This window comes from Algoriphagus sp. AGSA1, from assembly GCF_021390545.1.
GTDB lineage: Bacteria > Bacteroidota > Bacteroidia > Cytophagales > Cyclobacteriaceae > Algoriphagus.
Map to the genome: position 1 here is coordinate 115,344 of NZ_JAJUWR010000003.1, position 115,343 is coordinate 230,686.

The window sequence follows — 115,343 nt, forward strand, 5'->3', positions numbered from 1 at the left end:
TTTGAGGGAGAGTAAGGATACTGGTTACCGTCAAATCCGATAACAGGAGTTCCGTCCATTCGGCCACCCCATGCCAATCTACCTGTTGTCTGTGCATCAGTTGCTGTCGAAGGTCTTACTCCTCCAACACCCTGACCATAAACCTGCTGAAAATCAGTGAAATCCACTGCTGTTTCAGCCATATAGTTCATGGTATAGTTCAACGACCAATCGCCTCCCTTGGCTCCTTTTTTGGTAGTGATCAAAATCACACCATTCGAAGCTCTCGTACCATAAAGTGCGGAAGCTGCCTGTCCTTTCAATACCGTCATGGATTCAATGTCATCCGGACTTAGGTTACCGATACCATCGCCACTATCACCGCCGCCCCATTCTCCGGCAGATCCTCTTTGGGTATTGTCCATAGGAATACCGTTAATCACATATAAAGGAGATCCTGTACCACTTATACTCGGTAAACCTCTCAAGGTAATCTTGGAAGTACCTCCGGGACCACTGTTGGTTCCTTTCACAACCAAGCCAGCGACACGTCCTGCCAACGAATTTGCCACGTTGGTCTCACGGGCAGTAGTAAGGGACTCGCTCCCCACTTCAGTCAATGAATAACCCAAAGTCGCCTTATCTTTACTTATACCCAATGCAGTCACGACCACCTCGGATAATTCACTGGCATCTTCACTCAACAACACGTTTAGTTCAGACTGATTGCCTACAGGGATTTCCTGTGAAGCATAGCCGATAAACGAGAAAACCAATATAGAATTGGTGCCTACAGAGATAGAATATTCACCATCTATATTGGTGGTGGTGCCTGTCTTTGTACTCTTATCAAGGATAGTGACCCCAGGCATCGGTAATCCATCCGGCGCAGCGGTCACCACTCCTTTCAATATTCGCTGCTGGGCATGAGCAAAGTGCGCTGCACATAGCATTAAACCCAGAGCGAAAGCAATTGATAAAACTTTTTTCATAGTAGGTGATTGATTGTTAGAAATAGATATATGGTTATTTGGGTACAGGCTTTTAGCCTCCTTTTGTAAATTCTGCGAAGAACGCAGACTCACCAAAACTAAATAATCAGAACTTTGAATAATATCCCATATTATCAGTTTTGATTCATTGGCTCCATTTAATTCTTTGGGTTCAGTAAAGCTAAATATTTCACAAAATATTCAAAAAGAATTCATCAATATTTTAATTTAAAACCAAAGACATTTTTCGATTTTTTTCGAAAAGCCTGATCAACAAAATATTATTTTTTTTTGAAGCCCCCATCCCATACAACTATCTATCTGGTTAACAGTGAAAAAAAATCAAGACAAAAAACCAATCTATCTAGTCCATATCCCAGAAATAGACGTAGTCAATTTATCCTGAGGCTGAACCACAGTGTGATTTTTCCTATTGTACGTCTTCTCAGATCCCGGATGCACCCATCGTAAAGACTGAGTGCTTTGCTGCTTGGAATTATCCACCCAGAACTCAAAATCCAATTTGTCCAATCTTCTCATCTCGATCCAGCTTTCGTTTGATTGGACTACGTTGAAGTGTAACCATTTTTGTTCCGCAATCAGCATAAGTTTCTCATCCAAACCCAGAAGCAGGATCCGACAACACATCCTCTATTGCTAAGTATGTGCTAAAAGAGGCATCAGTCGGCTGCACCGACACCGGAGATGTATTATTAGAAATACTTCTTTAAGGACGAGAGACCCCCAATATCACCGAGAAGTAGATTTCCCTGCATCTGAAACTCCATCCATCATTCCATCCAGTGATCAACTGGGTCTATGCCAGCTCTTCATGGTAAAGAAACCCAAAGTGGTTTTTGATGCTAGAGAGTCCAAAACCCTTACAATCTTTGACTCTCCACAGGCGGAAGATTAACTAATTAGTTCTTTTTTTGATTTGGAAAACAACCTAAAAAGGATAAAAAAAAGCCACCCTTCTCAGGATGGCTTTAAGTTATGTGTGTTTTTGAAAAAGCTTATCTAAGAAAAAGCATTTCTCTATACTTCACCAATGGCCATGACTCGTCGTCCACCAATAGCTCCAGCTTATCTACCGCATAACGGATTTTGTCGAAGTAAGCTTCTTTGACTTCTGTCTGATAGCCTTTCGCCATTTTCACGATATCAGTCTCTTTGTTGAGCTTCTTGCGTGCCTCTACCATGGCGGTGATGTTGGCTTTCAACGATTCGATATGCTTGGACACTTCCTTGATAGTCTCCACAGCAGCTGTGTGATCCAATCCAAGTCCCTTCAGGCCATTGGCATTCTGAATGATCTTGTTCTGGTAAAGGATGGCAGTTGGGATAATATGATTAAGAGCCAAATCCCCCATCACACGGCCTTCAATCTGAATCTTCTTTATGAAATTCTCCAGCATGATTTCATGACGGGCATGAACTTCCACACCGTTCATTACATTATGCCTTTCGAAAAGCTCCTTAGTAGCTTTAGCTGAATAAACATCCAATGCCAATGGAGTTGACTTCAAGTTGGACAAGCCTCTTTTCTCTGCTTCTTTAGCCCACTCTTCAGAATAGCCGTCACCTTCGAAACGTACTTTCTTACTATCCTTGATATATTTTCTCAATACGTTAACAATCGCGATTTTCTTCTCTTTGCCGGCAGTCATTTCTTTCTCGATGTCTTTGGCCATCTCTGTCAGCACATCAGCGACGATCACGTTTAGTACAGTCATCGGGCCGGCCACATTTGCCTGGGAGCCTACTGCTCGGAATTCAAATTTGTTGCCCGTGAATGCAAAAGGAGAAGTTCTGTTTCTATCTGTATTGTCAAGGATGATCTCAGGAATCTTGGAGATCCCCAGTTTCATGTACATGTTGTCACCCTTTTCGATTTTGATGTTGCCGTTTTTCTCCAGCTCATTCAATACCTCGGTAAGCGTAGCTCCCAAGAATACGGAGATAATCGCAGGAGGGGCTTCGTTTGCTCCAAGTCTGTGGTCATTACCAGCTGACGCGATACTTGCCCTCAGCAAATCAGAATGCTGATAAACCGCTTTGATTGTAGCTACCAAGAAAGTCAGGAACTGAAGATTTTCTCTTGCGGAATTGCTTGGCTGGAAAAGGTTTACCCCGGTATCGGTGATCAAAGACCAGTTATTGTGCTTGCCACTACCATTTACACCTGCAAAGGGTTTCTCGTGAAGAAGAACTTTCAAGTCATGTCTTTCAGCCACTTTTTCCATCAGATCCATCAAAAGCTGGTTATGATCAGTGGCCTTGTTGATTTCTTCGAACAAAGGAGCTACTTCGAACTGACCCGGAGCTACTTCGTTGTGTCTGGTCATTACCGGAATACCCAACTTAAGCGCTTCATTCTCGAAGTCAACCATAAAGTCTTTCACACGGGTAGGAATAGACCCGAAGTAATGATCATCCAATTGCTGCCCCCTGGCAGGGCTATGTCCAAAGACAGTTCTGCCGCCCATTACCAAATCCGGTCTTGCTGCGAAAAGCGCCTTGTCTATCACAAAATACTCCTGCTCTACACCCAAAGAAGGCTGTACTTTTCTTACGTTTCTGTCAAACAATTGGCAGATATTTACTGCCGCATCATTGATTGCTTCTATCGACTTCAACAATGGGGTCTTGTAATCCAACGCCTCACCGGTGTAGGACACGAATATGGTAGGGATACAAAGTGTATTCTCGAAGATGAAAATCGGGGATGTAGGATCCCATGCTGTATATCCTCTAGCTTCGAAAGTCGAGCGTATACCGCCATTCGGGAAAGAAGATGCGTCCGGTTCTTGCTGAACAAGCGCGCTTCCTTTAAATTTCTCCAAGCCTCCCAGTGCATCGAAGAAAGAATCATGCTTCTCGGCAGTAGAACCTGTAAGAGGCTGGAACCAATGTGTATAATGTGTAACGCCTTTGGACAATGCCCAGGTTTTGACCGCGGAAGCTACCTCTTCTGCGGTTGCGGCATCTATCTTGGTTCCTTTATCGATGGCTTCCATCACTCTTTTATAAGCTGAAGGAGCCAAAGACACTTTCATCTGGGCTGTGCCAAATGTATTTGTGCCAAAAAAGTCCGAGATTTTGTTGGATGGCGCTTTCACAGCTACTCGCTGTCTAGTCTGCACCATTGCTAAGGCTTGTTGTCTAAGTGTTGCCATTTCTACAATATGTGGTTTAAATTTATACACACAAAAATAGAAAAATATGCATTCGAAAAAGCTTTTGACTGATTTTTGACCTGTTTTTTCAAAAAAATTACACTTTTTTCAATAAATCATTGTAAAAAGGCACCGTTTTCGGGAAAACAAATCGATTTCAGACAGAAAATTGGAGAATTGAAAACAAGTGAAGATTAATTACCTTTGCAATCTCATTGTCAGAAGCGTAATTGTGAAAAAAGTAGCCTTTTATACACTAGGATGTAAGCTAAATTTCTCTGAAACCTCCACTATCAGCCGCCAATTTGAAGAAAAAGGTTATCTGAAAGTCGATTTTCAGGAAAAACCCGACATTTTCATCATCAACACATGCTCGGTCACCGAGAATGCTGACAAGAAGTGTAAGAAGATCGTAAAGGAGGCCAAGAAGATTTCACCCAATTCCTACGTCACTATTATTGGTTGCTACGCCCAATTGAAACCGAAAGAGATATCGGAAATAGAAGGAGTAGATGCAGTACTAGGCGCAGCTGAGAAATTCCGCCTGATCGAGCTTTTGGATGATTTCGCAAAAGCACAGGAGACAAAGGTATTGGCCTCCGAGATCCAACAAGCGACAGTCTTTAATAATGCATATTCTATCAATGATCGTACGAGAACTTTCCTAAAAGTCCAAGATGGCTGCAATTATGGGTGTGCTTTCTGTACTATTCCTCTAGCCAGAGGCAAAAGCAGGAGCAATACCATAGAAAGTGTCGTACAATCCGCCCGGGAGATAGCCGAAACAAATGTCAAAGAGATCGTATTGACCGGAGTGAACATCGGAGACTTCGGTATTGTGGACGGTAAAAGAAATGAGCGGTTAGCGGATTTAGTATGTGCGCTTGACGAAGTAGAGCGCATTAATCGATTGAGAATTTCTTCCATTGAGCCAAACTTGCTTACAAATGAGATCATAAGTTTCGTGGCAAAATCCAAAAGATTTGTACCCCATTTCCATATCCCTCTCCAATCGGGATCCAACACCATCCTGAGAAAAATGGGCAGAAGATACCTGAGGGAACTATACGTGGATAGAGTAACTAAAATCAAAACACTCATGCCACATGCATGCATAGGCGTGGACGTAATCGTCGGGTTTCCGGGAGAAACAGACGATCTCTTCCTAGAAACCTATAATTTCCTGAATGAACTTGACATCTCCTATCTACATGTCTTTACCTATTCTGAACGGGCAAACACCAGAGCTGCGGAGATGGAAGATGTCGTTCCCATGAAAAAAAGAAATGAACGGTCAAAAATGCTCAGGATCCTTTCGGAGAAAAAAAGGAGAAAATTCTATACTGAAAATCTTGGTAAAACCTTTACCGTGCTTTTCGAAGAAGATGTGGAAGATGGTAAAATCCATGGATTCACAGAGAACTACATACGGGTAGCTGCCAAGTACGATCCTATGCTGATCAACGAATTAAAAACGGTCACCCTTGATCAGATTAATGACAAGGGCAACGTAGAGGTACGGGAACCCGAATTCGTGTATGAGAAGCACTGAGGCACAATTAGTAATTGTATCTGCAATGAGACCAGGTGGCTTATCTGGTTTCTTCTATCTTTCCAGACTGTGATTCTAGACTCTTGATTCTGGGTTCTAGGCTCTTGATTCTATACTCTGGATTCTAGAATCTAGATACTTGATACTTGATACTTGATACTACCAACTAGCTACTTCCCCTCTTTCTTAAGACTGATCTTATAATCATCTGGTGTGCCCTTCATATTGATGTTGACAAATCGCACTCTTTTATCCTCATCTCGATACACGATCGCATCCTCTTGGTCCGGATCTATCTCATTTTTGTTTTTACCTCCAAAAAGAGACCTAAAACCGACCTGCGTGACCAATGCAAGAGGCACTCTGATAAAGTAGTCCATATTCAAGTCTAAGCTTTGGCTCCCTGAAAGTTCAATAAATCCTAAACTCGAGTTGATATTCATCTTGGGGACGGTCAGTACCCCTCCTTTCAGTTCAAATGTATTACTTAAGGTATCAAACCGGACATTGTTCAAATTCTTATCCCGAAAATAGTTTGCCATGGCATCCAAAGGTGCGAAATTCACCAAACTCCCCTGATAAACGGTCAGGTCAATGGTTGCCTCCGACTTGTCCAGTATAGGAGTCAAATCTGGGTACACCAAGAATTTGCTTGTAATCTTCCCACTCACTTTACCATGTAGATTTTCATTGATCAGATGATCCTGTCCAAAGTTTTCGAATTTGAACAAGAGCTTATCCAAATCCAACTTATCGGCATTCATCTCACTGCTAAAGTAGATTTCATCAGGATTAGAACCATTGAAGTAACCGGTGATCCCAAGCGATCCATCTGCAATCCCTAAAACCAAGGTATCCAAATATAAATAATGCTCCTCGTTGGTCCTTGCTTTTGCTATTATGTCCTCCAGCCAAAACGTATGGTAGTTTAGTTTCTTGATATCTGTGGTAAACTCCATTTTTGAAAATGGCAATTGGAAGACATTGAACGCTTCCTTATGATTTGTGTCTGTTTCTATACTTTCAAACCCCAACAATGCATCCAAATCCATCTGCTGGGATGTTAAATGGAAATAATTTGACTTTTCAGTTGGACTTGCGACAGAATCTTTTTCACCCAAATAATATCCAAGTTGAACCGCAAAGTCAGAGATGCCCATTCTACCCCGGAAATTATCTATTGTTAGGTATTCTTTTTCGTAATGAACCCGACCTGCAAAGTCCTCCAACTTCAATGGATGGATTTTCATTTTCCCGTCCAAATCCTCCAGGTAAAAATCAGCTGATTGAAAATCCCCTTGATAATGTAAATCAACTTTACCCTTTAGGTTCAGATTGGAGATCACTTCGTTGCTGTAATCCTCAGGTAGATAATTCACCCCACTGTAACTCAACAGGTCATTGAGTTTAATCCTATTTGAAACCAGATTAAAATCAAAACTACTGTCCCCTACCTTCTTGTCTTTAAACCACTTTTTATAATTTAAAACTTTGCCGGTAAATAAGAAGTCACTTTCATCAATCTCTCCTTTGAAGTCTTTTATTTCCAGAAATTCATCATCGATGTAAACATCCGCATGAAAATCATGAAGTAAATGGGGGTAGTTTTTAAACTTGGCATAGAAATCTTCTATGAAAAATTCACCTTTCGGCAAATAGTCATATTCATATAGTTCTTTCCCGGTAGTCTCAAAAGCCAATTTGATCTGAAAACCCGATATTTCTTCATCCATACCTGTATGACCGGAATCAGAAGGGATCAATTCCTTTAAATTCAAATAACTGGATCTCGCATTTATTGTCGCCGCTATCGGTAGATTGTTGCCGTGTAACAAAACCGGGAAATCACTCAGTTCACCGGAAAAAGCGAAGTCCGATTCACCTACCTGAAAACTCAACGAATCCAAAACCACCTTCCCTCTCCTCATGTACGCATACCCATTGGCATTTCTTACAGGAAGATCGTATTCGGGAATCTGAATACTTAGGTTTTTTAATGTCAATTCACTTTGAAGGCTTCCTTCTACACCGGATATAGAGGTAGTGGTCAAGTCCATATCTACCAATTCATCAAAATCCATAGTCAACAAAACTTGGCCTTCTATCCCCTTCAGTCCTTCTATTTCGAAGAAATCACTCAAAAAACCCAGGTCCAAATCAGCATCCACATTGATTTTCACATTGGGATCTTCAAAGTTTCTAATGGTCAATCTTCCTTGAAAAACCCCTTCGTCAGGCCGGGCATAGAAGTTTTGAAGCTGCAATTCCGATGTCCGAAGATTCCTTTCGCTACCATTGGTATAGAAACCTATAAACCTCAGCTCATCTACTTTCTTTTGAATTCCTGAATTGAGGAAATACGCATTATCAGCTCCAAATTCTACCGAAATTGCAGGGCTATGGCCATTTCCTGCTATTCCTCTCACAGACCCTGAGAAATACACTTCTCCTTCATTTTTGTACCTCTTGAGAGTTTGGGCAGCATCGTTTGGCAAGAATGCCGTAAAAATATTGAAATCGGGTTTCTCCCCATTTAAATTCAATTCCAGATCCAATCCTTCGTCCACTACCTTAACCTGACCAGCCAAAGCAAGGACTGCGTCTTCCAATTTCACCTTGGAGGGTGAAATCAACAACTTCTGTAACTCTTCAAAATAATCGAGTTCAAGGTCCAAGTGCATTTTTTTATCGGCAAAAAATGTGTTTTCTCCATCTTGATCCAAATCAAAAACCAAATCGCTAACAATATCAATATAAATATGCCCTCCTTTCAAACTAAAATCCGACAACAATTGATCAATGTGGAACACCAAGTCTTGGTTGTTCGAAACATCTGAGTAAGTGATATCAAATCCTTCTATTTCGATACCTGACAAATCAAAGGCGAATTCAGCCGCCTCTTCATCCACTTCTTTTTCATCAGACTTTATCCCTTTGGCCAATAACAAATTGATTTCGCCATTTTCGAATTTGATGATATCCAGATGACCTCCTGAGATCCTTAGTTTTTTTACTTGATACCTGCCTCTAATTAAATCCCATACGTCGAAACCTATGTAAAAGTCCGCTGCTTCATAGATTGGTTTGTTTTCTTTGGCTTTAGACCCAAAAAACTTTACTCCTTTCAAGTCTATGGAGATGTAGGGGAAATTCACAAAAGGGGAAATATATGAGTCCTCTATGGTAAATTCGCCAACAAACTCCTTGTTGATGGCAGTCAAAGCATCCCGGGTCAGTACTTTTTGCTTGCTATAAGCGACCCAAACCGATGTTGAAAACATCAGAATGGGAACTGCTAAAAACAAGGAAATGTACAGGACTCTTTTCTTCTTCATTTGTATTTCTGTAAACGCTTTAATTTCAAAATTGATTTAGCATAAATGAACATATACCTATCCGTATTTGTATCGGCAAACTGACTAAGTTCCCGGCTGACCTCATTATTTAAGTTGCTTCAGCCTACCTTCGCTGATATGCAAAGAAAATGAGGCCACTGACATGACTGCGGTTATTCATAATTAACAACTTGCGCTTATCGACGACAAAGGTAACTTAGAAGTACCAGACCTTAAGATGGCTTAGCAAAAGCTTCAACAGAATAAAATTTCACACCGATCTCACAAACAAGTTTATATCCAGACCGTTAGCATAGCATGTATGCTATATTCAAACCAGAAGGAAGAATTACCAGAAGAATGTATCTTGTCATGTTTCTCATATTTTATTTCATCAATATTCTGTGCCTCTTATTGATCTGGGACAGCTTCCAAACGGAATCATGGGCGATTTTTTATTGTGCGGGTGTGGCGCTCATAGCCTCCATTTGTATCTTACTGGTCCAGGCAATCAAGAGGCTGCATGACATAGGTCTGGATTGGAAATACGCACTCTATTTACTGATCCCACCCCCAATCAATTTCATAGGGTTTATCTGGCTGGCCGCAAAAAAAGGGCAGGATGGAGAAAACAAATACGGCCCCAGTCCAAGGAAAACGGATCTCTTTTAAAATCATCAGGAACATCATAGAACATATGTGAATGAAAGAGCCTAAAACTACGTTTCTCTACTTTTCTCAATTTTATACCGGAGATATCTTGACGGAAATCTAAAAGTAACGGCAATAATCCCAGCCATTTTTCTAAATTCAAACCAGCTAAACACATATTAGGTGGAAGATTCACAAAAAATCAGGATAGTTAGGGAAGAACATTGGCTTGCTCCTTATGAGGCACAAATCCAACATAGGTTTGACCGGTTTCAGGAAGCACTCCGGGAAATCAATGACTTCAGCGGCTCCATCCTAGAGTATGCTTCATCACATGCCTATTATGGGATACATTTTGAAGCCTGGAGAAAAGGATGGGTCTATAGAGAATGGGCTCCAGCGGCTGATCAATTATATTTTTTTGGAGATTTCAATGACTGGAACAGAAGCTCTCACCCGATGAAAAGAACCTCCCGTGGAGACTGGGAGATATTCTTACCTTTTGATCAGTACAAAGACATGTTCATCCACGGCAGCAAGGTAAAAGTACATGTGTTGGCAGCAAACGGCTCATTGGACAGAATCCCTGCTTACATCAGAAGAGTAGTGCAAGATGAGGTCACTTATGATATGGCAGGCCAACTTTGGTTTTCTGGGGATTTCCAGTGGACCGATCAGTCTTTCAGCTTGGAAAACAGTATTGAACAGCCATTGATCTATGAATGCCATGTAGGGATGGCACAGGAAAAAGAAGGTGTCGGTACTTATACCGAATTTGAAGAACATACACTTCCTAGAATCAAGGCTGCCGGTTACAACACTATCCAGCTCATGGCTGTCATGGAACATCCCTATTATGGCTCCTTTGGGTATCATGTTTCAAATTTCTTCGCACCTACCTCTAGGTTTGGCACTCCCGAAGAACTGAAATCACTCATCAACCAGGCACATGAAATGGGAATCGCAGTGGTGATGGATATAGTCCACTCCCACGCCATAAAAAATGTAAATGAAGGACTGAATGAATTCGACGGAAGCGACCACCAGTATTTCCATCCTGGGGAGAGGGGTTATCATGAAGCATGGGATTCTAAGGTTTTCGATTACGCCAAAAGAGAAGTTCAGCAATTTCTGCTTTCCAATATCCGGTATTGGCTGGAAGAGTTCCATTTTGATGGTTTTCGCTTCGATGGTGTGACTTCCATCATGTATCACCACCATGGCCTGTTCATGGATTTTGATTCCGTGGATTTGTATTTTGATCAGAATGTTGATGAGGACGCTATAATATATCTGCAGTTAGCGAATCACCTGATTCACACATTCAGGCCGCTGAGCATATCCATCGCCGAAGACATGAGCGGTATGCCCGGGCTGGCCAGGCCCATAGCAGATGGAGGATTGGGATTTGATTTCAGGATGGCAATGGGAGTTCCTGACTTTTGGATCAAAACCCTCAAACATAAGCAGGATGAAGAGTGGGATATGTTTGAGCTATGGCACCAACTTACCAATAGACCTATGGCTGAACGATCTATTGCCTATGCCGAAAGTCATGACCAGGCATTGGTAGGCGATCAGACATTAGCATTCAGATTGATGGATAAGGAGATGTATTTTTCCATGTCACTTTTACAGCAAAACCTTGTGGTGGACAGGGGAATTGCACTTCATAAGCTTATCCGTGCTATCACACTCACTTTAGGTGGAGAAGGATACTTGAATTTTATCGGAAACGAATTTGGCCATCCTGACTGGATTGATTTCCCTCGGGAAGGGAACAACTGGAGCTATCAGTACGCACGGAGACAATGGTCACTGGTGGATGATCCTTTACTGCGGTATGGTCAGTTAGGCAACTGGGACAAATCCATCATTAAACTAGCGACTGACTATAAACTCCTGGCATCCCCGGCAGCAGTGCAGCTTCATCTCGATGCTGATAAAAAGATTTTGGCCTACGAGCGGGGAGGTTTGATTTTTGTCTTTTCATTTCATCCTACGGAATCATTCTTCGGATTTCCCGTTCATGTCAATCGTCCTGGCGATTACAAAATCATACTCAATTCGGATGAAATGATGTTCAGTGGATTTGAGCGCCTGGATTCCAAACTCCTCTACCCAACTGATGAGAACGTATGTCTCAACCTATATTTGCCTAATAGATCCGTACTTATTTTGGAGCATAGCGATCCCGCCTCACACTGAGGAAAAATGCTCCCAATCATCTAATCACCCTTTTTTATTTCTTTTCCCAATCCCTGAACACCTTGGATTTCTCATCCCCTAGCCACCCGAAAATGGTTGTTTCAAGATCTTTGTTTTTTCATTTCTGATGGTATAAAGTTTGGCTATGTAAACCATAGCTAAACTGACAATTACCATGAAAGCCAATAGAGAAATCCTCGACAAAGAAACCCTCACAAGGGTGATCGGACAATATCCTTACGAACCCACAAATCAAACACGAGGATCATACCTCCTGGTGAGCGGTGGTATCCATGGGAATGAACCCAGTGGTGTACTTGCTATACAGCGTGTATTCAAAAAACTACGAAAAGAAAATCTGAGCCTGAAGGGCAAAATGGTAGGAGTAACAGGTAATCTGGTAGCTCTGAAGAAGGGTGTTAGAATGATAGACAAAGACCTTAACAGAGTCTGTACGTTGAAAAACGAAGAGCAATTGAAAGCTGGTAAGGCATTGGATTTCCATGAAGCTTCAGAATTTAACGAACTGATGAAGATTATTGAAAATCTCGAAGACGAAGAGCTTAACACCAACTTACATTTTATGGATCTGCACACCACCTCTTCCAATACCCCGCCCTATATCAGTGTCAACCGTAGGGAAGAGAGTTTTAATTTCGCCAAGCAGATGCCCCTTCCTGTGGTGAAAGGGATAGAAAAATACATCCCTGGCCATTTTGACCACTATCAGACAATGAGAGGCCATACAGGATTCACTATGGAGGCAGGACAACATGATGACCCCAAATCCATCGACTACCACGAAGCAGCAATATGGGTGATTATGGTGAAAACAGACATGCTGGAAAAAACCGCCATTCCCTATGATCATTATCATTCTCTGCTAGAAAACGCCTCGCCTACACATGACAATTTTGAGGTGACCTATAGGCAGGAAATCGGAGAGGATCACTACTTCAGAATGGATCCCGGTTATGCTAATTTCTCCAAAATCAACAAAGGACAGCGACTGGCGACATTGGATGGAGAGACTATCGTCTCCAATTATTCAGGAAGAGTATTTCTACCTCTATACCAGACACAGGGCTCAGATGGCTTTTTTATAGTGAAACCAGCTTAACAAACCGGGTAAACAAAGAAAAAAACCAATACCACCGACGATTTACGCACCCAGAGAAATCGCTTTTAACAATCCAAAATGAATGATCCCTCAAGGGTTGATCTTTTTCTATGGCCATCGGTGTCATCTAGTTAAATGACCTGCATTCCATTTTAAATCCTCAAAGGGTTTTACTTACAAGCAACTTCCCTGTTTATCCACTGCTTTTTCTCCTCTAATCCAAAAAAATGTTATAAAAAAAGGAAAAGCCCGGGACTGCTTTTCCTTTTTTGATTAAGGTAAGCGGACTACAAATCCATAGTGGCCAAAAAAGCATTCGGAAGCTTTCCATCGTAGTGTTTTTGAAACATGATTTTCCGCTCAAGTGCGTAGATTATGGCTGTGGCAAAATCCACACCTTGAAGATCCTGCATAGCGTTAATAGCCCCTGGACTATCCAGGTTCAACTCCATTATTTTATCGCCTACTATATCTATTCCAGCCAAGAACATCCCATCCCGGACCAATTTTGGCCCGACTATGTTGCAGAGTTTTCTTACGTCATCGGTGATTTCCGCCTGAACAGCTGAACCTCCAGTATGAAGATTGCTCCGGATATCGTTGCTGTTAACACGGTTGACCGCGGCACACTTACCCCTAATTTCAAGGATTTTCCCATTCATCATAATGACACGGATATCCCCGTTTTTGGCAGCAGGCAAATATTCCTGGGCGATCACAAAACCGTAGCGATTGATTGTTTCTACGATTTGGTTGAGGTTTTTATCGTTATCCACCAAAAAAACATCTTTGCCCCCCGACCCTTGCAGAGGCTTGAGGACTACTTTCTTTTTTTCCTTTATATAGAATTCCTTAATCTCATCTGCGTCCCTGCTGATAATGGTTCTTGGACGTATGCTTTCAGGGAAGTGCTGGAAATACATCTTATTAAAAGATGACATCAGTGAATAAGGATCATTTACGACAAGTACTCCATTTGCCATAGCAATCTGCCCAAAGACCATCCCAGCAGTCTGTGCCCATGCCCTATCCCCGAATTCTTCACAAGGATCACTTCTCAGAAAAAGCACATCCAGATCTTCAGTGGAAATTTGAACCCGCTCTACATGCTGGATCGCCTCAATATACTTATCCAAACTTCGGAATTTAGTAGTAGGAGCCTTCGCTGCTATGGCGCCCATCTGACCATCTTCAAGATAAGAGAGTTGCCCTACACTGATGATATAAACATCATGTTCCCTGCGAACCGCTGCGGAAGAGATCAGCGTCGTGCTATATCCACCTTTTTCGGTTTCGATTTGATTTACTATAAATCCAATTTTCATTGTTGTGGTAGTTAGTGGTTAGTTGACTAGTTCGGGTAAGGTTAGCCCTTCCTTTAGTTTTTTGAGTCTCTCTTGTGCAAAATCCGTTTTGAGATAGCTGGGAGCAAGCGGTGAAGGTTTTATGATGTCCCGGATCCGGAGTTCCTGGATCAATGGAATGTGTTTGAAACCGATTTTGCCTACATACAGAGGCTCCAGTTCCCCGCCATTCTGCAAAAATTCGATCAATTTCATCAAGCCTCGCAAGTAGATGATATCCTTGGTGCAGCCACCCCCCTGATATGCTCGGGCAGTGATCTGAAAAGCCTGCTCAGGCAATGCGTCGTACTCTTCAGTAAGTACATGATAGGTTTCCTCGAAAGTCATTCCCTCGGTAACCGCCCTACCAGCTATTACCCGCGCCGCCAAAGTCCTAAGCCTGGTTCCTGTAAGTCCACCTACCAAATATTCCGCAAGGACAGCAAGTCCTTCCTGGAGCTCATCGTAGTCGGCAAACCCATTGCTCATTTGACCAAAGGGCTGCATTTTTCCATTGTAAAAAGTCAGTACATGTGTTCCCACTTCATGGTGGACCAGTGCTTTGATCCTTTGTTTTGGGACCTTAAAACTCGAACCTATATACAGCTGGCCTCTTGACACCAGCATTCCTACTATGTCATTTTTAACCTCAACTTTAGAGTCTAATTCAGGATATGTTTTTTTGTAACGCTCTATTTCTTCCCTACAGATTTTAGCCATATCATAGGCATCCACCCACTCTACTTCCTCCAAATGATCGGGAGAAAGTGTTTTGAGTAAATCCTTGGCTGTCTCATAGAGCTTCACTCCTGGGGAACTATAGAGTCGAATGCTGCTATACATAAAGTTTTTAGTACCTCGCTCCTTGAGCATGGTGATCTGCTTTTCAAGCTCCTCACGCTTTTCGGTGTAGAGAAATGAAAGGGTAGGATCTTCTATACTCCGTATATCTATGCCAAACAGTTCCTCCTTCAGTCGATCAGGGTCGATAGGAAGGTTGCGATACAGGAATTTTGGATTTTTTTGATGATTGTCGGCCACAAATTCCTCCTTTGCCTGCATGGTGTTAATCGGCGATATCAACAGCAAAAATTGATATTTAGCTTCAATTTCGGAAAGCTGTCTATCCACCTCCCACACTGTCTCATCTACCTCAGTGCTCCCCAGTCGCTGATAATTCTGTATATCAAAGGAAGTCTGGACTCTGATAAATTCATAAACAGCTTTACGCAAAATATTGGAAAAGCTAAGCCTGAACTCTTCGAACACTAGATAGAAAAACTCATTATTTTCATGATTTTGGAAGAATGGAGGTATCTCTAATCCCATCAGATAAATCCCCGCTTCCTGGCATTGCTTCAGCGTAAGAAAATCCTCCAGCTGTATGGGGTGCCTAATGGTGTCTTCAACTACCTCCACCATGAGATTAGCATAGGTACTGCTGAAATCCTCAAGCCCTTTTTGAAATGCCTTGACTGTGTTGGGAGCCTTCCCCTTTGCCGTTTTGAGGACAAAGGATCTACTGCCTGGTGAACCCACCCACACTTCCAGTACCATCACCGAACCGTACTCTTCCGCCAATTCCCTTGCCAGCTCCTTGACCATAAGGGCTATATCCGAATTGAAATCAACATTGGACTCTGTGATCAGGTAGGACGACTCTGTTTTTACCAGATCTGGAATCCGATAGTAATCATGAGGCTGCCTCCTATAGATCAATAGAAAAGGAAGTCTTCTTTCAATTCTTATCAGGCTTTTGTCGCCAAGCGAAAGTTGGAGGACATTTCCTGATTTAAGGGCCTCTGTAAATGCTTCCTTTGTCTTGGCGTCTATCATTGCTTATCCTCTTCGTCAGAATTACTGTAAAAATTATTCTCCTCATCCTCGGAGCCTATTTCCTCCTGATCATCATCCAGTTCACTTCCGGGGACATCCATATCTTCTCCCGTGAAATCCACTTCCCTCTCCCTTTCTATGAGCTGCTCATCATCTCCTCCATCATCACTGAGATTAGCATCTTTGGATCCCAAAGCCTGTAAATCCTCTTCTGTCACTCTGGCTTCCTTAACAAGTTTTTCAGTAGTTTTCTCTTGTGGATCTTTGTCGTTTTGTGGCTTATTCGTTTGCATGGCTTTTTCTTTTATTTAAGGCAACTTAGGTGCCTTTTTGATCCGAAAAGGCATGAAATAGATCAAAATGCTCAGTTGGTGGACTTGATCAACATTTACTGCGATCTAAAAAATGTTAACTGTTTTTGGATGTAGCTATATGGTAATTTGCTGTGTAGAAAAGTTCCCAATGCGGGTAGAATACTAATAGATCTTGGAGTTAATCGACATGGTAGTAAATGTTACCATCCTTATCCACGATTAACCCATATCCTTCAGCAGTAATACCGATCTGCCTAAACTCCTGCAGATTGACCAGCACACTATCCGTTGGTGAAGAGGCAGCCGTGATCGCATAGGTGAGATTTTCTCCTATCGCCGTGGAGTCCACTGGAGCTACAAGATTTTGGTACAAAAAACCAACTGTACCCTCTGCAGTGCGTACTTGATACCAATCTGAAGTAGCCGCCTTTACAAATACAGGAGTAGGAGACTTGAGACGGGCGATGACCAGTGATTTAGTGCTTGGTTGGCTTCTGAGGTTTGCTTGGGATGAACTTACTTTCATTAATTCCGGCAATTCCTTTTCTTCAAGCACCGGCGCTAATTCAAAGTGATCTCTTAAAGCTGGCAAAGGGTTGATAGCTCCACCGCTATATATACCAAAATGCAGATGTGGAGCCGTAGTGCGGGCATTGCCTGTATTCCCTACTAAACCTAACGTATCTCCAGCTTGTACCCGTTGCAGGTTATTTACCAGTTGGCTGTCCAGATGGGCAAAATACAGATTCCAGTTTCGTTTGCTATCCCTTACCCATACTTGCTTTCCACCTAATCCCCTATCCCGTACTGACGTTACCACTCCTTCCACAGGAGAAAGTACCGGAGTTCCTCGGGCTGCAAAAACATCTACCCCCTCATGAGATCTGCGTCCCCCGTCGCGGGGGTCCCCCCAAAAACTTTGGATTGCCCTACTGGTTTTGCCGTGTACAGGAAAAACTGCATAAGTAGCGGTTCCATTTACCCTAATCTGAAAATTCCCCTCTCCCATTAATTCAGGTTGGATCCTAAGTAAGTAATTCCCCGTTTTCTCCGCTTCAAATTTTAAAGAATCATTTTGAGTGGAAACTGATTGGAGTTCTTTCCATTCTGATCCCTCTAGAAGATCTACAATTAATCTGCTGCTATCACTGGCCTGCCAATGGATAAAAATTTTGACCGATGCCCCCTCTTCAAGTCGGATCTTCCATGCCTCTGCTGTTATGCTTTTAGCTTTAAAACTTCCTTGGATAGCTATTGGAACCTCCAACTCTACGGCATTGACCAGAGCTTCTTGGGCAGAAATTTGCCAGACTGCCCCGATTTTTGTTTTGCTTATACCTGAGCTTTCCAGTGTGTTCAAATATTGAGCACGGGCAGATTTTGATTTGAAAATCCGCAAGGATTGATTGTTACACGAGCAAATGAATAAGCATATACAAGCGATAAGAAGCAGATTGTTTTTTTCTCTTTTCATTATAGGCATTTAAAGCTTTACTGTGCACATATGTAAGTCAACTGATAGTCAAGCTCATTGATTTCAAACCTTCTAGTTTCAAATCCCTATCACTGGCATTGAAGAAAAAAATCTGCTCTGCCGACTTCTATCTTTGACTGATAATAGCAATGAGATGATTTTTAAAAAGAAGGATGTCAAAAAACAATTTTTTGGCAAATCTCAATCTTGTATTAAAATTTGCGGACAGTTTCTAGCTAGAAATTGTCCGCAAAAGTTCATTCAGGCTCTATACCGGAATTCTCTGGGCATCTTCCCTTTCCCATATCCTGTGCTTACCAATAGCTTCAATAAACGATGCCACATCTTGATCAAACAAAACTCCTTTAGGACTGTCGTTTCGCGACGCATAGGTCAAATCCCAAAGCTGCTTCCCTTCTCCAGTGATGGCGATAAACTTGTAATGTTTATAGGCCTCGTCCACAAAACTGATAGCGTCAGGATTTTTACGTAAAACCTCTATGCTTTTAGCTCCCCCCGGAACAAATAGTGCATCAAACAACACCGAAGACGTGGTCAACAAACTGTGATCTACTTTGATCGCAGAGCCATTGGAATCCGCAATTGATCCAGAATGCGCGCTGATAATTTTGGGTTGAGCCCCTTCTTTTGTCAAGGCGTTTTTGTAAGCTTCCAATGAAGCTGCATCTACTCCGTCATTAGCCAATAACGCTATCATCCTACCCTTGATTCCCTTACCTGGCCTTGCCATAAGACTTAGTGATGGAGATTTCTCTATCGAAGGTCGGGCTTCTGTAGGTTGATATTCCTGAGGATCAGCATCTGCAGGAAAACTGTGGTTTAAAGGTTCCTTTGGTTTTGTGATCGGATTGATTCCGAGACCTTCTGCCACCCCTTTAGCCAGCTCATCATTAACATAAGTCAGCATCCCTACCATCCGCTCCCTGATATCCTCACTTTCTACCTTCCCCAACTCAAACCGAAGTGCGGAGATGATGTGTTCCTGCTCTATGGCTGTCTGGCTTTCAAAGAAGAGTTTGGCTTGGCTAAAATGATCCATAAAACTTCTGCTTCTTTTGCGGATCTTATGTCCTTCTATTTTTTCCTGATGCGACACAAAGCCTCCTTCTGCCATTTTTGCCTGAAAAGGACATCCACCTCCTGTAGAATTAGGATTGTAGCTGGATCTTCCGGCGTTGATCGTCTGTCTCATGATACCGGCACGCTGATTATTGTGTACTGGCGCAATGGGGCGATTTATAGGGATTTCGTTGAAATTTGGCCCACCCAACCGGGAAAGCTGTGTATCTGTGTAGGAGAATAGCCTCCCCTGAAGAAGCGGATCATTTGTAAAATCTATACCCGGTACCAAATGACCTGGATGGAATGCTACCTGTTCTGTTTCGGCAAAGAAATTCGTAGGGTTCCTATCCAGAACCATCTTGCCGATCAGCTTTACAGGAACCAATTCTTCAGGAATGATTTTGGTCGCATCCAGAAGATCAAAATCAAATTTATGCTCATCTTCCTCTGGCACCAGTTGCACGCCCAACTCCCATTCAGGATAATTTCCACTCTCGATCAAATTCCACAGATCCCTTCTGTGGAAATCGGGATCCTGTCCGGATATTTTTTGAGCTTCATCCCATGTGACTGCATGGGTGCCTGCGACAGGTTTCCAGTGAAACTTCACGAAAAACGATTCATTCTTATCATTTATAAAGCGAAAGGTGTGTACGCCGAAACCTTCCATCATACTATAACTCCTAGGAATAGCCCGATCACTCATTGCCCACATGATCATGTGCATACTCTCGGGCATGAGGGAGATGAAGTCCCAAAATGTATCGTGAGCAGATGCCGCCTGCGGAATTTCATTGTTTTGCTCTGGTTTTACTGCATGAATAAGGTCTGGAAATTTCATCGCATCCTGAATGAAGAACACCGGAATGTTGTTTCCTACCAAGTCATAATTCCCTTCCTCTGTGTAGAATTTCACTGCAAAACCCCGTACATCCCTCGCCAAATCAGTAGATCCTTTAAACCCAGCTACAGTGCTAAATCGGGTAAAAACAGGTGTTTTCTTCCCCGCTTCACTTAAAAACCCTGCTTTAGTGTATTGGGAAAGATCTTCATACGCTTCAAAATATCCATGAGCACCTGCGCCCCGGGCATGTACTATCCTCTCGGGAATCCGCTCATGGTCAAAGTGAGTCATCTTCTCCCTAAAATGAAAATCTTCCATCAGAGTGGGGCCTCGCTCTCCTGCAAGAAGTGAATTTTGATCATCATTGATTTTCAGCCCAGTGTTGGTGGTCAGTGCCTCTCCACTTCCATCTTCCATATTCCGGTGCAAATCATCGATTTTTAGGTTGTCTGTTTTTTCAGTAATTCTTCCTTTCTTATTCATAGCAAGTAGCCTTTAGTGGTTTTTAGTCCAAAAACAACCAAAAACATTCCACAAGAGGGGATTTACCAAACATTATCAGAGGAATGAATCTTTGTATCTGGCCTCATAACTAATCTCTGTTACCCGCATACATCAAAAAACGGCCTGTATAATCCACAAACCTATAATATGGACGATTGTTGATTCGAAAAACCCTTCCCAGCAAAGTATAATATAAATTTCCTGAGCTTCTAAAACACAAAAAAACCTTGCAGAAAGAAGGTTTTTTCTTAAAAACTTGTCTTAATTATTCCTCATAATGAGGTGAAATATTCAAAGCCCAGAAGGCATAAAGCTGAAAAGCAAACTAGAAGGTTTTTGTATTTAATTTGAATTACTACCTCATGGATATTTCAGTCCATTGACTTCCGCTTACCTTCTGAATCATAGGTAAATATCTGATCTGGGCCTTCTTTCATTCTGAATTCAAGCTCATAATAGGTGATGTTGTTTTCTTCAAACTTCCTTTTGACTAAAATACTGTCAGGGTGAACATCTTTAGTGTTTTCTAAGACAGTGACCAACTCCTGAGGCAACTCTATAGAATCAGTAGGACTGATAATGACCGGAATTTTGGAACCATCTGTCAATCTCATACTGGAATCAGCTCCTGATTCTCCTTTCCCCTCCTCAGAGATAGCCTCTTCCACCTCCATTACTCCATCATCCGTGATATCCCCATATTCTTTTTTTTCATTGCAAGAGATGATCATAGAAAACATTCCGATCGCCAGTACTGTTAGGTGCTTTTTCATAGTCGTTGATTTTATTGAATGGGTTGATAATCGTAGAAGTATTCAAAATCCACCCCAAGAACAAGAAATCACTCTTTATGGGCCAATAGAGAATCTTTTATCTATTCTATTTAAAAAATCCCCTTTAAAATCCTGCTTATTTTTCCCCGACTTGTGGAAATTTCATCTCGGGGGGCGCAGATAGGAACCAGTCTATTTACTGATTTTCCTCCAAAGCTTTTCTCCCCATTTACTAAGGAAGTTTTGTTCATCTGCTCCTTTGATATCTTCTTCTCCTAGCGAATAACCCAAAGGCCGTAGTACGGGTGATGCGTCAAATGCTATTTTGGCAATGCCTGCAATAGGAATACTCAATATCATACCTGCCACACCCCAAATCGAACCTCCCAGCACAACTACCACTATAGTAACCAAGGGGTTTAGCTCTACTTTACTCCCTACTACATATGGCTCTAGAATATAACTTTCCACAAACTGGGCTACACTAAATGTCAAGGTAACTCCTATCAATCCCCAAATTTCCGCTCCTGCAAATATCGCCATTACCAATGCAAGTCCATAGCCTATTATGTTTCCAACATAAGGAAGCAGAGATAGCATTGCGGCTATCAAGCTAATCAGAATGGCATTTTCTATCCCGGACAGAGATAGACCGATACTGTAAATGATAGCTAAAAAAGCAATCAGTGTAAATCTACCCACTACAAAATTCAAGGCCATGTGAATGGAATGACCCATAACTCCCTCAGCTTCTCCCCTGTTTTCCGATTCAAAAAACTTTAAAATTGAGCGTTTGACCTTATTCCTATAGAGCAGCAAAAAGAAAAGGTAAATCAATGTAAGTGCGCTGCTGCCGAGAAAACCAAAGAAGTCCTTCAAGATGGATCCTATTTCCTGAGATGCATTACTCATTAGTTGATCAGTAGGAAGTTGGGATGAAGATTTTTCAGTTGTGCCCGTTTGATTTTCCACAGTTTCTGATATATCATCCTTTGCGCCAGTATCTGAACTGTTGCCCATGGCTGGATAAAACATCTCAAACTGCTGCTCTAGATTCAGCCCGGTTTTATCTTCAATAAGTTGTTGCGCAGCTTCCAACTTGGGTTGGATTTTTCCTTTTATCTCAGGCCATCGCTCCGATATGTTTGATATTTGGGCAGATAGGATCACAAAAAAAGAAACAAACACTAAAAAACTCAATATCACGCATAAAAAGGCAGAAAGCCCCCTAGATAGCTTCCATCTTTCCAATTTTCTGCTTATTGGGATACAGATTAAGGTCAATAGAACCGCTATAGCTAGTGGCTTCAGGAAACCCGCCGCTTCTATTACGCCTAAGATAAAGTAGTATATCCCTAATACTAATAGGCTAACAGTTATTAGAATATTCCTCGATTTCATTTTTTAATTATCAATTCCAGATCAGGTTTATTTACTTGTAGATCTGGAATACAGGTTTTCCTAATTACCCGTAAATGCTACTTTCCATAGTGTGTTGCCGCTATCGTCATTTACCAAAAGAGATCCGTCAGGTAACACCGAAACATCCACGGGTCTCCCAAAAACTTCAGATTTATCAGAATCAGAAACAAATCCTGTAAGGAAGTCCTGAGGCTCCCCTGAAGGTTTACCATTTTCAAACGGCACAAATACCACTTTATATCCGGCCAGATTTTCACGGTTCCACGAACCATGCTGCCCCACAAATGCCCCATTTCTATAATCTTCAGGAAATGATTCCCCTTCATAAAAGGTCAATCCCAGTGATGCGGTATGACTTCCTACGGGAACGTCAGGAACTATGGCCCTTTCCACCAAATCAGGAGCTTCCCCTTGCATTCTTGGATCCTCGATTGAACCGAAGTAGGAATAAGGCCATCCATAAAAACCTCCCTTTTCAACACTGGTAATGTAATCAGGCACCAAATCATCCCCAAGTTCATCCCGTTCATTTACTGCTGTCCAAAGTTCCTTGGTAGTCGGATTCCATGCCATGCCTACGGGATTTCTCAAACCACTGGCATACACTATCTCTCCAGACCCATCAGCATTGACTTCCAGAATAGCTGCCCTCCTTTTCTCTTCTTCCATGCCATATTCACCGTTATTACTGGCCGAACCCACTGAGATATAGATCTTGCTTCCGTCTTCATTGGCGATCAGGTTTCTGGTCCAGTGGTTATTGTAGCCCCCTGCCGGCAGTTCCACTAATTTCTCTCCTTCTCCTTCGAGTCGTAGCTGCCCCGATTGATATGGGAACCTGAACAACCCATCTGTATTAGCTATGTAAAAGAAATCATTCAAAATCAGCATCCCATAAGGCTGGTCCAATCCTTCCTTAAAAATCTCCCGGGTTTCATACTCACCGTTTTTATCCTTGTCCCTGAAGACAGTGATACGGTCAGCGCTGCTTTTTGTATTGCTTTCTACTACAAAAATATCCCCCGTGGGAGCCACATAGGTATTCCGTGGATTATCCAGGTCCTCTGCAAATCGGGAGACTGTAAATCCCTCAGGAGCTGTAGGGCTCTTGCCTTCCTTCCAGCCTATCACTTCACTGTGGTTTTCTACAGATTCTGAAGAGTACGGTGGTGGTAGTATAAGTTCTCCAATGGCTGTACTTACAGTGTCAGGGCTAGACTTAGCGATTTTCTCTTTCTTTTCCTCTGAAACTTTCTGCCCACAAGAGACCAGCGAGACTGCAGCCATTACCAATAAGGTGAGTGTATTTCTGAACTTCATAATTGATCCGGTTTTAACTTTACGTAGGAAAGATCAATCTTGTGGCCAAAACATCAAAAGACCATTTTTGGTCTTAAAGTGAAAAAAAGTGCATTTTTAGATTATTAATGAGGACTTATGTGAATTTATATACCCAAAACGGGTCACGAATAGGTCTGTAGCCCTTACAGGTTTCCAGTCTTTTCAAGACCCTTTCAATCTCCACGCCATGCCTCAAGTCCCCCTTGCAAATAAGTCTGGATGGTTATCAATTCGGGCTTTCCTTTGTGAGGTAGATCGTGAACTCAATTTTTCAGGTGACGCGATTATACCTTATCCTAGAATGACCCTCCGAATCGAGCATATCCAAGTCGATTCTTTTATCTATGAGGCAGAATACATTTTGATCGGAATATTGACCAATCCGAAACTGAAAGAGCCGTCCACAGTGATTTCATAATTGATGTAGTTTGGAATTAATCATTGTTCAAAATCTTCAGCTTATGCTTTGCCAATGACACCTCCACGGTGGGGATTTCCTCATAGAGTGTCTGATGTTCAAACAACTCATCGTCCACATGAAAAGGTAAATAGGTGGAAATCTTGATTTGCCTTGCTTTGATAGTCTTAAAAGGGCTAGGCTGAGCTCCTTTCTTCTGAGCTTTTAAGAATTCGCTCAGTTCCGTCCGTTGCTCCTCTTTAATTAGCATCACATCCAGATAGTCATCATTATGATCTGCAGTGGGTGCCAGTTCAAGCTGGGGGCCTAGACGCTTCGTGTTCATTATCTCTATCCATATATATTCCCCGGAGTAATCTCCCTTATCCAGTTGGATCTTATAGAACTGTGGATGAAGCTCCCCTTCTATTTTGATGAGATTTTTAATCCCAAAATCCACCTTTTTTTCCCCATTGCCTTTCATATTTTTATTCCTCTCCATTTGAAGTAGCAAGGCTGTAAACATTCCCCAACCGATCCCTTCTAAAAACCAACCCTTTACTTCTTTAGTTTTATACTCTCCTACACTGAGATGTCTAAAATCCTTTTTTTCATATTGCACTACGAGTTTTTTATAATAATCTGTCAGATCCAAGCTTCCTGCGATATTATTGGCATTACCACATGGAAGTATCGCAATTGGACATTTTGTATTTCTCAATTCCAGCAGCGTCTTTTCCACCGTACCGTCACCACCCGCAACCAGAATCAAGTCATAATTAAGCTCCAGCACTTGTTTATAGTTATCCTCCTTGCAATTTTGGGCCAATACTGATGCACCTTGCCTCTCTAATGAACTGGTGACTTTAGATAAGGGGAATTTTTCATTTCCAGCGTTGGGATTATAAAGTAAGATGATTTTCATGTGTTTATATTTGATTTTTAACGGTCACATGGAATCTCTCACAAATTATAATCATCCCAGTGTTTGACTTTTGAGTGATGCTCGATTTCATAAGATGAAGTGGAATCTAAGTCCTGCTTACTATTTGCATGCTAAAAGGAAACCAAACGGATGAACCATGAATATTTTAATCACAAATGATGATGGGGTTTATAGCCCTGGAATTTTAGAACTGGCTGAAGTTGCAGCGGAATTTGGAGATGTGCGTATCGTAGCACCAGATGTGGAACAGTCCTCTACGGGGCATGCAGTGACGGCAACCAGACCATTGTCTTATCGGAAAACCAAAATAGGGGATTTCGATGCATACCGCGTAAACGGCACGCCTGCGGACTGTGTCTCTCTTGGCTGCTTCCATTGGGATAAAGTGGACGCGGTCCTTTCTGGTATCAATCTCGGGCCAAATTTAGGAAATTCAATGTGGCATTCTGGGACGTTGGCCGGAGCTAAACAAGCTGCTCTGCTAGGCATAAAGGGGATAGCGCTGAGCACACCCACTCAAAAACAGGAATATGACTTCTCGCATATCAAACCTTACGCAAGTAGAGTAATCCAATATCTTCTAAGTCAGGAAGACCCAAAACTAGTGAATGTCAACTTTCCATATAGACCTAAAGGAATCTCTTGGACCCGCCAGTCTGTGCGCCAATATGACGGGCTTGTGAAACCTTCTGAAGACCCAATGGGCAGAAAGCATTTTTGGTTTACTGTGGTTCCATTGGAGCCTGCGGAGGAAGGCACAGACCGCTACGCCGTAGAAAACAATCTGGTATCACTTACTCCACTGAGACTCGATTTGACAGATGAGGCGCAGCTGGTAAAGCTAGCAGGAATGCACATATTTAAGCATTATAAATAACTATCTCTCTGGGGCGAATTTTACCTAGATGATGTACAGAATTCTACAATTAATCTAATGACAGAATCTGCCCTTACCTGATTTAGAAACTTTGAGTCATGAATTCTCACAACTTAAATAAAAGCTTTCTGATGCTTTAAAAGCAACCGAAAAGTAATGCAATTATACTGCAGAGACGCAGATGCCCAAAGCAATTGCTTCCAAAGAGAAACTAAATCCATCTGGTTAGGATTTAATTTAGAAACTCAGTCTATAGAACTTAAGGAAGAAGTAGGTGCGGTTTTAGCAAATACCTGCAGGGAAATCTAACCGACCACATTATGACCAACCTATTCCATCCCTATTATTCCAGGATTTTGGACACCATCGGGCATACTCCGCTTGTGAAGTTATCAAAATTATACCCGGATCTTCAGCTCAGGATTTTTGCAAAACTAGAAGCTTTTAACCCTGGGGGAAGCATCAAGGATCGAACTGCCCTGCAATTGATCACCCATGCTATGGAGAACGGAAAACTGAAAAAAGGGGATACAGTGGTGGAATCAAGCTCCGGAAATATGGCTATTGGTTTGGCCCAGGCATGCAAATATTTTGAGCTCAAACTGGAGGTAGTAGTGGATCCTATGGTCAACTTACAAAATGTGAAAATTATAAAAGCATACGGGGGCAAAATCCATTGCGTGAGCAAGCCCGCTCCAGAAGGTGGATATTTGAAAGCCAGATTAGACAGAGTCCAAGAAATCCTGGACGCCAACCCGCGAAGCTTTTGGACAAACCAATATGGTAATCCCCAAAATCCTGTGGCTCACAAGCAAACTATGCATGAAATAGTAAAAGAATTAGACTTTGCCCCTGATTATTTATTGGCTGCCACGAGCACATGCGGAACTCTGATGGGATGCGCTGATTATATCGAAAAGAACCACTTGGAAACGAAAGTGATCGCTGTGGATGCCGTGGGAAGTGTGATTTTCGATACCCCTGCAGGAAAACGGAATATCCCCGGACATGGTGCGGGCAGAAAATCCCAATTTCTGGACAGAAGATCCATCCATGGAGTAATCCATATCAATGAGGGGGAATGTGTGGATGGCTGTCACCGCCTGCTCCATAGAGAAGCCATTCTCAGCGGGGGGTCATCCGGTGCAGTGACTTCCGCACTACAAAAGATTGCTCCGTCCTTGCCCGTTGGAGCTTCTATCGCAATGATTTTGTGTGATAGTGGCGAACGTTACTTAGATACGATATATAATGAAGAGTGGGTAAAGGAAAATATTTCCCAACTTGAAAACGTACTCATCTGATCCCCCAAAGCATAACTCTGAATCACCTTTTATGCCAGAAGAAAATCCAGCAAAAATTGCATTTATAGGATTTGGCCCCAAGGGGCTTTACGGACTGGAGCGATTACTCGCAAATCTGGCTTTAAAGAAAAATGCATTTCCAATAGAGCTACATCTATTCAACAAGTCAGATTCCTTTGGCGCTGGAGATATCTACAATCCAAAACAGCCACTTTATTTACTGATGAACTACTCAAATGGACACATCAATATGTGGGCTGAAAAACTTCCTGCCCCAGTGGTTCCATATCCCAGATCCTTTATGGAATGGCTTAGTGGCCATAAAGATGAATTTCCTGACCCAATTGCCGATGGTTTTTCACCCAGAGCAACTGTGGGCAGGTATCTCTCCGAAGGCTTTGAACAGCTGATAAACTCATGCCCGGATCACATTAAAATCATCCGACACGTGGGGGAAGTGAAGAATATTGAGAAAACGGGAGAATCCTACCGTCTCATATACCACCATAGAAACTCTGGTTACCTCAGGTCAGAAAGCAATATCCAAAACATTCTTATCAGCACCGGCCACCCCTCTGTGAATGATTCCGAATACCTTTCAGAGCCCAACTACATTGACTTTATTTACCCCGTTACGCATCGTTTATCTCAAATTCCCATAGGCAGCAAGGTAGCGATCAAAGGAATGGGCCTAACATTTATAGATGCAGTCTTGGGATTGACAGAAGGTAGAAATGGCAAGTTCATGACGAAAGCAAATAAAGTCACTTATGTCAGATCTGGTTTAGAGCCAGAAAAAATATATCCTTTCTCTAAATCCGGACTCCTAATGATGCCAAGAGGGAGTACGTTCGGGAAGCCATCTTACTCACCGAGTTTCTTCAACGAAGATTTGCTGAAATACCTGGATACTTTGGATGGAAAACATGATTTTGAGAGACAGCTTTTACCCTTAATCGAACAAGAATTCATTTCAGTTTACTACTCCAAAGTGTTCCAGGAGCATGGTATGAACCTACACCTTACACAGGACTTTAGCGAAGTGAAATTTCAAATCGATGCGTTCCTGGATAAACATCCTGACATCCCTCGGTTTGATTTTCATGATTTCTTAACAGCCCCATTACCGAAGGACAACCTACATGGAAACACACAGGACTATATACGATTCTGCATTGAACAGGCGGAAATCGGGGTGGAGAAAAGCCCCTTTGCAGCTACTGCGGATCTTTGGCGTCGCCTCAGTGATTCATTCAATGGACTGTATAAATTCGGTGGGCTATTACCTCAATCCCAAAAATTATTTCTTGAAAAATATGCAGGGCAACTAAATAGGCTATCTTATGGACCTCCAATCGAGAATATGAAAAAAATCGAAGCCTTAGCTGATGCCGGCCTTATTGATTTTTCTTTTTCCCAAGATCCTATGTTATTAAGAAATGATGTATATACTCTAGCAACAGACAAAGGGAAAAGCATCCACGCTGATATACTTATTGATGCCAGGATACCTAAAGTCCATCTCCATCAATGTGCAGGAGAATTATTTGATAATATGGTAGCGCAGGGGCTGATCAGTCCCTATGTTAACCGACAGGAAGGAAGGCTTGATTATAGACCTGGCTGTCTCGCTATTAATGAAAAAGGCCAACCAATAGATGAATCAGGTCTAGCGAATACTTCCCTTACTTTCTACGGCACTCCTACCGAAGGGCTTACTTATGACAATGACACCCTGTCTCGAGAAAAAAATGATTTCGTTTCCGAATGGGCAAAAGACCTAACGGAAAACTTATACAAAAAAGAAGAAGTCACTTAACCTAACTAATTTAATTGCTAATGGCAAATTCCCCTACTTTAACGCCCGTTACTTCACCCTGGATGCATGATCTGATGAGAGAAAACCACCTACTCTATGAGCTATTGGAAAAACATGGTTCTCCCATAAATATCCATTATATGGACGCTATGGATCAAAATTTCCTTTCATTTCAACAAGTCTTTGAAGAAGTAGGTATAAAATATAAAATGTTTTTTGCCCGAAAAGCAAATAAAACCAAGGCAGCAGTCTCTAAAGCCAGTGAATTGGGAATGGGCATAGATACTGCCAGCTATCAGGAATACATCCAATGCATAGAAATGGGGATAAATCCCTCGGATCTAATCATAACTGCGGCTGTGAAAACAAGGGAACTAGTCGAAAAAGCGGTTCTAAACGGCAGCGTTCTTTTAATTGATAATGAGGATGAATGTGATTTAGTCCAGGAAATGGCAGTCAAAGTGAATAGAGAAGCCAAAATAGGATTTCGGTTAAGCGGGTTTTTCTTTAAAGAAAGAAAACTAAACAGTAGATTCGGATTCGACTTATTAGAAATTGACAGGTTTGTTACCAAAAATTTCCTCCAATCAAAAAAATACAGCCAGTTACTATATAAGGGATTACATTTTCATCTCAATGGCTACTCTACAGAAGAACGGGCATATGCACTGGCCCAAACCCTCGCTTTTGCTCAATTACTGGCGAAGAAAGGGCTAAGGACTGAGTTCATTGATATAGGAGGGGGATTTCTCGTGAATTATCTACAGGATAAAATAGAATGGGACTATTTCAACCTGAGCCTACGCAAAGCAATCAGTGGCATTATTCCTCCTATCACCTATAATAACGATGGATTGGGCCTGGAGCTCTACGGAGGTATTTTGCATGGGGAACTAAAAACTTATCCTTTCTGGAATACGCAACCAAAGGAAAGTTTTCTCAGACAAATCCTTTCCCATAAGAATCAAAAACAACAGACTCTAGCTGAAGTGGCCGCTCAGGAGGAGATAGAAATCAGGATGGAACCAGGAAGATCGATGCTGGATCAAACGGGACTGACTTTAGCAAGAGTCGCCTTCAGAAAAAGGGACTCCATCGGAGATTGGCTGGTAGGTCTGGAGATGAACATGACACAAATGCTGAGTGGAAGTGCCGATTTTTTACTAGATCCCTACGTCCTGTATCAAAGGAAAGAGGAAGGAGAGCCTGTAGAGGTTTTTTTCACAGGGGCTTATTGCCTGGAACGGGATATTTTATTAAAGCGAAAAATAAGGCTTCCAAAACTCCCACATATAGGGGATATGGTAGTTTTTGTGAATACAGCGGGATATATGATGCATTTCTTCGAATCAAGTGCCCATCTGTTTCCTTTGGCGACCAACCTAATATGGAACAGGGAAACTAAAAACAACGGAATAGAAATAGCTCATTTTCAAAATGATGAAGATCTTTAAAAATCTTGTAAAATGATAGTTACTCCAATAGATAAGGGTTGGGAAATATATTTTCATAAGGCACATGCACTTCTGGCAATGGATATCGGGTTAAACCTACGTCGAGATCACTGGGCTATACCCAAATATTATGCAGCAGGAATAGAAAGTATAGGTGAGCATGATAATAACCAGCCGAAATGGAATAAAATGGATAACCTCACTGGAACTGGCGCCCCACTGGATTACAGACAACGTAAGGAGGTGGATTTAGACCAAGCCAAATCTGTTATTAGAAGCGTAAAATATAAATCGAGTTTCATGGTTTTAATGGTCTTAGCACATTTTCATAAGCTGTATGCTGAATCGAAGGATTTTGACGTACGGAAGTTTCTGGAGCATCTAGGCCGCAGCAAAGACGAAATAATAACTCATCTAGGATTACAGCCTAGGTCGGTTGCCAAGTGCTATGAATTTCTCAGATTCTGCGATGATCTATCACTTGCCTTGTGTCAAAATGATTTTGAAAACCAAAAAGACCCTCTAGAAATTGATCCAATCTATGGCGAGGAAAAAGTCCTACTTTCTCAACTTCCGGATGGTACTTTTCATTTGGATCCTTGGCTATTTGATAATAAGGAAAAAGTGTTTTTCACTGAATATTACACAACTGCCAAAGACTTTTATAAGGAAGATGAAGAGCTTGGAAATGATATAGATTTACTCCATCCAAAGGAAAAGAAGTTTGTTTTCAAAGCAGGCACAGATCAGGATTATAATCTTCTGGATTAAGCAGTACAGCACCCCCACTTGATATCTTCGTCTTTCTGCCAGAAAAGCGATACAAACTTTTATGAGTTTTAGGAGAACTGGCTTCAAATGAGTGGTACTATACTCTACAGCACGGAATACAGAGAAATCTTAGCCACCCGAATCATTGGGGCCATCATTTTGTATAAGTCAACAGGAATAATCCAACAACAAAAAAAGTACATATTGCTATGCCCTTTTTTGTTGTCTAAGAGAGTTTTAATATCCAGGGTTTTGATCTGCGGGGCTCATGGCTTCATTGAAATTAAGTTCATCCAATGGAATAGGCCATAAATAGTGCTTTTCTGCAATCGAAAGTCCTTTGTTTTTCATAACAAACTCCTCAGCCCTGCCAGTCCTCTTCAGATCAAGCCAGCGTTTACCTTCAAACTGAGTTTCGTAGGCTTTTTCTTGTAAAATTATGTCCAGAAAGTCTTCTAGTGTAAGCACCTCTATACTGTAATCCATTTCAGACACCACCATTGGATCAAGACCAAAAGCTCTCCGCCGTACCTGGTTGACAGCTTCCAGGTTTTCTCCAGTAAGTCCATCTACTCTCGCAGAAGCCTCAGCAAAGATCAGGAGTAGCTCAGGATAGCGATAAACAGGCAAATCATTTCCAGCACCAGTGTTATCCACTGCTTGTGGTTCGGCGTATTTCCCATTCACAATTGTAGAATCCCCCAATCCAAAATCCACCACCTGCCACAGCCCTTTGCGCAGGTCGCCATCCTCCCATCCTTTATAAAAAGGATTGGTAGCATCACCATAGTGGGCATAGGCTCCCCCGAAATTATATAGACCGGTACTTGGATGATTTAGAATCCAAGGAAGACCATTGCCCTGCCCCGTCTGTCTGGTAAATTTAAAAGCAAAAATCTCTTCACTTGACGTGACCAGAGTAGCTCCAAAAATCTTCTCTCTAATGTCATCTACTGAAGCAATCTGCACCAATTGATACGTTCCTTCATTTATGACTTCCTGAGCTTTATTTTTGGCCATTTCATATTCTTCCAATTGCAGATAAACGTCCGCCAGTAAGGTTTTCGCTGCCCACACCGTAGGTCTTCCAGATTCAGCAGCGCTTGCCGGCAAATACATCTCAGCCGCCTCAAGGTCAGAAAGGATCAATTCATATACTTCTTCGACACTGCTTTTGGGAACATCTTTTTGATCAATATTCTCCGCTGTCCGAAGGGGGATCCCGCCCCAGTTTCTTACCAAATCAAAATAGGTAAGGGCTCTGAGAAATTTAGCCTCCGCAGAATAGCTGTTTTTTTCATCCTCAGTAAGAACCTCACTCAACGGAGCCTTCTCAATTACCAGATTGGCATTTCGAATACCTTGATAGAAGCTGTCCCATCGACTTGCCGCAGCATTGATATTAGTAGGATTGAACCCCTCAAAATCATTATATTGGGCACGACTTCCTCTTCCATACCCCCAATCGGTATGGGCACTGAGTATTGCTACGTGCTCTGATCTCACCATACGTAGTGGAAAGTAAATAGCATTGGTGGCTGCGTCAAAGTCAGATTTGTTCTGGTAGAAATTTTCTGACACAATGGTTTTGGGCTCTTCCTTCAGCAAATCACTGCATGAGCTCCCGACACCTCCTGAAACCAATAAACAGGCCATCAGGAATTTTGGATGAAATAATCTTTTCAGCGTTTTCATAGCTTTGTTTTTTGAGGGTTAAAAAGTAGCGTTTAGACCAATAGTATAAGACTTTGGTATCGGATAGCCGAAGTGGTCAATTCCCATTCTGTTATCCGCACCCTTACTGTTGACTTCAGGATCCCACCAGGAATACTTTGTGAACGTCAATAAATTTTGTCCACTTGCGTAGAGTCTCAGGCTTTTGAGAAACTTCCCCTGTGAATTCTTTAAAGGGAAATTATATGCCAAAAGCACGTTTCTCAATCTTAAATAGGAACCATCTTCTACAAACCTATCAGATACTCTAGCCGTGGTACTTCTACTTATCCTGGGGTACTTTGCGTCTGTATTCTGAGGAGTCCAATGATCCAACAGCACATCTTCCGGCATGTTCAGACCCTGACCATAGTCCATGGTGCTTGAGATTGCACTCACGTTCATAATATCGTTGCCCTTGCTGCCCTGAAAGAAAAGTTCCAGTTGGAACCCCTTGTAGCTCATATTGGAATTGAAGCCATAGAAGAAATCTGGATTAGGATCTCCTATATAGGTCTTATCTGCCTCATTTATCTCTCCATCATTATTCAAGTCTCTATATCTGATAGCACCTGTTTCGGTGTATCCATCTTCTTGATATCCCCAAAACTGGCCCAGAGGCCTTCCTTCTTCCATAATTGAAAAGTTATCGGACACGGCAATTACATTTATGAAATTGGTAAGTATAGGTTGTCCGTCATTTAGACTTAGCACCTTGTTACGATTGAAGGAAATATTTCCATCCAGACTCCAGCGGAAATCCGAGTTTAACACCTGTGCGAATAAGCTTAATTCCAGCCCCCTATTTTCAATAGAGCCTACATTATCAATAGTGGTAGTATATCCAAACGAACTTGGAAGCCGTACAGTGCTCAGTAGATCTCTGGTAGTTTTAAGGTAATAATCCGCTCCAAGCACCACTTTATCTTCCCATAATCCCATATCCAAGCCAAAGTCAAATTGCTCTGTAGTTTCCCATTTCAAGTCGCCGGGAAGAGTAGAACCCGGTGCCAGAAAATTGAATAATTCATCTCCAAATACTGTGTACCCCGGAAAAAGCCTGTTAAGGGTCGAATAGGGATCTATTGCCTGCGAACCGGTAAGTCCCCAGCTTGACCGTATTTTCAATGTGGATATTGTCTCCTGCCCTTTCATAAATTCCTCTTCATTTACTTTCCAGGCAATTGCACCAGAAGGAAAATACCCCCATTTATTTCCATCGCTATATCTGGAAGAACCATCTGCACGGAATGATGCTGTAAAGAGATACCTATTGTCAAAGCCGTAGTTCACCCTCCCCAAATAACTGAGTAAAACTGAATTGGAATAGCCAGAAGTTGGGACCCCCGGAATCTCTGCCGCCCCCAGATTATCAGTTTCATAAAGATCACTTAGGAATCCTGCTCCGCTTACTGCCAGAAACTTGGTAGTAAAGTCCTGATAGGTAAATCCTGCCAATATGTTTAAGTCATGTTTTTCGTTGAACACATCTGCATAGGTGATGGTGTTTTCGTTTAGCCGGCTTACATACTGGCTTGTAGTTATACTGGCATTTCCATTGCTGTTGATGAAGTTTCTACTTCTATAGGTATCCGTTCTATCATCGCGGTTTTCAATCCCTCCTGATATTTTAATAGTCAGCTCAGGAATAGGGCTATAACTGACAGCGGCATTGGCCAGCACTACATTGGCAGTGATTACAGTGGACTGTTCATTGATGAAATACAACGGATTGATCAAGTCTGGGGACACAAAAGGAAAATCATCCGCAAGATTATTGATAGTGCCATCAGGTAAGTATGGGGCTGATAAAGGAGAGGCAACCAATGCTGCCCCGATCATGCTTGCTCCCCTGGATCCGCCCTCACTATCTCTTCGGGCGGTGACCAACTTGCTAAGTGTACTATTAAAATCCACTTTGAATTTATCGCTTATCTTGTGGTTTACAGTGGAACGCAGTGAGTACCTGTCATAGTCAGATCCTTTGATGATACCGTCCTGTTGGAAAACACTTCCTCCCAACAAGAACTGAGTGTTTTCACCCCCACCTGAGACACTCACTGAAGTGTTTTTGATTGGAGCTTGCCGAAAAACTTCATCTTGCCAGTCCGTTCCCTCTCCAAAACCAGTTATCTCAGCATCAGTGAAATAAGGCTGCAAACCATCATTCTCAGCTTGAATATTCATCAAGCGCCCATACTGGGTACCATTCATCAGGTCTAGCTTCTTCCTGAGACTTTGCATACTGTACGCTGCGTCAAATTCCACAACCGTACCCGATCCACTTCCATTTTTGGTAGTGATCAATACCACACCATTTGCGCCTCGGGATCCATAGATAGCCGTAGCTGAGGCATCTTTGAGGATCTCTATACTAGCTATGTCAGCGTTATTCAGGTTGGTTGGATTTCCTGAAAATGGAAATCCGTCTATGACATAAAGTGGATCATTATCACCCTGAATAGAGTTGGCCCCACGGATCCTTACAGAAACACCTCCACCGGGAGCGCCGTTATTCTGGATCACCTGTACACCTGGCGCACGGCCATTCAGAGACTGTAATACATTGGATGTGGGAAAAGCATTCAATTCATCTCTATTTACCTGGGCGACGGCCCCCGTAAGATCGGCTCTTCTTGCAGACCCATAGCCTATCACTACCACTTCATCCAACTCCTTGTCATCACTATCAAGTGAAACATCAATTATCGTCTCGTTCCCGAGCTTAACCTCCTTGGACTCAAAGCCCAGAAACGAAAACACCAGCGTGACATCATTACGACCCGCTGGTATATCTATCGTGTATTTACCAGAATCATCGGAAATCACTCCGATATCTGTTCCTTTGATCTGCACTGCCGCTCCTGGCAAAGGATTGCTATCTGAATCTGTAACCGTGCCTGATACCGGGTTTTCAGTGTTGGTCGCTGATGGAGCAGGGATTGTGTCCCTTTGCGGTACTGGATCCTGGTAATAGCCCTCCCGGCTATTTCTTGCCATTGACTCCAGGGATAATCCCAAAGTCAAACAGGCCAGGAAAATTAAATGTGAGATTTTCTTCATAGTTGGTCAGTGGAAATAAAACAATGATGGATAACTGCGTACTTAACAATGCCAACTATTATTCCAGTAGAAAAAGGTGTTTAACAAAAATGCTTTGTCTAGGCTGTTTCAAGCATTTTTGAGCATAAAGCAAGCCCGTCCAAGAAAAAGAAACTACTTAACCTAATGATTCAAGCGACACAATGAGGAGTATTATCCTCATTGTGCCCCCTGTTTATTGTTTAAAACACCCTTCTAACAAGAGATTATTATCCCTCTAAACAACGTGATGCTTAACCATGTGTACAATCATATAAAAACATATATAAATCGAGGTGTGGCAACTCAAAAGTGTCACTAGATGTGATACTCCGGACACGGTTTCCGCTTAAATGACAGCGTTTAGGCAGAGAAATCATTCCCTCTAGCCGCCTACGACTTCCCCTCCATTCACATGAATAAACTGCCCTATAACATAAGAGCTATCCTCACTTGCCAGAAAAACATACGCCGGTGCCACCTCACTAGGCTGGCCAGCTCTTCCTAATGCAGTATCCTGGCCAAATTCTGTCACATCATCGAAGGTAGCAGGTATGAGAGGAGTCCAGATCGGGCCAGGAGCCACACCATTTACCCTGATTTTATCCTTTGCCAGCATCAATGCCAGTGATCGTGTAAACCCGACAATTGCACCTTTGGTACTGGCATAGTCCACCAGGTGTTCGCTTCCCCTATAGGTGGTCACTGAGCTTGTATTAATAATGACATCCCCAGCTTTCAAATGGGGGATTGCCAACTTTGCTAAATGAAAATAAGCAAAAATATTGGTTTCAAATGTCTCATGAAGCTGCTTCGTTGTGATGGAAGTGAGCTTATTCTTGGGGAATTGCACAGCAGCATTGTTTACTAATATATTAATCCCACCTAATTCATCCACGCATTGTTTTAATGCTTTTTTACAAAAGCTTTCTGACTTGAGATCGCCCGCGATGAGCAGACATTTTCTCCCTTCCTTTTCTACTAATTTCTTGGTGTCTTCTGCGTCTTTATCCTCACTTAGATAGATGATAGCAACATCTGCTCCTTCTCTGGCGTAATGAACCGCCACACTTTTTCCGATCCCACTGTCGCCTCCTGTGATCAGGGCGATTTTATTCTTCAGTTTTCCGCTCCCTTTATATCCCTTTCTGATCACTTCAGGCACAGGTTTCATTTTGCTCTGCTGCCCGGGCAGCGATTGGCTTTGGTCTTTAAATTCAGCTGGTTTTTTCATGGTTTGAGTGGGTTAGTTTAAGTGTATTGTGACTTAGGAATTGCGAAGAGCAGAGATCAACTCTTTCTTTGTCATTTTACTTCTACCTTCTATTCCTACCTGTTTGGCTTTATCATATAATTCCTGTTTTGATCTATCTTCGTACTTATCGGCATTGCCACCTTTTTTGCCCGAATCGGGAGTATTTGCAATACGTGCGGCTTTGGTTTTGCTCATACCTTCTCTGCGTAGAGCTTCGTATTTTTCATCATTTTTGATCTGTGGGCCATGGTCTTTTGTCATGATTTCTATGGTTTAGAGTTAAATTAAAATGGTTTTGGTCAATTCTGCTCACCAGATCCATGCGTTGTAAAACTAATTGGGCAAGCAGGTATTGGATATTATTAACTCATAAAAAATGCCGAAACTGAAGTCTTGGATTTTCAAACTCCCATGGACTTCCTCCCGGATAGATAGTCTTATAGTCAGGTTAGCTTTATCAATAAAAATTCCCGGGTATTCAAAATTTTAAGTCCTCACCAAATTCAGAAAATATAAGCTCAAGAATTCGGGGTCTGCAAAAACAGAACCCGACTTTATCTGGAGGTGGAATTAAATGAAAAGTTCAGCTATTGCTTCGGTCTTGAATACCTCATCTCGCCACGTGTGTTGATAGCTCCTTAAAAACAGTGTCCCCCAGAGATTTTTAAAACTACTCGTATCTCAAGGATTCGATAGGATCCAGTTTCGAAGCTTTGAAAGCAGGAAAATATCCGGACATCAAGCCTACTAAAATACAAATCAAAAAGGCAACGAACATCCAAAGCCAGGGGATCAGGAATCCTCCCACTCCAATTACGAGAGCGATTACATTGCCGATGGAAATGCCTAATAAGACACCCATGGCGCCACCCAAGATACAGATCATGATGGCTTCAAGAAGAAACTGCTGTCTGATTCTCAGCGGGGTAGCTCCCAGTGCTTTACGAATCCCTATTTCCCTAGTTCGCTCAGTCACAGATACAAGCATGATATTCATCAGCCCTATTGACGCTCCCAACAAGGTGATAAAGCCAATTCCGAAACCGCCCATGCGAAGATAACCCGCTACTTCTTCAAGACTTTCTGCCACTGACTGGCTTTTTGTCAAATCAAACGAATCTTCCTGCGCCACCCGGTCTTGACGGATCTCTCTCATCATACCTACGGCTTGTCCCATTTCATAATCTATCCGCTCCGGACCGGAGGCCACCCCAGTGATGTTATAGTTGAAATTGCCTGATTTATCCAGACGGCTGGCATTTTGAATAGGGAGCAAAATCTGCCTGTCTGCCCCCGAATCCTGTCCCACACCCCCTTGCTTCTCCAGCACTCCCACAATGGTATAAGGACGTCCAAGGATTGTGATTTTTTGGTTTAACGGCTCCTCATTGCCCTCGAAAAGTGTAGTGCTGAGTTCCTTACCGATGATACATACATTATATCCGTTCTGTATCTCCATGCTGGTGAAATTACGCCCGGTCTCAAGCTTCATGGCTTTGATGCTTAAGTAGTTTTCATCGCCACCACGAACTCTCACATTCGGATTGGTTGTCTTAGACCCACGCTTGATTTCTGCTGCTCCAGTGACAGATACAAATACCGTTGAAATTCCTACACTGTTATATTTTTCCTTGAAACTCATGACTTCACGGTAAGTCAGCTTAGGATAGCTTTTTTCCGTTTTACCGTCCTGAATTGCCCTTCCTCCACTGAACCCTTTGTTTCTGATATCGAAAGAATTTGCTCCCAAACCAGAAAAACTATCAGCTATTTGTGTCTTGATTCCATCAATGGCCGTAAGCATGCCTACAAGCGAGGAAATACCTATTGCAATGATAGCTCCTGTTAGAATTGTCCGTAAAAGATTTACTTTTATGGATCGCACAGCTTCACGTACGTTTTCGATCAGATTCATAATATGTTCGTAATGGAACGGGTTTACGGCGACAATACGCCTATACTATCCAAGTATAAATAATTACTTGTGAAATGACTATTTGACAAGAAAAATTAACTCAATTCAATGCATTCTATCTCCTCGGACTCCCATATTCTCCAATACATCCGCTTCAAACGCCAGCCATTCCTGCCATCTGTTGTTTACTAAGTCGGGATTTTGATATCTTCTTGCCAGTTCTATAAAAGTCACATAATGTCCCGCTTCAGAAATCATGAGCTCGTAGTAGAATTTCCGAAGTTCTACATCATCCAGACTAACAGACAGTAACTTAAATCGCTCACAGCTTCTAGCCTCTATCAGTGCGTTCATCAGCAGCTGCTCAGTAAGCTGCTGCATTCTACTCCCTCCTTTTTTCACAAAATTGGCCAGCTCGACCACATACTCGTCTTTCCGCGGAAACCCAAACTTCAGATTCCTCTTCCGAATCTGCTCCAGTACACGCTCAAAGTGACCCCACTCTTCAGCAACTATCGGAGTAAGGGTATCCACCAATTCATCAAGATCATTAAACCTCAATATCAAACTGATGCAAGATGAAGCGGCTTTCTGCTCGCAGTATGCATGATCCGTCAATATATTTTCCAATTGCATCTCCGCTATGCTTGCCCACCTGGGGTCAGTGGGTAGTTTCAGATGCAACATTTTCTGTCTTGTACTTTCCTCCCAACCCATTTTTAATCAAATAAATACCAAGTTATTCCCAAATCAATGAAAGACTTATAACCGGTGTAATCCGGAGTCACAAAATAACCTTCTTCCTTCATCAAACCACTATTGAGGTGATTGTATTTGAGTAAAACCCGGGTACGATGGATCCTGAAATCCAGAAAAACATCAGCTACAGGATACGCATATACATTGAAATCATTCTGAAGATAAAATTGCTGCGTACCGACAAAATAGGCCTCAGCATAATAATCTGAATGGTACCTGACATCTATACCCATCTGTACATACACATTTTCATTAAACATCGGACTGTCAAAGTAAAACCTAGTGTTCCCATAGAATTTCGGGATCCTGAAGTTATCGCTTGATTCACCGGTGATCTGCGTAAAGATCACTTCCATGTCCCACTGGAATTTCTGACCAACACGGATACTCGATCGCACTGCGGGAATCAACATAAATGCCTCGCCTGGGGATTGTTCAGCTTTCCTTTCTTCGTTAAAAAACACATAGTTGTTCACCCGGTTGATCGTAAGGGAAGGCCTAAGCTTTATTCTATTAAAATCGACTTTAAAAACTCCCCGGATTTGATCCACACCTATATTATTGAAATCGTTTTCCCACTGATAAAAATTCCCATAATACATCTGCTGCATGGCTGTGGGTTTGTACACAGCCTTGGTATAATCCACTTCTAGCCAAGGTGAGATGAATAAGCCATGAAGCCTGAATGCTCCTGGGATCAGATATTCTCCATCTGCGCTGATAGACCACTGCTCAGATATTTTTCCTATCAACTCTCCTCCTAGATAGACCTCATTGAAGTTGTTCTTCCTCCCGTCCGGATAAAATGTACTTTGCATCCTCCCCGCACGAAACTTGGCATGAGCATTATAGTAGAATCCTCGAAAACTACCCTTGAATCCCACTTCATTGCCCCATTCTTTGAAATCACTGTAGTTTCTGGTAGTGTCCCCTTGGGTATTCTCAGTCGTAGCATTGAGACGGGTGCTGGGATAATAAAGTGAATCACGACTGGTCAATGTGGCAGACAATGTAAAGTGCTTGTTCTTTTGGTCAAAAATATGGTACAGCTGCAACTCATCCCGCACACTATACTCATGATAAAACCTATACTCCTGGCGAAGGTCACTGGCCTGGGTATTGCTCAACCACACCTTGGCATCTTCATAAGTGAAATAAACCGAAGTACTATCTTCCTCTGGGGGTATGATCCCGCCGATTTCGTTTACTTTATGTAGCATCCTGGAAAAATTCCCCAAAAACCAATACTTCCCATTTTCGGAGCGGTAGTTGGTATGCATAGAATAGGAATTCTGTACCGTCATATTATCATCACGGGCATTAGGGTTGAGTGTCTTACGTGCACGGATGGTATGAAAATCAAACCCTACGTTCCACCGCGGGTTCACATTCCGGGCAAAGGCTATATCCAGCATATTCCGCTGACCTCCACCAAAGAAAGCGGACATCTCCGTGAAGGGGGACTTGGTATCAAAATACTTGTTATCCTCAGGGGCATGGAAATATAAATCATAAGCAGAAAATCCCGCTCTGGTGCCGATCACATCTGGAATCTCATAGAAAACCGGTTTGGCGGCACTCCCAATATTCCCGAGATCCTGATATTTCCAGCCACTTTTGGCCACAGGATCATAGTTGTGGAAATTATTAAGCGCAGTATCCTGAGGATAAAGAATCAAGTTGTTCCTCTTAATATCTTTTTCGTAAAAGAAAAGGCTTGTTTTGGGGCCATATACCATACGGGTGCTATCATCGAGTAGGGATTTCCTGATAGTAGTCTCGCCTTCTTCCTCCTCGTTTAGCTCCCCTTGCTGATTCTGACGGGGTTGCGGCACGGTACGCTGCGCCAAAGCAGCCTGCCCACACGCCATACTGACTAATATTAGATACCAGAGTAATCGTTTATTCACTTAGAGTTTGCCTTATTGAAGACCTTTTGATGGATCAGTTGTACCAAAGTTAGCTTATCAGCATCTGAAAAAACCACCTCTATTGGCAGCACAAAAATCGGAATTTCTTCCAGAAAACCTTTGGGCGCATGGGATTTAACTTTCACAGCATCTTTTTCCGTCGTTAGCACAACGGGATTTTGACGGCCATGTTGCCTAAATATTGTCCTAATGTGCTCAAAATCACTTCCGCCATAATCATAGTGGTCCGGATAGCTCACCACCTGAAGCAAATTAAACCTATTATCCACGTAGTCTATAAGGGGCTGATCATTTGCCAAGCCGGTCAGCAGTATAATCTGTTCTGAAAACACTGCTGATTTCATCATCGGAAATGGTTCCCCATAAGAAATTGAGGAAAAAAGCACGAAGGCAGCGGAATTGCTGTATGCAAACACATTGTCTTTTATTTTATTCCTTTCTGAATCGACCAATTCCTCGGGGCACTTTGAGACAATAATTACATCAGCCCTTTTCGCACCAGTCCTACTCTCTCTCAATCTGCCCATAGGCAAGATAAAATCCAAGAAAAATGGCTTCTGATAGGTAGTAAGAAGAATATTCAAGTCACCGACGACATAGCGATGCTGGAAGGCATCATCCAAAATGACGACTTCAGGAGAATCCGGACCCACGGCAATTTTCCCCAGCGAGCCCACCCTGTCTTCTCCTACGTAAACATTTATCCGCTCTCCAAATTTCTGATAAATCTGATAAGGTTCATCGCCGATCATCTCTGGAGAAGACTTCGAGGAAGCTTTGATAAAGCCTTTGGTCTTCCTCCCATAGCCCCTACTCAAGGTGGCTACTTGCTTCTCTTTATTTAGATGTCGGATCAGGAATTCCACCATCGGTGTTTTCCCTGTACCCCCTACACTCAGGTTGCCGACTACTATACAGGGAATCGGGGATAATGTACTTGCCAGCCAACCTTTATCGAAAAACCAATTTCGAAGAGAGGTAGCGAAACCATAAAGTAAGGCAAAAGGATAAAGCAAAAAAGCGTACCAGCGCATTCCAGAATTAGTATTTTTGACCAAATAAACAGAAAAAATATGGGATACAAGATCAGTGAGGTGATTTCCTATCTAGAACAAATTGCCCCTCCGACCTATCAGGAGTCATATGACAACGCTACTCTGATCACAGGAAATAGAGATGCGGAGGTAACAGGTATTGTGTGTACACTTGATTGCATAGAAGCCGTAGTGGCTGAAGCCATAGGACTGGGAGCCAACATGATCGTGGCCCATCACCCGATAGTTTTTAAGGGTGTGAAAAGTCTGACTGGGAGAAATTACGTGGAGCGGACAATCATCAAAGCAATAAAAAATGACATAGCCATCTATGCAATACATACCAATTTAGACCACGTATCCCATGGTGTGAACAAGCGGATCTCAGATAGACTCCAACTGAAGGACACAAAGATCCTACAACCAAAAAAACAATTGCTGAGTAAATTGGTGTTTTTTGTGCCTGAACCAGAGAAAGACAAAGTCCTACAGGCAGTTTATTCCGCAGGAGCCGGCAGGATCGGAGAATACTCAGAATGCTCCTTCCAAATAAAAGGCACAGGCACCTTCACTCCGTCGGAAAAAGCAAATCCAACCTTGGGTGAGCCGGGAAAAGCGCAGCAGGAGAAAGAGGTGAGAGTGGAAGTGTTGGTAGCAAACCACCTACTACCGAAGGTCTTACGCAAAATGAGGGCAGCCCATTCCTATGAGGAGGTGGCATATTACATACAAAGTCTTGAAAATGAGAATCAAGAAGTAGGGGCAGGAATGATAGGAATCCTTTCAGATGAAATGGGGAGTGAGGAATTTTTGGATTATTTAAAGGCCAAAATGAACTTGGAGGTGATAAAGCATACATCATTGATTGCCCGCAAAATAAAAAAAGTAGCTGTATGCGGTGGTGCGGGCATATTCCTGCTTGGAGATGCCAAGCGTGCGGGAGCAGACATATTTGTGACTTCTGATGTGAAATACCATGAGTTTTTCGATGCTGATGGAGCATTAATTCTCTGTGACATCGGACATTATGAGAGTGAAATTTTCACAAAAGAATTACTACACGAGTTTTTGTCACAAAATTTCCCTAATATTGCACTCTATTTGACAAAAGTAGTTACAAATCCCTCATCCTACCGATAGTACATGGAAAGTACAGTAGCACAGAAACTCGAAGCTATTCACAACCTTCAACTTTTAGATTCAAAACTAGACGCGATTATCAAAGTACGTGGAGCTCTTCCAGAAGAGGTTCAAGACTTAGAAGATGAGATTGCCGGCTATGAAACTCGTTTGGAGAAATTTCAAAGTGAAATAGATTCTTTTGAGAACGAAATCAAGGCGCTTAAGGAAAGCATCAAAGACTCTGAGAAACTGATCAAGAAATATCAGGAGCAGCAGATGAATGTTCGCAATAACCGCGAATATGATGCAATCACCAAGGAGCTGGAACTTCAGGATCTAGAGATTCAGGTTGCTAAAAAGAAAATTTCTGAAGCTGGATATAGAATAGACCAGAAAAAAGTGGACTTGGAGGAGTTAAGTGCCGTGAAGAAAGATCGTCAGAAAGATCTTGATCAAAAAAACAATGAACTAGCCTCTATTGTAACGGAAAGTGAATCTGAAGAAGCAAAGTTGAACGCAGACCGTGAGAAAGCAACCAAGAAAGTGGATGAAAGGCTTTTGAAATCCTATACCAAAATCAGAGCCAACGCCAAGAATGGCCTTGCTGTGGTAATGGTAAAAAGAGGCGCTTGCGGAGGTTGTTTCAACACTGTACCGCCACAGCGTCAGGCAGACATACGTGAAAAGAAAAAATTAATCGTTTGCGAACATTGCGGTAGAATCCTGGCAGGCGTAGAGGATGAGGTCATCGATGAGCCTACTCCAAAAAAGAAAAGAGCTACTAAAGCTAAAGCTTGATAAAAACGCTAAGTCATCATAAAAAAAGAAACCCTGAACTTAAAGTTTAGGGTTTCTTTTTTTTAAAGTTTTTTTTGCATTCTACATGTTAATTTCTCTATATTGAGAGCTATGAAAAGTCTTGGAATCCTAGTTGTCACTTTATTTCTTTCTCTTTCAGTTTTTGGCAAAGAGTCAGAACCCAAAACTTTTTTGGTAATATTCAAATCAAAGGAATTAAAATCGAAGGACACCTCCTTGAAGGCCATCGAATCACAATTTTCTACCGCCTATAAAACCAGGGCTTATTCCGGAAACTCGGAACTGGCGTTGATTATCGATATCCCAAAATGCGATTTTGATGCGTGCTTTCTTGGCCAGTTTCTCATCACTTCAGGAAAGGGCATAGATATGCAACTTCAGGATATCGCATTTCGTGTGGTGGATATGACTGCCAACAAAAAATCCCTGAATACCTTTCTGACTGCTTTTGAAGAAAATCAAAAACGGGAGAAAAACGAAAAAAGAAATCCTACACCAGCTCCCTGAGATGCTCGGTATCGTTTCTTTTCAATATTTCAAAAGACCCATCCGCTTTTTCTTCGATTAGGTATAAACACAGGTTCTTGTGTTCAAACATATCCATGTGACACAGATCCTGCTTCATAATCAAGCTTAAGAAGATACGCATCGCTCGTCCGTGCATACACACCAAAATCGTTTCTCCCGTCCCTGCAATTATCGTGTTTATCCCTCTTTGCATACGCTTCGCCACGATATTAGGACTCTCTCCCCCAGCTATGCAGTAATCCAAGTTTCCTTGCTGCCACTGCTTCAGCATGTGCTGGTAATACTGGCTTTCCTCTGGGGACATTGGCAACCCTTCGTAATCCCCCCAGGAAATCTCGTTGAGATCAGTAGTGGAAACCGCCGGAATGCCTAAATCCAAAAACGACTGAATGGACTGCTTTGTACGCTGAAGCCCCGTATAATAAATCTGATCAAAAGGAATGTCTTTATACGCTTCGAAAAATGCCGCCGCCTGTTTTCTGCCGTTTTCATTGATAGGCGCATCTATTCCACTGCCTTGTACCACTCCTTTTAAATTATAATCTGTCTGTCCGTGTCTAACGAGGTAAATTTTTTTTCGATTCAAGATTCTCTATTTTTGTCTGCACCCCAAAGAAAACCCATTTACTTTAAAATTTCATGGTATTCATCCAAAAGCCTTCATTGGATCAGCTCAACCAAAATGGAAAAAACACAATGACTGATCATTTGGGAATTGTTTTTACTGCTGTTGGAGATGATTACCTGTCTGCCCAAATGCCGGTTGATGAACGAACAAAACAACCCATGGGATTGTTGCACGGAGGAGCGAATGTAGTGCTTGCCGAGACCCTCGGAAGTGTGGCCGCTTCACTCACTATAGACCTGCACAAACAAGTCTGCGTTGGGTTGGAGATAAACGCAAATCACCTGAGAAGCGTTAAATCAGGAACGGTCACTGGCACCACCACTCCTATCCATATCGGGAAAAGCACACAGGTCTGGGAAATCAAAATCACAAATGAGCAAGGTCAACTCTGCTGCATCAGCCGGATTACCATGGCTATTTTAGACAAAAAGTAATGCACACACACGTAGCTACCAATCATACAAAAACCGGAATTCTACAACTCCTGGTTCAGCTAGGACTAACCTCAGGTGGTTCATTTGCCCTCTGGCGAAAACCAAAATCCAACACTGTTGAAATCGTATTGGATGACACATCAGAACCCATAAAAGTTGACCTTAACATAGAAGAACTGGAGCCTGGGTTTATTGTGCATCCATTCGCTGATCAGTTAGATAAAAAGGCCTTTTTCATTAAAGCCAACAAGTACTTCTCCTTTCAGCTGGATACACCTCTTACATCTGATGAACTCCCAGAATGGGCAAAAGTCCAATTAAGCAACCAGGAACGACTTTCTCCCCAGGATATTCGGGATGAATTGGCCAGCCGTACACCCCACTATACCCAATCTTCCAAAATCAGTGAAGAAAAAGAACATTTCATACAGCTGGTCAATAAAGCTATACAGGCTATCCAGGAAAACCAGTTGGAAAAAGTCGTGCCGGCAAGAACAAAAACGATCCCAATCCCTACTGATTTTGACCTGAGTCGCACCCTTTTGAGTATGATGGAAGCCTACCCAAATGCCTTCATCAATTTTTTCCACTTACCGAATGTAGGAACTTGGATCGGAGCCTCTCCCGAAACCTTGATAGAAACCGAAGGGGACATATTTACGACTATGTCCTTGGCTGGCACCCAAAAGGCAACAGGTGATAATCCGCTTAAATCAGTGGCATGGACACAAAAAGAAATTGAAGAACAAGCCTTGGTCAGCAGATATATCGTTTCCTGTTTTAAAAGAATCAGGCTTCGTGAATATGAGGAGCACGGACCTAAAACAGTGGTAGCAGGCAATCTGCTGCACTTACGATCTGACTTTAGAATCAACATGCAGGAGACTGGCTTTCCCAGACTAGGGTCTATTATGTTAGGCCTCCTCCATCCCACATCAGCTGTTTGTGGTATGCCCCGGAAAGAAGCCCATGATTTCCTTCAGAAATATGAAGGATTTGACCGTTCATTCTTTTCAGGCTTTTTGGGGCCGGTAAACGTCCATGGAAACACCTCTATTTATGTCAACTTGAGAACTGCTAGCCTGGATAATGAAGCTACACTATATGCCGGAGCTGGCGTGACAGAGGATTCTGATCCTGAAAAAGAATGGGAAGAAACAGAACTCAAATGTCAGATCATCGGTAAATTCATCCAAAACCCAAGCACTTGATACTTCAATCTGTAGTCGATCTCGTGGCGATCTGCGCCAAAAAAGGCATCCAAAACGCGATACTTTCACCAGGCTCACGCTGTGCCCCACTCACGCTCGCTTTTGCAAGACATCCACGGATCCATACCCGCACGATCTCTGACGAACGCTCAGCCGCATTCATAGCACTGGGCATGGCACAGCAAATGGAAGAACCTGTGGTATTGATATGTACCAGCGGATCAGCTGCCCTGAATTATTATCCTGCAGTAGCGGAAGCTTTTTTCCAGCAAATCCCTTTACTCATCTTGACCGCGGATCGCCCGGCAGAATGGATAGATCAGTACGATGGGCAGACGATTTTTCAGCAGGAAGTGTACGGGAAGCATGTGAAAAAGAGTTTTCAGCTACCTGATTCAGATACATTTTCCGACCAGAGCTGGCATAGTTCCAGGATTGTGAATGAAGCAATTAATCTCGCCACGCAATTTCCTGCTGGCCCCGTGCATATCAATATACCACTTCGCGAGCCTTTCTATCCAGAAAAAGGAGAAGCATTCGATTTTCCTGAAAAGCCAAAGGTTTTTAACTTAGTGAAAAGCAAAACCTTACCGACTGAGGAATCCCTCATCAAGCTCAAGAGCAGGCTGGAAGTTGTTCAGAAAATACTGATTGTCCCGGGTCAGCAAAGGCCTAATACACAAATTCAAGGCATTCTAGACCAACTCAGCAAAAATCAAAACGCTGTAATAGTCACAGATACGATCAGCAATTTACAGTCTGATCAAACAATTTCATCCCACGACCATTGGCTGGGAAATCCTGAAATTTCAGAGACGTTACAACCGGATCTGGTAATCAGTTTTGGCAAATCGGTTATTTCTAAGTCCCTCAAGCTTTTCCTTCGCAAGACACAGGCATCCCATTGGCATATACTGGAAGATGGCAATGCAAAGGACACCTATCAGAGATTGACCAGAAACATTGAATCTGAACCCCTGTTTTTTCTCAACTGGCTCAATGAGAATCTCGGAAACCAAAACTCTAAATACTACCAGACCTGGCATTCTCTTGAAAAGACAGTTTCTGCCAATCTGACCCAAATCTTACAGAGAGAAGCCTTTGGAGAATATGCTGCTTTGGCTAATTGTCTGGGTAAAACCCCACTCCTATCCAAAATCCACGTTGCCAACAGCATGCCTGTCCGCTATTTGAATTTGCTGGGAAAGAGAAATCAGGAGGTGATCTGTAACAGAGGAACCAGCGGCATAGATGGATCCAATTCCACGGCTGTGGGTTGTACTTTTACCACCAAGGAAATCGTCACTCTGATCACTGGTGACATGGCTTTCTTCTATGATCGCAATGCTTTTTGGCACAATTACACCATGCCCAATCTTCGGGTGATATTGCTGAATAATCATGCTGGAGGAATCTTCCGATTGATCGATGGCCCTGCAAAACAGCCAGAATTGGAGGAGTTTTTTGAAACCAAACAAAAGTTATCCGCTCAGCACTTGGCCACAGAATTTGGATTTTTCTATTCCAAAGCGGTGAATCATGAAGAACTGGAGGCTTCGCTGATTGACTTTTACTCTGATTCCCTTCATCCTAAAATCCTGGAAATCGAGACTTCCAGTCCAAAAAATGCTGAGATTTTGAAAGAAGTAAAGGAGAAAATCAAGATTGTAATTCAGCAGCAAAAGTAGAATCGGGAGAACTTCTTCTCCCGATTTTAATTATACCCCATATCAAAAATCCAAGTTCACCGATCTCAAACATCGTAAGAGGAATCAAACCAAAAAGAACTCCAACTACTGAGAAAATCAATATCCCAGAAACTATTCCCAATCCACCTAAAATCTGAGGGATATTCGACCAAAGGTTTTTATAACATAGAAATCCTGCCCCTATAAATCCATAGCCTAAACCAAAAGTGCCCAGCTTAATGATGTAATAATCTTCAAGCTTGAAACTTGAAGTTGCCAAAGAAATCAGGTCAATTGAATACCACACGCCATTTGCAATCAGCATCACCCAAAGGGCGATCTGAAGCACCTTGTTGGGAAACGCCACTGCCATTTTGATCAATCCAAAAAGGAATAAAGAAAAGGTAATCAGAACCCCTGCCTTCACTAAGCCAAAAGTTAAGGGATTGGTATAACTTCCTTCCATCCACTCGATTTCCATAGTGATATCAAAATAGCTCAAAAAGAAATAGATCAATCCTGCACCAAAACCAGTGTATAACCATGGTATTAATGACTTTGGATAATCAGGAGAGTTCTCAGCTTCTATGTTTTCCATCTTTGCTCCCAACGCTTCAAAAAGCGCTTTAATGGTATAACTCCTCGGAGTCACCTCCCCTGCTTCGATGCGCTGGATCGTCCGCACATTCAGGTTGCATAGCTCGACCAACTCCTCCTGAGTCAGTCCTTTTGCTTTTCTCATTTCAGAGATTTTCTTGCCAAGTTCCGGTTGTTTCATTGTGTGTATCGTTTGATTTACCATGGCAATTTCTGGGATTGGACTTAGACTTAGGACGAATCGGGCTCGGATTTGACCCGACATTTACCCGACAATGTAGAAAAAATAGCTCTATAAATCCTAAAAGGCCATTTACAAAAAAACATCCCCACTTTCATAGAGATGTCTTTATAGAATCACTACTTTTTTTTTAAAACAAACGCAACATATCATCCCGGATAGATCTGTTCGGGAGAATGAAACCTACCGAAACTTCATGGCTGCTGAAGTTTCTTTGATTGGAGCCTTTGAGTCCATAATCAAACACGTAGCCTACCCTGATCTGATCCAAAAAGTAAAATTTGATCTGCCCTATCAGGGAAGAAAAATCTTGCTGGACTTGCTGGTCATTGTTCCAGGGAAGTTTCAAGGAAGTACGATATCCAGCCCCGAGCCAAAACACATCCATGTACGCAAAAATACCATTCACATCCACTGAGGCAAAATTCTCAAAATCATCTCGGTAAAAGAAACTCGGTACAAAGGAAAGCGTCTCTCCCACGTCGAGCAAAATACCGCCTGTTAGGTTCATCTGAGGCGTAAGGTCTTGTGCAAAACTCGATTCATCTGGCTTCAAGACAGTAGCCAAAGCATGACTGACCGATAGCCCCAGGTAGTTGTATTGGGAAAAGTAAAACATACCGACATTGATATCAGGCTGGATGGAATTATCCAAACCGACTCCCAAAATCGGATCTTCTACATTTCCCGGATCCAACTCTCCCACATCAAAGGTATTCTGCAGAAATCCACCGCCAACTCCAAAACTCAGAAACCGATAGTCACCGAGCCTCAATTGATAGGAAAGGTTTAATTGAGCTCCGGTGGTACTTTGCACTCCGATCTTATCCGAAAATCCCTGGAATCCAATCCCAAGACTAGCGGCAGGAATCGCTCCATCTACTGCTAATCCCATAGTCGTCGGGCTTCCGTCCAGCCCCATCCACTGTCTTCTAAAATAGGCATCTCCACCTATTCCCTGCCTATATCCAGCGTAGGCAGGATTGACAAACGATTGATTGAATAAGTATTGGTTGTACCTGGATGGGTTTTGGGCACGAGCCTCCAAAGCCATCAGAAGCAGACATAAAATCAAAGTATTTTTAAAAATCCCTTTCATAGCATCAATAGATTAAGGTGATAAATCCTGAAAACTGGTATGAATTCCCTTCAAAATCCATTGTGGCCAATTCATAGAAATAGGTGCCTCGCGACAGTCCTGTTCCGCTCCAGTCATTTTGATAGTTCTCTGTCGAGAAGACCGTCTTGCCCATTCTGTCAAAGACTACCAGCTGATTGCTGGCAAAAAGCTCGTTCAACTGCTCTATCCTCCAGGATTCATTGATACCATCACCATTAGGCGTAAATACATTGGGAATCCTTAGCTCAGATTGATTGATCGTAAATACCAATTCATTATTCGAATAGTCCGGATCTGGCGTATCTGAATACACATGGAAGAAGTTTTCGACCAAACCATCCTCAGTGGCTTTCAGCTCGAGGATCAATTCCAAGGTATCTCCCGGACTGATCTCCTCGATGCCCCATGTCAAATACTTATTGGATGAATCATAAGAGATGTCACCTACTTCCGAGGAAGCCCCTTCATAGCCGACCAAATCAGAGAAATAATGATCGACTGCCAATGGTCCGGAACTGACAGAACCAGTATTGACTACATGAATCTTGACCTGGTATTCTTTTCCTTTCAGTACCATCTTAGGCGCACTTTCCAGGTAAATGATCAGATCTGGTGAAAGTATTTCCTTGATTGCCACGGGATCAGTCTGATCACTTACGGCAGGGAAATTTTCGCCCCTAACTGAGGCAAAATTGATCAAGCTTCCCTGCTCACCCAGCACGTCAAAACTCAACGTAAAGCTCACAGATTGACCTGCTGCCAATTCTTCCAAGTACCAGGTGACTTTGGAACTTTGGACTTCTGCTCCAGGAGAAGCACTGGTCAATACCAATTCTTGAGGGAACACATCCTCTATCACCAAATCATAAGCAGGAGACTCACCGGTATTGGTTACGGTGATCTGGTATTCTATGGACTCTCCTGGAGAGATTTCCCCATTGACGCTCTGAGTTTTTTGAATACTGACACCCGTTTGTGCTACTCCATCGACCAAAACTTCTACTGTATTTGAAGATTTCACTTGTTCTGGATCATCGACCAATTTGCCTTCCGCTACATTCGAAATCACTTGAGCGACAGGAGCATCTAGGGATACTTCTGCCAATAAATTCAGTTGAATACTCGCTCCGGATTCCAAGTTCTCGATAATCCAAGTCACTTCATTTTCACCGAGCAGTTGTCCATTGTGGCTGGCTGAAATGAATGTCAAAAATTCATTCAATGGATCACTGACAGTGAGTTGACCTGTGCTTTGATCCGAATCATTTTGGATCGTGATCGTGTAAGTAATCTGCCCCCCAGGCAAGACGGTGCTCACATCTGCATTTTTCGAAATAGAGAAGTTGATTGATTCTTGTTGGCATGTAGTTACATCTACCACCACTGGTACTCTCTCAGAACTGCAGCCAGAGAATAGATCCACTTTTTCGGCAAAGTAAGTTTTGGATTCCAGCAAGGCTGACATCGCGAGTGGCTCTGAAGCATCCTCACTTTCATAATAGTTGAGTTGCTCTTCCTCTCCTACACCTTGTACTACTACTTGTGCCAAAGTAGCTTCGTCTTCCGCACAAAACTCCTGAGTAAACAGTGAAAATACAGGAGGCTCTACGGACCTAACTACTATCTGCCAAACAGCTGCTTCACCAGGCAGATTTTCATCGATGCCGCTGCCTTTAATGGTGACAAAAATCTGGGTATCTCCCAAAATCTGGATCTTGTCATCCTCGATTTTCTGCGTCAACTGCTCATCCAAATAGAAGGTGAAAATCGGGTTGGTGACCGTGGTACTGGAAGCTGTCAAGTCTAGGATTTCTCCCAAACAAACCTCCAATTCAGTCACTTGAATATCCGATGCTTTGGCAGTAGGCACATCTCCTTCTACGATGGTCAAAGTGGCTGTCAGAGTTAGATTTTGATAATTCTCCCCACCATCCAACTTGGCTGTCGCAGTCTGCGATCCTATTTCAGTTCTTGTATTGTTTTCATAGGTGACAGTCACTCCAGCAGGCAGATTTCCGGATAGTTGAATGGATTTCTCAGTGCCATCATAAGTGAAAGTCGCGTCAGTGAAAGTAATTCCTTCAATCGGAAGTTTTTCTCCCGGCTCTTGTTCGCAGGTTTTCAGCACCGCTGTGATCGGCACTCGAGCCGAACCACAGCCTTTCACGGCATCATAGACCTCTGCATAATAAGTTTTGTTTTCCAATGGCGTATTCCAAGCCAAAGGCTCGGTGCTTTCCAAACTTGCATAATATTCCATCGAAGCACCAGGAGTGATCGGCTCGACGACAAAGTCATCCAAGGTCGGCGTATTTTCGGAGCAAAATTCTTGGCTTGACTCTAAGAAAACAGGTGCTTCGACCAGGTTTACTTTGATATCAATAATCGCCGCCTCTCCAGGTAGATTTTCATTGACTCCATCTCCCTTGACTGTGACATAAACTTGGGTGTCTTGGAATACTTCAATTTCCGAGCTTTCTATCATTTGGGTCAAATCTGCGTCAAGGTAGAAAGTGAAAACCGGATTGGCCACGGTAGTCGAACTGGCTTCCAGCGGAACTATCTCTCCAGCGCAGATTTCCCAACTTTCCACCTGAATATCCGATGTAGTGGCGTTAGGGGCTTCTCCTTCCACGATGGTTAGGGTAGCTGTCAGGGTCAAATCTTCATAGTTTTCCCCTCCATCCAAATAGGCTGTCGTAGTCTGTGATCCAACCTCCGTTCGGGTATTGTCTTCGTAGGTGACAGTCACTCCATCAGGAAGATCACCACTAATTTTGATCGTTTTCAGCGTGCCATCATAGGTAAAAGTCGCGTCTTCGAAAGTGATGCCTGTGATGAGGTCCTTGCAATCCGCCGCCTCTAAATCACCTACAAACTTCCACCTGTACTCATCAATCAGCTTTTGGCGAGCTGCTTTTCCCGCACAGAAAGTCAACCCCTCTGCTCCGACCACTACATCCCATTGTACATTTTGAGCGGCCCAACCGATCAGGGTGGCATCATAGTTTTCTTGAGACATTCCCGATCCATCAAAGATACCTTCCATGGATATCGCTTTGGAAATGTTCCAATTGGCAAGGGATTGGTCAAAAGATGTTGCATTTTCAAAAACATTGTTGAGATATTGAAGGTTCTCAAAATCCCAGTTGCCAATAGGTTGATTAAATAAATCAGTTTCTGCAAACATGTAGGAGATATTGTTGACAGAAGACATGTCCCATCTGGAAATATCCTGGTTAAAAATATCTGCAGAATAGAACATATGAGAAACATTAAGAGCGTTGCTCATGTCCCATTGGTCAATTTTGCCATTGAATGATTCAGCATTATAAAACATCTGTTCAAAATTCTCAATGGTGGACACATTCCAACTATTTAGATCCGGTGTGGTCAATCCCGCCGACAGGAATGCAGCAATGGTAGTAAATGCCTCACTTAGGTCTGGCGAGTCAGTGGCAGAAATTTCCAAGTTTCCGGTTTCGTAAAATGCCTGCGACATATCCAGCCATTTCATGCTTCCCCACTGCTTTACTTCCATGAGCTTAGCCTTGTTCTCCGTGGAGGAGATATAAAACCATGTTTTTGGGAATTGGCCAGTGATGGAAACAGTATATCTTCCTGGGTTGAAATAGCGATGAGCCGCTCGTCCCGTGAGCCCTTCTTCTACGGTGCCATCCCCCCAATCAACTGTGTAGTTATAAGCAAAATTTGGGTCTGCGGTGGGGATATAAATTCCTTCGGTTAAGCCCGTAGTCTCCCAAATTGTGACAAAAGCTCCTGGATCTATATCTTGACACTCTTCAGCCAGCTTGTCCCCCACAAAGGTCCATCCGTACTCGTCGATCAACTTTTGCCTGGCAGCTTTGCCTTCACAGAAAGTCAATCCCTCTGCCCCTACGGTCACATTTCGCTGTACTTCTTGTGTCGCCCAGCCTATCAGGGTCGCGTCGTAATTGGCTTGGGACAGAGAAGATCCGCTAAAAATATCCGTCATGTCGGTGACATTACTGATGTCCCAGGAGCCGATATTTTGATTGAGATTGGAATTCTGAAACATCCCACTCATATTCTCAATCGAAGAAACATCCCAACTGGAAAAATCACTAGAAAATCTCGTCCCATTGAACATGTCTTTCGTAGAAGTGACCTTAGAAAGGTTGGGAGAATCAGTTCCACTAAAATTCAAATTAAACTGATCAACTGGACTATGTGCAGGCGTAATTCCTTTGAATAATCCCTCGACACTTTCCCATTCAATGTCACCCCATTGGTGGATTGCCGAAATAATAAATGGATTAGAAGAATTCCAGCTACTCAAGTCCAAAGACTTCATGCCTCTGGAAATGGCAATGGAAACGTCAGAACAACAATAAAAATATCCATTCAACAAGTCGGAATTCTCTTCAAAATACTCCACTCTATCCCCTGTCCAATAGTTAGGATCCTGTCCATAGATATAAGCATCCCAATTGGCAAAAAAATCATCCCCATAAGGACCGATATAAATAGCTCCTCCTCCTTCTCCATCATTGGTGTCATAAGCTGCATATCGATTATATACATAACTAAGAATGAAAGGCTCTCCAAGCTCACTGGTATCGACACAATCATCCGCCAACTGATCACCCACAAAAGTCCACCCATACTCATCGATCAATTTCTGTCTGGCGGCTTTTCCTTCGCAGAAAGTAAGTCCATCTGCCCCTACAGTGACATTTCGTTGAACTTCTTGAGCTGCCCAGCCGATCAAGGTGGCGTCGTAATTGGCTTGGGACATACCCGAACCATTAAAAATCCGATCCATTTTAGTGACTTTGGAAATGTCCCAATCCGCTAAAGATTTGTCAAATGAAACCGCATTTTCAAATGCTCCATAGAGATATTCTACTTTCCCTGTATTCCATTTGCCTATAGGCTGATTAAATGAACTTGCTCCTTTAAAAATCTGAGACATATTAACTACCATTGAAACATCCCAGTTTGAAATATCCCTATTAAAGTTTTCTGCTCCATAAAACATAAAATGAATTTCCTTAGCTAGAGACATGTTCCAACTACCCAGGTCTCCATTGAACAATTTTGCTCCTTCAAATAACCTTGAAAAAAATTGGATCTTTGATACATCCCAATTATTTAGGTCAGAGTTAATCGTTGCTGCTTCTGAAAATGTTCCAATGAGCCCATTGACCAACATACTAAGGTCAGGGGTGTCCTTGGCTCGAATCTCTAAATTTTCGCATTTATAGAAAGCCCACAATATTTCCCTCCACTGGATATCTCCCCATTGTTCTATCGATAAAATCTTTAATTGATTGTTTTCTGTGGACATGTCCATTCTAAGCCCTGGAAAAACTCCAGAAATCGAAACAGTATAAACACCTGGATTTAAATACCTATGGGTTGCATCTCCTCTCAATCCTGATTCCTGGGAACCGTCTCCCCAATCAATCGAGTAGTTGTAAGAAAAACCAGATTTAGTAGTTGGAATTATTATTTCTTCATTAGAAGAGGTAGTGACCCATTTAGTTACAAAAGCCTTTGTTTTATCTTCCTGACACTCTTCAGCCAGCTTGTCCCCCACAAAAGTCCACCCATACTCATCGATCAACTTCTGCCTGGCGACTTTTCCTTCGCAGAAAGTTAATCCCTCCGCACCAACGGTGACATTTCGCTGTACATTTTGGGTAGCCCAGCCGATCAACGTCGCATCGTAATTTTGGGGAGATAGCGTAGATCCACTGAATATGTCAGCCATATCTGTGATCGTACTGATATCCCAATCTCCAAGATTCTCATCAAACTGGGCATCTTTAAACATTCCAGCCAAGGAACTGACCTGGCTCAAGTCCGGCGAATCAACTTGTGACAGATTAAAACGGACTTGAGTTCCGTTAAACATATCCTCCATGCTCTTCCATTGGATATCACCCCACTGAACTATCCTCAGGAATTTATTCCCACTTATTGCACCGGGGACGAGAGAAATACTTTCCAATCCACCTGCAATAGAGATAGTATAATTGCCTGGATCGGAGTACAGCCAACCCTCTCTGCCAATTGCGTCCCAATACATTGTACTACCATCTCCATACTCTATGGTGATATTTTTAGCATCTAAATCGAACTCAACGATGGTTCCTCTCTCAGCCACGTTCCATTCCATCTGAAATGGCTTGTGCTGAGCAAAAGCTCGATTGATGAGAGAAAATCCTAAATTGAGGATTAAAATCAACACCAGAAACCTGAAAACTAGAATTGGACTTACTTTCATATTTTAAGTTATTGCGTCTCTTTGACCTATAGTTTTATATTTCAGACTTATTACCTGACGAAAATCCGCCTTTTCCAACACTCACTAAAATTCCCTTGGAATGGATCCGAAGACAATCTCCATTTAGTTTTTGGCAGTTGCCAATTAGAATCCGGCACAAAAACTCCTACTCAACCGTTTCCAATCATGTAGAAATAATAGGCTCCTTAGGCCATCAAAACCTAGGTAAGTTTTTTTCAAAAGTATCCCACAAGGGCAAAAAAAAATACCCCCATAAATGGGGATATTTCTGGAATTTGAGCATACTAAATTCTATATCAGCCCGTTTTTTATACAAAATGCCACCAATTGAGCGGTGTTTTTACAAGCTGACTTGTACAGCATATTTTTCCGATGAGAGACAATAGTTTCTTCCGAAACAAAAAGCTGATCACTGATCTCCTTTGTAGTCATCCCTTCACCAATCAAGATGATGATCTCTCGCTCACGTTTGGTAAACTTGACGCCCGGATCCCCCTTTTCCTTACCATATCTCTCGGGAAAAACCTCAATCACAAAATTACTATTCTCAGCCGTAATATCTGAAATGGATAGTTTATAAGAATTGGAATCTGTGATATGGGATATATCCACATGAATTCCCATCACCTTCTCCAAGGCTCCCTCCTCATTAGTAGCCAGAGTCACAGTTTGCATTAAGAAAAGTTTGTATGTACCATCCTGAGTCCTTTCCCGGATAGCATAGCTGAATTTATAATTCAGGATATCTTGCGCCGTCAAATTCGCCTTGATAAACTTGGCCACATGGTCTTCACTCGCATACACAAAAGGCATATCCTCGGGATGAAATACATTGAGCAAGCTAGATAAATGGGTACCGGTCAAATCAACACCTATTATTTCTTGAGCTGAAGCGGAACAATAATCAAATGTCAATGAAGCAGAGTCCATCACATAATAATAATAAGGTCCTGGAGTGAAAATTGACCCCAAAACACCTTCAAACTTAGGAATAGGGATCCTGTCTGATCGACTGGCAAGATATCCCTGATGTCCCTTATATAATTCTAGAATGTCTATAGGTTTCTTCATTTGAAAAATAACTTGGTCGCAATTGGATACAGCTTTAAAATAAACTAATTAAAGGAATTAAACTGGATTTTATTCCAAAAAACTAATGACGTTTTATCTTTAAGAACAACAACAAAAACACAACTAATTAATAATCAAATAAATAACCCCAACCTATTTTCTTTAACCAGAAGAGCAAATGCTTGAGTTTATAAAGAAAAACAGGCTCGATTTCAACACGATATTAGATTTTAAAGACTCAAATTAAAGATCTCGGAAAAATTCACAAATGCAATCTGAAGGTAATTTAGGAATCTCTGTCCTTTTGACGACCACAAATTTAATTTGAGCAAGATGAGCAGCCCAACAATAAGAGCAGTACCTATATAGACCAGAATATTGACAGTCTTTTGATTTTTTTATCTATCAGAAAACCGTGAATCCCCTTGTTTCTAAATCAAAGGCAACACCATCCTCAAAGCCGGATTTCGGTTCTCCGCTTTCCAAATGGCCGAAAGTTCTGTGTGCTGAGCTATATTCGGAATCTCCATAAAACGTACATTCAGCTCATATCCTTCTTTGAGAGAAGTAGGCACGATCGCTACACCCATCCCGTTTTCAACCAATCTAAAAATCGTCAGCGCATGGACAGATTTATGTCTGATCTTAGGAGCAAAACCCGCATCTCTACAAATCCCAATGATCTGCTCGTAATAGAGGTTGCTATAATCAGAAGAGAACAAGACAAAAGACTCGTCCCTAAACTGATTCACTGAGAGAAAACCCTTGGCTTCAATTGGGTGGTCTTTTGGCACGACAAGAGAAAAAGTATCCCTAAGCACAACCTTCATTTCCAACTCACTTGGCACAGAAGCCAACCGGACAAATCCCAAATCCAGTTTATCCTTTTCGATCATTTCCACTTGAACCGAATTGCTCAATTCCTCCAAACTCGTACTGATCAAGGGCTGCTGAGCATTCAATCTCGCTAGCAAATCAGGTAAAATCTGGTTAGATGCCGATCCTAAAAAACCTATCCTCAATTCGCCTATTTTTCCTGCCGCGATTAACTTCAGCTGATTTCCCGTCAGCTCAAGATGATTAAGGATAAAATCCACTTCGCCTTTCAGGTAAGCTCCCGCCACTGTCAATTCCACGTGCTTCTGATCCCGCTCAAAAAGCTTCACTTTCAATATCTCCTCCAGCTGCCTGATCTGCCTACTCAATCCAGGTTGCGAAATAAACAAACGGCCCGCGGCTTTTCGGAAATTTAACTCCTCCGCCACTGCCTTGAAATAATTCAGATGTCTTAACTCCATGATATCTTAAAGGTATCATATCATGACAAAATTGATATCAAAAATTATCATTAATGTTAGATATCTTTGCCAAGACCCTAGAATATTTACCCAAATAGCAATGGAAACCTTCAACTACGGAATAGATCACCTAACAGTGGGAAAAGCTATAAAGCTGGTGCGCAAAGAGATCAAAGGGATTTTGAATCCTGAAACCCGGAAAAAGGCAGAAGCTTCAGCCCAAGCGGTAGCCAACATCGCCAAAGGAGAAAAGGCTGTCTATGGTATCAATACAGGTTTTGGACCGCTTTGTACCAGTAAAATCTCAGCAGCTGATACGCAGACTTTACAGGAAAATTTATTGAAAAGCCATGCTGTTGGTTTGGGAGAACCCGTTCCCTTGGAGATTTCCAAGCTGATGCTCGTATTGAAACTCCAGGCTTTGACCCAGGGGTTTTCGGGAATCAGGCTGGAAACCTTAGACCGAATGCTATGGATGCTGGAAAATGAGGTAATTCCCGTGGTTCCTATTCAAGGTTCAGTGGGTGCATCCGGGGATTTGGCTCCACTCTCTCATTTATTTCTGCCTTTGTTAGGTTTGGGAAAAGTGCATTTTGAAGGTACGATCCAAGCTACATCTTCCGTCTATGAAAAGCTGGAAATGACGGCACTTTCCCTTGGCCCAAAGGAAGGTTTGGCACTGATCAACGGTACCCAGTTTATGGCTGCGTATGGTGTGAAAGTCGTGGACCGCTTACATAATCTGCTTGTCCACGCGGACATTACCGGAGCCATGATGATCGAAGGCCTGATGGGTTCGATCAAGCCTTTTTCCGCGGAATTACATCAACTAAGGCCTTTCCCCGGAAATAAGCATGTGGCACAGACTATTTTAAATTTATTGAACGGATCCGAAATCGTCAATTCCCATTTGAATTGTGCACGGGTGCAGGATCCTTACTCTCTGCGATGCATGCCACAGGTTCATGGGGCATCCAGAAATGCCTGGCTTCACCTGAAAGAGGCCATCGAAACGGAGATCAATTCCGTGACGGATAATCCAGTTGTTTTCAGCGAAGACCACACCATCTCTGGAGGCAGTTTTCATGGACAGCCTATCGCGTTGCCATTGGATTATGCCTGCCTTGCGGCTTCTGAATTGGGGAATATTTCTGACAGGAGAATCTATCTTTCCCTCGAAGGAGACACCCCGGGAGTTCCCAAATTATTACTGAAAGAGACGGGACTAAACTCAGGACTGATGATCCCCCAGTACACCACTGCTGCTTTGGCTTCTGAGAATAAAGGGCTTTGTTTTCCTGCCTCGGCTGACAGTATTCCCACCTCCTTGGGACAAGAAGATCATGTAAGCATGGGGTCGATTGGTGCGAGAAAAGCGTTGCGGGTTATTGAAAATGTGGAGAAAATCCTGGGTATAGAGTTGTTTTATGCTGCCCAAGCGATGGATTTCCATGCGCCACTCAAGTCTGGCAAGGTGATGACAGCAATCCACGAACATGTGCGAAAAAGCATCACGCCCGTCATTAATGACCGAGTGATGACCGAGGATATGGAAGCTGCAATAGAAATGATCCAAAGTGGCGAATTGATTGATCTTGCAAACCAAACAGCGAAAGCAGAAGGATTGCCGTTTGAAACAGAGTGGAGTAAAATGTTTGACTATTAAAATTGCCTGCGGAGAAGTATAATTACCCGCAGATTCCCGCAGAAAAAGACGCAGATAGGCGCAGATAGGCGCAGATCATTTGCTGAAATCCGCTAAAAAATCAGCGAAAAGCTGCGGAAAAACCTGAGAGAAATCCTAAAAAAACATGAAATTAATCGGACCAATTACCCAGCTTCTAACTCTTGATAAACTACCACTCAAAGGAGCTTTGAAAGACGAACAACTCGAAATCCTTGCAAATGCAGGAATTTTGGTCGAGGAAAATAAGATTCTGGAGATTGGCGATTACGCCGGTTTACTGACAAAAGCCAATGAGTTGCAGGCGGAAGTAATTCAATTGGAAGGAGATTTTGTCGCGCTGCCGGGATGGATCGATTGCCACACGCATATATGCTTCGGAGGAAGTAGGGCAAAAGATTTTGCCATGCGGAATGCGGGGAAATCCTATTTGGAAATCGCAAAAGCAGGTGGTGGAATCTGGGATACGGTCTCCCAAACCAGAAATCTCAGTCAAGAAGAACTTACCGCGAGAACAGTCATAAATTCGAATCGACACTTGAGCGAAGGAGTAACTACCATTGAGGTAAAAAGCGGCTATGGATTGGACATACGCGAGGAACTAAAAATGCTTAGGGCGATAAAAAAAGCGAACTCAAATACCAAAGCTGATCTGATTCCCACCTGCCTTGCAGCCCATATGAAGCCCAGGGATTTTGAGGGCTCAAAAGAAGAATATCTTCAGGAAATAGTCGAGCAGTTATTCCCTATCCTCAAATCAGATAACCTCACTAATAGGATCGATTCATTTATAGAGCAAAGTGCTTTTTCACCTGATGAGATTAACGGCTATTACCAAAAAGCTAAAGAATCAGGTTTTGACCTCACCGTTCATGCCGATCAATTCACTACGGGAGGATCCGAAGTGGCGGTAAAATTCAGTGCCAAATCGGCTGATCATCTGGAAGCTTCCACTGAGAAAGAAATAGCCCTTTTGGCAAAGTCAGATACGGTAGCAGTTGCACTTCCGGGCGCTTCTATTGGAGTGGGCTGTGCATTTACTCCAGCTAGAAAAATCCTAGATCAGGGTGGCTCGTTGGCCATAGCGAGTGATTGGAACCCCGGATCCGCTCCTATGGGAGACTTGCTGGCACAAGCTTCTATTTTGGCAACATTCGAAAAACTAAGCACTGCCGAAGTATTCTCAGGTCTTACTTTCCGGGCAGCAGCAACTTTGGGATTGGAAGATCGGGGGAAGTTAAAAGCAGGACTTCTGGCTGATTTCAATGTTTTCCCTACTTCTGACTATAGAGAAATTTTGTATCAGCAAGGGAAACTTAAGCCAACCCAGGTCTGGAAAAATGGCATGAAGATTCAAGACTTCAGAACCAAGAACCAAAAGATTTGGCATTCCAAATGAAAAAAGTTTGAGTTTAAAGTAGAGGATTGAAGTACAGTTCAAATTCGTAAATCGCACATCGTAATTCGTAAATTCAATGGTTTTTCAAGAGCAAATATCCCAAGGCATACCTAATATTCTTCCAGCAAAAAAAGAGAGAAATCCTTCCCTTAGCCACGCTCCCAAAAGAAAAGACATTCTTTCCTCAGAAGAAAAAAAACTGGCATTACGGAATGCCCTACGCTATTTTCCGACAGATTGGCATGCGGAGTTGGCTAATGAGTTTTTAACTGAACTGAGCGAATTTGGGAGAATCTACATGTACCGGTTCATGCCTGAGTATGAAATGTATGCCCGGCCGATACAAGAATATCCGGCAAAGTGTAGGCAAGCAGCGGCCATCATGCTGATGATTCAAAACAATTTGGACCCTGCTGTAGCCCAGCATCCTGCGGAACTTATTACTTACGGTGGCAATGGAGCTGTTTTCCAAAACTGGGCGCAGTACCTTTTGGTGATGAAATACCTAGCAGAGATGAGCGAAGAGCAGACTTTACATATTTATTCCGGGCACCCTATGGGGCTTTTTCCCTCCTCCAAAGCAGCGCCGAGAGTCGTCGTAACCAATGGTATGATGATCCCGAATTACTCCAAATCTGATGATTGGGAGAAATTCAACGCACTTGGAGTAACACAATATGGACAGATGACCGCAGGTTCATTTATGTACATTGGCCCTCAGGGGATTGTACATGGAACTACGATTACTGTGATGAATGCTTTTAGAAAAAAACTGGCAGTAGGGGAAACTCCCGCAGGAAAAATATTTTTGACAGCAGGCTTGGGCGGAATGAGCGGAGCACAGCCAAAAGCAGGAAATATCGCAGGATGCATCACTATCTGTGCAGAGGTCAATCCAGCAGCAGCCAGAAAAAGACATGAACAAGGCTGGGTGGACGAATTGATCGAAAATTTGGATGAGCTGGTTATGCGTACCCAGCTTGCCAAGCGAAATAAGGAAATAGTTTCTTTGGCTTTTATAGGTAACGTCGTGGATGTCTGGGAGCGATTTGATAAAGAGGAGATTTTTGTCGAATTGGGATCTGATCAGACCTCGCTTCACAATCCTTGGGCCGGAGGATATTATCCAGTCGGCCTCTCATTCGAAGAGTCAAATCGCTTGATGGCTGAAAACCCTGGATTATTCAAAGAAAAAGTCCAGGAAACGCTCAGGAGACATGCCTCTTCTATTAACAAACATGCAGCAAAAGGAACTTACTTTTTCGATTATGGAAATGCCTTTTTACTGGAAGCATCCCGGGCAGGAGCTGAAGTCATGGCAGAAAACAGCATTGACTTCAGATATCCATCCTATGTGCAGGACATTCTGGGACCAATGTGCTTTGATTATGGATTTGGCCCATTCAGATGGGTGTGCACTTCCGGAAAGGCTGAGGATTTGAGGAAATCCGATCAGCTAGCTGCGAAAGTTCTGAAAGAAATCATGCTGAATTCCCCTGCTTCCATACAGCAGCAAATGCAGGATAACATTACTTGGATACAGGAAGCGGATAAAAACAGACTTGTGGTGGGTTCACAAGCAAGGATTCTCTACGCCGATGCCGAAGGACGGGTGAAGATAGCCAAAGCTTTCAACGACGCCATTCTTTCAGGGGAAATCTCCGCTCCGATTGTGTTGGGCCGTGATCATCATGACGTCAGCGGCACAGATTCGCCCTTCCGGGAAACCAGCAATATCTACGACGGCAGCAAATTCACGGCAGATATGGCGATCCACAATGTGATCGGAGATAGCTTTCGAGGAGCCACGTGGGTTTCTATTCACAATGGAGGCGGGGTTGGCTGGGGAGAGGTGATGAATGGTGGTTTCGGGATGCTGCTTGACGGAAGCGAAAAAGCCGAAAGAAAACTAAAGTCCATGCTATTTTATGATGTAAACAATGGAATTGCAAGACGTGCCTGGGCCAGAAACTCAGGATCTTTGGAGGCTATAAAGCGGGAGATGGATAGAAGTCCGGGGTTGAAAGTCACTTTACCAAATCTGGTGGATGATGAAATTCTAAAATCTGTTTTAGGGTAACACATTCCAAAAGCGGGAATTAAAAAAGTGGAGAAGAAAGGTAATCTGCACAACACACTACAATAACTAATCCTGTTTCTGGAGAAGCAGGATATCTGTAAACTGTGTCCTCCGTGTAAATCTCTGTGTCCACTGCGGTTTACGCAAAAAATAGCTCATAAAACCTCCTCCAGATCCAATTCAAAACCAGCAATTACGCTTGATGTTATTTTGTCTCCAGAAGTAAAAAGCCGGGAGGGCTGAAATTTTCCGTCTACTAACGTATAAATCAATACTGTGCATTCAGACGGATGAATTACCCAGTATTCCCTCACTCCAAATTCCTGATACAGCTCATACTTATTCTGAAGTTCCACCCGGCTATTTCCCGGCGAAAGAATTTCAACAATCAAATCCGGAGCTCCCAAGCATCCCTTATCATCCAGCTTAGAAAGATCACAAATTACAGAGATGTCCGGTTGGACTACGGACTTCACTTTTTCATCTTTAGGATTTTCAGAAAACCTGACATCAAACGGTGCAGAATAGACTTTACAGGGGTGATTTTTAAGAAAATTGGCAAGTGTAACAAATAAATTACCGGAAACCTCCTGATGTCTGCGGTTCGGAGCAGCGGCTTTGGCAAATATTTTCCCTTTTATCAGTTCGACGATTTCCTCATAATCCCATTTGAGATAGTCAGCATAGGAATACCCTGCAAAGGAACCACTTGGCTCCTCAAAAGAATCCAGATTAATAGTTTCTTTTTGTGGAATTCTATATTCTTTCTTTTCCATCATGGTAAGGTTTTAAAGGACATCTTTTGAATATTACCCAAAAACAGAATACATTGTTTCTGATATCCATACTATCAAAGCGCAATTTTTAAGTTAGTACAAAATATTCCCAAACTCAATATGCTTCATCAAAATCCAAACCCTTCCCTATGGACAGGCAGGAAATCGGAAACACTTGAATACTGGCACCAAGCCGCAATTTCCGTTAAAGACCTCAAGCTCGACAACAATCAAAACTCTCCTAAAGTAGGTGTTCTAGGCTATGCTGGGGAAGAAGGTGTTAAAAGAAATCAAGGCAGATTAGGTACTGCGGAAGGACCAAATGCAATCAGGAAAAGCTTGGGAACACTGGCTTTTCACTTACCCGAGAAAAGCCGAATATTTGATTATGGGGATATATATACTGAAAACTCAGACTTGGAATCCAGTCATGGCCTGATTACAAAAACCGTTTTGGATTTATTGGAAACAAAGCATTTCCCAATACTTCTAGGCGGTGGACATGATCTGGCATTGGCCCATGGGAGAGGAGTCTATCAGTATTTAGATGCAAAAAACCAAAAACTGGGCATCATCAATATGGACGCACATTTTGATTTGCGCCCGACAATTGATGGGAAGGGTCATTCAGGATCCCCATTTCTTCAACTTGCCCAGGAAAACCCTGATGTTTTCCAATATTTATGCCTTGGGGTACAACGATCTGTAAATCCCAGGTCCCTTTTTGAAACGGCAGAAAAAGTCGGTGCAAAATGGATGGTCATGGAGGATTTCAGATTGAACAACTGGGAAGTCATCCAGGAAAAAATCCTCTGGTTTTTGGATTCCGTGGATAAAATATACCTGAGTGTGGATATGGATGGTTTTTCTTCAGCTTTTGCTCCCGGAGTCTCAGCTCCTTCCCCTATGGGTTTCAGACCAGAGTTCGCATTTAAGGTATTTGAATTGCTCGCATCCAGCAAAAAGCTGATTTCTATGGATGTAGTTGAGCTCAATCCCGCTTTCGACCACGATCATGCTACAGCTAGGCTGGCAGCTCGTTGTGCCGAATATGTGGCAAGGAAAGTTTTAGGGAAAACGGAGTAATCAAAATCTAAACTACTGAAGAACTGCATCATGAATTTAAAAAATTGGATCTCCATTCTTTTATTATCCTCCACGTTTATTTTCAGTTGCTCTTCAAGTGAGGAGGATACTGCATTTCCGACCGTTAAAATAACTGAACACATTATAGTTGATTTTGATGAAGCGATAGCATCTATCGAATTTATACCTCTGAAAAACCAAATAGATTCTCCCGAAAACCTTAACTGCAGCGTTTGGGATCTAAAAGTCACGGAGGAATATTTTGTCTATTCTACTATTTGCAACCCAGAAGCTAAAATCCATCTTTTTGACCTGTATGGAAATTATGTAAAAACGTTTGACAAAACCGGGGATGGCCCTGAAGAATACCAGGTCTTTCAAGGCGTGGATTTAAGTAAAGATACGCTTAGTATTTCCGTTGGAGCGGGAATTATTAAGCAATACCGTTTCCCGGAATTTGAATTTATAGGGCCAGTGTCCTTAAATGAAAATGATGCCTTCATCCCTAACTTCACTAAAATATCCAAAAACAAGTGGCTGACCTCCCCTATGTTTGATGGTAATCTGGATGAAAATGGTAAGTATGGGATCTTTAAGATTGAGAACAGCTCCACAGGAGAAATTACTGAACTGCCGCTTACTGCCACACCTTTAACCGCTGAAATGAGTGAGGGGGAGTTTTCAAGGATACGAGAAAACTCTTTCCTACTCAACTATGCTTTCTCAGACACACTGTACCTCTTGGAAAATGAAAAGACCACACCATTCTCCAGCTTGGATTTCGGAGAAAGAAAACCAAGCCCTGATGATCTGAAAATGGATGCAGATAGATTCGAGACTACGGTTACCAATCAGACCTTTGCGATCAACATCGGCAAAATCTGGCATACCGAAAACACCTCCAGGCTTAAAACCTTTGCCCTCTCCAAAAACCCAAACATGGATCTTTCCAATATGCGAACGTTCCCTGTCCATGAAGTTTTCATAGATCATGAAGAAAAAAAAGCAATTGCTTTTCCCTCTCTTGCCGGCTGGTCCAATGGAAAGGGGTTTGCAAAGGGCGGCTACTTCTATGATATTCTGAGGACTGATGATTGGATATATGCGCTGGAAAAAGGTCAATTTGGAAAATATGGAGAGAAACTAGAGAAGATTCTAGGAGAACTGCGGGACTTTGAAGACCCTGTTTTGATTAAATATCAAGTTAAAATAAATGATTAAGGAGTCTCTTCTCTAATTACTGGTAAGAGTGGAAATATAAATCCGGCAATTCTCACTATTTGGCTGATCTTCGTTAATTGTTAATATCACAAATACTTTAAACCTAAAACCTATAACCATGAAAAATCCTATTCTCGCTTTACTATTCACCGTTTGCATTTGCACAGCAACAGTGGAGGCACAGAATATCAAGCCTGCAGGTACAGTTGAACATATTTCCGAAGAACTTTCCGGCATCATTAAAAAGAATGCGAAAGTAGAAGTGATCGCTGAAGGATTCGGATTTACCGAAGGGCCTCTTTGGATAGAGAAAGAGAAGATGTTACTGCTCTCCGATATCCCCGCCAATACTGTCTATAAATGGACTGAGAAAGGTGGTAAAGAAGTATTCTTAAAACCGGGTGGTTACACAGGGGCTGTGGAGCGCGGTGGTTTTATGGGGCCAAATGGACTGCTTCTTTCCCCGGATGGAAAGCTTTGGATTTGCCAACATGGAGATAGACGAATCGCCGCAATGGACGCTTCTCTTCTGGATCCAAAACCTAAGTATAGCACAGTGGCAGGGACATACGATGGCAAAAAACTTAACAGCCCAAATGATCTGATTTTATCCAATAACGGCGACCTGTATTTTACGGATCCTTCTTATGGCTTTGAAAAAGGCCCAGGAGACCCATCCAAGGAAATTGATTTTCAGGGTGTTTACAAAATGGACCCTACGGGAAAAGTCATGCTTCTGCTGGATTCCATCGCCCAACCGAATGGCATCGCTATGATGCCTGATGAGAAAACGCTGATTGTTTCGAATTCTGATCCCATTAAAAAACAATGGTACGCTTATGATATCGCTGAAGATGGCTCAATAGTCAGTGGGCGGATATTCTATGACGCCAGCAATGAGCTCGAAAATGGATTATGTGATGGGTTAAAAATCGACAAAAAAGGAAATGTATTCGCCTCTGGACCTGGCGGTATCTGGATATTCAACAAGACCGGAAAGGTACTTGGGAAAATCAAGATAGATGGCACCACAGCGGCTAACTGTGCGCTCAGCACCGATGAAAAAACTCTTTATATAACTGCTGAAAAACATCTGCTTCGAATTAAAATGCGATAATACGATCAAAATCATGCATAATGAAAACACCTCCACAATTTTAGGGTTCGTGGAGGTGTTTTTTTCTATTGCTTATGGCTTGCTGAAAAAGTCTCAGGTATGCCAGTTTCAAGGCGGCCGAGTGAAGATGCATGCTTATACCTCGAATGAGGCCAATATAGAAGATGATATGCCTGAGACTAGCTCTAAAATCTCGATTTTGAGATTTTCTGATGCATGGATAAAGGCCTATCCCACTCAATAAGCTTGCACTTGCTTAAAAACCCTACATGATAAAAGGGTTAATCATTCAAAATGATAGCTTTTGATTTATTACTAACATTTTTCAGCACGCCCTACTTAGGCTGACCGCTACTCTTTAATTCGGGTCAAGGTCATTTCCCCACGCTCATTTTTCACCACGATCTCATTCTCGTTTACAAGTTCTCCGGAATTGTTTATCGTCATTTCATTGAATGAAATACTATAGGAGAATTTTTCGCCATCTACTTTACCCTCATTCAGTTTAGCTTCACCGAACTGCGTCTTCCAAGAGCCTGTTAAGATAGTGCCTTCCACTTTAAAGGTGTATTCTATTTCAATACTCCCATTAGGGGTCTCCCTAGTCCCTTTCCACTTGCCGTCAATAGGATTGCTCTGCCCAAAGGTGGCAAAGGCTGCCAATACTAATACTAAGGTCAATACATACTTCATAATTGTTAGGTTTAATTGTTAATTGATATTAAATAGGTTATTCATAAAATCTTGCTTGTCGAAGACAAGAATAGAGTAAAATGCAAAAGATAAATTTCTGAAGCGAAAACCACTTATTAGCGTTGATCATCTTCGCCCATGACATCATACCCTCTCCATTTGAACTCCTCAGCCAATTCAGAAGCAGCCGGCCAGGCAATCTGATGCTGTGGGCTGGCCACCCATTTCCTCCTGTTTTCTTCTGTATCAAATGAAATCTGGATCTGATAATTGAATGTAGTAGGTTCAGCCTCGATACTTTTAGCTACCTCATCCGGAAAAAGGCGTAACAGTTTAGAGCCAAGATACCCCTCCTGAACGGTCATTGCAGGGACATAAATTGAATGATACATTTTCTCAAAAGCTTCCGCATTTTCCTTCAATACCACAAAATCCATTTGCAATGCCATAGCTTTAGACTCGGTCCCTACCTTTTGGTAGTCCGAATTTTTATCTGCAGAAACTGCCACTCCAATAACCAACAATTCAAGATCACCATCTCCTGTATTTTCCAAGGAAATAGTCTCTCCCAAGAGCCCAAAAAATGCGTCATCAGCTTCCAAAGCCTTGCTTGTCCCCTCGATAGTTAAGGTTCCCGAACCTTTCATGACGTAGTAAACTTCTTCGATTCCTTCCAATTGTCGAGGTTCCATGGACTTCCCTGAATGGATTATCAGATGATCTACCTTATTCCAACTGGTACTAAAGACCTCCGGGCCAAATGCAGTACGGGCCAGCACGCCACTGCCAGAATAAGAATGATTCTCCTCCCGAAGTTTATTTTGATCAAATTGATAGGACACAAAAACAGGGATTTGATCCAGCTCTGCCTCCTCGCGGGTATCTCCGAGATCAAATGCATCCCCTTGAGCTTTTCTCTCCGACACGCCATAATTTAACCAGCGTAGCGGTTCTTCACCGGTATTGTAGATAGCATGCGAATCACCTAGTTTGCAAGGAACCGCAACGGGAGCTTTGAGCGTAGAAGTACGTCCATTGACTGTAAACTCCGCTTCTCCCTCGAGAAGAACATACATCTCCTCGATCGAATGATGAAAATGGTGGCCTATACCGGATTTGGCATGTATCGCGCCGGCATGTAGGTATAAAAAATTAGTTGAAAGATCATTGCGTCCTACTAATTGGGTAAAACCCATTTTACCTGCCCCTGCGTGAACAGCAGACAGCTCCCTGTACTTTGCTGGATCATTATGAACCGTCAGTTCACGATTAGCCGAATCCTGAGCCCATGAAGCCAGCGATAATAACGAGATAATTAGGATTAAAATACTTTTCATTTTATTTTAGGTTTAAAAGGTTGACCTGTGAAGGACGGAGCCATGCCCGCCCATTATCTGTTCATATTATTCTTCCGGAAGGGAGAAAACCACATACCCCTTGGGTAAAGCTCCGGGTCTTTTTGAGAAATCGTAACTAGTAGGTTCAAATCTATTGGAAGCATTTATCACCAAATACTGTTTCCCATTTACTACATACATGCCCGGCTGCCCAGTTGATTCGCTGCCTAAAGTAGTTTCCCACAGAATTTTCCCATCGTTAGCATCGAAGGCATAGACAATCCCCCCCTTACCCGTGGCAAACACAAGGCCTGTAGAGGTGATCACCATTCCTTTCCTAATCGTACCGCTAGGAGCTCCGGTCGTCTTGTCCCCCTGGGAAAAAGCAGAGTCCAACCCAATAGGCTGCCGCCATTTGATAGTTCCCTGATTGAGATCATAAGCAAATATAGAAGCCCAAGGAGGGGCTGTTAAGGCTTGCCACTCTGTCCCGTAAGCTGTGGTGTATCTGTCTGTCGGATGAGTGACACCATCGGGATAATCCTCCATTGGTGCTGCCCGAGTGGTATCATCGGGGATTTTTACACCTCCGGAACCTACGATAGGACCGGTGATCTCAGGTGCTTCCGCAGTGTCCATCATCCCTCTGAAGCGATTAGGAATCCCTCCCAAATAACGGTACAACGCCAAAAGAGTAGCTTCCTCAATATGAACAAAAGCAGGCATCCTCCCTCTTCCCTCTGACAACAAGGTCTTGAATTCATCATAGGAATATCTTGATCCTACATTTATCAACGAAGGTCCTGCTCCACTACCTTTCATACCTTCTCCATGGCAAGTCTGGCAAGATCCGGCGTATAGCGTGGTTACTTTGTTCTTCTCATCATCAGAAAGAACCGGTTCAATCGGAACTACCTTTGAAAGTTTATAAATCGATGCATAGTCCTGAGCCATGATATACATAATCCCCTTTTCAGGATCCGCACCCGTATTTCCATAACTTGCGCCCCCCAATGCTCCAGGCATAGTGATGGTTTCGTACTTGTCAGAGGGAGGAATAAACAATCCTGATTTGGCCGTATCCAACCGCTGATACCACTCTTGCTTTACTTCTTCAGAAAAATAAGGGTTCAGTGTTTCCTTGGTTACTTCATGTCTGGTAAAATCCGGTAGGATGGCTGGAATAGGCTGGGTGGGCCATGTTTTTTCCCCAGGCATGTCGCTCGCCGGAAATGGGCGTTCCTCTATAGGAAAAACAGGTTCACCTGTTTCCCGGTCAAATACAAAAACAAAACCATGCTTGGTCGCTACTGCTACCACATCAATAGTTCTACCATCCTTAGTTATAGTCAACAACTGCGGTGCTGAGGCCAAATCGTAATCCCAGAGGTCATGATGAACGGTTTGATAATGCCAGATACGTTTCCCTGTTTTGGCGTCCAAAGCCACCAGAGAGTTCCCAAATAATCCCGTACCTTCCCGATCAGCACCATAGTAATCATAGGTGGGGGATCCTACTGGCAAAAAGACGATACCCCGTTGTTCATCAACAGTCATTTCACTCCATACATTGACCCCTCCCACGTACTTATACGCATCCTTCGGCCATGTGTCATAACCAAACTCTCCAGGCTGGGGAATAGTATGAAAAGTCCATTCCAGCTTTCCGGTAACTACACTATATGCTCTCACATAGCCTGGCGGTGAGAAAAACCCCTCGCCTGGCGCAGACCCCAAAATAACCAAATCCCCATAAATAACACCGGGCATCATGGATTGAATTCGGCGTATAGACGTAGGATCACGGTCCAAGCCTACACGTAAATCAACGTATCCTCCATTTCCAAAACCCGTGATACTTTGACCTGTGAGGGCGTTGATTGCCTGCAAGGAATTATTAAGTGTAAACACCAGTCTTTTGTCTTTCTTGTCTTCACTTTCCCAATAATTTATTCCCCGTCGAGAAACTCCCCGCAAGTCCGTGTGTATCCACAGCTCCTTACCTGTAACAGCGTTTAATGCAATCAAGGAATAGTTTTTACCATATACATACATGATAGTATCCACAATGATCGGACTGAAACTATAAAAACCATTGTCTTCAATGGGGTAATTCCAAGCCACTTCAAGCTGGCCTACGTTTGCTTTGGTGATCTGGGAGGCATCGGAATATTTCGACTGATCAGGACTGCCACCGTAATGTGACCAACTGGTATGATCTTTTACCTGATCCTGTTTGCAAGCACTGCTGAATATCAACAGCAACACAAACCAAAAGTTTTTAGAGGTAATTTTGGGATTTTGTTTTTCCATTTATTCTATGAAAATCATTTTGACAAACTATGATTTACCAATATAATTTTTGTTCAATTTAAATCCTACATTGATTATATAATGTGTAAACTTAAAGTGACCACCAGAAGACCAAAGTCATTCATACCTCTAACAGAGCAATACCAATGGAGCTGTATAGTTTAAAAAATCTTGCCCTCCATACCCAATAGGCATTTGTTATCTCCACATATACGCTTTCCTGCAATACTATTTTTGTCAAGGGAGTTACTTATGCCCCGTGCAATTCAAAAAATTCCTCACGTTATCCTTACGGGTTGATCGAACATGGGCTGGTGAAAAAGTCAATAAAGCAAACACCGCTTATTTCGAACACAACTTCAGAAAACTCCTTTCCCACCCAAACTCTATTTTCCCATCGCCTCCCAAATGATCTCCACGGGGTGTTTGGCTTTTCTGCCTGTACCATCCGCAATCTGATGCCTGCATGATGTCCCGGGGGCTGCTATGATGGTTTCCGCATCAGCGTTTCTCACAGCAGGAAACAGCACCAGCTCCCCTACTTGCTGGGAAACTTCATAATGCTCAGCTTCATAACCAAAGCTACCCGCCATCCCACAGCATCCGCTTTGAATAGTTTCCACACTATAATTTGCAGGCAAAGACAATAGTTTTTGTGTCCAAGTCATAGACGAAAGCGCCTTCTGATGACAATGTCCATGGAGTTTAATCTTCTGCGATTTAGTAGTAAAAGAATCAGCTTTGATATTCCCAGCTGCTATTTCCTGGGCCAAAAACTCATCGATCAGCTTCACATGAAACTTCAGTTTTTTAGCTGCCTCTTCCAATTCCTTCTTTACTATTCTTGGGTATTCATCCCGAAAGCTCAAAATAGCAGAAGGCTCCAGACCTATCAAAGGCGTATTGCCGTCAATAAGCTTATCAAAAATTTCGACGTTCGCCTCAGCATGTTTCTTGGCTTTTGGCAACAGCCCCTTGGAAAGAGCTGATCGTCCACTCTCCTCATGATCCACGACTTTTACCTCGTAGCCTAATTTTTTGAGCAAGGATATGGCCTTGATCCCAATCTCAGTATCGTTATGGTTGGTGAACTCATCCACAAAGAAGTAAACTGATTTAATCTGCTTAGCCGCACTTGGAAGTGAAGCGTAATTCTTTTTATACCATTTGCGCAAGCTCACCTTACTGATGACAGGTAAATTCCGCTGAGGAGCTACTCCCAAAACAGACTTCATCATTCCGCCCGTAACGCTATTGCTAAGCATAAAATTAGCCAGGCCACCAGTTTTAGAACCCAACTCATTCAGCTCATTGATATGGGCAAATACTTTTGATCGGAGTGGAACACCGTTTGTTTTTTGGTATTGATAAAGGAATTCAGCCTTCATGCTTGCCATATCCACATTGGATGGACACTCCGCTGTACAGCCTTTGCAGGAAAGACACAAATCCATAGCTTCCTTGATCTCAGGATGATTAAAGGCATTTTCCTTTTTGTCCATCGTGAGAAATTCCCGGAGTGTATTGGCACGGCCCCGGGTTGTATCCTTTTCATTTCGGGTAGCCATGTAGCTTGGACACATCGTGCCTCCAGAGCCAGGCAGCTTACGGCAATCACCTGATCCGTTACATTTTTCTGCCAAACGTAGAATCCCGCCCACGTGAGAAAAATCAATCAACGTATCATGACTTGGAGTCTTCATATCCGGCTCATAGCGCAGAAACTTATTCATCGGAGCAGCATCCACGATTTTGCCCGGATTGAAAATATTCTGGGGATCCCATGAAAATTTGATCCTGCGGAAAAGTTCGTAATTCTTCTCTCCCACCATCAGCGGAATAAAAGCTGCCCGAACCCTGCCATCTCCATGCTCACCACTCAGCGAGCCTTGGTACTTTTTCACCAACTCAGCAGAAGCTTTGGAGATCTGATAAAACTCCTCCACATCCTTTGATTTTTTCAAATCCAAAATAGGCCTTAAATGTATCTCTCCGGCGCCAGCATGGGCATAATGAACAGGCTTCTGATTAAAGCCCTTCATCATCTCATCTACCTCATCGATGTAATCGGCCAAGTCCTCTATATCCACCGCCGTATCCTCGATACACGCAACAGCCTTGGGATCGCCTGGAATATTGGCGAGCAATCCCAGTCCAGCCGAGCGAAGAGCCCATGCTGTGGAAACCATTGCCGGCTCTATGATGGGATACGCATATCCCAAGCCGGTCCTTTTGAGGTCTTCTACCAGCGCTTCGCCTTTAGCCATGGCCTCATCGAGCGTTTGCCCCCGGAACTCTACCATCAAAATAGCTTCGGGATCACCCTCCACGAAATAGCGGTTCTTGCTGTATTCTATACTTTCTTTGGTGCAATCCAGAATAATTTTGTCCATCAGCTCCACAGCGGTAGCCGGATGCTTCATCGCAGTCTGGGCAGAGACCATACTTTGATGTATCGTCTCAAAATGTGCCGCCACTACGATTTCAATAGGCTCTGGAAGTGGATCAAGGCTGATTTTGATCTCAGTGGTAAAGGCCAAAGTCCCTTCAGAACCGCTTAATAATTTACAAAAATTGAATTTTTCCTGTCCTTCAAAAACCTCAGCCTTCAGCAGTTCGTCCACCGCATAGCCTGTGTTTCTCCGGTGAATTGTCTTCTTAGGAAATTGGGCATGAATTTCTTCCCGAGCTTCCGGATCACTTAATTCCTCAACTACCTTTCTATAGATAGCTCCCTCTAGCGATTGCAGCTTGGTTTTTTGTTGAAACTCATCTTTTGTGAGCGCTTCAAACTTAGCGGGATTTCCATCGCTCAAGATAGTATCCAATGAAACTACCTTGTCTCTTGTCACCCCATAGACGATGGAGGTGGTACCGGAAGAGTTGTTCCCCACCATTCCGCCAATCATTGCCCTATTGGCAGTGGAAGTAATAGGACTGAAGAAAAGTCCATGAGGCTTCAGGTATCGGTTGAGTTCATCACGCACCACGCCCGGCTGCACACGTACCCATCGCTCAGTCACATTCAATTCCAGAATCTTTGTAAAGTGCTTGGATACATCGACCACTATTCCATTGCCTACACATTGTCCGGAAAGGGATGTACCGGCAGTTCTAGGAATCAGGGAAGTCCCGTTTTTGGAAGCAAAAAGAACAAGCTTTTTTATATCTGACTCATTTTTGGGGAAAGCCACCGCCAAAGGCATCTCCCTGTAAACAGAGGCGTCTGTAGCGTATAGGGTCTTTGTCAACGGATCAAATTGCAGACTTCCCTCCAACTGAGTTGATAAATCCTGCAATAAAGGCAATAGGTTAGCTTGGCTTGAACTCATGCTCAAAAATAAGCCGATGCGGTGGATTTAAAGAAAAGTAAAGCAAAAGAATTTGGAAATGATCAATAGGCAAAATACAATTCTCAATCTTCAAGGCATAGCCCACTTGATAATTGTACATTGAATTTGATCATTGAAAATTGATAATTGACCATTTCACCACTTTCTTTACACTAAATACCAAAGCAACCTCATGTTTTTCTACCTCTCCCAATTTCTGAGTTTTCTGGCAATGCCGCTCACTATTATCTCTCTTTTATGGGTTTTTGGTTTGCTCAACATCAAAAGAAAATGGGGAAAAAGGTGTCTCTGGACCGGTTTGATTCTTCTTTGGTTTTTCTCAAACCAGTTTATTGCCAATCAAGCAATGCTGGCTTGGGAACCTGCTTTCAAGGAGTTTTCGGAGATCAAAAACCATGAATACGGAATAGTTTTGACAGGCGTGACCAACCTGAGCAAAACAGCATATGACCGCACCTTCTTCAACAAGGGAGCAGATCGGATCACACACGCCTTACAGCTTTATCGGATGGGGAAAATCAAAAAAATCCTCATTACAGGTGGCCAGGGGCTAAACCCCGTTAATCCTCAATCAGAAGCCGAGCTATTGCAGCGGTTTTTATTGATGGCTGGACTGCCGGAAGAAGATGTTATGATTGAAGATCAATCGAAAAACACCGCCCAAAACGCACAGTTTACCAAGGCATTTCTAGAAGATAGAGGTATTGATACAAACCAGGAATTTTTGCTGATCACTTCCGCTTTTCACATGTATAGAGCGAAAGGCTGCTTTGATAAGGTGGGTTTAAAAACCCAAACATTCCCCACAGACTACTACAGTCATGACACAAAATACGACCTTCCCGCATTTTTATATCCTAACCCTTCATCAATCGAAAACTGGCACAAACTGTCGAAGGAATGGATTGGGATTTTGGTGTATAAGCTAGTTGGGTATATTTGAGAAAAACGGAAGAAAAATTTGAGAGCTATGTTTTTAAGGAAAGTACTACTAGAAACATATATTCAGAAAGAAGAACACTGATTTTACTGATAATATCAGGTATTGCTTTGTTGTTCCTTATTTTTGACCAGACACTAATCACTTGTATTCTAATAATCTCATTATTCCTTTATTCAACTGGAGAAGGAATTTATCAATGGAACACTAAGGAAGCTTTAAACGGCTCATTTCCGGAAAAAATATCGATTTCAAAAAATGAAATAGTAATAGGAAAGACTGATTTTCCTATTTCGGAGATACAAAACACCAAAATTCAATGCAATGATATTTTAGGATTGGAAACAAACGGAGGTAATCTTGTATTGAGATTTATCCCTAGAATTTCAAATGGAACTAGGAACTATTTGAGTTTTACTTATAATGGAACACTTTACAAATACAGATTTAGAATAAATTCATTATCCCATCAAAAAATAATTGAAGAGATTAGAAAAAGTATTCTTAACCTCTAATAAATCTCGTTTACAATTATCCCCCGAACTATGAAATTTGGCAGCACAGATCATCCTGAGAAAATTGACTTCGCTCTTCCGCCTGATCACCCTGATACGGCTGAAACACTCAAGAAATATAAAAGTGACGCCCCTTTTGAAGTGTATGTGGGCTGCGCCAAGTGGAACAAAGCAGATCTCAAAGGCTTCTATCCCCGGGGAACCAAAGATGAGCTGACTTATTACTCAAGGCAGTTTAATTCCATTGAGCTCAATGCGACTTTTTACAACTCACCCGACAAAAATCAGGTCTTGCAGTGGAAAGAGAAAACCCCGGAAGACTTTAAGTTTTTTCCTAAAATCCCCCAGTCGGTCAGCCACTACCGCAGGCTTAATGATGTCAAGAATCTGACTGATGAATTTGCTGATGCTGTAAGCATGTTTGAAGAAAAGCTGGGCATGGTATTTCTACAGATGATTGACAATTTCAAACCAAAGTTTATAGACCGGGTAGAAGGCTTTGTAAAAGACTTTCCCAAAGGAGTTCCACTGGCAATCGAGGTTCGCAATGAAGACTGGTTTAAAGGCGAAGTCTTTGATACATACTATCAAATTTTAAAGAATAATGATATAACCAACATCATCGTGGATGCGGCGGCACGCAGAGATATGCTGCATATGCGGCTTTCCAATGATGCTGCTTTCGTCCGATACGTAGGCGCCAATCATACGAGTGATTATACACGACTTGAAGACTGGGTGGAGAGAATCAAGTTGTGGAGATCCCAAGGCCTGCAAAAGCTCTATTTCTTTATCCACCAGAATGTGGAAAAGGAATCACCGCTTCTTGCAGAACATTTCATCAAACTACTGAACAAGGAGCTTGGCCTTTCTCTGAAAATCCCCAATTCCCCCGATAATCCCCTTGGTTTTTAAAAAGGAAATTTAATTAAGACTGATTTGACGATTCGAATATTTATTACGCACTTTGCGTGACGTAAAACACGTCACGCAAAGTGCGTAATACCGAATCATTAGAATCATGAAAGAGCCCTTCAATCCATTTGTAATAAATACTTATTAGGGAATAAACTATTTTTGTGATCGTGAAAACGATCTAAAAACACTCATTTCACAAATAGAAAATGACAGAAATGTAGTGCTTTATGCTTGCACAGTCAGAACCGCACTGAAAGCATTGGAAAAACTAGAATTAGTCATCAAAGACGAAGAATACTACCTGGTCCACGAAGTCCAGCTTGCCCGATGGATGGCCAGGCTGTAAGCTGCATATCACACCAGAAGCGTAGAAGCGATACTATCCCGCAATTGAGAATCTACTTTTGCTTCCTCCGCAAAGTCTTTCCATTTTTTGATCGCTGTTACAACAGCCTTTATCTTCTCTTCAGGCTTCTTAATATTCATTTTACGGGCAACTTCCAAAAAATCAGAATCCTGAATCCCCTCTCTTTTACCATTGACCATTAAGGATTGGGAGCTTACCCATATACTTCCGGGTCTGTAAGCATAGCAAATATCATAAGCCGGCGAAAGCTTCCATTTGCCGGCTTTATCCATTAAAAAAGCAAAGTTCTTTGTGTGATCGTCGCAGTTTCTGGCCAACACGTTAAACACCATACGAATAAACATCTGCTCTGCCTCAGGATAGGAAAGCCTCAACATCCGCATGGTCTCAAAAACCTGCTCGTAACTATAATAACCCACCTGATTGAAATCAAAATGCCGCAAACCACAAAGGCTTTGCATGTGGATTTTTTGGCCATTATCAGTTCGGTCAAACCGCCTGGTCATAAAGTGCGCCCTGCCATTTTCCTCCAGAAGCCGGCATTCATTCATCTCTATTCCCGCCTCCAAAGCCATCAGGTAATAAGCCATTTCTACCCTCCCATAACCCACCGTAACTCCAAATTGGGAATCATGAACCCCGTCAAATTTGATAATCCAATACGAAAACCCCTTTGGCGCTTTCACCTGACCACTTTTTACTTTACCCGTTTTGGGATTAAAGGCGATCACCGCTTTGGCACGGGCTCCACCTGCCGAGGTACCGATCTTGAGAATATCCGATAAGGCAGATTGCTCATCCACACTTAGATCGGATTGGAAACCCTCACGTGAATTGAGAATTTTCCCGGCAATATTGACTAAGCTGTCAATTTCCAATGAACGCGAAGTGATCGCTTCCTCACGAAACGAAGGCCTGATCTCTAAAGCACCCACCCCCCTCTTACCGATAAAACAGAGTTGCTCCACAGGATTTAGGCTATCGGTCACTCTTCCATTTTGGGTAAGCCAGGCATTGATGAGTTGATTGCCGTATTTATCAGGAAGCATATCTGCCAGCAAACCGGGAAGCCCCTTAAACGTATCAAAGACATCGCTTCGGGATTTTCGGAGCTCAGGAAACCTATAGATTCTATCGCCTTGGGCCAGCGGCATTTTCAAAGGAGAGATATCCAGTCCAGAGCTGAGATAAGCAGAATTGAATTCAAAGCTTCCCAGCTGCTCCGCCTCATCCCAAAGTACCGCTCCTGCCAGCTTTTCCCAAATCCAGATTTCAGCCGCGACTACCATTCCAAAGGAGGGTTTTCCGCCGCCATGTCTGAATTACGAATCCGTTGCTTTTCGTGTTTCTTTTGAAGCTTGACATAATCCATCGGACTGATTGTCCTCTTCACCTCAAAGGACTCAAGCCATTGCAGCTTATCCAACACCCGCAACACCTGTATTAAGGTGATCAGGTTAACTTTCTCTCCCCGCTCCAAAAGACTCAGCGTAGACCTACTGATTCCTGCGGCAACAGACAACTGCTCCTGGGACTTATTCTGATCCATGCGATGATGCTTCACAAAGCGCCCCAGCTTATTGAGAATTGCCGCATCACTTAATTGATTGTAGTCCATGTGAACAAATTTAATGACTGAAATTTCATTCATTAACCACAAATATACTACTTTATGAATGAAATTTCATACATAAATATATTTTTAATAAAATGAATGATAAATCATTCATTAACTAGTAAAAATACAATTAATGAATGATTTATCATTCAAAAAATTAGAATCAATAATTTAATCAAGTCTCTATCTTAAGTTCAATTGCCCCCTACTCCATTTCCATTCCCACTTCCATCCTTTTTGCTCAAGCAAGATAGGATGATAGGCCATTGCGGCTTTTGCGGTAGGAGTACTGAAAAAACGTTGATCATCTGTCAAAATAGCTTTTTGTTCGCCACTTGAGGATATCAAAAGTAGATCCATTACTGTGGAAGGGATATCTTGTGAATATGAGCTATCAGACTTTTGCAATCTGGCCTTCAGGCTCCAATCAATCTCATAACCCTGGATTTTCGCTTCAGGTGCAGGAATTGATGGTTTTCTACTTTGCTCTTGGACAAAAGAGAGAAATTCTTGCAGCAAGGCTAAGCCCGGGTTTTTAAGCTGGCTAGGCCGGAACTCGACCGGTTCGATACTTGAAATCACATGCATTGTATTTCGGGCCCGGGTGATAGCCACATTCAGTCTATTTTCAGCCCCTGATTTTCCGAGCAACCCAAAATTAGTGATCAATTTCCCATCGGGATTGGGAGCGTAACCCAAGGATAAAATCACTTGATCAAACTCATCTCCCTGCACATTTTCAATGTTTCGTACTTTAATTCCCACATCTATAAAACCAGCTTTCCAGAGTTTCTCCCGAATCAATTCCATCTGAAAATAATTCCCGGTCACAATCCCAATGCTATCCGAAGGAGATGAATGATGAATAGCTTCCACTTTCAAAACAACTGCATCAGCTTCCATTTTATTTACCTGATTCATCCAAATCCCCTCAACCTTGTCCCAGGCAAATGCAGGCTTCCCGGCCATAGCCGTAGCATAATCAGGCAAAGCTTCCAGCTGGTTTTCATAGAAATGTGCATTGGAAAAATGTATCAAAGCCGGATCAGCCGAGCGGTAATGGCCTTTTAGCTGGTGTTTTTCAAAAAAATCACCTGCCAATTCCAGCAAGGATTCGGCCTCATATTCCAGACCCTCCTCGTCAGAATCCCATTTTACCTGATAAAAATCTGAAGGCCTAAGCTGCTTGGAATCACCTGCAATCACCACTTGCCTGCCTCTTAGCATCGCAGGCAGCCCACGCTCAACCCGGCACTGTGATGCTTCATCAAAAATCACCAAATCAAAGTTCTGCTTCAATGAAAACAATGCAGAAACCGTCTCGGGACTGGCAAACCAGCAGGGCAATAGGCGAAAAATCTCTTCCCCCATTTCTTCCAGCAATCTCCTAACAGGCCAACGCTGCCTCTTTTTACTTACCTGATGAAGCAAATCCCGATAAGTCAGTCGATTTCCCAGACGGTTAAATTCCAGTTCACTTGTGAGCTGCTCCCGAAGTCTAAGCAAAGCAATATGTCTGGCTATCTTTCTTTTTTCAAGAATAGCCTCCTTCAATTCTCCCAATTCATGTTGGATCGCGAGACTCCCGGCTTCTGCCAAAACGGGATTTTTGGCTTCCAAATGGGTTATCCAAGCCAAATACCATGAATTCCAATATACTGACAGCTGATCAGATAAACTCAGCACAGGGTAATCCGTTTCCAGTTTTTTGGCAAGCAAAGCCGTAATCGGAGAAGAATTTTCTAAAAATCTATCAAAAGCTACAAGCTCAGAAAAAATCCGATTCAAGTCCCATTCAGGGCCAATCGTAACAAGCCCATTGTTGAAAACATGCAAAATCTGTCCATCACTCAGATAAGCTTTCCAATTGACCGATGAATGCTGAAATGATTCCGAAAACTCACGCATTGTGTCAAGTTGAGCTTTAAAACTGTCTGCTGTCTGGCTAACCAATGAATGTAGCTTCGGTCGACTCTCCCATAAATCAGCCCAATCAAGAATTGGGGATAATAATTCCAGCTGATTCTCTAACCCCGCAGCAGAAAGTCCGTCGAGTTCTATTCTTTCTATTTTTGGAAGGGCTAGAAGTTCGGCACTTAATGCTTTAAGAGTCTCAAGCTCAACACGAATACCCGATATAGAATTTGAGTTTAGCTTCAGGTTCGACTTGTCCAGAATTTCAAAAGTCAACGGGAATTTGCTCTTATTCAATTGTATCTGGATTCTCCCCAGCCATGACCTCCTTTTTGTTTCCAATAAATCAAGTTCCTGTTCCAGAGTGGAAAGATTTTCGGGATTGGCCGATAGCCCAAACGAAAGCTCCTGGAGCTTTTCGATTGAGGATAAAATCCAATCATGGACTTCCTTCAGCGCCAAGCTAGCCTTCGAATCAAAAATCGCGGAAATGGCCAACTCAGGCATCTCCAATCGATTCAATTTATCAACGACCGCTTTTAAGGAGTCTGAGAAATCAGCAGTTGCCAAAATCCTACCGGCCAGCTCTTCGAAGTGAACATCAGAACGATCTGCTGCCCACCTTACTCTAAAAGTCTCAATTTCCTTTAAACTCTGGACAATTCTCGGGAAAACCACCGCCTCAAAATGGGCGAATGAGACTCTCTTTTCCCAGAAGGAACCTTTGAACTGTAACTGATAGGAATGGTAAATTTTATAGGCTTTGTCAAAATCATGTGATTTCTGATAATCCAGTTTAATCAAATCGGAATGTTCAAAAAACGGTTTCTTCAAATCCGCATTCAGGTACATGGCCTTAATTGGAATTCCAGCAGATTCAGCATCAAAAAGCGCAATTCGAAAGCCTTCAAACTTCTCAGAAAGTCTGGAAATCGCCGTGGAATATTTAGAAATTTCCCGTTCCAACTGAATGGAATCAATTCCCCTATTCTGCTCCTGATAAGAGTCTACAGCTTCGATTTGAGCTTTTATTTTATGAAAAAGATTTCTTTGATCTGCCCGAAAATCATGCACCAGAGCTAGGAAATCACCAAAACCAGCAAATGCCAACCGTTCAAAAACCACATCCAACGCAGCTCTCTTTTGAGAAACTACCAGCACTTTTTTGCCTCTTGAGCAATAGTCAGAAACTAAATTTGCGATCAATTGGGACTTGCCCGTTCCCGGAGGTCCCTCTACCACCAAGCTTCCCCCCTGCCGGACTTTCGTCAAGACATTTTCTTGGGAGGCATCCAGCGGAAAAACAGGAAAAAGCTGTTCTTCTCTGGGCAATGGCTGGTTTTCGCCAGCGACAAAGTGTTTAGTGAATAATTCCTCCAAGCCTATTTCAGCAAACTCCATTTCCAGCTTTTCATAGTCCGCAAACAGATAATTGTCTTTTTGAGCAAACAGGCCTAAAAGCCCATAACTTTTCAACGCCAGTTTTCCATCTTGAAATTTACCGGAATCCACACTCACTTGAGAATTCGGAAAGGATATCAGCTGATCTTCAAACAGCGATGAACTGAGTTGAATGGAGAAATTATCATTGAGAATTTTGGAAAACCCGGTTCTGAACGCTGTGGCATCAGTCGGCAGCTCCTGCAAGGACTGATTCAAAAAATCCGCATCCAAGACCTTCCCATACCCATGGCTGTAAGCCAAGAGAAAAGCCGGATTCCATTGCCATTCATCTAGTTTCGAAAGAACCCATTGCCCATTCTCAAGCTGAAGATCAACACTCAAGAGCAACAATGGAGCTCTAAGAACATGCCCGTTGATTAATTTCCCCTCCACAAATGGCCATCCCAAGAACAGAGATCGCTCCCCTGTTTCTTCTTTAGTCAGCTGATCCCGAAAAGAAAGTCTGGAAAACATCTTTGAAGTAGCATTAACGCCGGCAATCCTGGGATCAGATTCGGGAATTAAAGGAAACGCTTTCCTTGGGGAAATAGCCTTTATTATAATCTCAAAGCTATTTTCTCCATTCAAAAAATCTAACTCTTTCAGATCTACAACTCCAAATCCCTCAGTTTTTGGAAAATAAAGTGACCTGTTTTTGGAAGACAGGTCTACCAATCGATTCCGGTAAGTCTGAAAGATTGAATCAGGCATTTAGTGGAAAGGTGAGTCTTTTTCCTTGGCCATCTGATTATAAACAATATGATCCAGCCTACCCGGCATCCACTTGTTCAAAAACACCAATAGTTTACCCTGGGTGGTCAAGACCAGATCACGCTTTCTTTTTAATGTGGCTTTCAGAATCTCATCAGCGACCTCATCTGAGCTCATCATTTTTGACTCATCTCTAGGTGATTCACCTTGGGAAGATCCATGGGCGGTAAGTGCGTTTTTTCTGATATTCGAGGCAGTAAACCCAGGACAGGCGACCAGTACATGGACGCCCTTTTTCATCACCTCGGTACGCAGGGATTCAAAAAAACCATTCATCGCATATTTACTGGCAGTATAAGCCGTTCGGGCAGGAGTGCCTCTGAACCCATTGATTGAAGAAATCCCTATCACGGTCCCCTTATTTTCTATAATAGAGGGCAGGCAGAACTTAGTGGCATAGACCGTCCCCCAAAAATTGGTGTCCATCACCTTGCGGAAAACCTCGAAATCAAGATGTTCAAACAGCGCCCGCATGGAAATACCTGCGTTATTGATCAGGACATCAATCTTACCGAACTTCTCAAGCACTGTTTCAGCCATTCTTTGATTGTCCGCTAATATGGTGGCATCAGCCAAAACCGCGAGTGCCTGAATCCCTTCAGCTTCCAATTTTGCCTTGGTGACATCTAGTTTTTCTTGGTTTCTACCCGTAATAACTATTCTGGCACCCGCTTCCCCAAATATCCTGGCACAAGACTCCCCTATTCCAGAAGTGGCCCCAGTAATAATGACTACTTTATCTTTAAGACTCTCTTGTTTCATTGCTTGTGCAAAGATACTGATTTGTGATTTCCAAAATTTGAGGTGAGGACATCAAAAAGCTATCGGAACAATTGATTTCAACTTGTCACTCGATTGAGCCATTACATGCTCAGCCTTTTTTAAACCTAAATTTCGATTTTAAAGTTTTCTATATGAAGATTTTTTCAAATTCAGCACCAATTATAAATAGCCTGCATTAAACCCCGATTATGTATAACTGACGAAAATCAACCTGATCTTCAATGATACATTTTCACTGTAATCCTCCCTCTGCTCACCCACCTCATGTTTTTTACTTAATTTTGCGCCCATGTCGCGAAAAATGAAAAACAAAGTGATTTCCAACCTTCTCATCGAGCGTATAGCTTCGGAGGGAAAGTGCTTGGGACATCATGAGGAAAAGGTGGTTTTTGTAACGGGAGTTGCCCCCGGAGATGTAGTGGATGTACGGATCACGAAAGGCAAGAGCTCTTTTATGGAAGGTGAACCGATAAAATTCCATGAATATTCCAAAGAAAGGATAGATCCTTTTTGCTCCCACTTCGGGACATGCGGCGGTTGCAAATGGCAGCATATCAACTACAATTTGCAGAAGACTTATAAGCATCAGCAAGTCGTGGACCAGTTCCAACGGATCGCCAAAGTAGAGCTACCAGAAGTCTGGCCAACGCTAGGCTCAAAGAAAACAAAATACTACAGAAACAAGCTGGATTTCACCTTCTCCAACAAAAAATGGCTTACCCTGGGCCAAATTCGATCCGGAGAGGATTTTGACAGAAACGCCTTGGGTTTTCATATCCCAAAGATGTTTGACAAAATCATCGATGTGGATCATTGCTACCTTCAGGGAGGCATTTCCAATGACGTAAGGAATGAGCTTAGAGCGTTTGCCTTGGAAAACAAGCTGAGCTTTTATGACATCAGAAATCAGGTTGGCCTGCTACGGAACCTGATTATCCGAACCACGAGCAAAGAGCAATCTATGGTGATTGTGCAGTTTGGTGAAAATGATCGGGAAGGAATTCAACAGGTGATGGGGCATTTGAATACAAAATTCCCCGAAATCACCTCACTTCTGTATGTAATAAACACCAAAGGAAACGAGACCTTTCATGACCTGGAATTGGTGACCTATGCCGGACAGGACTTCATAGAAGAGGAAATGGAAGAGCTTAAATTCCGTATAGGCCCAAAATCCTTCTATCAGACCAATTCGGAGCAAGCCTATGAATTATATAAAGTTGCCCGGGATTTTGCCGACCTGAAAGGTGATGAAGTGGTCTATGATCTCTACACAGGGACGGGCACGATAGCCAATTTTGTCGCGAAAAAAGCCAAGCAGGTAATAGGGATAGAATATGTGGCAGCTGCCATAGAAGACGCTAAACTAAATTCCCTGATCAACGGACTGGACAACACACTCTTCTATGCAGGGGACATGAAGGACATCCTTAACGATGAATTCATCGCCAATCACGCTGCACCCGACCTGATCATCACTGACCCACCACGTGCCGGAATGGATGAAAAAGTCGTCCAGGTACTATTGCGCCTGAATGCTCCCAAGATCGTTTACGTCTCCTGTAATCCTGCCACCCAGGCTAGGGATGTGGCACTTTTGGGTGAAAAATATAAAGTGGAAAAAGTCCAGCCTGTGGACATGTTCCCACAGACCTATCACGTAGAAAATGTTGTACTCTTAACTTTAAAGTCATGATTTCAGATTTCAATGATCCAGAATTAAGCGGAAAGTACCTAGGTACAATCACCAGTGATTTCATCAAAATTTCGGATGCGCTTAAGGAAGCTTCTTACCAGATCAGAACCCGAAAATTCTCTGATTACCCTATTTTCCCTATCTCCAAGGAAATGCAGCCTATCGGGAAAATCTTTGTAGGAAAAGAGGAAAAAGGACTGGACTGGAATTACTTTATGACCTATGTGGACGAGTTTGTGCAGCGGAAATTAATCTCGGAAGAAGCGCTGCCTGACTTCCAGAAAGCATATAAAGACCCGGACGAATTTTGTTGTCTTTTTGTGATGGATGGGGCTTTTACAAGTTTCGTTTACATTCCATATCCAAATGACTGATCCCAAATTTGGACATCAAAAAAGCTTTACCTTTTAGCTGGTAAAGCTTTTTTATTTGTAGCTAGTATATTTCCGAAAGAATAAATTAGCTGTTCATCAATTCCTCGATTTCCTCAGCTTCTATCGGGATATTTCCCATCAGATCGAAGTAGCCTTTCCCTTCTTGGATTACAATGTTATTTTCCAGTCTGATTCCAAGCCCTTCTTCCTGTATGTAAATACCGGGCTCCACGGTAAATACCATTCCCGGCTTGATCGGGCCATGCATGGTGCCCACATCATGCACATCCAGCCCTAGGTGATGGGAGGTTCCGTGCATAAAGTACTTTTTGTAAGCCGGCCAATTCGGGTCCTGATTTTTGATGTCAGTCTGATCGATTAGGCCTAACCCCATCAATTCACTTTGCATGATCAATCCTACTTCCTTGTGATAATCCTGAATATTGGTACCTATCCTCAAAATCTGAGAAGCTTCTTTTTGCACACGAAGTACGGCATCATACACCGCTCTTTGCCGCTCGGTGAATCTCCCGCTGACAGGTATAGTCCGTGTCATGTCCGCATTGTAGTTCCCATATTCCGCACCCACGTCCATTAGTAGCATTTCTCCGGCAAGGCATTCCTTGTGATTCTCTATGTAGTGGAGCACACAAGCAGATGCTCCGGAAGCGATGATGGGCTGGTAAGCAAAACCGTTACTCCGGTTTCTCACAAACTCATGCAGGTACTCGGCCTCTATCTCATATTCAGTCACTCCTGGCTTTACAAAGGAAAGGATCCTGCGAAAGCCCTTTTCAGTAATATCACAGGCTATCTGCAACTGATCTATCTCTTCCTTTTCCTTCACCCCTCTCAGCTTGTGCATGATAGGAGCCGAACGGTGATAGGTATGAAGAGGGAATTTTTCTCTACAATTTTTGATAAAGCGCGCATCTTGGGTTTCTACCACCACTCCGGCCCGAAGATGCTCATTGGTATTCAGGTAGATGTTACAGCTCAATGCCATCACAGTACCGAATACTTGATCAAAACTGCCTAACCATTGAATGTTTTTTATCCCTGACGTAGCCTCAGCCTCCTCCTTGGTATATTTGTGGCCTTCCCAGATGGCGATATGCTCGTTTGTCTCCCTCAGAAAAAGTATTTCCCGCATGTTAGGATTGGGACAATCCGGAGCCAAGAGCAAAATAGTCTCTTCCTGATCTATTCCCGTAAGGTAAAATAAATCATTGTTCTGCCGAAAGCGCATCGTACCATCAGCATTGGTAGGCATGATATCATTAGAATTGAAGATCGCCACACTGCTCTCAGCTAGCCTGTAACAGAATTTCTCGCGGTTTTTAACATAAAGTGAACTGGGAAGTGATTGATATTTCATATGTTTATAATTTGTTTTTCAGTGGTCACACCTGCAGGCAAGCAGGTGGAATCTCGCATGACTTATAATTATCCAAGTGTGTGTCGCTCTCGACATGCTCGATTTCATCTGTTTGTTTTTTGTTTTTAAATGGTCATACCTCCCTATGGGCAGGCAGCATGGCTTATAATCATCCTTCTGTGGACTTTTGAGTCATGTCGGCCTGTGGCAGGCAGGATTGATTCATGTATCTATTATTGTTTTGTGATTAGCCACAGTGTTGCCATTGCTCATATTTCCTTTGCTTTATGAGACAAAAGACAGATGCATGACTGAAGTGTGTTCCCGACACTAGTGTTTCCCCAATCCTACTTATGCAGTTGTTAGAGTGGTGGAAAAGCGGACATACCTGGTTGTCATTTAGCAATCATCACCTGCTATTTATCATATATGGCATTCTGCTTCTGAAATGGAAAGTTACTAATTCTGTTCCGAAAATATGGTTAGAAATTGATCCGGAACCAATTTCCTGCTTTACTTTGTATATTACCGAAAGGGTAAATTATAGCATGGAATTAAACATTAAAGAACTTGGTAACGGCATTAGGATTGTCCATCAGGAAGTTACCCATACCAGACTAGTTCATTGCGGATTTATATTGGATATAGGAAGTAGAGATGAGACCAAAGAACAAGAAGGTCTTGCGCATTTTTGGGAACACATGGCCTTCAAGGGCACTAAAAAGAGAAAAACATTCCACATACTCAACCGCCTCGAGTCACTTGGCGGAGAACTCAACGCTTATACTACCAAAGAAAAAGTATGCTTCTACGCTTCCACGCTGAAGGAGCATTATACCAAAGCCGCCGAACTGCTGTACGATATCACATTCAACAGTACTTTCCCCGAAAGACAGATTGAAAAAGAGCGCCAGGTAATTCTTGAGGAGATGGCCATGTACCGGGATTCCCCTGAGGATGCTATTCAGGATGAGCTGGATGAGTTGGTCTTTGAGAACCATGCACTAGGACGAAATATCCTTGGGACTGAACAAACAGTAGGCAGCTTCACGCAGCGGGATTTTTTTGATTTTATTTCCACTCGACTGGATACCTCCAGGATCATATTTTCTGTGGTGGGGAATATTTCCTTTCAGAAAGTATTAAAGGGAATGGAGGGGCCATTATCCCAGATCCAAGCCAAAAGAAGTCTCTATGTAAGAAGTCACTTCAAGGATTATTCTCCCAAAATCAAAACCCAAGAGAGAGACGTAAGCCAGTCGCTTTGTGCCATAGGCCGACCTGCCTTTTCCCTTTATGACAAAAATCGTTTTAAATTATATCTCCTAAACAATATCCTGGGAGGGCCGAGTATGAATAGCAGGCTTAACCTTATGCTTCGGGAAAAGCATGGGTACGTCTATAGCATAGAATCCAGTTATCAGCCATTTTCGGATATCGGATTTTTCGGGATTTACTTCGGTACTGAAGGAAAAACCCTGAGGAAAGCACAGTCTCTGGTACTCAAAGAAATGAGCAAAATGGCAAACACCAAACTCGGAACTATCCAACTCCACATGGCCAAAGAGCAGGCAGTGGGGCAGATGGCCATGGCAGAAGAAAACTACTCAGCACTTATGCTGGTATATGGCAAAAGCATGCTGGATCATGGTAAAGTAGATCCTTTGGAAAACATATTCCAACAGATACGAAACACCACTGCTTTAGAACTACAAGAAATTGCCGAGGAGATGTTCAATCCTGATATGCTGACTTACCTCACCTATACCCCCCACTGATCATGGAATTTATAGATACCGCACTGCTAGCCTATTGCGAAAACCATACTTCAGCAGAAGATGAGTTGCTCCAAAAAATCACCCGAGAAACCCAGGCAAAAGTGATGATGCCGAGAATGATTTCCGGGCATCTACAGGGGAAATTACTGGAGCTGTTTACCAAAATGCAAAACCCGCATACAATTCTTGAAATCGGCACTTATACCGGATATTCGGGGATTTGTATGGCTAGAGGATTAAAACCTGGAGGCAAGCTGATCACACTGGACATCAACGACGAACTGGAAACGATGGTGAGGGGCTTTTTCGAAGAAAGCGGACTTGCAGGGCAGATCGACTATCGGCTAGGCAACGCACTCGACATAATACCTGATCTGCCTGGGCCTTTTGACATGGCATTCATCGATGCTGACAAAATCAATTATGGCAAGTATTACGAGCTCATCATTGATAAAATGAGTGCCGGGGGAATCATCCTGGCAGACAATGTGCTCTGGTCAGGAAAAGTATTGACGGAAAAAGGGAAGAAAACAGACAAGGACACGCAGGCTATTTTGGACTTCAACAAAATGATTCAAGAAGACCCCCGAGTAGAAAACGCCTTGCTTCCCATCCGTGATGGGGTGATGGTAGCAAGAAAAATTTAAGGTACAAGCAAAAGGGAACCATTTTTGCTAAAACGATGACTAAACATAAGATGAAAGCTATTTTCGAATGAAGACCAATAATATCCTCTCCTTAATTTTCATCCTAACATTTTTTAACCAACATAATCTTCTGGCTCAAATCCCGCAAGTTCCCGCGGAACTGGAATTTGCCAACCTCGTGGTAAGAATAAATCCCCAGGCCAGACGTGAGATCCAGCTAGATGTAGATGCACAATTTAGAAACCCCTCTTATTTTAAAATCAAACAGGCGAGGGTAAACCTATACATGCCTATAGTAGAGCGGGAACTTAGAAATGCCGGTGTGCCCACCGACCTGAAGTACCTGGTAATCCAGGAAAGTGGCCTGATCGGAGATGCCGTTTCCACATCCAATGCTGTAGGTTTCTGGCAATTCAAGCAAGGCACCGCAGAGGAGGTATTCTTAAGGGTGGATAACCAAATCGATGAACGCAAGAACATAGTCTCCTCCACCAAAGGGGCCGCTTTATATCTGCAAAAGCACAACAGGAGCTTTGACAACTGGATGTGCGCGTTGGTCTCCTATCAAATGGGACTGGGAGGAGCCAAGGCTTATTTCGGCACACAGTACAACGGGAAAAGAATAGTAGATGTGGACAGGAACACCCACTGGTATTTCAAGAAGTTTTTGGCCCATAAGATTGCATTTGGAAGCCCAACTGTCCAATTCACCAGCAATGGGGTGTATATGATGGAGGATCGGGTTCAAGGCCCCACCACTCTTGCAGCATTGGCGAAAAAATACGGCGTACCTGTAAGCCAGCTGGAAGAATACAATCTATGGACACGAAATGGTAAAATCCCCGGAGACCGGGTTTACACAGTAGTTTACGTCAAGGATGGATCAGCACCAATACAGCAAGCTGTTATAGCCGAAACCCTTCCTTCCACTTCGAACAACTCCTCCTCGGCCACTTCTTCTCCTGCTTATAAACAAGCCAATTCTTTCCCGAGAATCGCAGGAAATACCACTAAAGCATCGCAACCAGACCAAATCACCGTGAATAATCTGGATGGTGTACAAGCGGCACAGACTACCACACAGCGCACTTTCTCTGACCGAGTAGGTGTCAGAGAAGGCAAACTGAGACGGTTGAATGACCTCAGCAAAGGAGAGCGTATCGAAGCAGGTGAGTATTACTATACCGAGAAAAAAAAGGCCAGTGCTGAAGTTGCCACACACATTGTAAGACCAGGCGAGACGCTTTGGAGTATTTCTCAGAAATACGGGATAAAGTTAGCTGCCTTAAAGTCTAAAAACAGGATCAGAAAAGACAGCGACCTGAAAGCCGGTATGGTTCTGAATCTCCAGGAGCACAGAAAGCGTGGCGAGGAAATCCCGAGGGTAAATCTTTCCGCACCTGCACCTGCAAAACAAGTCATGGCGAGTAATTCCCCCACTTCAGTGGGCCAACAAACAAAAACCAATACAGTGACTCCTGCTAACACGGCAGTTTCTTCGTCAAGAATCACTCATACAGTATCCAGCGGTGAAACCCTATTTGCAATAAGTAAAAGGTACGGTGTGACAGTCGATCAATTGAAAAGCTGGAACAACATCGGAAGTCAAAACATCATATCCATTGGGCAGAAATTGGTTATCTTTCGCCCCTGATCCGCAATCCCCCTGTCTTTTTAAATGTCAAAGTATCTCCTGATTTTTGGATTATTCATACTCATCCTCAGCCAGACTGCTCAGGCTCAGGACAGGCAGTATATTCCTGATACAGTACTCATAAACGGCGACACGCTATTGATGCTTGGCGATTCCCTTTTGATACCGGATCCTGTAAAGGAGATCTTCTGGAAAACCGGAGGAAATTACAATCTCAATATCCAGCAAGTCACCTTGTCCAACTGGGCGGCCGGTGGCGCAAGCACCTTTGCCCTGAATTCCGGTCTGACCCTCTTTGCCAATTACAAAAAGGATAAAAAAGTATGGGACACCCAACTCACGGTAAGTTTGGGGTTCAACAGGCAAGACGACAGGGCATACCGTACGCGGAAGACTAATGACAATTTCACCTTTGTGAGCAATTATGGTAGAGAGCTCTCGGAGTTTTTTTACCTATCGACCCAGCTGGATGCCAGAACCCAGCTCCTTGCAGGATACAAGTACACCAGGCCCTCAGGAAGTGATGTAGAAGTCCGCACCAAAATTTCAGATCTGCTGTCCCCGGGATATCTGCAATCCTCCACCGGTCTCAACTACCGAAAAACCTACAAAGACAATAGTAAAATATCTGTTATTCTTTCTCCATTTACAGGTCGATTTACGATCGTACTGGATGATTCCTTGAGCAGGGCTGGCGCATTCGGGGTAGTTCCCGGAGAAAATGTACGCGCGGAGGCCGGGGTTTCTCTTGCCGCATCTGTCACGGATGTGCAGTTGATGAAAAACGTGACCTGGAAGTCTGACATCAACCTGTTCTCCAACTATGAGGTATTTGGAAATATGGTAGTAAACTTCAATTCTGTTATCAGAATGAAAGTCAACAGGTTTATTTCCACCCGGATAGAAACCGTTTTGATCTATGATGAGGAGGTGTTTATCAAGCAGGATGACGGTACGTCCAGGCAAGCCGTGCAATTACAGAACCTGATCAATTTTGGGATATCCCTGGATTTCTAGAAGTCTGTCTCCAACCCAAATTTCCGCTGAAACTCAGCCAGTGCAGGGTGTTTCTCCTTTAAGAAATTAAATTTATCTGTGCTGGTATAAAGCTTGTTTCGCTCAGACTCCAGCTCTTCTTTCAGATCCAGCTCAATTTTAAACGGCTTTACTTTGCCTAGCTCCCGGATCACCTTGATCAGCTCAGGTTTCATTTTCTGTGCGATTTCCTCCTGCACATGACCCATTACCTCAAGAAGCACCACCCCGTTTTTAAGCTTCATGGACTGACCTAGAATCGCCAACTCCAAGCTCTTACCGAGCTGCTGAAAATGATTTTTCACATCCACATAGACTTCATCCAAAATCTCCTGGGTCAGTTCCCTGCCCTCTTCTATCACTTCGACCACTTCAGTCTTTACACTGGCTTTAGCCCTTTCCAAATCCTGTTTTAGCTTTTGCTCAGCTAATTGTTTGGTATGGGTAAGTGTTTTTGGAATAGGAATAGTCTTGTGCAGGAGACTGGACTTTATAGTTCCACCAGTAGGTGGCAGGGGAACCGGCTCTTTAACAAGCTCAGCTTCAGGGGTTGTCAGGCTTTTTTTTTTGCCTCCTCCGCAGCCATCATGGATAAGCGGAAAGCCTGGGGGAGTTTAGCCATTTTCATCAACGTCAACTCTACATGCAAACGCTGATTTTTGGAAGTTTTGTACTGTATATCGCATTGGTTCGCAATGTTGAGTGCTGATAGCAAAAAGGAAGAAGAGGACGCTTCAGTCTGTTGCAGGTAGCGCTCTTTGGCCGATTCCGACACTTCTATCAGCTGTACAGTAGCAGGATCTTTAGCTACCAATAAATCCCTGAGGTGTTCACATAGGCCAACTATGAAATTATGCCCGTCAAATCCTTTCTTGAGAATCTCATCAAAAATCAGCAGAACCTGGGAAAGGTCTTCGGAAACCAAGGCATCTACTACTTTAAAGTAATAGTCATAGTCAAGGATATGAAGGTTACCGATGGTTTCCAGATACGTCACTTTCTTACCTGCAGAGTAGGTCACTATCAAGTCAAACATCGATAATGCATCCCTAAGGGCACCGTCGGCTTTAGTAGCTATCAATCGTAGCGCTTCTTCTTCAAAATCCACGGTTTCCTTTTCCGCTATATACTTCAGATGCTCGGCGATGTCTTTGATCTGTATTCTATTGAAATCAAAAATCTGACAACGGGAAAGTATGGTAGGGATGATTTTGTGCTTTTCTGTAGTCGCCAAAATGAAGATGGCGTACTTGGGAGGTTCTTCCAAAGTCTTCAAAAAAGCATTGAAGGCTTGGTTTGAAAGCATGTGAACCTCATCAATGATATAGACTTTGTACTGTCCTTTTTGTGGGGCATAGCGTACCTGCTCTACCAGATTTCGAATGTCATCTACGGAATTGTTGGAGGCAGCATCCAGTTCGTAGATATTGAAGGAACTGTTGTTTTGGAAGGAAACGCAGGAATCGCATTGCCCACAGGCCTCGAAATCCGCCTGTAGATTTTCACAGTTTATCGTTTTGGCAAGGATACGGGCGCAAGTAGTCTTACCCACCCCACGTGGACCACAAAACAAAAAAGCCTGGGCTAAGTGATTGTTTTTTATGGCATTCTGAAGCGTGGTGGTAATATGCTGCTGCCCTACTACGCTTTTAAAATCTGCCGGTCTGTATTTTCTTGCCGAAACGACGAAATTTTCCATCGCTGCAAGATATAAAAAACTCTATACTCAAGAAGCCCAAAAAACAGCATTTTCAGACAATTTCCGTTAATTCTTTGATTTACAAATCGATTAATATCCAATTTTTTGGCTATCCAAAATAGTTCAGAAAACTCTTCATCAATGGAACCAAAAATGTGTTACTTTTGTCATCCTAATTCGAATGGGGCTGACCGGTTTTGACAGTAAGTGTGAATATCGGGCTCGCATGCAGGCTGGAGTATGTACGGCCTTGAAAAATTCATATGCACTATAAATGGCGAAGAATCTTACGCTATGGCTGCCTAATCTAACCCCACAAGGATAGATCGCTTAAAGGGTTGAGTTACGAGAGTAATTCCCCGGCCACATCTCACCACCTGTTATCTGATCCGGGTGGATCTGAGGTGTCGACTTGATCGGGTTGCGGCTTGTGATGCTATTAAGCAGGTCTAAGACAAATAGCTAAGCCGGAACTAGGTGTGTCACCCAGCATATTCCGGTCGAAAAACCAACAGGTGACTAAGCATGTAGAAGGTACGTTGTTTCCTTATCTGGACCAGGGTTCGAATCCCTGCAGCTCCACGGAAAAAGCTAAAAAAAAGTTGAAGAAATTATACAAAATGACTTCAATAAATTGATTAAAAGGAATTAAATAGCTGATTAACAGTCTTTTAATTTTAGATTATCAGATTTTAGCTTTTCAGAATTGTAAAATTAAAGCCTGCAAAAAGACTCTTTGCAGGCTTTTTTTTGTGGCTAAAACCACCAAAATCTTCACAATTACTCAAAATTCAGTTGCGTCATTCGTGTAGTTCGGCTTCTCCCAAAAAAAAGACGCTGGCTGGAAGTCATAGTTAACTGATTATGAACATGTTCATATATTGAGCTTCTTGTTATTTAGAGCCTGATTTTCGAGTTTTATTTAACTTTAAACTAATTTGTCATGTTAGAAAAAAGCTTCGGATTGCACTTCTTCTTGAAACAATCCAAAAAAGAAACCGGATCAGCGAGGTATGTCTACCTCAGGATTACCGTGGATGGTCAATCAAAAGAACTGTCTACCAAAAGATTGTGGGCAGTTTCACGATGGAATACCTCTTTTGGTAGAGCAGAGGGGACAAAAGAAGATGCCAGAGAATTAAATGCCTATTTGGACACCATCCATCACAAAGTACTTCAGGCGAAAAAACAATTACTTGAATCAGACAAGGAAATTTCCGCCGAATCCTTGAAAAATATTATCCTTGGTATTGGAGAAAAAAGAAAAATGATCCTGGAAATCTTCCAAGAACACAATGATAATTTAGAATCATTGGTAGGAAAGGATTTCGCAGAAGGGACCCTGCTACGCTACAAAACCTCGCTGGACCACACCCGCTCATTTATTAACTGGAAGTACAAGAAAAAGGATATGGACATAAAGCAGTTAGATTACGAGTTTATCTCATCCTACGCTTTCTGGCTTAAGAGTATTAGAAATTGCAATCACAATACCACTGTAAAATATCTCAACAACTTTAAAAAAATAGTTCTAATCTGCATCAATAATGGATGGCTTGACAGAAACCCATTCATCCGTTTCAAGATGGCGACCAAAGTCAACAACAGGGTTTTTCTTACTTGGCATGAAATAGAAAATTTAATAGAGAAAAAATTCTCTATACAACGTCTTAGCCAGGTTAGGGATATTTTCCTGTTTAGCTGCTTTACTGGACTAGCCTATATAGATGTCAAAAATCTAAAAAGGAATCAGATTTCTACGGGAATAGATGGGGAAAAATGGATTTATACCCATCGACAAAAAACAGATTCTCCTACCCGTTTGCCCTTATTACCAAAAGCTTTGGAGCTTATTGAAAAATATAAGAACCATCCTCAATGCCAGGACGGGGCTCATGTCCTACCAGTATTGAGCAACCAAAAGATGAATTCGTATCTTAAGGAAATCGCAGATGTCTGCGAGATCAATAAACCACTCACTTTTCATATAGCAAGGCACACATTTGCGACAACAATCACGCTTGCCAACGGAGTCCCTATCGAAACCGTATCAAAAATGCTCGGACACAAATCCCTTAAGCAGACACAGCACTATGCCAAAATCCTAGATACGAAGATAAGTTTTGACATGAAGGCACTCCGAGATAAGTTAAAATAAATTAAGAATACAGCTTATTTTATGGAGAGTCCAAAACTCAAAAATGAATCTTACATTGAACAAGAACAACGGAAAATCAAAATATGCCAGGGAATTGATGGGGAGGGGGAAACTATAATTGAGGTCAAGTTTAAATAGTAAACTATCTAGTAAACAAACCATATTTTTCAAAATTAATTTACCCAAATATAGAAATGGACCTATTCATTGCCGAAAAATCGGACATTGAAACAACTGAAACCAAAATCAACGGAATGACTTGTGTGAGTTGCTAAGTCCACTTAAGTCACGACTTAAATAAATTCAACGGAATCGTATACTCAAAAACGTCCTTTGAAAATGGAAATGTAATTATTGAATTTGAAAAAACAGAAATCGAGAAAGCAATTAATTCAACAGTCTATAGCGTAACCGACAAAGATGAAAACAAATGGTAGTTCAATTAAAACCAGAAATAAATTGTCCAAACTGCAGACATAAAAAATCAGAGGATCTGCCAAAAAATGCATGGCAGTTTTTCTATATGGAACAGTACCTTGTTCACTAATTCAAGAAAACGAAAGTTGTTGTTAAAAACCATTGCAATAAGCCAAATACACTTCCAATTCTCACATGCTTTCAGATAAGTCAGAAGTTGCAAAAAATATTTCTTTGCAAAGTTTAAAGGAAATCTTAAACCCAATTAAGAAAATTGCGTAGATTAAGATTCAGCTAAATTATTTCAAAGCCTCAGGAATTTATCCTATAATTGTATTAGTGAAAAAATCATTTTCCATAGTTTTAGCATTTTTACTTCTTTTCACAAACATCGGTTTGGCGAAAAGCAGTCATATATGCATGGGATCTGAAATGTTAAATGCAATAGGTCTTTCTGCCAAAAATTTGGATTGTGGTATGAAACACCAAAAGTCTTCTTCTTCTGAAGAAGGGGGCTTAAGTGAAGCAAACCCATGTTGTCAAAATAGTTTTGAACTTGTTCATAACGATGGGGATCAACAATTAAAAGTTCTTCAATTAGATTCAGCCCAACTAATTTTTGTTGCGGCATTTACCCAATCCTTTATCTTTGGCATTGAATTAACAAGTACTAAAGCTTATATAAATCCATTTATTTCCCCCCCTTCGATTGAAAAAAACTACACAGTTCTTTTTCAATCATTCCTGATTTAATACTTCCTGGTAATCGGTCATCCGACCTCTTTTTTCCTAGTAGCTTTCAACTACCTAGCCTCTTTATTCTAGTTTCCCCTTTTACCAGGATTAAATCATGCTTAACTCAATTATCAAGTATTTTCTTGAGAATAAACTCGTTACCGTACTCTTACTGATTGCTCTGATTGCATGGGGCATAGTGACTGCTCCATTTGGTTGGAAAGTAGGTGCTCTACCTTCCGATCCTGTTCCAGTGGATGCCATTCCAGATATTGGCGAAAATCAACAGATCGTATTCACACAATGGCCAGGAAGATCTCCCCAGGATATTGAAGACCAGATTTCCTACCCACTTACGACTTACTTATTAGGAATTCCAGGTGTCAAGTCCATCCGCAGTTCCTCTATTTTTGGCTTTTCAAGCATCTACATCATCTTTGATGAAGACACAGAATTTTATTGGTCAAGATCCAGAATTCTGGAAAAACTCAGTTCATTACCGGCAGGGCTACTTCCAGAAGCTGTTCAACCAGGATTGGGACCCGATGCCACAGCACTGGGGCAAGTATATTGGTACACACTCGAAGGTAGAGATGAACAAGGAAATCCTACTGGGGGCTGGGATCTCCATGAGATCAGAACTGTCCAAGACTTCTTTGTGAAATATGGATTAAATGCAGTCGAAGGCGTTTCTGAAGTAGCTTCTATTGGTGGATTTGTACAGGAATATCAAGTGGATGTTAACCCTGACGCACTTAAAGCCTACAATATTCCCTTAATGAAAGTCATGGAGGCGGTAAAGCAATCCAACCGGGATGTAGGTGCTAAAACTATAGAAATCAATCAAGCAGAGTATTTAGTCCGCGGCTTAGGTTACATCAAAAAGGTAGAAGATCTGGAAGAGGCTGTAGTTGCTGTCGAGCAAAACGTTCCGGTCCGAATAAAGGATATCGGCGTAGTGAGCCTAGGACCTGCAAACAGAAGAGGGCTTCTCGATAAAGATGGGGCTGAAGTAGTAGGCGGAGTTGTAGTCGCTCGATACGGTTCCAACCCCCTTCAGGTCATCAATAACCTCAAAGAGAAAATCAACGAAATAGCTCCGGGTCTTCCCAAAAAGACTTTGGCAGATGGCCGTATAAGTCAGTTGACTATAGTGCCATTTTACGATAGGTCAACCCTGATCCAGGAAACTTTAGGAACGTTGGAAGAGGCTCTTTCGCTAGAGATCCTGATTACTATTTTGGTGGTAATCGTGATGGTTTATAATCTCAGAGCTTCCATCTTGATTTCCAGTTTATTACCGATCGCCATTCTCATGGTTTTTATAGCCATGCGCTACTTCGGAGTAGATGCAAACATCGTAGCTCTTTCAGGTATAGCCATCGCTATCGGAACTATGGTGGATCTTGGAATTATACTTTCTGAAAACATCATCAAACACATTGACGAAGCTCCACCTGAGCAAAAATTAATCACGACCATATACAAGGGATCTTCCGAAGTAGCTACTGCAATTCTAACTGCAGTGTCTACAACTATTGTGAGCTTTATTCCTGTTTTTACCATGGAAGCTGCAGAGGGAAAACTATTTGGTCCTCTAGCCTATACCAAGACTTTTGCTCTTATAGCAGCTTTGATAGTTTCATTATTGATTCTACCTATGTTAGCTCATGTATTTTTTGGTTTCAAAGTCAAAAATCAGCGGTACAAGCTATTAGGTAATGGTTTATTACTTATGCTCGGTATTGGAGCTCTGATTTACGGTTATACTTGGGCAGGGATAATGTTGGTATTCTTTAGCATCATTTCTTTTGCAAGATTCTATGTAGAAAAAGAAGCGATAACAATCCCAACTCGCATTCAACCTGCATACAATCAACTTGAAATTATTCTGGCAATCGCAGGAGTGGTATGGCTCTTAGCTACTTATTGGCTACCACTAGGAGCTTCTCATTCTATTATTGCCAATGTGTTATTTGTCGCCTTTTTGGTCAGCCTGATCTTAGGTGCATTCTCCATATTGGAACACAATTACAAACGTGTATTAACCTGGTGCCTAGACCACAAAACTGCCTTCCTCAGTATTCCTGCAGCCTTAATTTTGTTGGGAGCAACCGTTTGGCTTGGCTTTAATGCCACCTTTGGACTAATTCCCAAAGCCACCAATCTCATAGGTTGGGATATTCAATCCAGTAAATCATGGTCTAGCTTATCACATACATTCCCGGGGATGCAAAAGGAATTTATGCCTTCTCTGAATGAAGGAAGCTTCCTACTCATGCCAACTGCGATGCCTCACTCTGGCATTGCTTACAACAGGAAAATCATAGGGCAATTGGATATGCTTTTAACCAATATACCTGAGGTGGAACTTACCGTCGGTAAATTGGGAAGAGTAGAATCCGCTCTTGACCCCGCTCCGATCTCCATGTACGAGAATATCATCAACTACAAGTCGGAATATCTTCTAAACTCCAAAGGACACAAACAGCGTTTTAAAACTGATAAAAAAGATAGGTTCATATTTACAACTGGTGACACCCTATCGAATCAGGACGCTCTTGCACAAAATAAGTCTACAAAAAATTTGATCCCTGATGAGAATGGAATGTATTACAGAAACTGGCGCGATCATATAGAATCCCCAGATGATATCTGGAATGAAATTATTGCAGTCACAAAAATCCCAGGAATCACATCCGCACCTAAGCTTCAACCCATTGAAACCCGACTGGTCATGCTCCAAACTGGTATGCGGGCACCTATGGGAATCAAAGTCTATGGACCTGATTTGCAGACCATCGAGAACTTTGGTATTCAACTGGAAACTATATTAAAGCAGGTTCCCTCAGTCAAAGAAGAAGCAGTATTCGCTGATAGAATTGTCGGGAAGCCCTATCTACAGCTGAATATAAACCGAGAGAAAATCGCCCGATTTGGTTTAACAATAGAAAATGTACAGCAAACAATAGAAACGGCTATTGGAGGCATGAGTATAACTACCACCGTAGAAGGACGCCAGCGATTCCCTGTCCGTGTTCGCTATCCACGGGAATTACGGGATGATCCTGAGAGCTTGTCCAAAATCTATGTTTCTACACCTACAGGAGCTCAAATCCCTTTGGGGCAACTTGTTGACTTCGACTATGTCCGGGGACCTCAGGCAATCAAAAGTGAGGAGACTTTTTTGGTGGGTTATGTGCTATTCGATAAGCGGGATGGGAATTCTGAAGTGACCACAGTCGAGGATGCCAAACGGCTGATCCAAAGCAAAATTGATTCAGGCGAGCTGGAAGTCCCAACAGGCGTGACTTACAAATTCTCCGGTAGCTACGAAAATCAGGTTCGTGCAGAGAAACGCCTGAGCATCATCGTCCCCGCAGTGTTGGTCATTATCTTTTTGATTCTCTATTTCCAGTTCAAATCCGTGAGCACCACTTTCATGGTCTTCACCGGAATTGCTATGGCGTTCTCCGGAGCTTTTATTACGCTATGGTTCTACGGCCAGCCTTGGTTTGCTGATTTTAACCTCTTTGGCACAAATATGCGGGACCTGTTCCAAGTACACCAAATAAACCTGAGCGTAGCGGTTTGGGTTGGGTTCATTGCGCTTTTTGGTATTGCTACCGATGATGGGGTGCTGATGGCTACTTATCTGGATCAGAGTTTTGAACGCAACAAAACTGACAATTTCAAAGGAATACGAATGGCCATCGTGGAAGCTGGGCAGCGTCGAATAAAACCGGCAGTTATGACTTCGGCTACTACCATTATAGCCTTACTTCCGATTTTAACCTCCTCGGGAAGAGGATCAGATATCATGATTCCGATGGCTATTCCGGCTTTTGGAGGAATGATCGTGGCAGCTATTACCTACTTCATAGTACCTGTCTTATACTCCATCCGGGAAGAACGAAAACTTAAAAAAAGCTGAAAATGAAAACTATCAAACTTTCCATTCTTTTGCTCCTGGGTATAAGTTTCTCAGCTAGTTCGCAAAGTTTAGAAGACTATTTTCGAATAGGCGCTGAAAACAATCCAGGTCTTCAAGCTAAATACAAAGCATTTGAAGCTGCCATGGAAAAAATCCCGCAGGTAGGATCCTTACAAGATCCAAACCTGTCTTTTGGATATTTCATATCTCCGGTTGAAACCAGAGTTGGTCCTCAGAATGCCCGCTTTTCTTTGACGCAGATGTTCCCTTGGTTCGGTACGCTAAGAGCTCAGAAAGATGTAGCTTCCTTCATGGCTGAAGCAAAATATCAGGAATTTCTGGATGCTAAGAACCAACTATACAGCCAATTGGCCACTGTTTATTATCCTTTGGTAGAAACGCACGAATTGATAAACCTTGAACGGGAGAATCTGAAAATCCTTGAAACTTATTACTCATTAGCTACTTCAAAATTCGAAAACGGCCAAGGTTCTCTTGCAGATGCACTACGAGTAGAAATTATGATTCAGGCAACCAAAACTAACATCGAAGTGCTACAGATGAAAATCAAAGGAAGCAATTCATGGTTCAATTCCCTGCTTTCCAGATCTCATGATTCCCCCGTTGAGATCTCTGAGATGCTCCAAATCACGGATGCTGACCGGCAGATTTCAACTGATTCAATCCAGGCAAACCCCATGTTGGGGAGTATAGATTTGAAAATTCAGGCCAGTGAAGCAAGCGTGCGTGTTGCCCAAAAGCAAGGAATGCCAAAGCTAGGTGCAGGTGTCGATTATGTACTTGTCGGCGAAAGAACAGATATGGACATCCCAGATAACGGGAAAAATGTCTTGATGCCTATGGTCACGATGAGCCTACCGATTTTCAGAGGGAAATATAAGGGTGCACAGAAGGAAGCCAAACTTATGCAGGAATCTTATCAACTGGAGAAGGACGAACTCAACAATAAACTATTTGGCTCCTATTACCGCTTCTCCACCGACATGGAGATTCAGGAGAATCTGATCTCGCTGTATAGCAAACAAGTGCAAACATCCGAGCAAACTCTGGAATTACTTTATTCTGCCTATAGCAATTCAGGAAACGACTTTGAAGAGGTCTTGAGGGTACAGCAACAACTGTTGGAATACCAAAAAATGAAACTCAAAGCCACGGTAGCTTATCAAACTTCCTTGGCTCAAATCAATTATATAACCGCTAAAACCTTCTGATTATGAAAAGTAAGAACTATTTAAAATTCGCAGCAATGATGGCAGTTTCCTTTGTCATTATGTATGGAGTAATGTTTCTAAATGCAGATTTATTCGAGCATGTCATGCTGAGCACTACCAGGACCTATATGACCATCTTGATGGTTGCCCCTATGGCCATTTCCATGCTTCTATTTATGTGGGGAATGTATGAGAATAAAAAGACCAATTACATTATTCTAGCCTCTTCCCTAATCGTTTTCATAAGTACGCTGACTATGTTGAGAAATCAAACCTTAATTGCAGATGTGCAGTGGATGAAAGCCATGATTCCACATCACTCTTCAGCCATCATGGTAAGTCAAAAAGCTCATCTCCAAGATCCAGAAGCACAGAAATTGGCGCAGGATATCATAGAAGCACAGCAGCGGGAGATCGCTCAGATGCAGGCAATGATTGAGCGACTGGAGGCGACTAAATAAGCGATGAGACTTAAGCTAAAATATCTCATTGGTTCCATTCTGTTTCTTCTTTGCATGGGCGAGAACAGCAGTTTGGCAAAAGCAGATCAGACACCAGCTGACACTGCGACTTATACTTTATCTATAAAAAAAGATATGGTAACCAAAGCTGGAAAACCTGTGCCCGCTATGACTGTTAATGGTGGAATTCCAGGCCCTACACTGACTTTTCAGGAAGGTGGATATGCTGTCATCTATGTCAAAAATGAAATGGATGTGGAAACTTCAGTTCATTGGCATGGGATCCTTCTTCCGAATTTCTTTGATGGAGTCCCCTATCTGACCACACCTCCGATACTGCCTGGAGAAACCCAAAAATATGAGTTTCCTCTGAAGCAGGCTGGAACCTATTGGTACCATTCGCATACAATGCTTCAGGAGCAAAGTGGTGTTTACGGCTCTATAGTTATTGAACCGAAGGAGAAAACGCTGGAATACGATACAGATTTGGTCATTCTTCTGTCTGATTGGACCAATCAGAAAGCCATGAATGTAATGCGAAACCTAAAGCGAGGAAATGAATGGTATAACATCAAAAAAGGCACTGCAACCCCTCTAAATCAAGTGATAGCAAGGGGAGGCTTCGGTGCTCAGATGAATTTTTGGAAACAACGAATGGAAGGTGCTGACATTGCAGACATTTACTACAATGCTTTCCTTACAAATGGCCAGTCTATCTCCGAGTACCCCGATTTGAAACCTGGGGAGAAAGTGCGTGTACGGTTTATCAACGGATCTGCATCATCACAGTTTTGGTTGACTTTCGGAGGAGCGGATCCCCTGCTTGTGTCTGCTGACGGTCTGGACGTGGAGCCAGTAGTCCACAATAAGACTTTTATCGCCATCGCCGAGACCTACGACTTCATTGTCACTATTCCAGATTCTGGAAAGATAGAAATCAGAGCAACAGCACAAGACGGCTCCGGACAAACGTCTGCTTTCTTAGGAAATGGAAATATCCTCAGTGCGCCAGATGTCCCCCGTCCAGACAAAATAGGAATGATGATGAAAATGGCAAAGATGGACATGAAAATGGGAGCCCCGGCCATGAAGTTTAAACCTTCCGAAGAGAATCCAATAGAAATGATGGATAAGTGGGGAATGCAAATGGATGATAAGATGAACATGGACGAAATGAATCCTAATGAAATGAATAAGGATCACTCGAAGATGGAGAAGACTGAAATGACAATGGATCATTCCAAGATGAATATGGAAGAGAAAAGCTCAAGTGATTCTTCTAAAAAAGTTACTATGCAAGGTATGGATCATTCCAAAAAGGACCACAATCAACCAATGGCTAAACCTATGGAAACGGATGGTAAAATGGACATGGGTGCGTCTATGGACAAAATGCCTGGTATGGATATGTTCGCCGAATACAATTACGACTACCTAAAATCACCCGAAAAAACCAGCTTCCCAGCCAATGAAGCTGTAAATGAAGTCCTGCTGAATCTTACAGGAAATATGTGGCGCTACATCTGGAGCATGAATGGAGTACCACTAGCTGAAGCTGATAAGATAAAAATCGAAGGCGGAAAAGTGACCCGAATTACCTTGAACAACCTCACGATGATGCATCACCCGATGCACCTTCATGGCCATTTCTTCAGAGTAATCAACGATAAAGGAGAATATTCACCTCTCAAGCATACGGTGAATGTGCCTCCAATGCAAAAGATCACTATTGAATTTGAAGGTACCGAAGAGGGAGATTGGTTTTTCCACTGTCATGTGCTTTATCATATGATGGGTGGAATGGCCAGGATATTCTCTTACGAAACCCCACGAGATCCAAGATTAAAAGGCTTTCCGCTAAAAAAACTTATTAAAGAAAGTGATGAATATTTTAACTGGGGAACTGCGAATGTAGCCTCTCAAATGGTAGGTCTAAACCTAATGTCTTCAAATATTCGCAATCAGTTCAACTTGGATCTGGAATATGGATATAACCAGAATTTTGAAGCAGAGGTAAGCTACGAACGATATCTCTATGATTATTTCAGAGTATTCGCTGGAGTGAACCTGGAAAATGAGGTGGCCGAAAGTCTTGATAAGATCAATGCTACGGCAGTGGTCGGGATTCGATTCCTCACACCTTACTTATTCAATCTCGATGTAAGGCTTGATAGCAAACTCAGACCAGAATTCAGAATCAACAGAGAAATCATGATTTTCCCACGAACTACCATTTTCGCTAATTATGAATATCAAATGGATTTTGGATGGACAAATACCCTTCCCGAATCAGGCGAAAACTCCAACTACAAAGGGGAGACTACCTGGTCAGCGGGTGCTAGTTATATTTTCTCCAGAAACTTCTCTGTCATGGGAAGTTACGACAATCGTTTTGGCGCCGGTGGTGGATTGACAGTTAGATTTTAAAATCTTTTAGACAGCTATTTAAACTAAGATAAAATGGAACATTCAGACCATAAACATAAGGAACATGAATCCCATCAAAAGGGAAAGCATGGAATGAAAGGTCATGACCATAGCATGCATCATATGCATATGATCCAAGATTTCAAAAAGCGATTCTGGATTTCTCTGGTGATCACCTTGCCAATAGTAGTCTTGGCGCCAATGATCCAAGGGCTTTTGAGCTATGAATTCAGATTTGAAGGAGACCGATACTTGCAATTCGCCCTTTCCTCGGTGGTCTTCTTTTATGGAGGCTGGCCATTCTTAAAGGGCATGGTAGAGGAACTGAAAAAGAAAAAACCAGGCATGATGACATTGATTGCACTGGCGATTTCAGTAGCCTATTTCTATAGCTCAGCTGTAGTCTTTGGCCTTTCTGGAAAAATATTCTTTTGGGAATTGGTTAGTTTGATTGATATCATGCTGCTAGGACATTGGATAGAAATGAAATCAGTGATGGGAGCTTCTAATGCTCTTCAGGAACTGGCTAAAATGATGCCTTCAGAAGCTAGGAGAATAAAGGAAAATGGTGAATCCGAAGATGTTCCTATTGCAGAGCTAAAATCTGGAGACACAATTTTAGTGAGACCAGGTGAAAAAATTCCAGCTGATGGTGAAATCCTGGAAGGGAGCAGTCATGTAAATGAATCCATGCTTACAGGTGAGTCCAAACCAGTGGCAAAACAGAAAGACGATGAAGTGATCGGTGGATCAGTGAATGATAATGGTGCCCTAAAAATCAAAGTGAAGCACACTGGAGAAGAGTCGTACTTGTCCAAAGTAATAGGATTAGTTACAGAGGCACAAAAAACGAAGTCCAATACTCAAAATTTGGCTGACAAAGCTGCAGGCTGGTTGTTCTACATCGCTTTGGCAGCAGGAATTATCACCTTGGTAGTATGGCTAAGCCTTGGCAAAGACTTCAATTACGCTCTGGAGAGAATGGTCACGGTCATGATAATATCCTGTCCCCATGCATTAGGTCTGGCGGTGCCATTGGTTGTTGCTATTTCCACTTCCGTTTCTGCTAAGCACGGCTTGTTGATTCGCAACAGGACTGCCTTTGAAAATTCAAGGAACCTGACCACCATCATTTTTGACAAGACAGGAACCTTGACCAAAGGTGAATTCGGAGTGACTAGATTCAAAAGCGTAGCAGAGGGAATGGAAGATAAAGACTTACTCGCCATTGCAGCAGCACTTGAAAATAGTTCTGAACATCCAATCGCAGCTGGAATTGTAAGAAAATCAAAGGAGCTAGAATTAAAACTAGGCAAGCCAGAAAACTTCCAAAACATCACTGGAATGGGCATAAAAGCCAATCTTGACGGGAAAGAGATTAGTATTTTAAGCCCGGGCGGGTTAAAACAAAAAGAAATAGAACAACCTGAAGGTGCTTTCAAAACAGAAGATGAAACAGTAGTCTTTGTACTTTCGGATGAAAAGCTTATTGGTTACATCGCATTAGCGGATGAAATCCGTGATGAGTCTCAAGAAGCTATCAATACACTTAAAAAGCACGGAATTAAGATCTTAATGGCTACCGGCGACAATGAAATAGTTGCCAAAGCAGTAAGTGAGACACTCGGGCTGGACGGCTATTATTCAGAAGTATTGCCGGAAGACAAGCAAAAGATCATCAAAGACCTACAAGCTAAAGGTGAATTCGTGGCTATGACCGGAGATGGTGTCAACGATGCCCCAGCTTTAGCTCAGGCAGATGTAGGAATCGCTGTTGGATCAGGTACTGACGTTGCTGCTGAAACTGCCGATATCATTTTGGTCAATAGCAACCCAATAGACATCGCCAACCTGATCCTATTCGGAACTGCTACTTACAAAAAAATGATGCAGAATATCTGGTGGGCAGCAGGATATAATATCGTAGCCGTTCCCTTGGCTGCAGGAGTATTGGCTGGCGCCGGAATTATTCTAAGCCCAGCAATTGGTGCAGCTCTGATGAGTTTAAGTACAGTCATCGTGGCCTTCAACGCACAATTATTAAAACGGCAGATCAAATCTTAACTGACATTATCTAAAAAAGAAATACATAAACCACCCATTGGCACATAAGATTTCTGGCTGCTAGGCGCTTAGATAAGAAACTTAAAGCATAGGTAAACATCAATAAATAAAACTAAGTATCCGTAAAATTCAAAATGAAGTAAAATGAAAACTCAAAAAACAATTCTATCGCTGGCATTAATTGCTGGACTTTCTTTTTCACTAATTGCATGTGGAGAAAAGAAACAAGAGGATCATACCATGGGATCAGAAGACCATAATGCAATGTCTGAATCTATGGACAACATGGATAAAGGAATGGACATGAGTGGACCGGCCACTAAGACTGATCTAATAGATGAGTACTTGGAAATCAAAACAGCTCTTGGAAACAACAGTAAGGAAGAAGCTGCAAAAGCAGCAACTAAACTGGCTGAGTATGCAAAAACCATTTCATTCGATCAGTTAACCGATGAAAAGAAATCCGAAGTAAGTAGCATATTGGAAGTTATCCAAGAACACAGTGAGCACATCGCCAAAAGTGAAATGGATCATCAGATTGAGCATTTTGAGGCAATGGGAAAAGACTTCACAGATCTATTGGCAATTGTAGGCTCGGATAGAAAGCTATATCAGCAGCAGTGTCCAATGTATAATAAGAATGAAGGTGGCATATGGCTGAGTGATTCAGAAGAAATAAAGAATCCCTTGTTTGCCGGTAAAATGAAAACCTGTGGAGCTGTAAAGCAAGTGATAGAAATCGGATGAAAAAAGTAGTCGGGGTTATTATAACCTTACTCCTTATTGTTTTGGTGGGAATTCAATTCATTCCCACCAATCAAAATCCTTACCTGCCTACAGATTCCAATGATTTCATAATTCTTAATAATCCACCTGTGAAAATTGGAAAGATGCTTAAAACTTCATGCTACAACTGCCATAGTGATCAGATCAACTACCCATGGTATAGCAAACTTCAGCCTGCTGCTTGGTTACTTGAAAAACATATCCGGGAGGGTAAGGAAGAATTAAATCTTTCTCAATATGGATCACTATCCGGGAGAATGGAAAAAATGAAATTAGAGAGTATGATTAAACAAATTGAGCAAAAAAAAATGCCTATTTCCTCATACACTCTCATACATCAGGATGCAATATTATCTGACTCAGACCGAAAGGAACTCGTTGCTTACCTGCAAAACTTACAGTGAATGGAATTTAACAAATTCATGATTTTAGTTTAAAAATTGAATTTGACATAGTAAACATTAGGATTAAAAATTCTAAGTAATACACAAAATGAAAAATATATTCAATAACAAATTTGTCCTGATTGCTGTCACTTTGCTGATCGGACTGACCATAGGTTGGCTACTTAAGCCTGCTCCTTCTCCAAAACTAGAAGCCGATGAACATGAGCATGTCGAGTCGATCGCTGGAATCCCTATTACCTACACTTGCTCCATGCACCCTCAAATCCGACAGAATGAGCCAGGTGATTGTCCAATCTGCGGAATGGACCTAATCCCATTGGAGAATGATAATGCTGATGCTGATCCTATGGCTGTAACCATGTCTCCTACTGCAATGCAACTTGCAGGGGTACAATCAATCCTAGTTGGTAATGCTGATGCTGGAAAGTCAATTCGTCTGAACGGAAAAATTCAAGCTGATGAACGTCAGAATTATACACAATCAGCGCATATACCGGGAAGGATTGAAGAATTGTCTGTAAACTTCACCGGTGAATATGTAAAAAAAGGCCAGGTATTAGGCCAAATTTATTCACCGGAATTGGCTACCGCCCAAGAAGAACTTTTTCAGGCACAGAAGATCAAGGATTCCCAACCTGCGCTTTTCAATGCAGCCAAAGAAAAACTTAAAAATTGGAAACTGACTGATTCCCAGATAGCACAAATTCTTGCTACAGGAAAAGTAACCGAGCAACTACCAATTTTAGCGAATGTATCAGGATATGTCACTGATAAAATGGTGAATCTGGGCGACTATGTGAGCAAAGGGGAACCTATATATCAAATTGCTGATCTCAGCAAAGTCTGGGTATTATTTGACGTCTATGAATCAGAATTGCAATGGGTGAAAAAAGGTGATCAAATCGAATTTACTGTTCAGTCCCTTCCTGGTGAGACTTTCACCGGAAAACTCAGCTACATCGACCCGATGATCAACCCTCAGACAAGAGTAGCAAAAGCAAGGCTGGAAGTGAGTAATTCTAACCTGAAATTCAAGCCTGAAATGTTTGTATCCGGGAAAGTGGAAAGTAACGGTAAGTCTATAGATAACAGCATCATAGTTCCAAAAACGGCTGTGATGTGGACAGGAACGAGATCTGTGGTTTATGTGAAGAATGTTTCAGATCAAGCAGTAAGTTTTAAGCTTCGGGAAGTAACTCTTGGCGCATCTTTGGGCTCAGAATATGTCATTACTTCAGGTTTAGAATCAGGAGAAGAAATCGCAGTAAATGGCACATTCAGCATTGATGCTGCCGCTCAACTTGCGGGGAAACCGAGTATGATGTCTCCTGATGGAGGAGCTGCAATGACTGGACACAATCATGGTGGAATGCCTGGAATGAAAATGGAAACTACTAATCACTCATCGCCAAGTGCGGTAGTGTTAACGCCCCAAGCTAAAGATGAGCTGAAGCTGATTTTTGACAGCTATTTCGAATTAAAAAATGCTTTGACCAAAGATGATCTGTCCATTGCCAAAGTTAGCGCTGCTACAATGCTTGCTTCAGTGGAAAAAGTAAATATGTCCGAGTTCAAAGGAGATGCCCATATGGAATGGATGAAATACGAAAAAAACATTAAAGTCGATTTGGTTAAAATCAAGAGTGCTAAATCACTGGAAGATATCCGAAATTCATTTCTTTCTATCTCAGATGAAATGGTTGGTTTGGCCGAAAATTTCACGCCTTTGGCTTCCAAAATTTATGTGCAGCATTGTCCAATGGCAGATTCCAACAAAGGTGCTGATTGGCTGAGTCTGGAGGAAAAAGTTATGAACCCATACTTTGGAAAAGGTATGCTCTCCTGTGGAGAAGTCACCAAAACAATTCAATAATAAAAACGCCCAACTATATGAAAATCAAACTATTATTACTAGCCTTATTTGCGACTACAGCCTGCAATCCAAAAAATAAAGAAAACCATGAAATGGATCACATGGACCATCAAATGGAATCAGAATCTCATGAAATTCATGAGGCGAAGCCCGCGGAAGTACCCAAAAGCCCCCGAACTTCAGCTATGGCCATGACAGGTGGTAATCATATTCATATTGATTACAGTGCCCCAAGTGTAAGAGGGAGACAGATTTTTGGCGGGCTTGTGGCTTATAATGAAGTCTGGGTGACAGGTGCCCACAAAGCTACCAAGATCAAATTTGACAAAGATGTGATCATAAACGGCGAAACGATAAAGGCTGGCCAATATGGGCTTTTTACCATCCCAGGAAAAGAGGAATGGACAATAATACTGAATCAGGATTGGGACATGCATTTGGCAGATAACTATAATGCTTCCAATGATCTGATCAGGATCAATGTAAAACCGGAAAAATTAAATGAAACTGTGGAAGCGCTGACTTTCGAAGTCAAAGAAAAAGATGCCAAAACAACTACAGTCGCAATTTCATGGGACAAGACTAAGGTCTCGTTTGAAGCAGTGAACGCTGAATAATGAGAAAAAACAATCAATATTATGCACGGAGAATCCATAGATTTCTAGGTGTATTTATAGGAATCCAATTTATCTTTTGGACTATTTCCGGGCTATACTTCAGTTGGACAGATATCGATGAAATACATGGAGATCATTTTCGTAATGATCATATGATGCATGAAAATGCTAGCGAACTAATCGACATCAATCAGCTCGATTCCACCCTAAAGATCTCAACCCTAGAACTTAGATTTGTAAATCATGAACCCTACTATTGGGTGAATGAAAGCAAGCTATTTGATGCCAAATCAGGAAAGCTTCATTCAGAGATTTCTGAGGCTGAAGCACGAGAAATCGCTCAAATTTATATCAAAGAAAATCTCCAAATCAGGGAAGTTAATTACCTGACTGATGCTGGGGCTCATCACGAATACCGAGGTACATCGCTTCCTGCATGGGCAATACATTTCGATACCTCTGAAAATCTGGTAGCATATGTAGATGCTAAGAGTGGCCAGTTTACCAAAGTCAGGCACCGAGCTTGGCGTTGGTTTGACTTTCTTTGGATGTTCCACACTATGGACTATGCGGGGAGAGACAACTTCAACAACCTCCTCTTAAGGATATTTTCTCTTGCTGGGTTAGCGGCTGTAGGGTCAGGTTTCACTTTATTCATTATGACTCTTAAGAAAAAAAGGCAATCTAAAAAATAGAATTCTCCATGTTGAGTAAAGTTTATTAAAATTATATAACTCCCTATTTGCTCAATTTCAAAATTCTGAATGCACCCTGGACCACCAAAACAAAAACTACTCCTCCAATGATCAAATCTGGAAGACTGGAATTCAACCAGTTGACCAAAAGAGCAGCTACTATAACGCCTAAGTTTATGATTACATCATTGGAGGTGAAAATCATACTTGCCTTCATGTGAGCATCTTCTTTACTTTTTGACCTTTGTAAAAGGTAAAGACAAAGAGCATTAGCGAGTAGTGCAAAAATTGAAACTATAAGCATAGTTGAAAAGTTGGGAACTTCTTCCATCCCGAAAAACCTACTTAACACTTCTGAAAAACCTATTAGAGCAAGTACAATTTGAAAATACCCCGCAAGTTTTGAAATTCGTTTTTTCTTCCGAATAGTCCCTCCCACCGCAAATATACTAATGCCATACACTAAGCTATCTGCAAGCATATCTAAACTGTCCGCAACCAACCCCATGGATTTGGAAAATATTCCTGTAGCCATTTCGATAAGAAAAAAAACGAAGTTGATTGCAAGTACATACCAGAGGAGCCTTTTCTGGTTGGAATCCTCAAGGAAATCAGTCTGGTTAGTAAGTTCTGTGGATAGTTTCCTACTTCCCAAATTCAATTCATAAATTGACTTTTCAATCTGTTCTA

85 protein-coding genes and 1 other RNA gene (2 of these 86 cut by a window edge) are annotated in these 115,343 nt (G+C 42.4%); 46 read left to right on the plus strand and 40 right to left on the minus strand.

What is annotated here, in order from left to right; genetic code table 11:
* The 3 genes from LZF95_RS02745 to LZF95_RS02755 form a co-directional block, all read right to left on the minus strand.
* Positions 1-971 carry the 5' end (the start) of a SusC/RagA family TonB-linked outer membrane protein gene (locus LZF95_RS02745; protein ID WP_233753465.1) on the minus strand. The gene continues 2,095 nt to the left of window position 1, outside the view, so 971 of the gene's 3,066 nt are visible here — the first part of the coding sequence; it begins with the start codon at positions 969-971; its stop codon lies off the left edge, out of view.
* 360 nt (positions 972-1,331) lie between these two features.
* The gene (locus LZF95_RS02750; protein ID WP_233753466.1) at positions 1,332-1,577 is read right to left on the minus strand and encodes a hypothetical protein; all 246 of its coding nucleotides are present in this window, start codon (positions 1,575-1,577) and stop codon (positions 1,332-1,334) included.
* Positions 1,578-1,987: 410 nt separating this feature from the next.
* A complete protein-coding gene (locus tag LZF95_RS02755) occupies positions 1,988-4,150 on the minus strand; it encodes a glutamine synthetase III (RefSeq protein ID WP_233753467.1) in 2,163 nt (720 codons plus the stop codon).
* Positions 4,151-4,382: 232 nt separating this feature from the next.
* Between LZF95_RS02755 and mtaB the strand changes: the two genes are divergently transcribed.
* Positions 4,383-5,702 carry a tRNA (N(6)-L-threonylcarbamoyladenosine(37)-C(2))-methylthiotransferase MtaB gene (mtaB, locus tag LZF95_RS02760; protein ID WP_233753559.1) on the plus strand — a complete coding sequence of 440 codons (1,320 nt, stop codon included), beginning with the start codon at positions 4,383-4,385 and terminating at the stop codon, positions 5,700-5,702.
* A gap of 170 nt (positions 5,703-5,872) precedes the next feature.
* On the opposite strand, the gene LZF95_RS02765 is transcribed toward mtaB, so the two are convergent.
* Positions 5,873-9,037 (minus strand): AsmA-like C-terminal region-containing protein, encoded by a 3,165-nt coding sequence (locus tag LZF95_RS02765; protein ID WP_233753468.1) that lies wholly within the window; start codon positions 9,035-9,037, stop codon positions 5,873-5,875.
* 318 nt (positions 9,038-9,355) lie between these two features.
* Between LZF95_RS02765 and LZF95_RS02770 the strand changes: the two genes are divergently transcribed.
* The 3 genes from LZF95_RS02770 (at position 9,356) to LZF95_RS02780 (ending at position 13,016) form a co-directional block, all read left to right on the plus strand.
* A complete protein-coding gene (locus LZF95_RS02770; protein WP_233753469.1) occupies positions 9,356-9,709 on the plus strand; it encodes a DUF805 domain-containing protein in 354 nt (117 codons plus the stop codon).
* Between the two features lie 162 nt (positions 9,710-9,871).
* On the plus strand, positions 9,872-11,896 hold the full coding sequence (locus LZF95_RS02775) for an alpha-amylase family glycosyl hydrolase (RefSeq protein WP_233753470.1): 2,025 nt from the start codon (positions 9,872-9,874) through the stop codon (positions 11,894-11,896).
* Between the two features lie 175 nt (positions 11,897-12,071).
* On the plus strand, positions 12,072-13,016 hold the full coding sequence (locus tag LZF95_RS02780; RefSeq protein WP_233753471.1) for a succinylglutamate desuccinylase/aspartoacylase family protein: 945 nt from the start codon (positions 12,072-12,074) through the stop codon (positions 13,014-13,016).
* A 287-nt stretch (positions 13,017-13,303) separates the two neighbouring features.
* On the opposite strand, the gene LZF95_RS02785 is transcribed toward LZF95_RS02780, so the two are convergent.
* The 8 genes from LZF95_RS02785 to LZF95_RS02820 all read right to left on the minus strand — a co-directional run bounded on the left by LZF95_RS02785 (position 13,304) and on the right by LZF95_RS02820 (position 23,929).
* On the minus strand, positions 13,304-14,341 hold the full coding sequence (locus tag LZF95_RS02785) for an ATP-grasp domain-containing protein (RefSeq protein WP_233753472.1): 1,038 nt from the start codon (positions 14,339-14,341) through the stop codon (positions 13,304-13,306).
* An 18-nt stretch (positions 14,342-14,359) separates the two neighbouring features.
* Positions 14,360-16,195, minus strand: coding sequence for a flavohemoglobin expression-modulating QEGLA motif protein (locus LZF95_RS02790; RefSeq protein WP_233753473.1), 1,836 nt, complete (start codon positions 16,193-16,195; stop codon positions 14,360-14,362).
* Positions 16,192-16,488 (minus strand): hypothetical protein, encoded by a 297-nt coding sequence (locus tag LZF95_RS02795; protein ID WP_233753474.1) that lies wholly within the window; start codon positions 16,486-16,488, stop codon positions 16,192-16,194. Before LZF95_RS02795 ends, LZF95_RS02790 begins: the two co-directional genes overlap by 4 nt.
* Positions 16,489-16,687: 199 nt before the next feature.
* Positions 16,688-17,869, minus strand: a complete 1,182-nt coding sequence (locus tag LZF95_RS02800; protein ID WP_233753475.1) for a peptidoglycan DD-metalloendopeptidase family protein — start codon at positions 17,867-17,869, stop codon at positions 16,688-16,690.
* Between the two features lie 382 nt (positions 17,870-18,251).
* Complete coding sequence (locus LZF95_RS02805; protein ID WP_233753476.1) at positions 18,252-20,393, minus strand: catalase; 2,142 nt, start codon at positions 20,391-20,393, stop codon at positions 18,252-18,254.
* Between the two features lie 392 nt (positions 20,394-20,785).
* On the minus strand, positions 20,786-21,187 hold the full coding sequence (locus LZF95_RS02810; RefSeq protein WP_233753477.1) for a hypothetical protein: 402 nt from the start codon (positions 21,185-21,187) through the stop codon (positions 20,786-20,788).
* Positions 21,188-21,379: 192 nt separating this feature from the next.
* The gene (locus LZF95_RS02815) at positions 21,380-22,588 is read right to left on the minus strand and encodes an AI-2E family transporter (protein ID WP_233753478.1); all 1,209 of its coding nucleotides are present in this window, start codon (positions 22,586-22,588) and stop codon (positions 21,380-21,382) included.
* A 60-nt stretch (positions 22,589-22,648) separates the two neighbouring features.
* Positions 22,649-23,929 (minus strand): sorbosone dehydrogenase family protein, encoded by a 1,281-nt coding sequence (locus tag LZF95_RS02820; protein WP_233753479.1) that lies wholly within the window; start codon positions 23,927-23,929, stop codon positions 22,649-22,651.
* A gap of 208 nt (positions 23,930-24,137) precedes the next feature.
* Between LZF95_RS02820 and LZF95_RS02825 the strand changes: the two genes are divergently transcribed.
* A complete protein-coding gene (locus LZF95_RS02825) occupies positions 24,138-24,368 on the plus strand; it encodes a hypothetical protein (protein ID WP_233753480.1) in 231 nt (76 codons plus the stop codon).
* A gap of 16 nt (positions 24,369-24,384) precedes the next feature.
* Here LZF95_RS02825 and LZF95_RS02830 read toward each other — a convergent pair whose 3' ends face one another.
* Positions 24,385-25,272 carry a diacylglycerol kinase family protein gene (locus LZF95_RS02830; RefSeq protein ID WP_233753481.1) on the minus strand — a complete coding sequence of 296 codons (888 nt, stop codon included), beginning with the start codon at positions 25,270-25,272 and terminating at the stop codon, positions 24,385-24,387.
* Between the two features lie 157 nt (positions 25,273-25,429).
* Here LZF95_RS02830 and surE point away from each other — a divergent pair, with 157 nt between their 5' ends.
* The 5 genes from surE to LZF95_RS02855 all read left to right on the plus strand — a co-directional run bounded on the left by surE (position 25,430) and on the right by LZF95_RS02855 (position 31,518).
* Positions 25,430-26,170, plus strand: a complete 741-nt coding sequence (surE, locus tag LZF95_RS02835; RefSeq protein ID WP_233753482.1) for a 5'/3'-nucleotidase SurE — start codon at positions 25,430-25,432, stop codon at positions 26,168-26,170.
* A gap of 320 nt (positions 26,171-26,490) precedes the next feature.
* Positions 26,491-27,474 carry a 2,3-diaminopropionate biosynthesis protein SbnA gene (gene sbnA / locus LZF95_RS02840; protein ID WP_233753483.1) on the plus strand — a complete coding sequence of 328 codons (984 nt, stop codon included), beginning with the start codon at positions 26,491-26,493 and terminating at the stop codon, positions 27,472-27,474.
* Between the two features lie 31 nt (positions 27,475-27,505).
* A complete protein-coding gene (locus tag LZF95_RS02845) occupies positions 27,506-29,293 on the plus strand; it encodes an FAD/NAD(P)-binding protein (protein WP_233753484.1) in 1,788 nt (595 codons plus the stop codon).
* Positions 29,294-29,313: 20 nt separating this feature from the next.
* Positions 29,314-30,747, plus strand: coding sequence for a Y4yA family PLP-dependent enzyme (locus LZF95_RS02850; protein WP_233753485.1), 1,434 nt, complete (start codon positions 29,314-29,316; stop codon positions 30,745-30,747).
* A 12-nt stretch (positions 30,748-30,759) separates the two neighbouring features.
* Complete coding sequence (locus LZF95_RS02855) at positions 30,760-31,518, plus strand: DUF3891 family protein (protein WP_233753486.1); 759 nt, start codon at positions 30,760-30,762, stop codon at positions 31,516-31,518.
* A gap of 237 nt (positions 31,519-31,755) precedes the next feature.
* On the opposite strand, the gene LZF95_RS02860 is transcribed toward LZF95_RS02855, so the two are convergent.
* From LZF95_RS02860 to lpxK, 8 genes are all read right to left on the minus strand, one after another.
* On the minus strand, positions 31,756-33,213 hold the full coding sequence (locus LZF95_RS02860) for a RagB/SusD family nutrient uptake outer membrane protein (protein ID WP_233753487.1): 1,458 nt from the start codon (positions 33,211-33,213) through the stop codon (positions 31,756-31,758).
* A gap of 18 nt (positions 33,214-33,231) precedes the next feature.
* Entirely contained in the window at positions 33,232-36,294 is a 3,063-nt protein-coding gene (locus tag LZF95_RS02865; protein WP_233753488.1) for a TonB-dependent receptor, read from the minus strand.
* A gap of 403 nt (positions 36,295-36,697) precedes the next feature.
* A complete protein-coding gene (locus LZF95_RS02870) occupies positions 36,698-37,546 on the minus strand; it encodes an SDR family oxidoreductase (RefSeq protein ID WP_233753489.1) in 849 nt (282 codons plus the stop codon).
* A gap of 33 nt (positions 37,547-37,579) precedes the next feature.
* Positions 37,580-37,828, minus strand: coding sequence for a Rho termination factor N-terminal domain-containing protein (locus LZF95_RS02875; protein ID WP_233753490.1), 249 nt, complete (start codon positions 37,826-37,828; stop codon positions 37,580-37,582).
* Positions 37,829-38,237: 409 nt separating this feature from the next.
* Positions 38,238-39,482: an ABC transporter permease gene (locus LZF95_RS02880; protein WP_233753491.1), complete on the minus strand. Its 1,245-nt coding sequence runs from the start codon at positions 39,480-39,482 to the stop codon at positions 38,238-38,240.
* A 105-nt stretch (positions 39,483-39,587) separates the two neighbouring features.
* A complete protein-coding gene (locus LZF95_RS02885) occupies positions 39,588-40,169 on the minus strand; it encodes a tRNA-(ms[2]io[6]A)-hydroxylase (protein WP_233753492.1) in 582 nt (193 codons plus the stop codon).
* A 32-nt stretch (positions 40,170-40,201) separates the two neighbouring features.
* Positions 40,202-42,151, minus strand: a complete 1,950-nt coding sequence (locus tag LZF95_RS02890) for a putative porin (RefSeq protein WP_233753493.1) — start codon at positions 42,149-42,151, stop codon at positions 40,202-40,204.
* Positions 42,148-43,206, minus strand: a complete 1,059-nt coding sequence (gene lpxK, locus LZF95_RS02895) for a tetraacyldisaccharide 4'-kinase (RefSeq protein WP_233753494.1) — start codon at positions 43,204-43,206, stop codon at positions 42,148-42,150. Before lpxK ends, LZF95_RS02890 begins: the two co-directional genes overlap by 4 nt.
* Before the next feature lie 39 nt (positions 43,207-43,245).
* Between lpxK and LZF95_RS02900 the strand changes: the two genes are divergently transcribed.
* The 3 genes from LZF95_RS02900 (at position 43,246) to LZF95_RS02910 (ending at position 45,654) form a co-directional block, all read left to right on the plus strand.
* A complete protein-coding gene (locus tag LZF95_RS02900) occupies positions 43,246-44,346 on the plus strand; it encodes a Nif3-like dinuclear metal center hexameric protein (RefSeq protein WP_233753495.1) in 1,101 nt (366 codons plus the stop codon).
* Between the two features lie 3 nt (positions 44,347-44,349).
* Complete coding sequence (locus LZF95_RS02905; RefSeq protein ID WP_233753496.1) at positions 44,350-45,126, plus strand: zinc ribbon domain-containing protein; 777 nt, start codon at positions 44,350-44,352, stop codon at positions 45,124-45,126.
* A 111-nt stretch (positions 45,127-45,237) separates the two neighbouring features.
* Positions 45,238-45,654, plus strand: coding sequence for a hypothetical protein (locus tag LZF95_RS02910; protein ID WP_233753497.1), 417 nt, complete (start codon positions 45,238-45,240; stop codon positions 45,652-45,654).
* Here the strand turns inward: LZF95_RS02910 and LZF95_RS02915 are convergent.
* Complete coding sequence (locus LZF95_RS02915) at positions 45,638-46,261, minus strand: histidine phosphatase family protein (protein WP_233753498.1); 624 nt, start codon at positions 46,259-46,261, stop codon at positions 45,638-45,640. The two genes, LZF95_RS02910 and LZF95_RS02915, sit on opposite strands and share 17 nt — an antisense overlap.
* A 53-nt stretch (positions 46,262-46,314) precedes the next feature.
* On the opposite strand from LZF95_RS02915, the gene LZF95_RS02920 reads away from it, so the two are divergent.
* Genes LZF95_RS02920 through menD form a run of 3 tightly spaced genes read left to right on the plus strand, consistent with a single transcriptional unit; the run spans position 46,315 to position 49,636 of the window.
* A complete protein-coding gene (locus LZF95_RS02920) occupies positions 46,315-46,737 on the plus strand; it encodes a hotdog fold thioesterase (RefSeq protein ID WP_233753499.1) in 423 nt (140 codons plus the stop codon).
* Positions 46,737-47,948: a chorismate-binding protein gene (locus LZF95_RS02925; protein WP_233753500.1), complete on the plus strand. Its 1,212-nt coding sequence runs from the start codon at positions 46,737-46,739 to the stop codon at positions 47,946-47,948. The genes LZF95_RS02920 and LZF95_RS02925 overlap by 1 nt, the downstream gene beginning before the upstream one ends.
* Positions 47,945-49,636 (plus strand): 2-succinyl-5-enolpyruvyl-6-hydroxy-3-cyclohexene-1-carboxylic-acid synthase, encoded by a 1,692-nt coding sequence (gene menD / locus LZF95_RS02930; RefSeq protein ID WP_233753501.1) that lies wholly within the window; start codon positions 47,945-47,947, stop codon positions 49,634-49,636. Before LZF95_RS02925 ends, menD begins: the two co-directional genes overlap by 4 nt.
* Here the strand turns inward: menD and LZF95_RS02935 are convergent.
* The 5 genes from LZF95_RS02935 to LZF95_RS02955 all read right to left on the minus strand — a co-directional run bounded on the left by LZF95_RS02935 (position 49,608) and on the right by LZF95_RS02955 (position 60,258).
* The gene (locus LZF95_RS02935; protein ID WP_233753502.1) at positions 49,608-50,414 is read right to left on the minus strand and encodes a helix-turn-helix domain-containing protein; all 807 of its coding nucleotides are present in this window, start codon (positions 50,412-50,414) and stop codon (positions 49,608-49,610) included. The two genes, menD and LZF95_RS02935, sit on opposite strands and share 29 nt — an antisense overlap.
* Before the next feature lie 190 nt (positions 50,415-50,604).
* Positions 50,605-51,573, minus strand: a complete 969-nt coding sequence (locus tag LZF95_RS02940) for a type IX secretion system membrane protein PorP/SprF (RefSeq protein ID WP_233753503.1) — start codon at positions 51,571-51,573, stop codon at positions 50,605-50,607.
* 4 nt (positions 51,574-51,577) lie between these two features.
* Complete coding sequence (locus LZF95_RS02945; RefSeq protein ID WP_233753504.1) at positions 51,578-57,868, minus strand: BspA family leucine-rich repeat surface protein; 6,291 nt, start codon at positions 57,866-57,868, stop codon at positions 51,578-51,580.
* A 312-nt stretch (positions 57,869-58,180) separates the two neighbouring features.
* The gene (locus tag LZF95_RS02950) at positions 58,181-58,960 is read right to left on the minus strand and encodes a LuxR C-terminal-related transcriptional regulator (RefSeq protein ID WP_233753505.1); all 780 of its coding nucleotides are present in this window, start codon (positions 58,958-58,960) and stop codon (positions 58,181-58,183) included.
* Between the two features lie 431 nt (positions 58,961-59,391).
* Complete coding sequence (locus tag LZF95_RS02955) at positions 59,392-60,258, minus strand: LysR family transcriptional regulator (RefSeq protein ID WP_233753506.1); 867 nt, start codon at positions 60,256-60,258, stop codon at positions 59,392-59,394.
* Between the two features lie 100 nt (positions 60,259-60,358).
* Between LZF95_RS02955 and hutH the strand changes: the two genes are divergently transcribed.
* The 3 genes from hutH (at position 60,359) to LZF95_RS02970 (ending at position 65,421) form a co-directional block, all read left to right on the plus strand.
* Positions 60,359-61,924, plus strand: a complete 1,566-nt coding sequence (hutH, locus tag LZF95_RS02960; RefSeq protein ID WP_233753507.1) for a histidine ammonia-lyase — start codon at positions 60,359-60,361, stop codon at positions 61,922-61,924.
* Between the two features lie 145 nt (positions 61,925-62,069).
* Positions 62,070-63,341: an imidazolonepropionase gene (hutI, locus tag LZF95_RS02965; RefSeq protein ID WP_233753508.1), complete on the plus strand. Its 1,272-nt coding sequence runs from the start codon at positions 62,070-62,072 to the stop codon at positions 63,339-63,341.
* Positions 63,342-63,417: 76 nt separating this feature from the next.
* The gene (locus LZF95_RS02970) at positions 63,418-65,421 is read left to right on the plus strand and encodes a urocanate hydratase (RefSeq protein ID WP_233753509.1); all 2,004 of its coding nucleotides are present in this window, start codon (positions 63,418-63,420) and stop codon (positions 65,419-65,421) included.
* 155 nt (positions 65,422-65,576) lie between these two features.
* On the opposite strand, the gene LZF95_RS02975 is transcribed toward LZF95_RS02970, so the two are convergent.
* Positions 65,577-66,197, minus strand: coding sequence for a Uma2 family endonuclease (locus LZF95_RS02975; protein WP_233753510.1), 621 nt, complete (start codon positions 66,195-66,197; stop codon positions 65,577-65,579).
* 120 nt (positions 66,198-66,317) lie between these two features.
* Here LZF95_RS02975 and hutG point away from each other — a divergent pair, with 120 nt between their 5' ends.
* The 4 genes from hutG to LZF95_RS02995 all read left to right on the plus strand — a co-directional run bounded on the left by hutG (position 66,318) and on the right by LZF95_RS02995 (position 69,865).
* A complete protein-coding gene (gene hutG, locus LZF95_RS02980) occupies positions 66,318-67,283 on the plus strand; it encodes a formimidoylglutamase (protein ID WP_233753511.1) in 966 nt (321 codons plus the stop codon).
* Between the two features lie 30 nt (positions 67,284-67,313).
* A complete protein-coding gene (locus LZF95_RS02985; protein WP_233753512.1) occupies positions 67,314-68,504 on the plus strand; it encodes a 6-bladed beta-propeller in 1,191 nt (396 codons plus the stop codon).
* A gap of 118 nt (positions 68,505-68,622) precedes the next feature.
* Complete coding sequence (locus tag LZF95_RS02990) at positions 68,623-69,621, plus strand: SMP-30/gluconolactonase/LRE family protein (RefSeq protein ID WP_233753513.1); 999 nt, start codon at positions 68,623-68,625, stop codon at positions 69,619-69,621.
* A gap of 13 nt (positions 69,622-69,634) precedes the next feature.
* Complete coding sequence (locus LZF95_RS02995; protein ID WP_233753514.1) at positions 69,635-69,865, plus strand: hypothetical protein; 231 nt, start codon at positions 69,635-69,637, stop codon at positions 69,863-69,865.
* Between the two features lie 107 nt (positions 69,866-69,972).
* Here the strand turns inward: LZF95_RS02995 and LZF95_RS03000 are convergent, their stop codons facing one another.
* The 4 genes from LZF95_RS03000 to LZF95_RS03015 form a co-directional block, all read right to left on the minus strand.
* Entirely contained in the window at positions 69,973-70,314 is a 342-nt protein-coding gene (locus LZF95_RS03000; protein ID WP_233753515.1) for a hypothetical protein, read from the minus strand.
* A gap of 116 nt (positions 70,315-70,430) precedes the next feature.
* Entirely contained in the window at positions 70,431-71,651 is a 1,221-nt protein-coding gene (locus LZF95_RS03005) for a cupin domain-containing protein (protein ID WP_233753516.1), read from the minus strand.
* A gap of 66 nt (positions 71,652-71,717) precedes the next feature.
* Positions 71,718-73,964 (minus strand): PQQ-binding-like beta-propeller repeat protein, encoded by a 2,247-nt coding sequence (locus LZF95_RS03010; protein ID WP_233753517.1) that lies wholly within the window; start codon positions 73,962-73,964, stop codon positions 71,718-71,720.
* Between the two features lie 386 nt (positions 73,965-74,350).
* Complete coding sequence (locus LZF95_RS03015) at positions 74,351-77,296, minus strand: FAD-binding and (Fe-S)-binding domain-containing protein (protein ID WP_233753518.1); 2,946 nt, start codon at positions 77,294-77,296, stop codon at positions 74,351-74,353.
* 193 nt (positions 77,297-77,489) lie between these two features.
* Between LZF95_RS03015 and LZF95_RS03020 the strand changes: the two genes are divergently transcribed.
* The 4 genes from LZF95_RS03020 (at position 77,490) to LZF95_RS27545 (ending at position 80,036) form a co-directional block, all read left to right on the plus strand.
* Positions 77,490-78,260: a YdcF family protein gene (locus tag LZF95_RS03020; RefSeq protein ID WP_233753519.1), complete on the plus strand. Its 771-nt coding sequence runs from the start codon at positions 77,490-77,492 to the stop codon at positions 78,258-78,260.
* Entirely contained in the window at positions 78,257-78,772 is a 516-nt protein-coding gene (locus LZF95_RS03025; RefSeq protein WP_233753520.1) for a hypothetical protein, read from the plus strand. The genes LZF95_RS03020 and LZF95_RS03025 overlap by 4 nt, the downstream gene beginning before the upstream one ends.
* 30 nt (positions 78,773-78,802) lie before the next feature.
* A complete protein-coding gene (locus tag LZF95_RS03030; protein WP_233753521.1) occupies positions 78,803-79,687 on the plus strand; it encodes a DUF72 domain-containing protein in 885 nt (294 codons plus the stop codon).
* 223 nt (positions 79,688-79,910) lie between these two features.
* Positions 79,911-80,036 (plus strand): hypothetical protein, encoded by a 126-nt coding sequence (locus LZF95_RS27545; RefSeq protein WP_262912212.1) that lies wholly within the window; start codon positions 79,911-79,913, stop codon positions 80,034-80,036.
* An 8-nt stretch (positions 80,037-80,044) separates the two neighbouring features.
* Here the strand turns inward: LZF95_RS27545 and LZF95_RS03035 are convergent, their stop codons facing one another.
* The 4 genes from LZF95_RS03035 to LZF95_RS03050 all read right to left on the minus strand — a co-directional run bounded on the left by LZF95_RS03035 (position 80,045) and on the right by LZF95_RS03050 (position 86,565).
* Positions 80,045-81,346, minus strand: a complete 1,302-nt coding sequence (locus LZF95_RS03035; protein WP_233753522.1) for a type II toxin-antitoxin system HipA family toxin — start codon at positions 81,344-81,346, stop codon at positions 80,045-80,047.
* Positions 81,340-81,675 carry a helix-turn-helix domain-containing protein gene (locus tag LZF95_RS03040; RefSeq protein ID WP_233753523.1) on the minus strand — a complete coding sequence of 112 codons (336 nt, stop codon included), beginning with the start codon at positions 81,673-81,675 and terminating at the stop codon, positions 81,340-81,342. The genes LZF95_RS03035 and LZF95_RS03040 overlap by 7 nt, the downstream gene beginning before the upstream one ends.
* 183 nt (positions 81,676-81,858) lie before the next feature.
* Positions 81,859-85,743 carry an ATP-binding protein gene (locus LZF95_RS03045; RefSeq protein ID WP_233753524.1) on the minus strand — a complete coding sequence of 1,295 codons (3,885 nt, stop codon included), beginning with the start codon at positions 85,741-85,743 and terminating at the stop codon, positions 81,859-81,861.
* Entirely contained in the window at positions 85,744-86,565 is an 822-nt protein-coding gene (locus LZF95_RS03050; RefSeq protein WP_233753525.1) for an SDR family oxidoreductase, read from the minus strand. It abuts the gene before it with no gap.
* 310 nt (positions 86,566-86,875) lie between these two features.
* On the opposite strand from LZF95_RS03050, the gene rlmD reads away from it, so the two are divergent.
* Entirely contained in the window at positions 86,876-88,282 is a 1,407-nt protein-coding gene (rlmD, locus tag LZF95_RS03055; protein WP_233753526.1) for a 23S rRNA (uracil(1939)-C(5))-methyltransferase RlmD, read from the plus strand.
* A complete protein-coding gene (locus LZF95_RS03060; RefSeq protein WP_057937312.1) occupies positions 88,279-88,656 on the plus strand; it encodes a hypothetical protein in 378 nt (125 codons plus the stop codon). Before rlmD ends, LZF95_RS03060 begins: the two co-directional genes overlap by 4 nt.
* An 85-nt stretch (positions 88,657-88,741) precedes the next feature.
* On the opposite strand, the gene LZF95_RS03065 is transcribed toward LZF95_RS03060, so the two are convergent.
* Positions 88,742-90,034, minus strand: coding sequence for an aminopeptidase P family protein (locus LZF95_RS03065; protein WP_233753527.1), 1,293 nt, complete (start codon positions 90,032-90,034; stop codon positions 88,742-88,744).
* Positions 90,035-90,582: 548 nt separating this feature from the next.
* Between LZF95_RS03065 and LZF95_RS03070 the strand changes: the two genes are divergently transcribed.
* The 4 genes from LZF95_RS03070 to LZF95_RS03085 all read left to right on the plus strand — a co-directional run bounded on the left by LZF95_RS03070 (position 90,583) and on the right by LZF95_RS03085 (position 95,130).
* Positions 90,583-91,812 (plus strand): pitrilysin family protein, encoded by a 1,230-nt coding sequence (locus LZF95_RS03070; RefSeq protein WP_233753528.1) that lies wholly within the window; start codon positions 90,583-90,585, stop codon positions 91,810-91,812.
* Positions 91,813-91,814: 2 nt separating this feature from the next.
* Positions 91,815-92,459 (plus strand): O-methyltransferase, encoded by a 645-nt coding sequence (locus tag LZF95_RS03075; RefSeq protein WP_233753529.1) that lies wholly within the window; start codon positions 91,815-91,817, stop codon positions 92,457-92,459.
* A 67-nt stretch (positions 92,460-92,526) separates the two neighbouring features.
* A complete protein-coding gene (locus LZF95_RS03080) occupies positions 92,527-94,113 on the plus strand; it encodes a lytic transglycosylase domain-containing protein (RefSeq protein ID WP_233753530.1) in 1,587 nt (528 codons plus the stop codon).
* Positions 94,114-94,137: 24 nt separating this feature from the next.
* Positions 94,138-95,130, plus strand: a complete 993-nt coding sequence (locus LZF95_RS03085; RefSeq protein ID WP_233753531.1) for a DUF3078 domain-containing protein — start codon at positions 94,138-94,140, stop codon at positions 95,128-95,130.
* On the opposite strand, the gene LZF95_RS03090 is transcribed toward LZF95_RS03085, so the two are convergent.
* Together LZF95_RS03090 and LZF95_RS03095 are read right to left on the minus strand one after the other, a co-directional pair.
* Positions 95,127-95,552, minus strand: coding sequence for a hypothetical protein (locus LZF95_RS03090; RefSeq protein ID WP_233753532.1), 426 nt, complete (start codon positions 95,550-95,552; stop codon positions 95,127-95,129). The two genes, LZF95_RS03085 and LZF95_RS03090, sit on opposite strands and share 4 nt — an antisense overlap.
* 149 nt (positions 95,553-95,701) lie before the next feature.
* Positions 95,702-96,847 (minus strand): DNA polymerase III subunit gamma/tau, encoded by a 1,146-nt coding sequence (locus LZF95_RS03095; RefSeq protein ID WP_233753533.1) that lies wholly within the window; start codon positions 96,845-96,847, stop codon positions 95,702-95,704.
* A 183-nt stretch (positions 96,848-97,030) separates the two neighbouring features.
* Between LZF95_RS03095 and ssrA the strand changes: the two genes are divergently transcribed.
* The 13 genes from ssrA to LZF95_RS03160 all read left to right on the plus strand — a co-directional run bounded on the left by ssrA (position 97,031) and on the right by LZF95_RS03160 (position 114,653).
* Positions 97,031-97,432, plus strand: a transfer-messenger RNA (tmRNA) gene (gene ssrA, locus LZF95_RS03100).
* Positions 97,433-97,790: 358 nt separating this feature from the next.
* Positions 97,791-99,005: a site-specific integrase gene (locus LZF95_RS03105; RefSeq protein ID WP_233753534.1), complete on the plus strand. Its 1,215-nt coding sequence runs from the start codon at positions 97,791-97,793 to the stop codon at positions 99,003-99,005.
* A gap of 756 nt (positions 99,006-99,761) precedes the next feature.
* Complete coding sequence (locus LZF95_RS03110) at positions 99,762-100,175, plus strand: hypothetical protein (RefSeq protein ID WP_146613727.1); 414 nt, start codon at positions 99,762-99,764, stop codon at positions 100,173-100,175.
* Between the two features lie 97 nt (positions 100,176-100,272).
* Positions 100,273-104,091, plus strand: coding sequence for an efflux RND transporter permease subunit (locus LZF95_RS03115; RefSeq protein WP_233753535.1), 3,819 nt, complete (start codon positions 100,273-100,275; stop codon positions 104,089-104,091).
* Positions 104,092-104,093: 2 nt separating this feature from the next.
* Positions 104,094-105,323 carry a TolC family protein gene (locus LZF95_RS03120; RefSeq protein WP_233753536.1) on the plus strand — a complete coding sequence of 410 codons (1,230 nt, stop codon included), beginning with the start codon at positions 104,094-104,096 and terminating at the stop codon, positions 105,321-105,323.
* 2 nt (positions 105,324-105,325) lie between these two features.
* A complete protein-coding gene (locus LZF95_RS03125; protein ID WP_111612288.1) occupies positions 105,326-105,784 on the plus strand; it encodes a DUF305 domain-containing protein in 459 nt (152 codons plus the stop codon).
* Positions 105,785-105,838: 54 nt separating this feature from the next.
* Positions 105,839-108,211 (plus strand): multicopper oxidase domain-containing protein, encoded by a 2,373-nt coding sequence (locus tag LZF95_RS03130; protein WP_233753560.1) that lies wholly within the window; start codon positions 105,839-105,841, stop codon positions 108,209-108,211.
* 33 nt (positions 108,212-108,244) lie between these two features.
* On the plus strand, positions 108,245-110,275 hold the full coding sequence (locus LZF95_RS03135) for a copper-translocating P-type ATPase (RefSeq protein WP_111612290.1): 2,031 nt from the start codon (positions 108,245-108,247) through the stop codon (positions 110,273-110,275).
* A gap of 144 nt (positions 110,276-110,419) precedes the next feature.
* Entirely contained in the window at positions 110,420-111,022 is a 603-nt protein-coding gene (locus LZF95_RS03140; protein WP_111612291.1) for a DUF3347 domain-containing protein, read from the plus strand.
* Complete coding sequence (locus tag LZF95_RS03145; RefSeq protein ID WP_111612292.1) at positions 111,019-111,465, plus strand: heme-binding domain-containing protein; 447 nt, start codon at positions 111,019-111,021, stop codon at positions 111,463-111,465. Before LZF95_RS03140 ends, LZF95_RS03145 begins: the two co-directional genes overlap by 4 nt.
* Positions 111,466-111,553: 88 nt before the next feature.
* A complete protein-coding gene (locus LZF95_RS03150; protein ID WP_233753537.1) occupies positions 111,554-113,341 on the plus strand; it encodes an efflux RND transporter periplasmic adaptor subunit in 1,788 nt (595 codons plus the stop codon).
* 17 nt (positions 113,342-113,358) lie between these two features.
* Positions 113,359-113,958 (plus strand): DUF2911 domain-containing protein, encoded by a 600-nt coding sequence (locus LZF95_RS03155; RefSeq protein WP_233753538.1) that lies wholly within the window; start codon positions 113,359-113,361, stop codon positions 113,956-113,958.
* On the plus strand, positions 113,958-114,653 hold the full coding sequence (locus LZF95_RS03160; RefSeq protein ID WP_192085334.1) for a PepSY domain-containing protein: 696 nt from the start codon (positions 113,958-113,960) through the stop codon (positions 114,651-114,653). Before LZF95_RS03155 ends, LZF95_RS03160 begins: the two co-directional genes overlap by 1 nt.
* Positions 114,654-114,696: 43 nt before the next feature.
* On the opposite strand, the gene LZF95_RS03165 is transcribed toward LZF95_RS03160, so the two are convergent.
* Positions 114,697-115,343: the 3' portion of a cation transporter gene (locus LZF95_RS03165; protein ID WP_111612294.1), read on the minus strand. It continues 148 nt past the right edge of the window; the window shows 647 of its 795 coding nt (coding positions 149-795); its start codon lies off the right edge, out of view — the gene reads right to left on this strand; it ends in the stop codon at positions 114,697-114,699.

What these genes read in the sequence shown, in the direction of transcription:
- LZF95_RS02750 (WP_233753466.1), bottom strand. Translation starts at nt 1,577, where the DNA reads ATGCTGATTGCGGAACAAAAATGGTTACACTTCAACGTAGTCCAATCA.
- LZF95_RS02755 (WP_233753467.1), bottom strand. Translation starts at nt 4,150, where the DNA reads ATGGCAACACTTAGACAACAAGCCTTAGCAATGGTGCAGACTAGACAG.
- LZF95_RS02765 (WP_233753468.1), bottom strand. Translation starts at nt 9,037, where the DNA reads ATGAAGAAGAAAAGAGTCCTGTACATTTCCTTGTTTTTAGCAGTTCCC.
- LZF95_RS02770 (WP_233753469.1), top strand. Translation starts at nt 9,356, where the DNA reads ATGTATGCTATATTCAAACCAGAAGGAAGAATTACCAGAAGAATGTAT.
- LZF95_RS02780 (WP_233753471.1), top strand. Translation starts at nt 12,072, where the DNA reads ATGAAAGCCAATAGAGAAATCCTCGACAAAGAAACCCTCACAAGGGTG.
- LZF95_RS02785 (WP_233753472.1), bottom strand. Translation starts at nt 14,341, where the DNA reads ATGAAAATTGGATTTATAGTAAATCAAATCGAAACCGAAAAAGGTGGA.
- LZF95_RS02790 (WP_233753473.1), bottom strand. Translation starts at nt 16,195, where the DNA reads ATGATAGACGCCAAGACAAAGGAAGCATTTACAGAGGCCCTTAAATCA.
- LZF95_RS02795 (WP_233753474.1), bottom strand. Translation starts at nt 16,488, where the DNA reads ATGCAAACGAATAAGCCACAAAACGACAAAGATCCACAAGAGAAAACT.
- LZF95_RS02805 (WP_233753476.1), bottom strand. Translation starts at nt 20,393, where the DNA reads ATGAATAAGAAAGGAAGAATTACTGAAAAAACAGACAACCTAAAAATC.
- LZF95_RS02810 (WP_233753477.1), bottom strand. Translation starts at nt 21,187, where the DNA reads ATGAAAAAGCACCTAACAGTACTGGCGATCGGAATGTTTTCTATGATC.
- LZF95_RS02815 (WP_233753478.1), bottom strand. Translation starts at nt 22,588, where the DNA reads ATGAAATCGAGGAATATTCTAATAACTGTTAGCCTATTAGTATTAGGG.
- LZF95_RS02820 (WP_233753479.1), bottom strand. Translation starts at nt 23,929, where the DNA reads ATGAAGTTCAGAAATACACTCACCTTATTGGTAATGGCTGCAGTCTCG.
- LZF95_RS02825 (WP_233753480.1), top strand. Translation starts at nt 24,138, where the DNA reads ATGCCTCAAGTCCCCCTTGCAAATAAGTCTGGATGGTTATCAATTCGG.
- LZF95_RS02830 (WP_233753481.1), bottom strand. Translation starts at nt 25,272, where the DNA reads ATGAAAATCATCTTACTTTATAATCCCAACGCTGGAAATGAAAAATTC.
- surE (WP_233753482.1), top strand. Translation starts at nt 25,430, where the DNA reads ATGAATATTTTAATCACAAATGATGATGGGGTTTATAGCCCTGGAATT.
- sbnA (WP_233753483.1), top strand. Translation starts at nt 26,491, where the DNA reads ATGACCAACCTATTCCATCCCTATTATTCCAGGATTTTGGACACCATC.
- LZF95_RS02845 (WP_233753484.1), top strand. Translation starts at nt 27,506, where the DNA reads ATGCCAGAAGAAAATCCAGCAAAAATTGCATTTATAGGATTTGGCCCC.
- LZF95_RS02850 (WP_233753485.1), top strand. Translation starts at nt 29,314, where the DNA reads ATGGCAAATTCCCCTACTTTAACGCCCGTTACTTCACCCTGGATGCAT.
- LZF95_RS02855 (WP_233753486.1), top strand. Translation starts at nt 30,760, where the DNA reads ATGATAGTTACTCCAATAGATAAGGGTTGGGAAATATATTTTCATAAG.
- LZF95_RS02860 (WP_233753487.1), bottom strand. Translation starts at nt 33,213, where the DNA reads ATGAAAACGCTGAAAAGATTATTTCATCCAAAATTCCTGATGGCCTGT.
- LZF95_RS02865 (WP_233753488.1), bottom strand. Translation starts at nt 36,294, where the DNA reads ATGAAGAAAATCTCACATTTAATTTTCCTGGCCTGTTTGACTTTGGGA.
- LZF95_RS02870 (WP_233753489.1), bottom strand. Translation starts at nt 37,546, where the DNA reads ATGAAAAAACCAGCTGAATTTAAAGACCAAAGCCAATCGCTGCCCGGG.
- LZF95_RS02875 (WP_233753490.1), bottom strand. Translation starts at nt 37,828, where the DNA reads ATGACAAAAGACCATGGCCCACAGATCAAAAATGATGAAAAATACGAA.
- LZF95_RS02880 (WP_233753491.1), bottom strand. Translation starts at nt 39,482, where the DNA reads ATGAATCTGATCGAAAACGTACGTGAAGCTGTGCGATCCATAAAAGTA.
- LZF95_RS02885 (WP_233753492.1), bottom strand. Translation starts at nt 40,169, where the DNA reads ATGTTGCATCTGAAACTACCCACTGACCCCAGGTGGGCAAGCATAGCG.
- lpxK (WP_233753494.1), bottom strand. Translation starts at nt 43,206, where the DNA reads ATGCGCTGGTACGCTTTTTTGCTTTATCCTTTTGCCTTACTTTATGGT.
- LZF95_RS02900 (WP_233753495.1), top strand. Translation starts at nt 43,246, where the DNA reads ATGGGATACAAGATCAGTGAGGTGATTTCCTATCTAGAACAAATTGCC.
- LZF95_RS02905 (WP_233753496.1), top strand. Translation starts at nt 44,350, where the DNA reads ATGGAAAGTACAGTAGCACAGAAACTCGAAGCTATTCACAACCTTCAA.
- LZF95_RS02910 (WP_233753497.1), top strand. Translation starts at nt 45,238, where the DNA reads ATGAAAAGTCTTGGAATCCTAGTTGTCACTTTATTTCTTTCTCTTTCA.
- LZF95_RS02920 (WP_233753499.1), top strand. Translation starts at nt 46,315, where the DNA reads ATGGTATTCATCCAAAAGCCTTCATTGGATCAGCTCAACCAAAATGGA.
- LZF95_RS02925 (WP_233753500.1), top strand. Translation starts at nt 46,737, where the DNA reads ATGCACACACACGTAGCTACCAATCATACAAAAACCGGAATTCTACAA.
- LZF95_RS02935 (WP_233753502.1), bottom strand. Translation starts at nt 50,414, where the DNA reads ATGAAACAACCGGAACTTGGCAAGAAAATCTCTGAAATGAGAAAAGCA.
- LZF95_RS02940 (WP_233753503.1), bottom strand. Translation starts at nt 51,573, where the DNA reads ATGAAAGGGATTTTTAAAAATACTTTGATTTTATGTCTGCTTCTGATG.
- LZF95_RS02945 (WP_233753504.1), bottom strand. Translation starts at nt 57,868, where the DNA reads ATGAAAGTAAGTCCAATTCTAGTTTTCAGGTTTCTGGTGTTGATTTTA.
- LZF95_RS02950 (WP_233753505.1), bottom strand. Translation starts at nt 58,960, where the DNA reads ATGAAGAAACCTATAGACATTCTAGAATTATATAAGGGACATCAGGGA.
- LZF95_RS02955 (WP_233753506.1), bottom strand. Translation starts at nt 60,258, where the DNA reads ATGGAGTTAAGACATCTGAATTATTTCAAGGCAGTGGCGGAGGAGTTA.
- hutH (WP_233753507.1), top strand. Translation starts at nt 60,359, where the DNA reads ATGGAAACCTTCAACTACGGAATAGATCACCTAACAGTGGGAAAAGCT.
- hutI (WP_233753508.1), top strand. Translation starts at nt 62,070, where the DNA reads ATGAAATTAATCGGACCAATTACCCAGCTTCTAACTCTTGATAAACTA.
- LZF95_RS02970 (WP_233753509.1), top strand. Translation starts at nt 63,418, where the DNA reads ATGGTTTTTCAAGAGCAAATATCCCAAGGCATACCTAATATTCTTCCA.
- LZF95_RS02975 (WP_233753510.1), bottom strand. Translation starts at nt 66,197, where the DNA reads ATGGAAAAGAAAGAATATAGAATTCCACAAAAAGAAACTATTAATCTG.
- hutG (WP_233753511.1), top strand. Translation starts at nt 66,318, where the DNA reads ATGCTTCATCAAAATCCAAACCCTTCCCTATGGACAGGCAGGAAATCG.
- LZF95_RS02985 (WP_233753512.1), top strand. Translation starts at nt 67,314, where the DNA reads ATGAATTTAAAAAATTGGATCTCCATTCTTTTATTATCCTCCACGTTT.
- LZF95_RS02990 (WP_233753513.1), top strand. Translation starts at nt 68,623, where the DNA reads ATGAAAAATCCTATTCTCGCTTTACTATTCACCGTTTGCATTTGCACA.
- LZF95_RS02995 (WP_233753514.1), top strand. Translation starts at nt 69,635, where the DNA reads ATGCATAATGAAAACACCTCCACAATTTTAGGGTTCGTGGAGGTGTTT.
- LZF95_RS03000 (WP_233753515.1), bottom strand. Translation starts at nt 70,314, where the DNA reads ATGAAGTATGTATTGACCTTAGTATTAGTATTGGCAGCCTTTGCCACC.
- LZF95_RS03005 (WP_233753516.1), bottom strand. Translation starts at nt 71,651, where the DNA reads ATGAAAAGTATTTTAATCCTAATTATCTCGTTATTATCGCTGGCTTCA.
- LZF95_RS03010 (WP_233753517.1), bottom strand. Translation starts at nt 73,964, where the DNA reads ATGGAAAAACAAAATCCCAAAATTACCTCTAAAAACTTTTGGTTTGTG.
- LZF95_RS03015 (WP_233753518.1), bottom strand. Translation starts at nt 77,296, where the DNA reads ATGAGTTCAAGCCAAGCTAACCTATTGCCTTTATTGCAGGATTTATCA.
- LZF95_RS03020 (WP_233753519.1), top strand. Translation starts at nt 77,490, where the DNA reads ATGTTTTTCTACCTCTCCCAATTTCTGAGTTTTCTGGCAATGCCGCTC.
- LZF95_RS03030 (WP_233753521.1), top strand. Translation starts at nt 78,803, where the DNA reads ATGAAATTTGGCAGCACAGATCATCCTGAGAAAATTGACTTCGCTCTT.
- LZF95_RS03035 (WP_233753522.1), bottom strand. Translation starts at nt 81,346, where the DNA reads ATGGTAGTCGCGGCTGAAATCTGGATTTGGGAAAAGCTGGCAGGAGCG.
- LZF95_RS03040 (WP_233753523.1), bottom strand. Translation starts at nt 81,675, where the DNA reads ATGGACTACAATCAATTAAGTGATGCGGCAATTCTCAATAAGCTGGGG.
- LZF95_RS03045 (WP_233753524.1), bottom strand. Translation starts at nt 85,743, where the DNA reads ATGCCTGATTCAATCTTTCAGACTTACCGGAATCGATTGGTAGACCTG.
- LZF95_RS03050 (WP_233753525.1), bottom strand. Translation starts at nt 86,565, where the DNA reads ATGAAACAAGAGAGTCTTAAAGATAAAGTAGTCATTATTACTGGGGCC.
- rlmD (WP_233753526.1), top strand. Translation starts at nt 86,876, where the DNA reads ATGTCGCGAAAAATGAAAAACAAAGTGATTTCCAACCTTCTCATCGAG.
- LZF95_RS03060 (WP_057937312.1), top strand. Translation starts at nt 88,279, where the DNA reads ATGATTTCAGATTTCAATGATCCAGAATTAAGCGGAAAGTACCTAGGT.
- LZF95_RS03065 (WP_233753527.1), bottom strand. Translation starts at nt 90,034, where the DNA reads ATGAAATATCAATCACTTCCCAGTTCACTTTATGTTAAAAACCGCGAG.
- LZF95_RS03070 (WP_233753528.1), top strand. Translation starts at nt 90,583, where the DNA reads ATGGAATTAAACATTAAAGAACTTGGTAACGGCATTAGGATTGTCCAT.
- LZF95_RS03075 (WP_233753529.1), top strand. Translation starts at nt 91,815, where the DNA reads ATGGAATTTATAGATACCGCACTGCTAGCCTATTGCGAAAACCATACT.
- LZF95_RS03080 (WP_233753530.1), top strand. Translation starts at nt 92,527, where the DNA reads ATGAAGACCAATAATATCCTCTCCTTAATTTTCATCCTAACATTTTTT.
- LZF95_RS03085 (WP_233753531.1), top strand. Translation starts at nt 94,138, where the DNA reads ATGTCAAAGTATCTCCTGATTTTTGGATTATTCATACTCATCCTCAGC.
- LZF95_RS03095 (WP_233753533.1), bottom strand. Translation starts at nt 96,847, where the DNA reads ATGGAAAATTTCGTCGTTTCGGCAAGAAAATACAGACCGGCAGATTTT.
- LZF95_RS03105 (WP_233753534.1), top strand. Translation starts at nt 97,791, where the DNA reads ATGTTAGAAAAAAGCTTCGGATTGCACTTCTTCTTGAAACAATCCAAA.
- LZF95_RS03115 (WP_233753535.1), top strand. Translation starts at nt 100,273, where the DNA reads ATGCTTAACTCAATTATCAAGTATTTTCTTGAGAATAAACTCGTTACC.
- LZF95_RS03120 (WP_233753536.1), top strand. Translation starts at nt 104,094, where the DNA reads ATGAAAACTATCAAACTTTCCATTCTTTTGCTCCTGGGTATAAGTTTC.
- LZF95_RS03125 (WP_111612288.1), top strand. Translation starts at nt 105,326, where the DNA reads ATGAAAAGTAAGAACTATTTAAAATTCGCAGCAATGATGGCAGTTTCC.
- LZF95_RS03130 (WP_233753560.1), top strand. Translation starts at nt 105,839, where the DNA reads ATGGGCGAGAACAGCAGTTTGGCAAAAGCAGATCAGACACCAGCTGAC.
- LZF95_RS03135 (WP_111612290.1), top strand. Translation starts at nt 108,245, where the DNA reads ATGGAACATTCAGACCATAAACATAAGGAACATGAATCCCATCAAAAG.
- LZF95_RS03140 (WP_111612291.1), top strand. Translation starts at nt 110,420, where the DNA reads ATGAAAACTCAAAAAACAATTCTATCGCTGGCATTAATTGCTGGACTT.
- LZF95_RS03145 (WP_111612292.1), top strand. Translation starts at nt 111,019, where the DNA reads ATGAAAAAAGTAGTCGGGGTTATTATAACCTTACTCCTTATTGTTTTG.
- LZF95_RS03150 (WP_233753537.1), top strand. Translation starts at nt 111,554, where the DNA reads ATGAAAAATATATTCAATAACAAATTTGTCCTGATTGCTGTCACTTTG.
- LZF95_RS03155 (WP_233753538.1), top strand. Translation starts at nt 113,359, where the DNA reads ATGAAAATCAAACTATTATTACTAGCCTTATTTGCGACTACAGCCTGC.
- LZF95_RS03160 (WP_192085334.1), top strand. Translation starts at nt 113,958, where the DNA reads ATGAGAAAAAACAATCAATATTATGCACGGAGAATCCATAGATTTCTA.